Source organism: [Anoxybacillus] calidus, assembly GCF_013760845.1.
Taxonomy (GTDB): domain Bacteria; phylum Bacillota; class Bacilli; order Bacillales; family Anoxybacillaceae; genus Paranoxybacillus; species Paranoxybacillus calidus.
This window is the reverse complement of record NZ_JACDUU010000006.1, coordinates 1-115,343: the sequence shown is the minus strand read 5'-3', so window position 1 is coordinate 115,343 and position 115,343 is coordinate 1. Positions and strand designations below refer to the sequence as shown.

The following is a 115,343-nucleotide window of genomic DNA, read 5'->3' as shown; positions in this document are numbered from 1 at the left end:
ATGATATTATTTTGGTATGACGGAAAAGCGAAAGGAGCGGAAACAGTAATCGAGGCATTTTCTATGGCAGATGCGACATTTGTTATGTTACTTTCTCTTTTCTTTACGTTAATAATAACCATCCTTTTTTATTTATTTCGTCACCAATCGCTAAATGAATTGATTTATCATTTTTTTGATGGCGGGAATCAGCTAATGATTCCAATTGGTATGCTTATTTTAGTGTGGGCGGTTTCACTAACAGCGGAAGACTTAGGCTTTTCCGAATACGTATCATCTACATTTGGAACATTTCTTCCCAAACCTATTGTCCCTGCCGTCATTTTTCTTGTTGGTTCATTTATTTCTTATTTTATAGGAACCTCTTGGGGGACATGGGGATTATTTATGCCGTTAGGGGTAACGTTAGCTGTGGCGACTGATGCCTCATTACCAATGACAATAGGCGCTGTTTTTGCAAGTGGCACATTTGGAGCATTTGCCTCTCCATTGGGGGATACAACGATAACGAGCGCTTCGATCATGGACTTAGATGTCATGGAATACGCGAAGTATAAATTAAAAATTTCCTTACTTTGCGGTGGATTGTCTTTTATTGGTTATTTAATAGCACCGATCGTTTTTTAACTATAATGAAAGAAAATTTGAAATGAACAAACAGTTTTTTGTTTTGTTAAATAAAGAGAGAAGAGGCAGGAGGAGAACAGATGAGTACTACTATTAAAGTGATTGTGTTTGATTTAGACGGTACATTGTATGAAGACACACACCATTTTGCTTACTATGCCAAACGAATTGAAGAAAAGTTAAGCGAGGACAAAAGAGAGAAATTTCGAAGTGACTATGAAGCCGTTCTTTCTGGACATCACCCGTTAAAAATCGGAAGTGTATATGACGTTCAAAGGGATTTAATCCTCTTGGTACGTGATGGCGTGGTAAAAGAAGCATACCATTGGGATGGAACAAAATTAACCGCTAACGAGATACAAACGATATATCCTAACAAAATTACTGTTAACCTAGACAATATGTTCAGTATCGGTGATCTATGGTGGGTTCCAAGCTCGATTGGACGTCATTATGGCTTAAACAATGAAGATACTTATCAGGCATTTCTCGAAACGAGGAAGTATATGATGAGTCCGCAGTTTCAGATGAAGCCAATTAACGGATTATTAGAAACATTAACAGAAATTCGAGACGATATCAAATTAGTGCTAATGACGAACAGTCCGAAGCCGGATAGCGAAGTGATACTCGAAAAATTAGGTTTATCCATGTGTTTTCATAAAAAAATATTTGAAGCAGGGAAACCGGTAAAAACAGCCGAGAGATTTGAATGGATTGCTAGAATATATGCTGTTCGCTTTGACGAAATCATGAGTGTAGGGGATAACTTGTTGAATGACATTATCCCGGCACGCAACCTTGGGTGTAAAACAATCTATATCGACTCCCATAAAATCGGAAATGAAGAAAGTGCCGATATCGTTGTTGACAAACTGAAAGACAGCTTAGAAGTTTTACGAAAATTAGCCAATCCATTACATTAAAGCGAAAAAATCTAAAGGTTCTAATGGTGCTTATTGAGACAGCATATTAAGTTCAAAACAAACTATGTTCTAAATGAACAAAATAAAAATATAAAAAGTAATTAAAGATATTATTAATACAATGTTCATAAAATTGTTGAAATAGAAGTAAAATTAAGTTATGATTGTTAAAAAAGTTACATACTAACCGGTTAGTACAATTATTTTGGGTATCGTTATAATAGGATAATAGGGGGAAGGATATGACCCATATTACTTATGTGACAGTGCGGTTTTGTGAGACAGATGCGCTTGGGCATGTGAATAATACAAGTTATTTTGTATACTTAGAGGATGCACGCATACAGTTTTTTAAAGAATTAAGGGCTGAAACAAATATTGCAAAATGGTGTTTTATCGTCGCTTCTACGAAGTGTGATTTTCTAAATCAAGCCTATTTCGATCAATGTATTAAAATTGAAACAAACATCTCAAAGATTGGAAACAAGAGTTTTCAAATGGTCCATCGCATGAGTGATGCGAAAACAGGTACACTTATCGCTCTTGGAGAAGCAACGATTGTTTATTTTAATTTTCAACTACAAAAGAGCGAACCAATACCGAAACATTTGCGTGAGAAATTACTCTACTATGTTTCTCATCATTCAGAACAAATGAAATAGAACTATTATTAACAAAGAAAAGGACAATACCATAGAACTTCTACGAGTGAAAGCAGAAAAAATATAATGTACTTTCAGCTTAATGCTTTGCTTCATTCATCATGTTATACTCCATTAAAACCGTAATCTTCTATAGGGATTGCGGTTTTTTTATTTAACATTTTGGGGAAAATCACATACTTTATGGATAGAAGACTAGATGAAAGGGCCGTTCATATGGACATCAAGGTACGCATTGGTCAAGCCGCTTTTACATTTCGGGGAGCATTAGAATCCCATTTTCAACGATTCCGAGAACAAACGATCGGGATTCATCATCATTTTGATTCACCATTTGGCAAACAGCGAATGATCTACGCTGATTGGACAGCGAGTGGGCGTCTATACGCACCGATTGAGAAAAAATTAAGCGAGGAAATCGGGCCATTTGTAGCGAATACACATACAGAGTCGAATATAACAGGAACAAAGATGACATTGGCTTACAAGAAAGCAAAGGAAATGATTAAACATCATGTAAATGCCAATACCGATGACGTTATTATTATGACCGATTCAGGGACAACGGGAGCCATCAATAAGCTTCAGCGCATTTTAGGAATACGAATCGCTGAACAGCTAAAGAATAGGCTATCCTTTTCTCATGAAGAGCGTCCGATTATCTTTGTTACTCATATGGAGCATCACTCGAACATTCTTTCTTGGATGGAAACGATTGGTGATGTCGTAACGATTCGACCAACGAACAACGGAGATGTAGATATGGGACATTTAAAACAGCTATTAAATCAATATCGTCACCGAAAAGTGAAAATCGGTGCATTTACTGCATGTTCTAATGTAACAGGAATTCAAACGCCGTATCATCAGTTGGCGAAAATTATGCATGAGCACGGTGGAGTTTGTTTTGTTGATTTTGCCGCGTCAGCTCCATACACAGCCATTAATATGCACCCGGATGACCCTCTTGAAAAATTAGACGGAATCTTCTTTTCACCGCATAAATTTTTAGGCGGACCAGGAAGTGCCGGTGTTTTAATATTTGATTCACGATTATATCAAAACAACGTCCCGGATCATCCAGGAGGCGGAACCGTTCTTTGGACCAATCCTTGGGGAGAGTATCAGTATATTTCGGATATTGAATCCCGTGAGGACGGGGGGACACCACCGTTTTTACAAACGATCAAAGCAGCACTAGCGATTAAGTTAAAAGAACAAATGGGTGTGGAAAACATAATAGAGCGGGAAAAAGAGATGGTTTCGATTTTATTGTCAAACTTAAAAACGATTCCTCATGTACACATTTTAGAGGGGCATCGTGAAGATCGGCTTGGGATTGTTTCTTTCACTATCGAAGGGATTCATTATAATTTAGCGGTTAAATTGCTAAACGACCGATTTGGTATTCAAGTACGGGGAGGGTGCTCTTGTGCTGGGCCGTATGGTCATTACTTATTGAAAATTGACAAGCAGAAGTCAAAACAAATAACGCAACAAATTCAACAAGGCAATTTTCTCCATAAACCGGGATGGATCCGCGTGTCACTTCATCCAATTATGACAAATGAAGAGATATATGAAATTGTCCGTGCAATCCGTTATATTACGCTATACAAAGATGAATGGAAAAAAGATTATATATATAGTAAAGAGAAAAACGAGTTTTACCATCTGAAAGATAATAAAGACATTCGTCAATTATTTGAGATTTAACAATTTCATTTTGTTTCCATTTATGAAAAACAGCAGGTAAAATAAGTAGCAAATCAATAAAAAAAGGAAAGATGAAGAATATGAATGATATATATGAGTTATTTATTCGTACAGAACGAGAACAGGAATTATACGAAAAAGCAAAACAACTAGCAGACCGTTTTCGAAAGCGGGCTCATCTATATGACGAGAAAGCTGCTTTTCCGTTTGAAAATTTCGAAGAACTAAAGAAGGCGAAGTTTCTTTCGCTGACCATTCCTAAAAAATACGGCGGACAGGAAATTTCTCTCTATGAATTTCTGTTAGTGCAAGAAACCATTGCTCAAGGAGACGCAGCAACTGCTTTATCGCTCGGCTGGCATTTAGGAATTATTATGAATATCGCCCAAGAAAGAAAATGGAAAGAATCTGTTTTTTCACAGGTATGTAAAGAAATTATTCAATACCAATATGTAATAAATAGCGCTCAATCAGAAAAAGCAACAGGAAGTCCCGCACGTGGAGGAAAACCGGAAACGACAGCGAAAAAGCGTAATGGCAATTGGATGATTAATGGACGAAAAACGTATACATCGATGGCTCCGGCACTTGATTATTTTATCGTTTCCGCAACGATAATGGAAACGGGAGAGGTAGCCGATTTTCTTATTCCGAGGTTAACGAAAGGAATTAAAATAGAAGAAACGTGGGACACACTCGGAATGAGAGGAACAAGAAGTGATGATTTAATACTCGAAGATGTCGAAGTGCCGGAAGAAGCGCTCGTAGAAATGAAATCACAAAAGAAAAAAGGGAACCCTCAAGGATGGTTACTGCATATTCCCGCTTGCTATATCGGCATTGCCATTGCTGCGCGAAATGAAGCGATTCATTTTGCACAAACGTATCAGCCAAACAGTTTATCCCATCCGATTAAAGAGTTGCCAGAGGTGCGAAGAAAGATAGCGGAAATTGACATCGAACTCATGACAGCCCGGCATTTTATGTATTCGGTCGCCGAAAAATGGGATCAGTATCCAGATAAACATCTACATATGGGGCCGGAACTTGCTGCTGTCAAATATGTAGCAACGAATACGGCTGTTAAAATTGTGGACCAAGCGATGCGCATTGTCGGAGGACAAAGTTTATTTACCTCTAGTCCACTGCAAAGATTTTATCGTGATGTAAGAGCAGGGCTTCATAATCCACCCGCTGATGATATCACTCTATCTCTGCTCGCTCAGCGGGCATTTTCTCGTGAGTAAATTTACTAAATAAGTAGATTTGAAAACATCATGTGATTAGCGTTAATGATATTAAACCGTTTAGACCAACTCTCGTCTCATATACGCTCGTAATGGACAGATTAAGAGAGAAGAAGAGGTATTATTTATGATTTTGTCTAATGCATGAGATATTGCTGGTGCTAAGAAACTTTGGGTTCTGTAAAGTGTGGATGAATCGAACGGGAGAAATAATGGATGAGTTAGGGATTCTTGAATATATGGTGGGCGCGCCTTTTTTTCATTTTGCGGCAAGCCCACCAATCTGTTTTACAATATTACAATCGCTGTTGCTTCATAAACTGTGGAAGCTGAAAGCATTGCTTTAATACATCAGCATTTACGTACTTTGTATCATTTGGTATTGACTTGCTTTCTGAAAGAGAAAGCGGGATTTTTGAGCCGATTGTAAAACTCCATAGTCCACCAGGGTAAGTAGGTACCGTTGCAGTATAAACAGTAGAATATGGGAACAATTTATTAATGTTCGCACGAGTTTGTTTTAGCACGTCCATATGGAAAATCGGAGATTGGCTTTGACAAACCATCAAACCATCATCTTTTAGCGCGCGATAAACGTTGCTATAAAATTCATATGAAAACAGTTCTTTCGCTGGACCAACAGGATCGGAAGAGTCGATAATAATCACATCGTATGTGTTCGCATGTTCTTTAATAAACGCTACGCCGTCTGTGTATATAAATTTCACACGAGGATCGGAAAGATTTCCGGATACATCTGTGAGATGTTCTTTACATACCTTTACAACCATCTCGTCAATTTCAACCATATGAATTTCTTCAATCTCTTTATATTTCGCAACCTCACGAGCTGCTCCACAGTCACCACCGCCGATAATTAGTACCTTTTTTGGTGATGGATGAAATTGAAGCGGAACGTGTGAAATCATTTCATTATAAATGTGACCGTCAATAGAAGTCGTTTGAACAACTCCATCAAGAACGAGCATTCTGCCGAAATCATAAGAATCAAGAATCATTACATGTTGAAACGGTGATTGGTCCGAGAAAATGACGTCTTTGATGCGATAGCTAATCTTTAGATTTTCACGCTCGTCCTCTGTTAACCAAAGTTCACCATTTTCGTTTTTAATATAAGGTGGTAATTGCTTTGGTACGTTATTCATTTTTGCCTCCTTTGAAAGTCATATTTTTGTAACACCTTTCTAATATTAATATATTTTGTCGAATGTGACAAACTAAGTATTACATTTTTGACGAAATTTGTCGTGTGTTTTAATGATTAGGTAACGAAAAACGTTTTTGTTCTAGTATGTCAAAAAGATTCAAAAATATAAAAAGCATCTAACTTAAACATAGTTAGATGCTTTTGTTCATATCTAAAGCCGTAGTGAATAATTTTTTCAGATCATCTTTATTCTGAAGTAAATCCGCTAACGTATAGGAATCAAGCACTTTTAAAAATGCTTGCAGCGCCTCGTGAAAAATGTGTTTTAGATGACAAACGGGAGTCACGATACAATTGTTTCCACGCCCCCCAAAGCATTCAACGAGCGATAAATTATCCTCTGTTTGGCGAACAACCCATCCGATATTAATCTCGCTAGGCGACTTTGCTAAACGGATGCCACCATTTCGTCCACGAATTGTTTCGATCAAACCGATCTTTCCTAACTCGTACACAATCTTGCTTAAATGGTTTTCGGAAATCAAAAACGTTTGTGAAATTTCTTTGATACTTGTTTTTTCACCCTCCTCAAGCGCGCCTAAATAAAGGAGCACTCGCAATGAGAAGTCTGTATATGTTGTTAAGTGCATCACTTTCACACCTTTATCATAGTTTCTTCACTTATTCTAACATGAATTAGAAAAATCATAAAAACATAGAATTGTGAACAATTTTTTAAAGATGTATTTTATATATTGCTTTTATAAAAAAATCATGATTGAATAAAGATGTAAATGAAATACATCTTTTAAAAAAGAGGGGATATAGACGATGAGTGTTACGAAACCATTATTAAGTGAAAAAACGATTGAAATTATTAAGTCAACAGTTCCGGTGTTAGAGCAATACGGAGAACAAATAACAAAACATTTCTATAAAACGATGCTTTCGAATCATCCAGAATTGTTAAACATTTTTAATCACACGAATCAAAAACAAGGTCGACAACAAAAAGCGCTAGCTGCTGGGGTTTATGCCGCTGCGAAGCACATTGATCAACTTGAGGTGATTCTGCCAGTCGTCACACAAATAGCCCATAAACACCGTAGCATAGGTATCAAACCTGAACATTATCCGATTGTCGGAAAATATTTATTAATGGCGATTAAAGATGTACTAGGTGATGCGGCGACCGATGAAATCATCGAAGCTTGGAAAGAAGCGTATGGAGTTCTTGCTGACGTCTTTATTCAAGTGGAAGCTCAATTGTATAAAGAAGCAGAAGAAGCAGAAGGAGGCTGGAAAGATTTCCGCAAGTTCGTTGTCAAGAAAAAGGTGAAAGAAAGCGACGTCATTACTTCGTTTTACTTAGTACCGGAAGACGGGAATGCTATTGCGGAGTTTAGTCCGGGACAATATGTAAGTATCAAAGTGAAGATTCCAGGAGAGCCATATACGCATATTCGTCAATATAGTATGTCAGATGCACCGGGTAAAGAATATTATCGCATTAGTGTAAAACGAGAAGCAGCAACCGAACAAAAGCCGGCAGGAATCGTGTCGAACTACTTACATGATCATATACAAGAAGGAGATATTCTTGAGTTAAGTGTTCCAGCGGGTGACTTTACGTTAACGATGACAGATGATATCCCAGTCGTTCTTATTAGCGGTGGAGTTGGCATTACGCCAATGTTAAGCATGTTAAATACACTTGCTGAACGTCAACCAAAACGAAAAGTGACGTTCATCCATGCCGCGATTAACGGTAACGTCCATGCGTTCCATAAGCATGTAAGCCAATTAGCTAAAGAAAATGAAAATATTTCGTATTATGTGTGCTATCAATCTCCTTCTGAAGAAGACCGTCAAAAACAGCACTTTGTGAAGGAAGGATTCATTGATTTAGAATGGATTCAATCAGTTGTCCAAGACAAAAACGCTCAATTTTATTTCTGTGGCCCTATTCCGTTTATGAAGACAGTTTATCATGCTTTAAAAGAATGGGGTGTGCCAGAAGAGAGAATTCATTATGAATTTTTTGGACCAGCTGGTGATTTAACAAAATAATATAACGGAAAAGGCTGACCGGATAAGTGTCTGACCTCACGCGCAATCCACAATATGATAGTATGTACTATATATTATGGTTGTGGGGTCTGATACTTTACTTTTTGGTCAGCCGCTTTTTTATTGCTCGATTTGCTCGAGTTCTTTTTTAATTTGTTCTTTGTTGAGAGCGTCACCGATAATGACTAAATTCGTCGGTACATTCATGATTTCTTTCATATAAATCGGCATACCGTAAGAATATTGAAATGAGTACAATCCGTCTAAGTGATTGAACCGCACATATCCTTTCATACGGTAAATGGTGTCTGGAAGGTTTCGCAGCCATTCTTCAAACTTCTCCATATCCACAGGACGTGTAAAAGTATGAACATATGTTTGAATACGTAACTGTTGCTGAAGCTGTGCTTGTTTATGTGGCTCTTTCGTTACAAGTTTCAACTTTTGAATGTCTTCCAAATTCACTTGCGCATAGGTCGTTAAAATAGTGAGTGCCTGCGGATTAAGTGACTGAATCTCAAAAGAAACAGAGGCTTGATCCCGTTCGCTTAAATCATCTATTTTATTGATAAGAATGACATCAGCATGGCGAATTTGCTCTTTTAAAAGGACTTGCAGCTGTGGGCTTAATTGTTGACGATCTTTCCATCGTTTTGCATCTACTAAACTAATAATGCCGCGAACATCCACTTTATCTGCAAACAATGGTGATAAGCATGCATCGAGCACTTCAACTGGATGAGCGACACCTGTTGTTTCAATATAGATGGCATCAAGTGCATATTCTTGTAAGAGAGAATGAAGTTGTACTTCAAACTGATCTTGAATGGTACAGCAAACACATCCATTTAACAACTCTTTGAGGGGTATATCGTCTGAAACAGTATCTGAATCAATAGATACGCTGCCCACTTCATTCATCACTACGGCCATTTTTCGGTTTTTCTCTTGTTCTTGCTTCAGAATATTGCGTAATAGCGTTGTTTTCCCGCTTCCGAGAAAGCCTGATAATATGTAGACTTCGACGTTGGACATACTTTTCTCCTTTCTACTCTATATTCATTACGCTTAATAATAGAACGAAACACTTTAAAAGAGCAAGATTTACATACCTTATTTTCATTTCCCGACTAAAGAGTTGTTTTTTTGCCTCCATCTAAGATTTGCGTTATGATGGAAGAAAAGAGGTCAGTGAGGTGAAATGGATGGAACATACAGATAAACAGTACGAGTTAGCAACATTTGCCGGCGGTTGTTTTTGGTGCATGGTTTCGCCATTCGAAGAACAGCCAGGGATTATTAAAGTTGTATCCGGATATACAGGTGGTCATAAAGAAAACCCAACATATGAGGAAGTATGCTCACACACTACTGGACACTATGAGGCTGTACAAATCACCTTTGATCCGAATGTATTCCCTTATAAAAAACTTTTAGATATTTATTGGCGGCAAATCGACCCAACGGATGAGGGCGGGCAATTTCACGATCGCGGTGAATCGTATCGAACGGCCATTTTTTATCATAATGAGGAACAACGCCGCTTAGCGGAACAATCTAAGCGTGAATTAGAAGAAAGCGGGCGCTTTTCTAAACCGATTGTTACACAAATTTTACCAGCTTCAACATTTTATCCAGCCGAAGAATATCATCAAAATTATCATAAAAAAAATCCGCTTCGCTATAAGCTGTATCGAATCGGTTCAGGACGCGATGCATTTCTTAAAAAACATTGGTTTGACAAAGAACGTGATGAAGAACTCCGCAAAAAACTAACACCTCTTCAGTATGAGGTTACACAACGAAATGGTACTGAGCCGCCATTTAACAATTTGTATTGGAATAATAAGCGAGAAGGAATTTATGTGGATATTGTCTCTGGTGAACCATTATTTAGTTCATTAGATCAATTCGATTCTGGCTGCGGTTGGCCAAGTTTTACAAAACCGCTCCATCCAGAAAATATTAAAACGGAATTAGACTTAAGCCATGGAATGATTCGCACTGAAGTTCGTAGCCGCGAAGCCGATTCTCATTTGGGACATGTATTTAACGATGGACCGGATCCAACAGGGTTAAGATATTGTATTAATTCTGCGGCGTTACGATTTATTCCAAAGGAAGAACTGGAAAAGGAAGGATACGGACAATATTTATCTTTATTCGAAAAAGACAAATAAAAGAGGTTGTCTCAAAAGCAAAAGGGCAGACCCCCGCAACCACAATCGTAGTGTATTACACTTACATGATTGATGCGTGAGGTCTGACCCTTATGAGACGACCTCTTTTTATTGCATCGGTCATTGATTATGGTATTATAGATGATAAATTATTAGAAATTTCTATTTATGGAGGGATATGGGGAATGAGTCATTTCCGAGAACATCGTCTGCGAACATTTTTAGAGAAATATAAAGACCGAGCCCGTTTATTAATATCGTGTCCTGATAAACCTGGCATCGTCGCCGCTGTAACAACATTTTTATATAATCAAGGAGCAAATATCGTTGAATCGAGTCAATATTCAACAGATCCAGAAGGCGGTACATTTTTCTTGCGGATTGAATTTGATTGTCCTGAGATGATATCGAGAAAAGGCGAGATGGAAAAAGCTTTTGAATCCATCGCTAAGCAGTTTCATATGAACTGGCGTTTTAGTTTACATAGTGAATTAAAAAAGATTGCTATTTTTGTTTCTAAGGAAGAGCATTGTTTATTAGAATTACTTTGGGAATGGCAGGCAGGTGAATTGCTTGCTGATTTAGCGTTAGTCATTAGCAATCATGAACATACACGAGACAGTGTGGAAGCGCTTGGTATCCCATACTACTATATTCCTGTCACAAAGGAAAATAAAATAGAAGCGGAACAAAAGCAAATATCTTTATTGAAAGAGTATGAAGTTGACACCATTGTGCTTGCTCGCTATATGCAAATATTATCATCAGATTTCGTAGCGGAATTTCCTTCGCAGATTATTAATATTCACCATTCGTTTCTTCCGGCGTTTGTCGGTGCAAAACCGTATGAACGCGCGTATGAGCGTGGCGTCAAATTGATTGGAGCAACATCGCATTATGTAACAGACGAGCTAGACGAAGGCCCCATTATTGAACAAGATGTAGCAAGGGTTGATCATAAGCATCACCCAGAAGATTTAAAGCGAATCGGTCGCATTATCGAGAAAACGGTACTTTCTCGAGCCTTGAAATGGCATCTTGAAGATCGGGTTCTCATTCACCAAAATAAAACCATCGTCTTCCGATAAAGTTGTTTCTTTTCTACGGTAATTTTGTGAAGCAACAAAAGACCTTGACGGAGTGAAGCGAATCTCTACTCAGAGATTAGGAATAACAGAAAAGGAATTTGATATAAAAGATATATTGTACTGGAGATAACCTATGAAAATCTTCCTTCCACAAAGGAGGATCTTTTAATAGGAGTTGAGGAAATAATAAAAGGGGAACTAAGATTTATAATAAGATTTGTGAGGATTAAATGAAAAAGAAAATCATACTGTTATTATTGCTTACTTTGTCTATTTTATCGTTATCAGCGTGTAATAATGATAAAAATGAAATTAATAATAGTCCATTATATGACGGGAAGAAATTAACTATCGGTGTTGTTGGTAAGGCTCCAAAAGTTCGAGAGCAAAATATTGTTTTTAAAGGTATGGAATTAAAAGATTTAACTCAAGATAATCTATCTTCAAAATATAATGCGGTCTTTATTATGAAAGAACATTTATCTGAAGCTGCTAAAGCACCTTATGCTAAAATCTACAAAAATTCTGGTATTCCATTTTTCTTTATTGAGTCAAAAAAATCTTATGTACCTTTCGTCGATGAGGAAACGGATTATGAAGATTTTCCTGATACAAAATCAGGAGATTATGCCGCTGGATATTACCAATCTGGCGAGAATGGAACAATATTGGGGATATGGCCTTTATAACAATACAGTCAACGAAGTAAACATTTTGGATGTTTTCTCAAGAATTTTTAAGACCATTGAAACCATTGATAATCAAAAGTAAATCTAAAAGGAAAACGCTTGGGTGGCCAAGCGTTTTTTTGTGCTAATTTTAGTGTTATTTTGAGTGAGATTTAATAGACAAATAAGTATGCGTTTTATCGTTTTCCCTCCCAAAACAGAACCCGTTAGCGCGATACGGGTGTTTTCTTCTTTTATATATGCGTTTGTCATATGTTTACTAAACGAAAAAATTCAGTTGTTCCTGAACATTATTATTTGTCCAGAGTTGTTGAGAAAGATCAACAAAATTTGTGACATCACCTGATATTTTTCTATAATAATATTGTTAGTTTATAGTAAGAGAGGAATGTATATGCAGGAGCAGTTCGTTGAGTTTTTGCAGCAATATCGAGCATTTGCTTTTTGGATTAGTGTGGCTGCTAATATCCTCATTAGCATTTTTGGTGTCATCCCAAGCGTTTTCCTTACAGCTGCTAACTTAATCGTATTTGGATTTTGGGAAGGTACCTTCATCTCTTTTATCGGTGAAGCAGTCGGTGCCGCTATTGCTTTTTTAGTGTATCGCAAAGGGTTTCAACGCGTTTTCGAAAATAAACTATCCGATTATCCAAGTAAAACCGCTTTTAGATACCAAAGGAAAAAAAGCATTTTTACTCATTCTCTTGTTAAGGATCATGCCGTTGATTCCGTCTGGCATCGTAACGTTTGCAGCTGCGATTAGTCAAGTCTCGCTTGCTTTGTTTGTTACAGCGAGTACAATTGGCAAAGCTCCTGCACTATTATTAGAAGTCTATTCCGTGAACGAAATGACGCAATGGACAACGAATGGTAAAGTCATTTTAGGTTTATGTTCTGTTTTCTTACTTGTAATAAGTCTAAAAAATGGAAATAATTATATTTAAACTTTATTAATAACACTATGTTCTAAATTAAAAATGAATAGAATGAAACAATATATCTATAAGTAAAGAAGGATTTTAACTATTTCCCTTGAATGATTACAATATAATAATTTGCAGCTTTACATGAAAGGGAGGGTTTCTATTTCCATGGGAGATAAACGAACTCCAAGCGGCTTTCTTTTAAAACAACGCGCTTTTTTGAAGTTGTATTTAATAACGCTAACTGAACAAGAGCGTTTATATGGACTAAAAATATTAGACGTGCTTCGCCAAGAATTTAAACCGTTTGGTTACAGGCCCAATCATTCAGAAGTATATAAGGCCCTTCATGATTTAATTGAAGATGGTATTTTAAAACAAGTGAAAATGAAAAAAGAAGGAATGAAATATCAGGAAGTCGTATATTATCGTTTTACGGAAGATGGATATAAAAAAGCACAATTGTATAAAAAACAATTAAAGGCGGAGTTAGACCGCTGCGATGCGTTAATTCGGAAAGCGATAAAAGACAACTTTGGATAATTTCTTCATTTTCGGTATCATCGATAAGTGATTATGGTATTCGTTTACTTACCGTTAAGGGTATGTATTTTATCGTGAGTTTGAAGAAAAAGAGTACACCGACGTGATATATGATCATCAAATTAAAAATCAGCTAAAACGCATTGAAGGCCAAATGCGTGGTGTGTTAAACAAGTGTAAAGATGTAGTAACCTAATTATCTACTCATGATTGCTGTGATGGTTAAACTTAGAACATTGTGTTTGTCAAGAAATAGAAAAAGGAGATCATGAAAGCGAAAAGTTAATTGAAGAAGCGGTGAATTGATTAGTAAAAAATCGACAATAGATGCGAAATCATTTCGCATCTATTATATATAAATTTACATAATATTTTTATGGTTTCCTTATTGATTGTTTACTTTTGCACAAACTTTCTCATTTTAGTAGAATACTGATGTATGATTGATGATGAAGAAGAAATAGAAAGGATTAGCGATATGTCAACAGAAATGATTCATTTACATCTTCCAGAGGAGATCAAACATACATTAGAAGCTCGAAAACAACAATTTTCCAATGACGAAGATTCTAGGCTCATTGGTAAAGGTGGCTATACGCCATCTGACGATTCAGTATTATTTGACGCAATTGTCGCGCTTTCTTTAGGGAAAAATGTCTTATTAAAAGGTCCGACAGGTTCAGGAAAAACAAAATTAGCCGAAACATTGTCAGCTATTTTTGGGCAACCAATGCATAGTATCAACTGTTCGGTTGACTTGGATGCGGAAGCTTTACTTGGCTTTAAAACTATTCAAGAGCGTGCAGGGAAAACAACGATTGAGTTTATTCCAGGTCCCGTGATTCAAGCAATGACAAAAGGGCACTTATTATATATTGACGAAATTAACATGGCAAAACCTGAGACATTACCAATCTTGAACGGTGTACTTGACTATCGAAAAATGATTACAAATCCATTTACAGGTGAAGTCGTCAAGGCAAAAGGGACATTTGGAGTGATTGCCGCTATTAATGAAGGATATGTTGGAACAGTGCCGTTGAACGAAGCGTTGAAAAATCGTTTTATTGTTATTGAAGTACCATATATTCAAGGTGAAACATTAAAAACCGTATTACAAACACAAAGTAAATTAAAAGACACTGTACTTATTGATAAATTTGTAACGTTATCAGCTGATTTGATCACTCAGGTGAAAAATGGGCAAATTTCCGAAGAAGCTGCTTCGATTCGCGCCCTTATTGATACGTGCGATTTAGCGGTTTATTTACCTCCGCTCCGTGCGATTCAACGAGGAATTATTGAAAAGCTGGAAGACGAGCGAGAAAAGGCAGCGATTCAAAACATTGCCGAAACGCTCTTTGAGTGAGGGTTCATAAGATGCATCGATTTATTCAATTTAATGATAAAAAAATTGATTCGTTCCTTTTTATGCAGCTTTCTGATTTGGCGAAAACGTTGGCGAAAAACGAAGAATGGGAAGTTGAATTCGGCTATCAATCTTATGTCGACATCGTTCATCGCAAATTATTCGTCAGCCATTTTTGGGACAATCGTCCACTCGAGGATAAAGTAAACGGAATGAAAAGCGATGTGTTTCTTCGCTCAATCGGCAGTTTGTATCACACTGATTTCAAAGAAGTTGTTCGGTTCATTGAACGAATTAAAACAACATCTGTCCCTAGCTTTTCTAAACAACTATTTATGCTGGCGGAAGATGTCCGGCTTGAAGAAATTTGTAAAAAAGAGCGGCCAGGAACGAAGAAAGCATTTTCCATTCGCCGGAAAGTCTACCGTCGTTACTTTAAAAGTCAATTAAACTTCAATCTTGTCAAAGCCGTCCATACTGACGCATTGTTTAATACGATTTATCTTTTGTTAACCGCTGATTCACCGCTGGAAGATGTATTGCCTATCAGCGAAAAGATTGACTTAGCAATGCCGTTTATACGCAACATGCTTACAAGATTTTTTGAAACAAAATCAACAAAAGATGTTGCGGAAATCGTTCTTGAAATGATAGAAGTGTTAGATGAAATATTAGAAAACGATATGCTTAACACCTATTTCCACCTTCCGGAAAACGTTTATGAACAAGAAGAACGTGGTCTTACAATTGATGATTTAAAACGAAAAGATCCGCTAAAAAATTGTGATGTATTAGATAAGAAGAAAGATGGCGACGAAGACATTCATGATGATGTATTACCGACGTGGAATCGTGAAACGAGCGACATGACAAAAAGTTTTCTGCAGTTTGACTTAGAACAAGGCTCGCAAACAGATTTGCTGGGGGAAGGAGTACGCGAAGGGGAAGCAGGAGATCAGGCGCTAGCGCTTGTCCAAGGCTCAGCGCAAAAAAGTTCACGCAAAGACTATTCAAAACTAGAAGCGTTGGAACAAAAGCGGGATATTCGTGAAGGACATCTCTCTCATGATTATGGAAAAGAAAATAAATATGCTTTTCCAATATTTATTTCCCCAACTTTCCCTTCCAGTGCAGACGTGGTGCAATACGAACAAAACAAAACAATAGTAGCACCATATCAAAAGAAATTAAAACAAATGATTGAAAAAACGTTGGAACATAAGAAAACGCTGCCTCGGAGCGATTTACATTTTGGACGTTTGAACAAAAAATTGCTCCGTTTATTGACTGACGAGAACCCAAGGCTATTTTATAAGAAGCATCAACCGTCAACACAAATTGATGCTGTCTTTTCTCTTTTAGTCGACTGTTCTGCTTCGATGTATGATAAAATGGAGCAAACGAAATTAGGAATTACTTTATTTCATGAAGCGTTAAAATCTGTTTCCGTACCGCATCAAATTGTCGGGTTTTGGGAAGACACCAACGAGGCGACAGAAACAAAACAACCGAACTATTTTCAAACCGTCATTTCTTTTGACCGCTCGCTGAAAAAAACAAGCGGACCGGAAATTATGCAGTTGGAGCCTGAAGAAGATAATCGTGATGGGTTTGCTATCCGTGTGTTGACAGAACAAATGCTCAAGCGAACAGAAAAACAAAAGTTTTTGCTCATCTTTTCTGATGGAGAGCCAGCGGCATTCGGCTATGAACAAAATGGGATTGTTGACACGCACGAAGCGGTGATTGAGGCAAGAAAACTGGGAATCGAAGTGATCAATGTCTTTTTAGCCAATGGTGAAATTGATGAAGGTCAAAAGAAAACGATTCAAAATATTTATGGCAAATACAGTATTCTCGTTCCTGATATTGCAGAACTCCCCGACGTTCTATTCCCGCTTTTAAAGAAGCTCCTCTATAAAAGTTTATAACAACTAATATATATGAAAGCGGCTTTCAACAGCCGCTTTTTAATCCTTTATAAAAAGTTAACATAATTGTAACAGTTTCTATAAAATATTGATACAGTTATATGATATAATGATTTTGTCTTAAAAAATAAAGATTTTAAAAGGAGGGAATGTATGAAACAATATTTATTTTCTTTTAAAACAGATTATCCAAAACATCTAGCATGGAAGGAGACTATTCTTGCTAGAGGCATGATGGAAGCATTTTTAAAAGCGAAACAACTTGTTAAACAATACGCAAAAGAAAAAGGCGGCCTCATTCGTGTTGAGTATATTGGTGTGCGCTATAAATAATTAGTGGAAGGATGATACAGTGCTTTTTCTGCTACTGAAACAGTTACAATAAATGTGCAGCAATTCACCCATGAACACACCCTTGGGAATTGCTGCACATTTTTTTGCGCACGTTTTCCTCCGTTTTGAATAGTCTGATGTGAACTTCTAGTAAAGGAGCGGGAATATGATAGAATTACCGGTTAAGATTCGTGCGGAACATGTAAAAACAAATCGTTTAGAGCTTTATTATCCCGTTATTTATGGGCTGAAAAATTCAGAAGTACAAAGAAAAATCAATTATGACATTTTAACAACGGTACAGCAATTAATAATCAATCAAGGTTTTTATGAAAATCCAATGACAACGATGACAGGGACATTTGAACTGAAATCAAATGAGAAAGGAGTATTAAGTGTAACAATTGAAAATTACGCTTATTCAGGCGGGGCACATGGTTTAACAATTTTAAAAGGATTGACATTTGATATAAAAACCGGAAAAAAGTATTCGCTTCACGAACTGTTCAAACCGAACAGCAATTACACATCCATACTATCCGAGGAGGTAAAACAACAAATTAAAGAGCGGGATATGTTGCTGCTTAGTGAATTTAAGGGAGTCTCACCACAGCAAGATTACTATATAGCTGATAAAGCGCTTGTGCTGTTTTTTCAGTTGTATGACTTAACTGCCTACGTATTCGGATTTCCTTATTTTCCGATTTCGGTCTATAATATACAAAATATTGTGGATGAAGAATCACCGTTAGGCAAAATGCTCTCATAAAGATTATTCAATTTTAACGTGAACTTTTTGTACAGCATTGTAACCATATCCTTTCCGATTCCACATGGCAGCAAATGGCTGAGTTCGGCCGCTTGAATCGGTTGCTTTAGCCAAAATGATATATTCGCCTTTTTCATAGGCTTCCCATACAAACGACCATTGAGTCCAGGCGTAAGGTTCATCATGTTGAGAGGCTAATGTTGCTTCTTTCCATGTTTCACCGTTGTCAACGCTAATTTCTACTTGCGTAATAACTCCATTTCCTGTCCAAGCAATTCCTTCAATGACAATCGTTCCTGTATCATGTATAGAAAAATCAAGCGGAAATTGAATGAGAGAATTTACATTGATCGTTGTTACGGGTTTTTTATTAGCATCGCTGTTTTTATGTGGATAGTATATATAATCAACTGCTTGAAATGGGCCGGTAAATGGTTGGTCAATCACGATAATTTGTTGCAGCCATTTGACCGAAGCCATTGCATACCACCCAGGAACGATTAATCGCAGCGGATAGCCGTGTTTAAACGGAATTGGCTGACCATTGCATTCATAAGCAATCATCGTATCGGGATGCAGCGCTTTTGCAATAGGCAAACTTCTTGCGTAATAGAAAACACCAACCGTATCTGTACGTCTACCACAATCAGCACCAATAAATACAACTTCTTTAGCATCTTTTTGTAGACAGGCTTTTGACAAAATATCCTTTAGCGGAACACCTTTCCATTCAGCCTGGCTCATTGCACCACCTTTCCATTGCTCACCAAACACTTTCGGTATAAATTTATCCCGCTGATTACCCGCGCATTCTAGTGGAATAACGAAAGATTTGGACGGCATCAATTTTAATTGTTCAAGGTGAAAATAAGAAGGGTGATGAACCAATCCGTAGATCGTTAAATAATACAGATTCGGAAGAAGGAAAGGGTAAGAGAAATGATTACGGCGATAAAAATACGGAAGAGGAAAAATTTTCTGACTACGTAAAAAATGAATAGGAGATTCCTGATTTTCTGGAACAAGCGTCTTTGTCGTTAAATACGGATGTATTTCCAAAGAATTTCACTCCTTAAAAAGATGAATTTAGTAGAATATATGAGTTCAAAAAAAGTTGTTATTACATTTGAATCATTTGGATCCGATTAAAAATCCCGCACTAAGCTTGTCCAGTATAAATATAGAAATAAATTTATGTATCAGAGCGACTTTAAGATTGACTTTGTTTCAAATTCTTTTTTGTCTCACTATTTGAAGTTTACTTTTTTAATGAGACAATTTACATTTCCTTATTTATAACTTCCTATAATTTATATTATGTAAACTAAAATCCAGAAAATATAAAAGTAGTTATTCGCTACTTAACTTCCCTTTCTTTAATTTTTTAAAATTCTTCACTGAGAATGATTTGTCACGTTTTATCCATGTATAATACGTTCCTAATGTAATTCCAGCAGTTTCACATGCTTGATGAATGCAATAATTTTATTAATCGATAAAAGCTTTTTCTTTCGGCAACAGCATGTTTTGTCTTTAATTTCGCGTTTTGCAATGTTTCTGTATCCAAAAATTTTGATCCAGGAACGCTTCAAATTTGCGTCTCAAGTATAACCCTTTATCATGATAAATCCAGTTGTAAAATTCTTTAATTGTTTTTCCGCCTTTAATTGTTTTTCCGCCTTTAATTGTTTTTCTGCCGCTGATATATAAACGAATATGTTTTTTTAAATAAACTTCATATCCTCGTTTTTTTAGATTAATGAAATGAATGGAAATAAATCGCAAAAATAGAGACAGTAAAGTGTAAGTACTGTCTCATCACTCCGCTCTATCCTTTAGATTTCTTGACCTATATTACTTGTATCAACAAATTATGAAATTGTTTGCTAATGTAAAATGCCGAAAGTTGGTTATCATGACAACAAATCGATTAAAAAATCGAACTGTACACACATTTGGTGAAGGGAAAAAGAGCGGCTTCTCCCTCCTCACCCTATGGTTGTCTAGAGCATCAATTGCATCCGCGAGAGCCAGTTTTTTAATAAAAGCGGCAATAAACTAGATCCACGGGATTTACATAAAATTTTTAAAGAAACACTAGCAAAAGCTGGATACCGTCAAAGCGATTTTCATTGCCTCATCTAATAAGACACATACGTTTGCAACGTTACTCTTACAAGAGAACAAAGAAATTGTTGACATTTGTAAGATACAAGAATTAATTTGATTATCTGGTTAAGAAAGTGAACATCGTTTAAAAAGCAATAATTTTGCAAGCCACTCGACTTGATTTTCTTAGATTTCATGCATTAATATTCAATTTACGAATTATAACACCGGGTTCTTCTGTAATAAAATCCAATAAAGTGAATTATTATTCTAAACCATCATAATAGGATAAGGAGTACATGCCGTTAATTTATAACGATAATCTAAATTTCTTGGTTCTTTTTGTCTAATTAAACACAACGCTTCTGCGTACTTTTTCATGACTGAGAATTTACTATCACTTAATAACTATATTCCCAACATATTGAGCACTTCCGCTATCGGTACGAAGGTCTACCTCCAATAGATACTCTCCTTTTTCTTTAGGGAAATAAAAATAACGGTTTTTACCAAGTTTCAATTCAATCTTTTTATCCTTCAGCCATAGCCAAACCCTTAAGTCTAAGACCTTAAAATCTTCACTGTCAAAAAGTATTTGAACTTCTTGACCTGACTTCACGATCACTTGTTTTTGTTTTCTAGCCAAGGATAGAATATCTTTCGTTTCTTTATTGTAATGTTTATCGGAATACCAATTTATATTCGCTTCTTTTAATTGAATTAATTGAATACCATTGTCGATGTCGAGTGAAACGCTAGGAGGTGTAAAATCCATAGTGCTCTCCAATACATCCTGTTAAAGAAAAGGCGAAAAACAATCCAATCAATAACTTCAAAAACCCTTTCAAATCTGTTCCTCCTTATATATTCTCTAATAATCAGTACTTGTTATCGGGTAAACTCCGTAAAAATATATTCAATAGACGTTCATGAAATCTCTTCTATATAACTATCCATGAAACTTTCTATTTTACCAGATGGAAATATGAATTTTAACATAGAAATTGGTAAGTGTTTTAACATGTGAATTTGCCAAGGTGACAGTTCAGTTTGTGATTTCCATGAGTTTTCTTATGGCTGATAGTTAATTCCTATACCAAACCAAATCATTCCCATACAAGAAACGATTAGGATGAAGTGAAGGATGCCGCCTAAATATGAGTAGAATCGATCTTCTTTTATGAGGCCAAGCAAACATATGAGCATTCCGAACAATGAAATCCAAATGTAACTAATATCAAAAACAGGGATCTCCGCTATAATTTGTACATTTAACAAAATAAGCAAAAATATAGCCACCAATGTATTTAGGATATTGATTCTTACCATTCTCATTTTCGACTATTCCTCCTTTACTATGGCAAATGGATCTGACCTAATCGAATCACGTTGATTTCCTTCATCTTTTCTAAAGACAAAACATCTTTGGCGGTTCCTGTCATAGCGATTCCATAAATCTTCAATTCTTTATGTTTTTTTATCCATTTTAGTCGCTCGGCCATCTTTAAGTCTTTGTATTCCGTTAGTTGTGTTGCCCATTTTTCGTTTTTTCTCAATAGATCGAGCCCTTTAACTACTTCTTCGTAATCAGTAAACGAGCGATTGAATACAGAATCTACATGTACTTTTTTGTATGGAAAGCCAATTGCTGGTGTTTGGATGAAATCTAAATCATTCCTCATCTGTTCCTCTACACCAGTGTCCAACGCAAGCCATGTCATATTATATCCTTTGAATTTTTCATTTATTTCTTTTAAGGAATAGGATCGATTCAGGGAAATATAGATTTCAACCGGCCAATCGCTCGGGAGAGATTCAATTTTTCTTCGTTCGTCAGGTAAAAAGTATTTGGCTTTCGGATGAATAAAGTTGATTCCAATGTGATGAATCGAATACCCCATCGCTCGATAATTCGATTCTTTAGCAAACACATCATTGAAAAATAGTTTGTAAGTATCCTTGCCTAGATAAATTTTTTTATCATCCATCAATTTATATTTGTCGGTCATGACAGTCATGGTAAAGGGCTTGATCTCATCATCCACCGTATCGTAATCTACATACACATTTGGCGCTGTCATTTCACTCACCGTTCGAATGGTTTCAATAAATTCGTTCCCTCTGTTATGCTCTCGCCCCCAGCCGTAATAAACAAAAGTAAACATAGTCAATAAGGGAACAATCGTGAGTATAAACGATACAACAAGCAGCGTATTTCTAAAAAAGAATTTTTGTTGGGCCTTTTTCATCATTTTTGCAAGATCTGCTTCCTTTATACCTTCATCATGAAGGGTTTCATTGAGAAATTCATTGTATACGTCAAAACTTTCTAGAAGCTCCTCTATTTTCTGTTCTTCCTCTTTGCTTAGTGTGCCATTTTGATATTTCTTCAATAATTGTTTTAACTCGTCTTTTCTCATCCCTTCACCTCATTGCGTAATCGTTTTTCTAATTCCCGCCTGCCCCGAAACACAAGGCTTTTTAAATAAGGGAGCTTTACGTTTAACAGCTCCGCCGCTTCTTTGTAGCTAAATCCTTTTAAATCGACGAGCATAATGGCTTTTTGTTGCAGTTCTTTCATGTTGGACAAATGTGTATAAATCAACTCCAGCTCATATTTTTGCAAAAACGCGTTTTCCGTTTCTAATAATGGATCTAGCTTTAACGACGCAAAGAAATCATCGACTTGTACAAGCTGCATCTTTTTTGCTTTTCTGCAGTGGTCGATGAAGGTGTTATAAGCGATCCGGTAAAGCCATGACTTTATTTGTGCTACCTCGTTTATGCTGCTTACATGTAAATAAACCTTATAAAATGTTTCCTGCAGGAGATCCTCTGCCAAATGATAATCATTGGTTAATCTGTACAGATAGCGAAAAAGGGATTTTGAATAAAAGTGCATAAGTATATCAAATTCAAATTTATTGGCAATGGTTTCCACTCTCCTTCCGCTATAAAAGACGCATAAAAAACAAAAATGTTTCTGTTTTTCAAAAATTTTTTAAAAAAATTACATCGAAAAAACAAATCTTGGCTGTTTTCGTATAGATTGTTACTCTACATGTATATTTACAACTGTTGAAACAATAAAAAGGAGTGCATAACACTCCTTTTAAAAACAAGCAATTAAGAATATCAGCAAAACCAATGCATCTAAAATTGATACAAAAACCGTTGTTATTAGCAAAATATATCTAAACGGCGATTTAATCTTAAAGGATTGATAACAAAAGAGTACTCCTAAAACTAATGTAATCAGAGAACCTATTTGCCCAAACCTTGTATCTAATTTGTCTGTCATAAAAACGAACGAATAGAGAATAAGCAAGTGGATCGACACAAGGAAAAGACTAAAAGCATTGATTGTTTTTGTATTTTTGACAATCCCCATAGTTAAACTCCTAACCTATTGAAACTTATATTATTTAAGGAGAGACCTCAATTTAGATGTCGCCCTCTTTGTAAAAATTAACCACTAAATACATTCGAATGTATATTTAATAAGTTACATCGAGGTAATTCCTAATGCCAATAACCACAAACCTATTAAACTAATGCCAAAAAACATAACCATAAAGGATATCATCTTACCAAATAGCCCTATTTTCACTTTGAGAATGACATATGCACCTAAAATTATTCCTAAAAGTCCTGATGATACCCAATACACTCTTGCTAATGTTAAGTTCATATCAACTAATTGCTCACTTAAATAGCAGTTTAAAAAACTAACTTGATAGGCAAATGTTAAAAATATTAACACATACCAGACTTTATTCATTGATAATCATCCAAATCGACACAATTATGTTATTTATTTCAATTATATATTATTAAGCCTTATAACAACAATCTTTTAGAAAATAGCCATTTTCTTTAAATTACTTTGTGCAAATTTGCTTATATAACTCTTTTCTCCATAAATTTTGCACATTTATTTTTTATGATGATGTTAGTATGATTTACATCACAAGTTTATGGAGGGAAATACATGAAGAAATTATTGTTTGGAACCATTTTAGCTGGAGTCGTTGCGATTGGTACAGCCTGCTCAAATAATGCTTCGCACAGTTCCATGCAAGGGCACGATATGTCAAACATGAATACAAAGGAGGAAAAAACATCCAAAACCTCTGAAGTCAGTGAGCAACTGCCTTTGGCAACAAATACAGAAGTTTTATCCGGTAAAGAGATTAATCTTACTGCTAAGGAAGCGTTATTACAAATCAATGATCAAGTTAAACTTCCGGTCTACACGTACAATGGATCAGTTCCCGGAGCACAAATTCATGTAAAACAAGGAGACACGGTGAAAATCGTTTTCAAAAATGAACTACCGGAGCCAACCACGATTCATTGGCATGGCTACCCTGTTCCAAATAGTCAGGATGGAATTCCGGGTGTCACGATGAACGCAATTAAACCGGGTGAAACCTTTACGTATGAATTTACAGCTACTGTACCGGGAACATATTGGTATCATTCCCATCAAGAAAGTGCGAAACAAGTGGACAAGGGATTATACGGTACATTAATCGTAGAACCTAAGAATGAGGAAAAAGTAGATCGAGATTATACACTTGTGTTAGATGAGTGGATGAGCAATCCGGATGAAGGAAATATGCATATGAGTGGGATGGATCATAGTAATATGGGGCATGGAAATAGCTCGGATAACCAACATATGGATATGAGCAGCATGGGCCATGATATGAGCATGTATGATATTTTCACGATTAACGGGAAAAGTGGTTCCGCTGTAGAACCTTTAAAAGTGAAGAAAGGCGAAAAAGTACGACTTCGCCTTGTAAACGCAGGATACATGTCCCACAAACTCCACCTGCATGGTCATGATTTTAAAATTGTCGCAACAGACGGGCAACCGTTAAAAGATCCGCAACCAATCAAAGATGAACTTTTAAATATTGCTCCGGGTGAACGTTACGATATTGAATTTACAGCGGATAATCCGGGAGAATGGTTATTAGAATGTCACGGTGATATGAAAGGTACCGATGACATGAAAGTGAAAATTCAATACGAAGGTGCAACAAGCAATACTGACAAAGCAAATGCAAAAGAGAACCTCCCTACCGTTGATATGACAAAATACGGAAAACATGAATTAGGTCAATTTACGTTAGACCAAAAATATGATGTAGAGTACACAATGGATTTAGGAACAGCGATGGGCAAAGATGGCATGGTCTATACTATTAATGGTAAAACGTATCCTGAAACAGCACCTGTCAATGTGAAGACAGGAGATCTAGTAAAAGTAAAATTAGTGAACAATTCACCTACAGATTTACATCCTATGCATTTACACGGACACTTCTTCCAAGTATTAAGTAAAAACGGTAAGCCAATTACAGGCTCTCCATTGATTAAGGATACCTTGAATTTAAAACCGGGTGAAGAATATGTAGTCGCATTTAAAGCTGATAATCCGGGAAATTGGATGTTCCATTGCCATGACTTGCACCACGCTTCAGCCGGAATGGTCACAGAATTGAAATATAAAAATTACAAATCTGACTATACACCAAACCCTAATGATACAACAAATAAACCCGAATAACGATGATAAATCCCCTCCAAATAAAACTTGGAGGGGATTTTTTACTGTTACTTTACATCGTAACCTTGCTCTTCAATCGCTTCTTTGAGTTTTTCTACACTTACCTTTGTTTCATCATAATCGACATCCACAGTACCTTCTTGTAGATGTACTTCTACATGTTTTACCCCATCTAGCTCTTGAAGAGCGTTTGTTACTGCTGCTTTGCAGTGTCCGCAAGTCATTCCTTGTACATGTAATGTAATAGTCATCATTGATTCCTCCTTACTTGTCTTTTATATTTTCACGCGTTTCAAACGAAGCGCGTTTGTCACAACAGATACGGAACTGAATGCCATGGCAGCTCCGGCAACCCAAGGCTCCAATAATCCAGCGGCGGCTACAGGAATGCCAATGGTATTATAGAACAAAGCCCAGAACAGATTTTGCCGAATGTTTTTCATTGTTTTGCGGCTTAACTCAATCGCTTTCGGGATATGAGCTAAATCTCCGCCGACTAACGTAACATCGGCCGTTTCGATGGCGACATCCGCTCCTGTGCCGATGGCCATACCAATATCCGCTTTCGCAAGAGCTGGAGCGTCATTAATTCCATCACCGACCATCGCCACTCGTTTCCCTTGTTTTTGCAGCTCCTCGACGATATTCGCTTTGTCTTCAGGAAGTACCTCTGCATATACACGATCCACATTCACTTGCTTAGCAATGGCTTCCGCTGTGCGTTTATTGTCTCCCGTTACCATGTACACTTCTATACCCATTTGTTTTAATGTTTGAATGGCTTCTTTTGAGCTTTCTTTTACAGTATCTGCGACAGCAATGATGCCAGCAAGCTGCCCATCGATTGCAACGAGCATGGCAGTTTTCCCTTGTTTTTCAAGCTCTACCATTTTATCTTCATGCATGGAAATCTCTACAGAGCGTTCCTTCATTAGTTTTCGCGTTCCAACAAGAACGTTTTTGCCATCAATGGTCGCTTCAATTCCGTGACCAGTAATGGCAGAGAAATGCTCCAGCGGCTTAACAGAAATCGCTCGTTTCTTCCCATATTCCACAATCGCATGAGCCAACGGATGTTCAGAAGCACTTTCAGCTGAAACAGCGTGGTCAAGCATACCTTCTTGGAATTCTAGTACATCAGTAACTTCTGGTTTTCCTTTTGTCACTGTTCCTGTTTTATCGAGTAACACAGCATTGACTTTATGCGTTCCCTCTAGGTACTCACCTCCTTTAAAGAGGATCCCCTTTTCTGCACCTTTACCTGTACCGACCATAATGGAGTTTGTTTCTTTGGATATGATATTTGTTGCTCTTCATAAATCCCTTTCAATTTTATTGGTTTAAGCCTTTTTTCGATTGATTTTCTTCCAAATAAATATGAATAAAAAAATAGATAGAAATGCTGATATCACTTTCCCTTGCCATGTCCAATTCATCAATTGATAAACCGAATAGGCTTCTAAAAGTAATGCAGGTATTTTCCCTATTGAGCTAGCAATAATAAAGATAAATAAGGAGGTTTTGCCTATCGCTGCAACAAAGGTAACTACTCCTGATGGAACAAAAGGAAGAAGCCGCAAAGACAGAACAAGAAAAAAGGCTTCTAAGCCTTTTGCTTCAAGCAAACGTCTGACTTTCGGGTGAGAAAATAACTTGGATTCAGAAAGCTTCTTGAATCCTTTACGATATAAAATAAAGGAGATAATTGCTCCGATTGCTTCCCCTGCAAAAGATAAAAAGGTGCCTTTCCAAAACCCGAACACCGCCAAATTGGCAGTCGTTAGAAAAACGCTTGGTACAAGTCCTAAAATACTGATCATAATATTTATAACGATACTAATGAGATAAGCAACATTTTCATATGTGCTAAGTAGTGTAATGATTTGCTCTTTCATCCTCTTCTTACCTTATGCCTCCCATTTATACCCCACCCCCCAAACGGTTTGGAGAAATTGATCTATCGGAAAACCAACTTGTCTAAGCTTTTCTCTAATATTTTTCACATGAGAGTCTATTGTACGCTCTTCTGTATTTGCATTATAGCCCCATAATGACACGATGATTTGTTCTCTGCTAAACACTCTGCTTGGATTTTTCAGAAAAAGCCCTAATACAGCAAACTCTTTAGGTGTTAGACAAATAGGATGGTTTTTATATTGAACTTTATGCTGGTCTTCATCCCACACTAATCCTTGAAATTCTATTTTCGAACGCTTTCCCACAGAGCGGCGCAGCACCGCCTCTATGCGGGCAAGGAGCTCGGCTTCGTCAAACGGTTTTGTGATATAATCATCTGCTCCAATATTGAGCCCTTTGACTATATCTAACGTTTGATCTCTTGCGGTCACCATGATAATAGGGACATTGGAAAAATCTCTAATTCGTTTACAAGTTTCCCAACCATCCAGTTCCGGCATCATAATATCCAGCAAAACTAAATCCACTTTGTTATTTTCTAAGTACTGTATCGCTGATAAACCGGACTCACACTTTACACAATGATATCCTTTCGGGGAGAGATAAAGATCAAGTAAATCTAACATTCGTTTTTCATCGTCAACAAGTAAAATCGTGTACATGCTCATCCCTCCGGTAATGTAATAATCATTTTAGTTCCTTTTCTGTAGATACTATCCGCATAAATAGAACCTCCGTGCGCTTCAATAATTTCTTTTACTATCGCTAAGCCTAATCCCGTGCCACCGCTGGCTCTTGATCTTGATTTATCTACTCGGTATAACCGTTCAAAAATATGCGGCAAATCCTCTTCAGGGATTCCTGTTCCCTCATCTGAAACAATAATCACTATGTTCTTTTTCTCCGCCCTTACATCAATAGAAACGGTAGAACCTTGATCAGAATATTTTAAAGCATTGTCTAACAGATTCATCATCACTTGCTCAAACCGTTTTTGGTCTATACGGACAGTAATGTTTCCATCACAGTGATATACAAGAGACATGTTTTTCGCCTGAAAAGCAGGATACATTTTGTTATGCAATTTTTTTAAGAAAGAACATAAGTTTGTAGGTTCCTTATGAATCTGAAATGAATGTTGATCCATCTGTGCTAACTCAAAGAGATCCTTCACTAATTTTTGCATATGCTCTGCTTCTTCATAGATAATTGACAAATATCGATTTCTCTCTTCTTCCTCAATGTTTGGTCTCCGAGCTATATCAGCATATCCTTTTATATAAGTTAGAGGAGTACGAAGCTCATGAGAAATACTGGCGAGAAATTCTTTTCTTTCTTTTTTTAAGTATTCTAAATCCCTTGCCAATGTTTGAATTGCTTTCCCTAATTCCGCCAATTCGTCCCCCCCTTTTACATGCAAACGAACAGAAAAATCACCTTTACTCAATTTTTCGGTCGCCTGTTTCATACGAATGAGAGGGATTGTAATAACTCTTGATAAGAAAGCAATCGTAATTATGGTTAAAAATACAGAAAGAATTCCAACCATAATGAAATGATGTTTTAACTTATAAATCATGTTTTGAATAGAATCCGTATTTTGGAACATATAGACATACCCTTTTATCTTTCCGTCAACCCGAATCGGACTTACTGTTGAAATATGTGACTCTTTTTGCCAATTTTTTTGTACAATCATACCATCATGGGGAATGTTTTTAGCTTTGTTTTTTATAATTCTTTTGGCAAATGGTAAAATATGATCTGAAAAATATAATACATTCCCCTTGTCATTTGTAATAACGACGTCCGTCTCCGCTTCAGACTCCATCATTGTGACATGTTCTAACGTAGAAGGGTCATAATTTTTTTCCAACACATCGCGATGATTATTCCCTCTTGCTAACAGTTGCTCAAATTCCTCATTAATTCTAGAATTAACCAGAGTAACATATAGTGACGTAAATAAAACCGTTTCTACTCCTAATACAAATACAAAAAATAAAAGTCCTAATTTAAACGAAATTTTTCTCACTTTTGTCCTTCCTTTCAGTCCATTCACTTTTATATATTTTCGAAAAGTTTTTGTTGGATTTTTACATATTTGGAGTGATTAAATCAACCTTTTCCAAATAACAGAATGGTATATAGAACTAAACCGTTGAGACTTAAAACTTTTGAATAAAAATCTGTATGTTCTCCTTGTTTCTGTCCTTTGGGCGATTTATATAAGAGAAGTAATTTTTATTTTATAAACTAAATTTGCAGAATTTATGGATTTCAATAAATTGTAACTGTTGAGGACGATTTCACTTTTATTGTGAAATTTATCACAACGAATCCGTATTCTTACTGCTATCATAGCCATAGATTCAATAGAAAGGAAAATATTTTATGCGTAAAGCAATGATTGCCATGTTCACCTTATTGACTCGCTTTAGCCGGTTGAAAGGTTACTTCTCAAAAAATTGTGCTACTTTAGCGAAGAATGAACAAATTTACATATACAGTATGCAACAGCTACAAAAAACAAAGTAAAGGATAGGAAACGAAAAACTATTATAATTGTGTTTTGTTGCAGGTTACGATACTTTTTACTGAAGGAGAAACTGGAGCAATGTTTTCAAATGACATCATCGCTTCTTTTAATGAATTAGAAACTTCTTTATACAATTATATTTGTCAAAACAGTGATAAAGTGGTTTATATGCGAATTCGTGAACTAGCGGCTGAAACCCATGTATCAACAGCGACAATTTTACGTTTTTGCAGGAAACTGAATTGTGAGGGCTTTTCCGAATTTAAAGTAAAGCTTAAAATGCATTTAAAAGAGAATAAAAAGACGATGATAAAAAGTTCCCAACAATCAATAGTAGAATTTTTTGAGCGAACGTTAAAAGGTGATTTAGAAGAAAAAATTAGGGAGGCTGCAAGGCTCGTTACCGAAGCAGATAACGTGATTTTTATTGGGATTGGAAGCTCTGGTATTCTTGCTGAATATGGTGCAAGATATTTCTCAAGCTTAGGTAAATTTTCGTTGTATATTAAAGATCCTCACTTTCCGATTCATTCCAAACTCCGTAATAATAGCGTAACAATCGCTTTATCTGTCTCAGGAGAAAATCATTTTACCGTCACTCATCTTAACCAACTTAAACAAAAAGGAAGTAAAATCGTTAGTATTACAAACAATAAACTCTCAACCGTTGCAAAAATCTCTGATATAAATATTTCCTATTATGTAACAGAGGAATTTTTTGAAGGATCTAATATTACTACGCAAGTACCTGTTGTTTATATTTTAGAATCTATGGCTCGGGAAATACATAAACTTAATCAATAGGCTGAAGTTCCTAAATGAAATAAAAGTTTATTATAAAAAGGTATAAGGTTCAGAATTCCCGATTTTGAACCACTGTTCTCTCCTAGTTTTTAGATTCATTTTATAAATACGATAATATAAAGAAATAGTTATTATATCAAATGTGGCTCTAAACAATGCCATGTATCGCGGATGTTAAGGCCTTGACATCTCGATCTCGAATATTCGCCCCATAAGATAAAAAGCAAAGACAGCTTTAATGAGCCTCAACGACATCTGTTTCTGAACTGGAAACAAAGACATTTCATATTCATCGATAAAAGCTTTTTTCTTTCTGCAACAGCATGTTTTATCTTTAATTTCGCATTTTGCAATGTTTCTGTATCCTGTATCCAAATTTTGATCCAGGAACGCTTCGAATTTTCGTTTGAAGTACAATCCTTTATCATGATAAATCCAGTCGTAAAATTCCTTAATGGTTTTTCGACCGCTCATATATAAACGAATAGGTTTTTCTTTTTTAGTTAAGTTAACTTCAAATGATTTTCTTAGATTTTATGCATTAATATTCAATTATCGGACTATAACACCGGATTTTTTTGTAAGAAAATTTATTGTTGTGAATTGATATTCAAATTCACTTTTTTCTGCTGCAGCAATCGCCGAATCTATCTCTTCTTCATCTGCAAAGGCAGTTTCTGCAATCTATTCTCTACTATACGGACTATACAAGGGGCGAAAATGTTTAGTTTTTAACCTCAACAATCACTTCATCAAAAAAATCATTGTCAATAAACACTTTAATTTTCCATAATCCTGGCGATGGAAAAGATACTTATGAACGAGCATGTCCTTGAATTTCTTTATCTTTCGGTGTTAACTTTTCATCTTTAAACAGGATTGGATTGATTTCTTTATTGGTAGTTTGGTGAACAGCCTTTACTTCCCACTCTTTATAAGAAATATCCTCCGAACCCCAAAAATGCCACATCCACTTTTGTTCTTTTCCTGCTTTTACTTCCCCACCAATAATGCCTATTTTTCCTTCCTTACCAAACATTGCACCATAGTCCGTAGAGAATGTTGGACTAACTTTCCATTGTTCTTCTTTAGCTTTCTCTACACTATTCGAACAACCAACCAAAACAAGCAAAAATAAAAGAATACTACTTTTGCTTCAATGGATTCTTCTTTAGTAACAAATAGTTCAACATCTGTAACTAAATAATCATAATATGCACTATTCCGCTAACGGGTGCTTAGTTTATAAAAGAAGGAGAGTACATTTTATTCAATAACTAATTGTACTCTCCTTTATTTTTAGGGATTTGGATTAGGTCTTGAAAACACATTCCAAAACGAGTTTAAGAATGTGTAGAAAGTATCAAAGCTGTATATCAGTCATCGTTGTTCCACCAGCATCTACTTTTATGTGATGCAACTTCTAGTGTAAAAGATCGACTTTCTTCTCCCTTTTAACAGACCAGAAATATAGGAAACTGCCAATTAGGATTAACAAAACATATGCAGATGGCAAGAAGTATATTGGCAATCTGATGTTTGTGATACGTACTACCAAATAATCGATAACAACTACAAATAACAAAATGGCGAGCGGCACTTGAAGTCCAACCACTGATATATAATTAGGAGCCCGGTTGGATAGAACTGCAACAATAATGGTTAACGTGAACACAAGTATATAAATTGAAACGATGGTCAAAAGGATATATTGTAGAAATGTTAGCTCAAACCAAAATACTTCATGAGTAAAGACCGAGTTAATGTTAGCATTCAAAAACATCCCCACTTTATTGCCTCTATAAAGTATAAAAAACAGACCAAGTTGCACCGTTGTAATAAAGCCTGCCGCAATTAAAGCTGTCTGAAGTTTCAGGTTAAAAATTTTACGGCCTGTTTTGTTTGAGTATTGCAGAAATACGACATGATTCCAGCGATCCTGCAGGAAAATCGGCGAAATCATAAACATGATACTTATTACGATGAGAATGGCAACATGACGGATAAGGGAATTGTAATTTTCGAATACCTCGGCTGACATAATGTTGCCGGATGCAATGGTATCCTTTATCCTTTCTTTCTGCTCTGCAGTCAATGGGAGGTCTCCAAATTTCATATTAGAATACAGGAAATTTCTGTATTCGTAATACTCAATCAAATGTTCCCGTGCTTGTAGTTCCCAAAATAAATCAACTTCATCTACAAACATAATCTGATTCGTCAGTTTCCTAATTTCCTGTTTTTTTTCTATATCCGCTGTACGAAACTTCTCGTAGGTGTCTAGTCCTGCGTCTACGTACTCCTGTCGTGCTTGCAAATACGCATCGGCTGCAGCCCTCTCTTTTTCATAGACTTTTTTAAAGTGTTCAAATTCTTCCTGATTCATCTGATATCCGTACTGTTCAATCATTTCCATACTTATATGGTAAGAATCGAGAGCCGGTCTCCCGTTTGGAAAGTGTTCTAAGTCAAAATGAATGAAATGCCGATAGAAGATGAAGCTAATGATAAAAAGTAAACACACCATCTTTAATTGAAAAAGTTTCTTTAATTCATATAATATAATTCTCACAAAAATCCCCCTAGTCGATTTGCTCTTTATTAAATTTTAAGAAGGTGACCACGGTTGCAATGGCTAGCAGACATGTCCATATGACAGTCGTCGTCCATTCATATTTTTTTGGAGTGAATACATTCCAGCCAATGAACCAAAGATGTGGATTTAAAATAAGTGAAAAAGGTGTATATCTTGTCCAAAATATCGCAGTCAAGTTCTTGGGAATGATTCCCGGTATTAAGACACAAAAACCAAATAAGATGGCAAATACTGCATAGACCAGATAGTTGTTTTTGATCCATACGGCGATGGAATAAGTAATGACAGTGAAAAAAAGCTGACAAATGATGAAAACAACCAACACACAGCTTAGATATATTCCAAATGGAAGTTTCCACCATGAAATATACGGAAAGGAAAATTCACTATTAAAGAAGCTGCTAATCGGTATCCCCCAGAGGCCGCTGTAATCGAAGACAAGGAAATAGACTAACAGCGTGGCTCCGAGAATGACGGCGCAAATACACAAACTGGCGAACAAATTAGCGACAAGCTTATCCAGCATGAGCTTTCTGCCTCTTTTTGAAGCATAAACCGTTAAACATGTTTGGTTTTGAAATTCATAGGTCGTGACATGTCCCGTAATGAGTACGACGAGTATCATTACTTCAAAGATCATCTGCCGCATTAAATCTTTGAAGAGGAATGAATGCATATGATACACATATCCAATGAAAAATAAGTTCTTATGTTCCCCTGCCTCGATTAATTCGTCTAGACGGTTCTTCAATTTTATATAGTACTCTCGCGTCACTTCAGCTGTTTTTCCGCTCAGGCCATACCCTTTAATGTCCATCTTAGCATTTTGAGATAAATCTAAATGGCGATACGTTTGGTCTATTTTTTGTATTAGTTCATAATAGCTTTCGACAATGGCCGTCTCAGTAATAACATGAAGTTCTTCTTCACTCAGTTCCTTGTTTCTATGCTCATATTCCGCGAAAAAATCTCCTGCACGTTCGTATGTTTTCCCGAATTTTTCGTTTGTAAGTTTGTTCATTTTCTGCAGCTTTGACTGATAATAGTCTTGTAACTTCGCAGACATCTCGCTATCAATCTTGTAGCCAAACCTCTCCACTAACTGGTTGGTCACCTTCAGCTCTTCACGAATTCCAGCATGTTTATATATCAACCAAAAGTTAAAAAATAAAAATAACATAATCAATATACTTACAACTGGTGACTGAAACGCTTTTTTCAGTTCAAACCTCAAAACATTCATGATGCACCCGACTCCTGTATGTCATCACGGTATACGTACAGAAATACATCTTCAAGATTTGGTTTCACAGCCGTCCAGGTTGGTTCAGGAGTCTTCTTTGAAATAAACCTTATTTTCAACAAACCATCCTCTTGTTTTTCAGATAATGAAAAGACTTCCTTCTTAAACATGTTCGCCTGTTCATATGGAATGCTTGTCTCATACACCATTCCCGCAATTTTTTTACAAATCTCGTCTATACTGCCTTTATATAATACCTGCTTGTCTTTAATCATAATGATTTCATTCGCAATGGATTCTACGTCTGAAACAATATGAGTGGACAGGATGACGATGCGATCTCTTGCAAGCTCCGACAACAAATTCCGAAACCGCACACGTTCTTTCGGATCCAGTCCTGCTGTTGGTTCGTCTAGGATAAGTATCTTCGGATCATTCAGCATCGCTTGTGCAATCCCGACCCGTTGAATCATTCCCCCGGAAAATTTTTTCATCTTTTTTGTAGCGACATCTTCAAGTGCAACGAGTTTTAACAGCTCATCCATTCTCTTATTGACCACTTTTTTGTCCATGCCCTTCAATGCACCTAAATACGAAAGAAATTGCCTCGGGCTATAGTTTTTGTAGTATCCAAAATCTTGCGGTAAGTACCCTAATAACTCCCGATACTTCTCACCCAATCTCGCAATATTGGTTCCGTTGTACAAAATTTCTCCTGAGCTTGGAAAAATGAGTGTCGTTAACATCTTAATGAGCGTCGTTTTTCCTGCTCCATTCGGTGCAAGGAGTCCGTATACCCCGTTCGAAAACTCTAAATTAATATCCTTGAGTGCCTCGAATTTGCCATAGCTTTTACTCACATGATTGACGACTAACAAGTTAAGCCACCCCTTCTGTTTTTCTAAACTGCATCATTTTTTGTAAATGTTTGATATAGAGAACTACTAGACTCACGTTAATTACAGCGTATACAGAGATAGAAATGTTGTTGAGAACTAGCAGGTAAAAGTTCTTGCTCCAAATAAATGCGAATAAATTTACTGCTATCCATCCTACCAACAACGATATCTTGATAATCTTCGATTTATTGTTCATTAACACAAGCAGTGTCAATGTAGAGAATAGAAACAATCCTGTCGTTGAGATGAGGAACGCCTTAACAAATGAAATATGATGATAGGAATTGACCATCGCTATAATAAACACGGTATTGAGCGCGAAACAAAAAATGCTGAAGGCAAGCATCCTAACAGCTGTCAGCTGAAAGAGGTCATACTTGCAGGTCATCTCCAGCTCATATGTCCTGTTGTCCCACATGTGATACCATGAAAACGAGCAAATAACTAAATATACTACCGGCGAGGTTACAAAGATAAAGGTGTATACACTTCCTGACTCCGCCTCAAAATACTCCCGCGCTTGCAGTCCTGTAGTGAAAAGGAATATTGCGATTAATATAGAGATAAAGGTAAGCTCTGTAATGTTTGGGAATAAAAATCGGAAACCCAATTGTTGATAAATGGTATACACTTGTTTGATGAAAGTCTCTTTCTTTGGCAATCCCTCCTTTACAATAAAACTGATTTGTCTAGCAATTTCTTCATCACTTGGAAAGTCAATTTTGAACTTTTCTTTTTTCATGAGCATCACCTACCAATTCTTTTTTCACTTTTTTTAATGTACTGTAAAACTTTGTTTTCACGGTCGACTCGGCTAACCCGATTACGGCCGCAATCTCAGCAAAAGTATATTCGCCAAACAGCTTTAGACGAAAAATCTGCTGAGCTGACGTCTCAAATGTATTTAGAAGTGTCAAAACTCTTTCGATGTCCTCCTTGTACTCTAATTTCATCGTAAAATCTTGTTCTTGTTCTAACTCGTCATCCATCTCAGTAACTATTTGACTATACTTGTAATACTTTGAACGATAATAATCTACAAGTTGGTTAGTGGCGATTCTATATAACCATGTTCGAAATGAAGCCTTGCGCTCATCATACGAATGAATGGACTGTAGCATACTGATAAATGCTTCCTGTGTTAAGTCCATCGCCAGCTCCTTGTTTAGCGTTTGCCTGTAGATATATGCATACAAGTCTTTGTAGTAGAAGCTTACAAGTTGATTTGCAGCATCATGATCCGACTTTTTCACTTTTGTTATCCATTTCATTACTTGGTCCATCGTTTCTACTCTCACTTCTTTCCTGTACTAACCCTTCACCTATATATTCGTAGTTTATTAGAAAATAGTTTTAGATTTTATAAAAAATGTACCGACCTCCTAGGCACTAATTATTGGTTCATTACATAGAGACTTCCCATGCTTCAGCTAAAGGGGAGAGAATAAGCCATTTGCGAGGCCCCCTTAATTTTGATACACCCTAACTTATTGTTAGGTTATTATTAAAATTTTTGTTTTTTCTTAGTAAGAAAGATCAAATATCCCTTGCCTTATACGGGAATTTCTTTAATCACCAATTTATCTCTTGCTTTTCGATTTGTTCAATCTCGTTAAGGGTCACCTCTTCCGAAACCTAATACACAATTGTAAAATTCTAGAATTTATCCCTTCTTAAAATAAATTTCACGAATTTTATTCCATTATTTTCATGATACAATTCCAATAAAGAGTATTCATTAAGTGGGAGACAGGAATTGTCAAAACTTATGGATGGAGCAGATTTCTTCAAAAAATTTTTGGAGGATATTGCGGGGACAGAAAGGTCCGTTACGATTATCTCTCCATATATTTCGAAAAAGGTAGTGTTAGAAATAATTAATAGTTTGGAGGGAATTTTGTGAATCAAACGTTTGACAAACAACCTGTTGCGTTTGTTACAGGAGCTTCAAGCGGCTTTGGTTTGCTGACAAGTGTGGCACTTGCCGGCGAAGGATACCGCGTGCTGGCTTCAATGAGAGACTTGGATAACAAAGGACGGCTGGAAGCGGTGGCTAAAGAAGCGGGTGTAACGGATCGGATTGAGATTGTCCAATTAGATGTGACGGATTTTTCCACCGTGGAAACTGTGATTCAAGATGTGATTCACCGTTACGGACGAATTGATCTGTTGGTGAACAATGCGGGTTATGCAGCGGGCGGCTTCACGGAGGAACTTACTGTTGAAGAATGGCGGCAGCAATTTGAAACTAATTTTTTCGGTTTGGTGGCAGTGACAAAAGCTGTTTTGCCGTCGATGAGGGAACGCAGAAGCGGCAAGATTGTGAATATAAGCAGTATCAGCGGACGAATCGGATTCCCTTCTATGGGACCTTATGTGGCATCTAAGTTTGCGGTGGAAGGATTCAGCGAGTCTTTACGTTTGGAGATGCTACCGTACGGCGTTCATGTAGTTTTGATTGAACCGGGATCCTATAAAACAGATATCTGGTCAAAAGGGTTGGGAGCGGTAACGATCAATCCGAATTCTCCTTATGTTAAAGAGATGAAGACAATTTTGAAATATGTCAACCAAGTTGCCGACACGGCCCCTGCTCCGGACGAGGTGATCCAACAGATTGTGCAAGTGGCAAAGTCTCCCTCTCCGAAACTGCGGTATCCGGTTGGCAAAGGCGTGAAATTAGGAATTGTCTTGAAAAATGTACTGCCGTGGAAGTGGTGGGAGCGGATGATGATAAAACGGTTATGGAAGAGATCGTGATGATGGGACTTTAGTTCAAAAATATGGAGGTGAAGAGTCAGAGTTTACGGTTGAGAAAAATACAGTTCGACAATATTTTTTGTTACTTCACTAATGGGCTTCGATAGTTTAATTAACCGCTCTTATTATAGGCGGTTTTTCTTTTGGTCAAACATCAACAACAAACGATAACAGGCAACCATGCCAATAATAATTAGCACATCGATGAATGATTAAATAAGAACAATGAAATTCACACAATAAAACACTAAAAAGTCACAAAGAAAAACGAGCTTGAGATTTCAAGCTCGTTGTTATATTTTGTTCTTGAACTAATGCACCTATTATTAGTTGAATACTAAAATAAATATTTAAAACTAAAACCTATAAAAAAACAATAGATATATAAACCCAACTACAAGACCTAATCCTAATAAGAATAGGAATATCCTTCTTAAAATAGGTGGGAAAAGTTTATAAATAATCATTAAGAAAAAGTCAAAAAAATTTGCTGGTATTCCAGAACCAAACTCTTTAACTTCTTTCTGATTACCAAAAATAGCTATCCACATCACAAACAGACCCACTAAAATAAAAAAAATTGAAAATAAAACTAAACTCATCTTTCCACCATCATTCCTACCATTGTGTATTACATTGTAAGTCAAATTATAATTTCATTAGTAATTTACTCCCTTGTTAAACTATCCTGCACCGTTACTTGAATAAGAAAAAGGCTATCTCAACAGCCTTACTTTCTTAAAATCAAGCATCCGTTAACGAAATCATAGTCTTCGAAGCAAGTCTAATCAACATCAAATTGATGATTTTGTATAATTGAATGTAAAGCATGTAAAGCATCTACAACATGATTAACCCAATGAGTATAAAAATGAAAATGCCAATGCCATATCGCTTCACCTTTTTCATTACCTTCGTACTGTAATAGCCCTTTCTTTATGTCTTGGTAAATATCCAAAATATCATCAGAAAGGCTACTGCATGTAGCTTCTTCAAGCTTATATGGTTCAAAAATTTCCCAATAGCACTCATATTTATCAAAACTTAATTTTGGTCTGCTTACTGTTACTTCTGGTATGTCGGTACTATCTGATTCAACCTGTGGAAGTTTAAGCACCTTTGAGTAAAGTTCAGAAAGAGAACTTGCGATATTCGTTAATTCATCCAAAACATTCGAAGATGCTAAAGATTCAACCAAATTGCAGTATTTCTTCGCTAATTCAGCAAGCTCCATTACCTCTCCGCTTTCCATCTAATCACCTTCAATAAAATTGTTTCTGGGTTAAAGTATATCAAAGTGCGATTTATTTCGGTGTCTTTTTTGTATGTCTTGTTCAACTGTCGCATTCGTTTGTTTAACAAGGTAAATAGTTAGGATTATTATGTCTTTTGCATCCAAATAAATAACATCTTGTCTCAACAATGGGTTCATATTCCAAGGTAGGCTGTTTTCCTTCCATTATTTGCTTCGCCGAATTTCTCAAAAATTTTATTTCCGTTTGCAATTCATTAATGTATTCTTCTTTTCTTCCAGGCTCCCACTCTTCTTCGTCATCTACAAGAGTTTCCTGGATTTCTTTTGATTTATGCTTGATGATGGATTCAACAATATCTTCCATTTTATCTAATCGACCGAGTTCCTTAAGTGCAAACAGATAAGGCGGTATCCCATCTACTTCGTAAAAAAGTAAATCTAATTTGGAGTATATATTAACAAATTCAGAATAATCTCCTGTAATGTAATAGATGTGAGCGATTTGGTCCTCAAAATTATCTTCTAACTCCTGATTAAGAATAAGTAATTTGTTTGCGGTCTTTAAAGCTTCCTCCCTTTCCCCTAGTTTCGCCAAACAGATGCCATAACTAAGTAATGGATACAAGCTAAAGTTATTCTCTTTCCTTTCCAAGTTCGCCTTATAAAAATACTCGGCTGCTTTTTCAAGAAATGATGTTTTATAATAGCAAACACCTAAATTATTTAAGTTTTCTAAAGTAGGTTGAATACAGATAGCCTTTAATAATACCTCTTTGGCTTGATTATAATGATGGCTGGCTGTATAGATTTCACCCAATAAATTATACGGAAAATATGATGATGGATTATGTTGTATGACCTTTTTTAAAAGCTCAATGGCTTCTTTTTCTTTAATTCTCCACACACCTTCCTCTAATGGTTCTCCTTCATGATAGTAGAAATATGCCAAATTATTTAGCGACTGTACATTTGGATGAATATCAGCCGCCTTTTTAAATTGGAAAAATGCCTCTTCATAATCGTTGATTTCCATTAATGCGATAGCTAAATCGTTTATTAAACAAGCATTATTAGGTTCTTGCCTAACTCGTTCCTGTAATTGCTTCGCTAATTGATTAAAATGATTCATAAAATTTTTCTCCTGATAAGATTTTCTCACTTGATTTTTTAGATTTGATGCATTAATATTCAATTCTTGAATTGATTCGCTGCAATTTAATTTTAGTATTTATTTAAATTGATCGAAACAAATGAACGACTTTGTTAAGGATGATTGTCCTTCTGTTTGATCTTGTTCCTTTATTTCTTGAAATATATTATTTAAGCTGTCATCATTAAGTAAAAATCCCTACCATCTCGCGTAATATCCGCTGATGCCAAAAATTCGCGTAGCCTTCGTTTCGCAAAGGAGCTTACACATGTAAATGAAAAATCACTTGTATACGAAAGTGATTTTTTTTATTTGTTTGATGTTGAAATTTTTAATTATTGCTCATTTGATTGGCTCTGTTATTGTTTGTTGTTGATTTTCAAACCAAATGAATAGCTACCATATCACAGGTGGCTATTTTTGCACCTATTCCACTAACGCCCCCTGTTAGTCGAAAAAGCCTGAGCATGTGACAAAAAAGAATCTCAGGTATTTGCTTTAAGAAATTAATTTTCCCACTCCATTCATGATTATAGGTATCGTCTTTGAAATAAGTTCTTCTGCTGAAATTTTCCGTCCATCATTATTCCAAGTGTACGCAGCTCCATATATACTCCAACTCAGCAATGTTGATATTGTTTTTAATAATTCCCTATCATCATCTAAAAAAGATGTATTTTTATTTCCTTTAAGTAAAAGATGAAATATCACGTTCTGTAACTCCTCTATAATTTTACTTTCGATGATAGGTCTTAAAGATTGATAACTTCTCTGGCACCGACTACTTAAATCTTTGTGATAATCACACATGATTAGAAGGATATTTGTAATGGATTCCTGATTGAATACATCATGACAATTTAGTCTTTGTCTCAGGTAGTCCCTAAAAGTATTGGTTATTGTAAAATCCAGTAGTTCGTATTTATCTGCAAAATGTGCATAAAATGTTGCTCGGTTAACTGTTGCCTTCTCTGTGATATCTCGTACTGTTATATCTTTGAAGTCTTTTTCACGAATTAACGAAGTGAAAGAGTCCTGAAGAAGTTGTCTTGTACGCATCACTCGTGGGTCATTTTTTTTTGTGGTCATATATCTCACCTCATTGTTTATAGTTAATCATTGTGTTAAAACGACGATATTCGACAATATTTTAGAAATGTTGTTTAAACAACATTTCAGCAATTTTGATGATTGCTCGTATTTTTCCTTTACTTTATCATTAATTATACAACACGTGTTGTTTAAGCGACATATGTTTCTGGTGTAAAATATGTTTAACCAGGAGGTTAAATATGAAAACAATAGCCATTATTGGAGCAGGTCCAGGACTCGGATTTTCTATTGCAAAAAAATTCGGTGAGAATGGATTTAGAGTAGCATTAGTTTCTCGTAATCAAGAAAAATTAAATCAACTTGCAGCACAGTTGAAGGATTTAGGAATTGAAGCATCTGGATTTGCTGCTGATTTATATGATAAGAATCAAATAGTTAAAGCATTTTCAGCTATTAAAGAAAAGTACGGATTCATTGATGTTTTGGAATTCAGCCCTACAGCAGGTAATTTTCCGCCAACGCCTGCATCTCAAGTAACAGAAGATAACGCAATGGACCTATTTCAAGGATTAGTTATTGGAGCTATAAGGTGTGTACAACAAGTTTTACCTGATATGTTGGAGAAAGGTACAGGGGCAATTTTATTTACAACAGGTCTATCAGCTATGTATCCGATTCCTATGATGGGTAATGTAGGTATTGCATTAGCTGGTTTGAGAAATTACGCCTTAAACTTGCATTCAGATTTAAAACCTAAAGGAATTTATGTAGGGCATCTTTCATTAGGTGTATTTATTAAACCAGGTACAGAGACAGACCCTAAATACATTGCAGATGCTTGGTATGAAATGTATAACAAAAAAGAAAAAGCAGAAGATACGTTTCCAGTTGGTGTTACACCAGAGACAATAATTTATTAATTAAGAAAAATATATCTTATTTTATTCAAATAAAGGAGTGGAGTTAGAATGGCAAAAGTTTTATTCATCAAGGCAAATCCTCGTCCAATTGAACAAGCTGTTAGCGTACAGCTTTATCATGCTTTTCTTGATAGCTATAAAGAGTCGCATCCAGAGGATGATATTATCGAACTTGATTTATTCAAAGAAAATTTACCTTATTACGATACGGATAAAATTAACGGAATGTTTAAATTAGCGAAAGGCATAGAACTGACTCCGGCTGAAAAAGAAGCAACTGATTTGGTTAATAAATACTTAAATCAATTTCTTTCTGCTGATAAAGTCGTATTTGCTTTTCCACTTTGGAATCTCACGATTCCTGCTGTGTTGCATACATACTTGGATTATTTATGCCAATCAGGAAAAACATTCCGTTATACACCAGAAGGTCCGGTAGGTTTGCTTACTGAGAAAAAAGTTGCTCTTTTAAATGCAAGAGGCGGAATCTATTCTGAAGGACCTACACAATCGAACGAGATGGCTGTTAACTACGTAAAAACACTCTTAAACTTCTGGGGTGTAAAAGATATCACAACAGTAATTGTAGAGGGACATCATCAATTCCCTGACAAAGCAAAAGAAATTATTGCAGAAGGAATTAAAAAAGCAGCTACAGTTGCGACCACGTTCTAATTTTCATTTCTTCCCTTTTTAAGTAATCTTCTTGTAAATAAATAGTATTAAATAATCTTTATTGTCTCTAGAGAGCTACAAGTTTTAGCACTTTGTTTGCTATATGTAGCTCTCTTTTTCATACATAGCTATTAAGCTATACTACCCTGTTTAATAAAAAATAAAGAAAATCAACATTCACGTTTACCAGAGCCAAAACCTAAAATCGCACACTAAATCTATGAGTGACAACAGCGATTGTCAATATGCGAGATAGGGTACTAATTCTTATGTTAAAACGTGAGAAACTTTGCTTAAACAATAAAAAATCGAGTGTAAAATCTATGCGATTTTACACTCGATTGCCTATGTTAGAGGAACTTGCTGTTGAAGAATGGCGGCGGCAATTTGAAACTAATTTTTTCGGTTTAGTGGCAGTAACAAAAGCGGTTTTGCCGGCGATGAGGGAACGCAGAAACGGCAAGATTGTGAATATAAGCAGTATCAGCGGACGAATCGGCTTCCCTTCTATGGGACCTTATGTGGCATCTAAGTTTGCGGTGGAAGGATTCAGCGAGTCTTTGCGTTTGGAGATGCTACCCGACACGGCCCCCGCTCCGGATGAAGTGATCCAACAGATTGTGCAAGTGGCAAAGTCTCCCTCTCCGAAATTGCGGTATCCGGTTGGCAAAGGCGTGAAATTAGGAATTGTTATCAGCAATAAAAACACTCCTTAAGGAGTGTTTTTATTGTCAAAAAGGTAATTGTTGTTGACTACTCGCTTCTGGTGGTTTTTCTAGCCATCCATTTTTAATCATAATGTTTCCCCAAATAGCACTTATTTTCAAATCTCTCAAAATGGCTGCCTCACAATGACCGATTAAATCTACCCTCATACTGGTAGATAATGCGGTACCATAATAGGACATTGCCGCATTGAATAAAAACCCGCTATGTGCCATCATAAATTTATCTGAAAAAGGTGCAATTAAAGAATTTGTAACTTGATTATCTAATAAAGGAGGAGAATGCAGATTTTCTTCATGCAAGATTGAAGAAAAGATTCGAATGTGCTTGTTTGTCAATTTTACACCTTTTTCCATAAAATCACGCACTTCTTTATTCTTTGTTACTTGCATAAAGCCGAGTAAGATAGCTTTTGCTAAAATACTTTTCTTTAAATTAAAATAAATATTTCCGCATTCAATGGAATTTAATTTTCTTCGTTTTCCGATTACATCAACTGCATAACTTAAATCTGTAATGAATTCAATTGTATTTGGATTAGAAAAACCAGGGGGTTTATCATAAAGTCCTTTAGATAAAAGAACCTCAATTGATTGATTATAAACATCCATTGCATCAAGATTGCATTGATAAAGAAAATCTCGAATATCTTTCCGAATGGAAACGCTAAACGACAAATTATGTCCAAATAATCCATGAACCGTCATATTGTAAATGTATTCTAACCAAAAATTATCTGTGAACAATGGAGGAGCATTTAGATTTACATCTTCGTCTGTAAACCCAATGGGTATAGGAAAATCTTCTTGTTGAAAAATAGCCTTGAGTTCATTCACATGTTTTTCTGACAAATCAAGCGATAATTGATAAACTGAACGAATTTCAGGGTCTTTAATCGTTGCTAATACATATTTACAACCACAAACCGCTGAAGTTTCCTGTAAATATTGCGTCCATAAACTTGCAATTTCAGAAGAAGTTAATCGAGAAGTGTTTCCATTCAATATTGTTACCTCCAATGATTAAATCCTTGTAATACCTGTAAGAATAGTTTAGGGTATTACGATAATTTTATACCCGAAAAGAAGAAAATTATGGAATATTAAAAAGGAAAGAGATGCCAACTATCCTGCCCGGTTACTTGAATAAGAAAAAGGCTGTCACAACAGCCTTACTTTCTTAAACTCAAGCACCCGTTAGTGAAACAAGGAATATTGTTTCTTTTACCATTCTCTCCATTCTTCAGTTATGTCTTCTTCGGATTTTAAGCCAACTATACGTGCAGCTTCAGTAATAAACTCACATAGTTCTTCTCTCTCCATTGTTTCAATAAAATGGTGTGCCTTTTCCCTATATATAATAGCATGGTAGTTTGTTTGTTGTAGGAATAAGGACGGCCTTTCAGTGGTGGGACATACCACTCGCTCAGGAACAAGAATATAGGTGGGTAAACTAGTTGCAGTTATTAAAAAATATAAAGGAATGAAAAAACAGCTGTTCTTTACGATAATGGGTTCCGTAATGAGGTGCAAAACAGAAAAACGCACGTTAAATAACAGGCTAAAACACACAATAATCATCTCAGAATTCACATTACAATTAACATAAAAAAATGGCTTGGAGAATGTTCCAAGCTCTTTAACATTTATTATTTTTACAACAACCGTAAAAATTATCTTTGCGATCAGCTGTTTTTTTCATAAATCTACGTTACCAAAAGTCGTATGTTTATTTACAGTATTTTATGTTATTCGTTAAGATTGGCGGTCCTAATTTCTTCGTTTTTGAGTTGGAAGGACGTACTTGTATTTGAACCTCTTTCATTTCTGCGGTAATATTGTCGATTCTCCCTGCCCATGTGGGGTCGTACTTTTCTGCAGAAGGATACAGTTTGAAACGCCAACTGATTTCATCTGGAATAAAAGCAAACCCTTCATACATGTCGTAATTCCCCAAAGTGCTGAGGTCAGGTAAGTGGAGAGCATGAATACTTATACTTGTTCGCGGGAAGCTCGGTGTCAGCTTCACCTTGTACACTAGTGCTACCCCTTTTGTATTCTTGTTCTGCTTATTAAGAGGTTCTAATATCACGCTACATGGTAAAGATGGTGATGAATCTGCTCGAATTTGATTTGGACTCACCATAATTGTAGTAACTAATACTAACACCAAAATAAACTGTTGCATGGTTTCCTCCAAGATGTTTATTTGGGTTAGTTTTTGTCTGGTTCTATGTTGTTATACAATAAAGAAAGTGGCACCCTCTAAACCGTTCTGAAAGAATGGGTTATCCTTTGCTTTGTTTCTCCAACAGTTCAATGATTCTATCCAGCTTCTTTTCAATTTGTGCTGCACTACTCTCTGAACTTCTTCTCATGACTAATGATTTGACTGCGAAAAACACCGCACTTGCAAGAGCAATAAGAAAAGCGAACATGAGCAATTGAAAAATGATTGATCCCCAATCCATCTTATCACACCCTCCTTTTCCTAATTGTACCATAAAGAAAGGAGCAATGATTGAAACCTTTGGTTATATGCCCTATTCATGATAAGTTAACATAACATTGTATTTATTAAAAACAATGTTATTCCGTGTTTTCTCTCCCGCAAGTGAACCTGTTAATTTTTTATCCCGCTATTTCTTGAATAGTTGAAGTGGTATATCCCCACTTCTTTTTAAGATACACGGTTGGTTTCATCATAATAATTTACACGACAAAATTCTTCCTCCCATTACATTTAGTGAGGAAGAGGCTGTCTCTATATTCTTTGCGATTCATGCATTAAGACACTATATTTCTCTCCCATTCGATATTGAGTATGAATCAATAAAAAGGAAATTTTATTTAAATCTTTCCGGAGATATTAGAGATACGATTGACAAAATGAAAGATCGAGTTGATTTTTTTCGATACACCAACAAGAAGAAATTCCATTTTTAAGACAACTGTTAGATGCAGCAATTCGACAAGACGTTATTATAATTAGTTATGAAACAAATGGAAAAACCAGCAATAGGAGTATTCAACCGATTGGTATTTATGCAAATGAAGGAAAGTGGTATTGTCCATCTTATTGTTTTTTAAGAAAAGATTATCGGGTCTTTAGATGCGACCGTATAAAATCTGTAGAACGTGATAAAAATACTGACCCTATTAACTTATCTAATATTAATTTAAAGAACCGTTTTTCGATCCTTAATGATAATCAAGAAACATTCGAATTATATGTGGAATTAACTAATAAAGGTGTAGAAAAATATCAATCTGTAAATTTCCCAAATATTGTGTTGAATAAAAGAGAAAATGGTTCGGGGTTTTTGGAAGGTAAAATCTCAAAACATGATATTAACTTTTTTTCTGATTACTTTATCACATATGGTAAAGATGCAATTATCAAAAAACCCTTTGAATTAATTAAATGTATGAAAGAAAAATTAAATAAAATTTTAAACCAGTATAACTAATTCAAAGGTCAATAAAAAAGCATGGCTTGACAAAAGTTAAAGAAACATAGAAGGTAAGCACATATTAGTTATGTTTTAATATGGTTGTTTACCTTGTTTTTTTATTCCATTAATGCACCTTGGATCGCTGCATAACTTATGAGTTGTTTAACCCATCTTCTTGTTATTCAACTATCGCGCCCAATTGTTAAAGATATGAATCGTTTTTCCTTATGAAAGAAAAGCTCTCATCCAATAGAGATTCCTATAAAAAGAAGCAGAGATCCCTTCTCTGCTTCTTTTTATGATTAGCTTTTTAACTTTAATTGTTGGTTTTCAATGACATATATATGATCTGCTACACGATCAATAAACATGCGATCATGTGATACGAGAAGGACGGTGCCTTCATACCCTTTTAAAAAGCGTTCTAACGCTTCAATACAAAAAACATCCAAAAAATTGGTCGGCTCATCTAAAATCAGTATATTGTATCTTCCTAAAAACAGTTGACACAATACTATACGGATTGCTTCTCCACCACTTAAATCGCGGACATTCTTTCTTAAATCATTTCCTGTAAAATTCATTGCGTGTAGGACTGCACGGATCTTGCTTTCATCGTAGTCGCTTCTCTCCTTCATATATGCCATTACGGTTTCATCTTTTTCAAAATAATAGTCCATTTGTTCATATGACCCGATGACAGCTTTTGGAGATATGGTAATCCCTTCTCCTTGTTGTATGATATGACGAAGGAGTGTTGTTTTCCCTGAACCATTTTTTCCCGTAATCGCGATAGCGCTCCCTAATGGGAATTGGAAACTAGCTTCTTTGAGTAGAGTTTTATTCCCTGCCTTTAACGTTAATCGATCCGCCATAATCGGAAACTTATTGTGTAGCTTGAGAGCTACTGGTTGAGGAAAATAAAGTGTTTGTTCCTTTTTTGGTGCCTCCACTGCTTCGAGTTGTTCCGCTCGCTGCTCAATCGCTTTTGCTGCACGTTGAATCGCCTTTTGGCTTGTATCTTTTGATTTCGTCATAAACATTTTATTTGCCTTTGCTTTCGTTTCCTTTTTTGACATACGTTTATTTGGCTGAGTAATTTTTTCCGCCTTTTTCATCTTCTCCTCTGCCGCTTTTAAAAGACGTGTTTTTTCTTTCACGTATTTTTCGTAATCCTTAAGCTGTCTATTACGAGCGAGTTCTTTTTGTGCTACGTAGTCTGAATAATTTCCCGTATATTCCGTTACACGCCCGTCTTCTACTTCCCAAATTTTCGTAACAAGTTCATCCAACACATGACGATCATGGCTTACAAGAACAAGCGCGCCGTAGTAATAACGTAGCTCATCGATGAAAAACTGTACACCATCCTCATCTAAGTGTGTTGTCGGCTCGTCAATCAATAAACCTTCATGATAGGTGGAGAAAATTTCTGCTAACTTCAAACGCGTTTGTTCACCACCACTTAAATTTTTAACTTCTGTTTGAGGTATAGATAGCTTTCCTAACAGCTCATAATCTATTTCTCTTTCAACTGGTCTTGACAGTTGATCGAAATAAGCAAAATCTGCAAAGCGATGTACTTGACCTTTATCTGGCGTAATTTGACCGGCCAAAAGTTTCAATAACGTACTCTTTCCAGCCCCATTTTTTCCGACAATCCCGATACGATCAAACTGGTGTACTGCTAGTCGAGGGATATCTAATACTAATTGATCTAAAAATGAGACTTCAATATTTTTTAATTCAATATATACTTTTTCCATTATTCACTACCCCCAATTCATTTGTGCAGTTAGCACTTTCTTTCTCATTCCTTGTTTACTCCAACTAAAATATCTAAATCCACTGTGATCTCAGCGGAATCCCGATTAATAAACGCATCAATGCGTGCTTTATCCGCAGACCAAGCAAGCGGTGTCATCTGAACCAAATTTGTAAGCTCCGCTTTATTAAGGTTCTTTGTATAACATAAATGGAAAACATCCAGTAGATGGAGATGTTTTTTAAAAAGCGACACGATTTGATCATTTTTATAGACCTTTTTTTCATCGTTATCAAAGAGCACTTCTCGTAGCTCCTTTAGATAATTAGGACGAGGAACAACTTTAATGACCAGCCCATCTTCAACTAAAATCCTCTTGAATTCCTTGTAATTGGAAGGAGATAAGATATTAAGAACCACATGAAACGATTGATCCGCCAGTGGTGATTTGGCCAAGTCACCTACTAGCCAAATTTGGTTATCGTATCTCTTCGCAGCCATGGCAATGCCTTCCTTTGAAATATCGAGACCAACCACAGTCATTGCCGGAATCATACATTCGTCCAAAATCCTTTGTAAGTGAGAACCTTCTCCGCACCCTAAATCTACAACCATAAAAGGTTTAAGAGAAACATCCATATACTCCTTTATCACCTTCGTAATCGTCTCATGCATAGAAGTGTATAAGTTGCTTTCCATAATGATTTTGTGTCTTGCTTCAAACAATTCCTTCTTGTAATGACTATTAGAGGGATGAGTCATCAAGTTTACATATCCCTGTTTTGAGAAATCAAAAGTATGGTTTTTAGAGCATATTAGGCTTTTAAAATCAACAACCCTCATCGAACTTTTACAGATTGGACATCTGAATGCCGCTACAAATTCACTAACAAGTTCTGCACTTTTTACTTTTTTGGTCATGTTATCTCTCCCTTTCGAAATAAAAAAAAATCACAGGCGATCTGCCTGTGATTCAGAGTAAAGGGAAGAAGACCCATCCTTATTAGATTAGGGGCTATTAGAAGCCGTCACCAAATAAAGTGAAACTTCCATCAGTGGGGGGCGACGCACAGGATGTGCTAGTGCCGATGAAGACATGAGGACACGCGTTTTTAATCGTCCTTCATCCGCCACTGATGGTTAGTTGAACCAATCGGGCTTTTACGGGCAGTTATTCTCCACTTAGACTTCATTGTTTCCACTTAAGTCTTGAAGTGAGGACTTACTGCCCGTTAAAGCGGGATAAACCTTCCTTTTGCTAAACAAAAGAAGGCGATTTATACATAAATAAAAAAGACAGAACGGATCCGCCTGTCTTCACATTACATATTTTCTATACGAAATGAAGATTATTAAAAAAGGACAGACTGCTCCCATTACTCTGCATACACAAGCAGAGCCTTTGAACGTATTTAATTACTGGTTCAAAGTTGGGAAACGCAATCTGATAAAATACATTTTTTTAATAATCCTCCTTAAAATCTAAAAGTACAGTGATTATTATAGAGATCCTTTTAGAAAAAGTCAAAGAAAACTTAACACTTATTCCACTATTATATACAACGTTACTTGAAGAAAGTGTTCCTCAGTCTAACCTCGATTCCCTCAAAACCAAAATGTTAATTTTTTTAAATTTTAAATGTAAATCATCATCAATTGGTTCTTCAATATTATTCAGTGCGACTATTGGTATCATTTACTCTACCGATAGTATTGTGTACTTAGGGAGTTTCTTTGAAAAAGCCTCTACTGAACTACATTCTTCTAAGTTTGAAAACAAATAAAAACCGTATGCATCATGAGTAAGAACAATGGTAGTAGTGTCTTTGCTCATATCGATTAGAAGTATAGAGTATTCCATTTCTTTATTACGCCAGTCCTTGCCAATTTCATTCTTGAAACTTACATTATCTGAGAAAGAAATAACATAAGCACAATTTGTTTCAGCCAGCCAGAAAGAATTGCTTATTATTTTTTTCAATGCATTAGGTGTAGTTAACTTTACTTTAATAATAGGGACGTTATATTCAAGTATTCCACCATCTTCTGTTGAAGCAAGAACCTTATCAGCTAATATTTTCACTTGATACTCTTGTCCCAATTTATTTAGCAAATTCTCTAGCTCTTGATAATCATCATATGTTGTAACTGTCAAGTAAATCGGAAACCTATTCAGTCCACATAAATAATCAGTTAAAACCTTTTCAATTTCTTTTGCTTCAACATAATACTTATATTTCGGTTCACCTATTATTTCAAATGAGTCATCATACTCACTATAGATATCGGGATGAATACGAACGTTAACCACCTTGATTCCCCTTCTTTAAATGCTGATTTGAATGATTCTGGACAAAATTTTAAAAATTCCTTAATGAATGTCATCTACATACATTTCCTAAATGTTACTTCACTTTCTACAATATCATCATTTACAATCAATTTATGTATATCTTACGACTCAAAGACTTTACAATACATGAAAGCAGTATGTCGATATTGAATTATCTCACCGTATCGGTTACTTTTAATTCTTCTTACACAAAGTAGTTTAGTATCCCTCATTCCTTAAGTGTTTCTTTAACCTCTTTTGAAGTTTAGAAGGTGTCTCTCCTAATTCAATATACGAAGTTTCTATAATATCTAATAGTGCCCCTTTAACTCTTGTTAGTCGGATTAATCCTATTTATTTGAAGATTGTTGTAACCTCAACATCATTCCATTAGATACTTTCCATTAATAGTCCCATTCTCAAGTAGTTCCTTATATGTTCGAAACGTTTGACAACCCTTATAAAACTCTGATAAATGACATCCATCATGGCTATAACTTATATAATATTCTTTTCTTTTTATATACAAAATTCTTCCTAAACTGCCCTGTTGGTGCAATAAGGAAAAATCGACACCCTTATTGAAGTATTACTATTCGTTAGTCGCAAAAGATTTTACGAAGCATATTGTCCAATTTTCGTTATTAGAACAACAATCAAAGAAAAAATTACGGCTATTATTGCATCGTGGTTTATGGTTGTTTTTTCTATAGGCATCCATTTAATCCTACCGAATAAGCTAATTAACCTTGCGACTACAAAAAAGACAATAAAATAACTAAAAAATTGACCGATCAAAGAAAATGTTGATTGACAACAAAGTCGTTTAAATACAAATAAAGTTGTTACATTTACAATAAAGTTATTTAAAAACGTCCATTAGGTTGTTCAACTAAAGGGCCATTTTCTGGAATAAGTAAGAGAATTATTTTCTTAGCTTCTGTAATAATTTACACTTATTAAAAAAGGGCGCACCCCAAACTTTGACATTCGCCATGTCAGGGCGTCCCCAACAAGAGTGTTGGGGCATGTAAAAGCGTGGGGCATAGTTTTGCATAGCTATCAACTCCTTAAAGCCTCTCAGAAGCCCTAAGAAGCCCTCACAGGCTTTCTAAGGGCTATCCTATTTTTTCTATTTCCGCCAAAAAGTTGAACAGTCTGCCTTATCCTTGATATTAAATTCAATTATCTTCTCTAGCAATTCGTAATTTACCGGCTCATTCCACGGAATTCGAAACAAGCCTTTGGTAGCGCTGTAGCCAGCTTGGGCGATTTCATCGGCAAAATGCACCATTGTCTTTTCTTCGGGTGAAACGCTCAAATGATTCTTTGCTGTGGAAAAGCCGATGATAAATGTGCCGTGATCGGAAAACATTGGCGTATTCCACTTGATTTGCGGTTCCAAATTTGGGAATTTATTAGCAACCCACGCCAAAATTTCCTCTGTTCGGTCGCGGTGGTCGGGGTTATCGATACCTGCTAAATATTTTGCAAAAACTTCCATGTCTTCCTCCTTCGATAATTATGCTATTGCCGCCAAAAATTCGAATTCTCAGCCTTATCCTTGATATTAAATTCAATTATCTTCTCTAGCAATTCGTAATTAACTGGTTCAGTCCATTGAATTCGGAACAAGCGTGAAGAAGCGCTGTAGCCAGCTTGGGCGATTTCATCGGCAAAATGCACCATTGTCTCTTCTTCGGGTAAAATGCTCAAATGATTCTTTGCTGTGGCAAACATAATGATGTATGTGCCGTGATCGGTAAACGTGGGTTTGTTCCACTTGATTTGCGGCTCCAGGTTTGGAAATTTCTTAGTTACCCAAGTCAAAACTTCTTCCGTTCTGGCCCGATGTTGCGGGTTATCAATATGCGCTAAATATTCTGCAAAAACTTCCATGTTGTTCCCTCCTAAAATAAAAATTATGTCGTTCAGAGAAGTTCCTCAAACCCATTCGTCGTTAAAACTCCTCACAGAACCGCTCAGATACGTTCTTAAACAACACCTATTTCCAACTATATATTTTACAAGGATAGTCAAAATGGCTTAAAACGCAAATTAGAGGCTTTAAAAAGTATCTGACTTGTATCGCCAGCGATAGCTGGTCTGTCTAAAAGTATATAACTACATGTCATCTATAGCTACATAGCATAAATCCTATTTTTAATTTTCAACTTTGCAACAGAATCCACTAATATTTATAAAGCATTAGAAACAACAGATAAAAAACAACAAAAAAACAAAACAATTAACCTCATCGGAGATGGTCTTGCATTGGCCCGAAAAAAATATTAAGGTGCGAAATTGTGAACGATGCTTCTTATAAATACGAATGCAGCAATAATAAAAACGACTAAAATAATCGTTAATGTTATTGCTATCCTCTTATTGTTTCTGTTGATGATGGCGAGAACAGCTAAAATTATGACACAACACACAAATAATAATGAATACATCACACGCATCCTTTCGTTTAAAAAAATGAAAGCAAGATCTAAGAACAGGTCTTTAAAGTTGGAAAACACATTTGATGTCAGCAAATCCTCCATCCCTTCATATCTGGAAGCTTTCCGTGAATCTCAGAGCATTACCACCTTATATACATTTGGTTTTTAGGGTTGTTGATGCCAACTATAAAAAATGAATGAGTACCAGCATATTAGAAAGGTGAGCCATATCGCGTTCCCCCAAATACCAATTTTTAAAACCTTATCTTTTGAGTGTTCTTTAGAAAATTTTCCCCAAATGAATCCAATTGCAGCGGTTGAAATGTCAACAAAAAAACCAATTCCTTCAAAATCAAGGAATAAAAGGACGGAGCTTACTAATAGCAATATTGGTACTATATTCAAAAAAATGCCTCTCCTTTTTTAATCAATTGATTTTATTTCCTTTACAGTCTCTGCATACTCTTACACGCATAAAAATTTTGGAACAGAATGTTACGTATATTAAATATCTACATATAGAGACTTAACGACATTTGATAGATGCTTACCACTGTTCGTTTCTTAAGCTGGCCATCATTTGATTCCATTCAAGCCTTCCTCTTCATCAATTTGTTCGAGATTGTTACCTGAATGATTATCCCAAATGCTCTTGGGTCTATGAATCATACAAAAACTTCTTTATTTAACCGTTAAGTAACTTACACTATGTGATACATAAAGCAACATCTTACAAATAAATTCCATTTCTATATCTATACAATAATCTATATGTTCTGGTAAAATATATCAAGAAAAAATTGGAATAATTGGTTGCTGAAAAATAATCCAATGGTGTTAAACAAACGGATGCGATGCTTAAATAAGGTATCGCTTCTTTTATTCAACTTCATGGAAGAACGAATGAACTTCCATCATCCGTGGCGAAGCTCGCTTCATGGTTGGCTAACGGAAGCGATAGTTGAATAAGAAAACATGAGTAAATGATGTTAGTCTAAAAATTGGACACGAAGAACAGAGAGATGATAATAAACTTAATTACAATAGGTTCGAGGTGTCCAATCATGAAAAAGAGAACATTTGATAAAGAATACAAGATTCAAGCGGTTGAGTTATGCTTGAAGGGGGACAAGTCCATCGCCCAAGTGGCAAAAGAACTAGGTTTAGCTTACAATACTCTTCACCGTTGGGTTAAAGAATATAAAGAAAGCAACGGAAAGAGTTTTGTGGGTTCAGGCCATATCAAGCCACAAAATCAAGAAATCATCGAATTACGCCGTCGCAATCAAGAGTTAGAGGAGGAGTTAGCCATCCTAAAAAAGGTGTTAGGCATCTTCACCAGAAACCAGAAGTGATTTACGCATTCATTTTTCAACACCGAAATGAATTTCGTGTGGTGAAGATGTGTCAAGTGCTCGGTGTTTCCAAAAGCGGGTATTACGACTGGCTCAAGCGTCCGAAAAGCAAGCAGAAAGAACGAAAAGAACAATGGACTCAACAGATTCGAAATGAGTATCTAAAGTCCCGTAAGATTTACGGAAGTCCAAAAATTACGCAAGAACTACGCAAACAAGGGATTCATGTGTCTCAAAAGACGGTGGCTCGCATCATGAGCGAAGAAGGCTTGAGACCCATTACCGTCCGTAAATTCAAAGCCACTACGAACAGTAACCATCCTTACAACGTATATGACAATCTATTGAAACAAAACTTCCAAGCAACGGCTCCGAATGAAGTATGGATGGCGGATATTACGTACATTCCTACCATGAAGGCTGGTTGTATTTAGCGAGTATCATGGATTTATATACTCGTAAGATTGTAGGATGGTATATCGATACACGAATGACGAAAGAGTTAGTCATCAAAGCGTTACAACGGGCTTTAAACAGCGAAAAACCAACGGAACGAGTGATTCATCATTCGGATCGTGGGAGTCAATATGCTTCGAATGATTATCAGCAACTTTTACAGGAACATCATTTTCAAGTGAGTATGTCGAGATGTGGAAACTGTTACGACAACGCTTGTATGGAGTCGTTTCATAGCTTAATCAAGAAAGAATGCATCTATCCAAATCGATTCCGTACGCGAAAAGAAGCGAAACAAACCATTTTTGAGTACATCGAATGCTTCTACAATCGCAAAAGAAGTCATTCAGCTCTTGGCTATGTATCGCCATGTGAATTTGAGGCTGCTTACTACGCTAACCAGAGAAAAGTAGCTGCTTAAGTTCAGCTATTTCTCTCTGTTTAACGTGTCCGTTTTCTTGACATAACACCAATCAATAAGTATTCTTAATGAATTTTCTTCAGGTTCGGTTAATTCCTTAAGATAAATATAACCCTTCCATTTCATTAAGTCTCTGTAGTTCACTGGTTATCACTCTTTTCCTGTATCGTTTGTTGTTGACTTTCAAACTAAACGAAATTCAACTTAGCACAAATAATTTTTATTGTCCCCACTCTATAGTATATATTCTGTATTATAAGAGAATTCTCAGGAACAGCGGAATTGTTTAATGACACTTTTTCTCCTTCCCAATGAGATGAAGTTTGTGAAAATACAATCTCTCCATTTTCAGAGATGATAAGCAGCATTTCCATATCAGTGATAGAAATTAGTCTTGATGCTAAAACACTCTTAAGAGAGTTTTCAATAATCGCTGGCACAGCCAATGAGAGGAAAACCCAAACATAAGCTCTATCTTCCCCCTGACAATAGAATGCCAATCCAAGCAAAACCAACGCTTATGAGAACTGACGATAATACATACAATATGGCTGTACCGAAATCCTTCTTTTCAATTAAATGAACCGTTTCATATCCAAATGTCGAAAACGTAGTGTAAGCCCCCAGAAAACCAACCCCAAAAAACAACCATAACCAAGCAGAAATATCTCCATTTGAATGTAATACAAATAAACACCCCAATATAAAGGAGCCTGTAATATTTATAATCCACGTTCCTATTGGAAAAGTTGTTGTCACTTTTGAAGATATCCATTTGCTTAATAAGAAACGAGTAATGGCACCTAATATTCCACCAATACCAACAACAAAAATCATTTTGCGATCTTCCCCTTTACTTTATCTGATCTGTTTATACGAGCTAGTCCAATTCCGCTGAAAGCTAATGCAATACCTCCAACAACACTAAGCAGAACATACAGTATTGCCATTTCGACTTGGTTATTTTTGATTAAAGTAACTGTCTCGACTGAAAAAGTTGAAAATGTAGTAAATGCGCCTGTAAAACCAGTTCCTATACATAGATGCAACGTAGGGCTAATTTTTATTTTTTGCAACGTTATGGTGAAAAACCAACCAAGAAATAAGCACCCAAGTAAATTAATGATCAATGTTGGCAATGGAAATCCATGATGTACCGGTATCCATTGTCCCATACAGTATCGAAGTACGGATCCAAAGAAGCCGCCAATACCAACAGCAATAACATTCATTTTTATCACAATCCTTTCAATAGATGGTCAAAAATAAACAGACTCCTGCCAGAGAAATCTCTAGCAGGAGTCATTGGTCATAAAGACGGTTATGGCGAACTCCACCGCCTATTTAGCTGGTCTTGATGATCATATTTTATAATGAGGAATTTAAAAAAGCAATTCATTCACCGAAGAAAGTCTGAAACAATAAATATGTGTTTAAGCTGATAATAACAATATTTTCGTTAGACTTTCATTTCTCCGTGATGGATTTTAGAGGTTTCTATTTGAATGGTTGTATGCAGAATCTTAAATTTTTCTTCAATCATGTGAATGGCATCTTGTAAAACCTTTTGGCTGTCTTGGTGATCTTCAATCAAAATATGGCAACTTAATGAGTCCAAACCTGATGTAATCGTCCAAATATGGAGGTCGTGAACGTCAATCACTCCTTCAATACTTTCTAAGGCTTTTTTCACTTCATTTTGGTCAATGGTAATTGGCGTTCCTTCCATCAAAATGTGAACCGTATGTTTAATCACTCCCCAAGCGCCTTTCAAGATTAATAAGGCAACCAAAACGGAAATAATGGGGTCTGCGACATACCAACCAAAGAGCCACATGACAAGCCCAGCGATGATAGCGCCTAAGGAACCCAAAGCGTCACCGATCACATGAAGATAGGCACTACGAAGATTGACATTATTTTTCACATCCCCTTTTCTCATTAACGCCCAGGCACTTAAAAGATTGGCAAAGAGTCCAATTGAAGCAATCAGCATCATAGAGACGCTAGCTACGGTTGGTGGGTTGTAAAAACGCTGAATAGCTTCCCATACGATAAATCCAGCGATAACAAACAAGGTAACTCCATTAAATAAAGCCGCTAAGATTTCAAAACGATAAAAGCCATATGTTTTATTCGGTGAAGCTGGTTTGGTGGCAAACCAAATGGCAACTAGACTAAGAACAAGTGAACTGGAATCACTAAGCATATGACCGGAGTCAGAAAGAAGTGCTAGGCTGTTTGTGATTAAACCTCCAAAAAACTCTAACAACATAATTCCAGCAGTAATGAGAAGTGCAATCGTAAGCCCTTTTTTATTACCTTCTCTGCTGTGATCATGATGGTGCCCGTGGTGATGGTGATGACCATGGTGGTCGTGAGAATGATGGCGGTGATGACTATGCATTGTCAAACGCCTCCTTAATGATGCTCAGAATGGTCAATGGCTTGTTTTAATAATGAAATAACGTGTTCGTCATCGCAAGAGTAAAACAATGTTTTTCCTTCACGGCGATACTTAACTAGTCTCAGATTTCGTAACATACTAAGTTGATGGGAAACAGCTGATTGAGACATTTCCAACACTTCTGCAATGTGATTGACATTGCACTCTTCTTGCGATAACAAGTAAAGAATTTTGATTCTGGTTGGATCGGCTAAAGCTTTAAAAATGAGTGATACATTTTCAACAATTTCCGATGATAAAAAGGAGTGGTCGTTTTTATTCATCATTGGATACCTCTTTCATTTATATTTCTTCATATGAGCATATATTCATATGTAATGATTACATAAAAATTAATTTTTTGCAAATTTAAGGAAAACATCCCCTAAAACAAAAAAACCCCTTTTCGAGGAGTTGTATTAGGAGTTTATAAAAAGTACAAATACAAGGTAATGAATACAAACCCAACTGTTGCAAGAGTTGAACAATACATGGTTGTTGCTGATTTAAGAGCTATACCAAACATTTCTTTTACCGCTACGGAAAGTATAATACCCATAGCGAAACTAATTATTAAAGCTAAAAGCCAAGGAATTCCCATTCCAAATTTGTATCCAATCAAAGCCCCGACTCCAATCGGCAAAGAAGCGATTAATGCACCAATTAATAAGGTCATAATACCAAATCCAGCCATAAAAAGTGGAGTGAATACTGCGATCCCTTCAGGTATGTTGTGGAACATTATAGCTGTCATCATTGAATTTGTCACAGAAGCATCAGAATTGGCTCCTAGAGCAATTCCAATTGGAAAATTATGAATGGAGATGCTAATGATTAAAAGAGCTCCTGAGTGTATTAGAACGTCTTTTTTAGGATCATTTGTGATAATCGTGATCGAATGTGCCCCCTTTTCTAAATATGAGAAAATTAAATAGCCAATGATTAAACCAAAAACAACTGTCATCCAACCTCCAATTTCAATGCCTTCAGGTAAAATTTCAAGTATTACAAGTCCAAAAATCAGACCAGTACATATCGAGAATATAGTTGAAATTCCTTTATCCCTAAAAAACCAAGCAATAGATCCTCCAAACATCATTCCAATTACGGAAGCCAAAAATCCCGCCACATACGGTAAATTCAATCTTTATCCCTCCCCCTTGTCAGAGTTGTCTTTTATTTTATATCTGTGAAGTCATAGAAATATGCATAAAAAAATCCTCCGCTAATGGAGAGGACTTTGGCTAGCACACGTTCGTTCTTCCATGGGGGGTGAAGTTCAGCAACTAACTACAAACCATCCGGTTTCTTTAGGAAAATCTTCACGAGTAAGGTTTTTACCAGAAATGATTTGGCGATAGGAGGTAATCGTTCCATCATGAGATACTATATAAACCCTTTCTCTTTGTAGTTTTTTACACCAAATAATGAACTTTTCAGCTAATTTGATAAATTCATTTTCTGGCAACACATTGATCCCTTCAGACCATAACTCAACAGGTAAGTCCCTTTCAATTTCAAAGGTTGGAAATTCGATTTGAATTTTTTTGAAATAGTTTAAATGAAATGTTTTACAAATTATCTGGTATAGTGAAAAATAGTAAAAGGCTGTCTAGTATTTTCGACAGCCACAATGCAATATTCAATCAAATTACTTTTTCTCGAAACGCAAATGAACAAACTTCATCATCTTTAATAAATCTACAACCCTTACCATTACACGAGTGCTGCTTTCCCATTTCTTGCTTACGGGTATACCTTTGAAGTACGATTCGCAGGATAATACCTTGATTTTTGACGACCAGCTTTCAAGCACTTTTGGATTGTTGACATAGAAATACATTTTCGCGCCCTTGTTCCCTGTTTTTTCTACTGTGCGATTAGAAATCTTTAACGCAAATTTTGATTCCGCATCAAAGTACAACTCGCCGCCTGGAAAGCGAAGTGCCATTTCTTGAAATATTCCTTTTAGTTGACTTTCCTGAAAATAGTAGAAAACTCCGGCAGATACAAAAAGTATACCGTCTTCCTCATTAAATATCACATCATCAAACCACGAAACATCAAAAAATGATTTGGCAATGCTGATGTTCCTAGGAGAGTCAGGGATAAGAGTTTTACGGAAAGCTATCGCATCTGGTAAATCAAGGTTGTACCAGTTAATGGTGCCATTATCAACTCTTGAAAATGTAGTATCAAGCCCCGCACCAATGTTTACAATAGTGGCCCGAGGATGTTTTTCTATAAAAGCTCGGATGGTATCTTCAACTTTTCGTGCTCGTACTAAATAGACGATGCTTCCGTATTCTCCCAAGGTCTTGGCTATGTCGGTGAAATTAAAATCACAATCTGCCATGATCTCTATCGCTTCCTTGTCATACAAAATTTCTGGATTCTTCTCACTGGCAGTGGCACGTCCCCAAAGAGGTATTAGCATTGTGCCTTGAACGGATTGTAAATTTAATGACATATTATCTTTCCTCCTTAAATTTAAGCAATCAAATCTGATTTACTTTCTAGAGAGTGTCGAACATTTCATACAGAAGCGATTTATTAGGAATGATTAGGGTTAGAACACTTCTATTTTCTTTTTACTATTTGTAACGATTTTTACTTCGATAAGATAAATACACCGTAATGATTGAGCCAATAATAGCCCCAGCAATTAATCCTGATCTTATATTGCTGAAAATTATTCCAAGTATTAATCCGATAATTACCCCTAGACTTATGATGGAAGCACGTTCACGTTGAGTCATATATATCAATCCTCCATTTTTTTTAGCAGGTAATTCACTTTGTGCATAGCGTATTGAAGATCCAGTTGCTCTTCACGATCTAACTTGGATAGGTCATTGACAAAGTTCTGATAAATTTTCGCCCATTTTTCTTGTTGTGAAGTTTTTCCTTTCTCTGTTAACTCAATTACAAACGACCTCTTATCATGCTTATTTTGACTTTTAGTAATGTAACCCTGATCAAATAAGCGTTTAAGCAAGACTGTCATTTGCTGTTTGGGTACATTTAGGCCTTCACTTATTTGTTTGATCGTCAGGGTATTATGATTCATAAATAAAAATTCTAAGATTTGGTTCTGTAAATGCGTTAAGTTACTAGATTTTTGATTCAATCGCTGAAAACTCTTAAACAAATTAGAGATTAACTCGATATATTCTTTACTAATTTGAAGCATAGTCATGCCCTCCCTAATATAGTAATTTATCATATACTAAATTAGTGAAAAAATAAACTTATTTTTTATATTTAGTAAACGATAATTTACTAAATATAATTCCGTTGATTTTTTTATAAAAAACTTCTGAAAGATACAACTGCACTTTTAGTCCAACAAAAAAGAACTGACTAATATCAGTTCCGTTCACGAGTTCTTGCACACGGTAGCTCGAAAGGAAAGTCAAATTCATTAACAAGCGTTGTTTAGTATTATACTTCCTCAAAACAATATTATTTATTGAATTTTAATTGTTCTCTTATAAACTAACCAGCCCCTTTTCACAAACCCATACCGTTTTTACATAAACACCTAATTTTGTTAGATATTTTTATTCAATTAAATGACCTCTTATATGAAACAATATAGCTGAAGTTTTTAAACAACATTTTTGTTGAGGGAACATCTTTTTTGTCACTTAACAACAGAGAGGAAATAATGTTTACCTTCCCCTCTCAATAATCTTTACTCCATCATGGGTTTTCAGATTTTTGTTCTCATTCATAATTTAATCCTATATCACCGTCTATAGAAATTGTTTGAGTCCTCGTTGCTTCTCTTGTAACACCTTTTTTCATCAATAATTCCTTGCGTTTGATAAGAAATTGAGTTGACTATTCCTAATACGAATCCATCATTATATATGGATCAACTGTTGGATCATCAGTAAAAGTAGATTTTAAGATAAAAATTGGATCTGGGGGTAAAATGGTTCATTTAACTATTTTTAGTATAAATTCTAGAAAATAAAAATAAAAAAATATGTCGAAAAAAGTAGAAACATGATATAATACCAAATTGTCTGGCATTTTGGACTAATTATATAAGAGAGAGGAGACGTCATGAATTTACTTCAAAAAAAGTCAATTACTCACTTGTTAACTCAAAAGAAAACATTGCAAAAAACACTAGGTGCCTATGATTTAATACTACTCGGTATCGGCGCGATTGTTGGGATCGGCATTCTTGTGTTGACAGGTGTCGCAGCAGCAAATGATGCAGGTCCTTCAATTATCTTTTCGTTCATGCTGGCAGCATTGGTATGTGGATTTGTAGCGTTTTGTTATGCGGAAATAGCATCGACTCTTCCTGTTTCCGGAGGTGTCTATACATACGCGTATGTGACAATTGGGGAAGTAGTCGCGTACTTAATGGGATGGACGCAACTTCTAATTTATGTTTTATCCGTTGCTGCAGTGGCAAATGGATGGTCTGCATATTTTCGCTCATTGTTAGAAGGATTTCATGTGCATATCCCGAAAATGCTAAGTGCAGTACCTCAGCAAGGCGGAATGGTGAATTTGCCGGCTGTCTGCATCATTTTACTTATGACTTGGGTACTGTCAAAAGGTGTGCAAGAAAGTAAGAAAGTGAATAATACGATGGTAGCCATCAAATTATCCATCATTTTATTATTTATAATTATCGGAATATTCTATGTTCAACCGGAAAATTGGGATCCATTCATGCCGTTTGGTTGGAAAGGAGTTCTAGCAGGAACTGCTACTGTATTCTTTGCATTTTTAGGGTTTGATGCGGTTGCAACTGCGGCAGAAGAAGTGAAAAAACCGCAGCGTGATTTACCAATTGGCATTATTGTTTCTTTAGGTGTGTGCACCCTTTTATACGTTATTGTTTGCTTAGTTTTAACAGGAATGGTTCCATATCATTTATTAAATGTTTCCGATGCGATGGCATTTGCGCTTCATGCAGTCGGACAAAATTTTGCTGCAGGAGTTATATCAGTTGGAGCACTTGCCGGCATTACAACAGTTATATTTGTTTATCTTTACGCAACCGTACGGGTTCTGTTCTCTATGAGTCGCGATCGTTTACTGCCAAAACCGTTCTCAGTAGTTCATTCACAATCTCAGGCACCTGTTTTTTCGACATGGATCGCAGGACTTACAGGAGCAGCCATTGCTGGGTTTATTGATTTGAGAGCATTGTCCAACTTAGTCAATATTGGTGCTTTGTTAACATTTGTGATGGTTGCCTTATCCGTTATTGTACTGCGCAAAACACATCCAAATCTGCAACGAGGATTTAAGGCACCGCTAGTTCCGTATCTTCCAATTTTGACGATTGCGTGTTGTGTCTTCTTAATGACTCGCCTTGCGCTTGAAGCGTGGTTGTATTTCTGCATTTGGATGATGATAGGTTTAAGTATTTATTTTATCTATAGAACGAAGCGCCAAAAAGATTCATCCCAAGAGCAAGCGGATATGATGAAAAAAGCAAACTAGAAAAGCAGGATCATGAGTTATAAATAGGATTCTAGTACAAAATATCTCTGAAGCTTGGACATACTGATACTATCTATCAATTTTGAAAAAGGATGATGTTCAGTGTGGAGAAGCAAAATTTATTCAATAGAAGCGTTAACAGCCTAATTTTATTTGGTTAACGGTGAGAGGGTGTACTTACGGTACAATCTTAGTTTTGTGAAATGAAAAAGATATTTGTTGCGGGGGCTGAGAAGATACAGATTCACCAAACCATTATCATCGGTTTGAATCCGAGTGTCACCTTTATAACTTAACAAAAAAGAGCATGGAAGAATTCTTCCATGCTCTTTTATATAATGTTTACTCCATTATTCTCTTTAGAACTTAAAAGGTTTTGCGCCATTCTTTTTTATCTAATGGTACCCCCTTTTTAACATAATTCATGGAAACCGTTCCATGCTTTAATCCAGCATCCTTTTGAATAAATAATACGATCTCGTTAAAAATTTCTTCGTCCTTTTTATCGGGCTCTCTAGGTATAGATATATGAATAAAAGGTGCCGCATCGTATTCTTTATAACTACCTGACTTATTTGGATTCACGTGATATGTTATTCCGGTTCTTTCATCATATTCTCCCCAAAATTCATCCAACACTCCGAGCTTTTGCTCAATATCAGGACGTATATGGTTTTCTAATTCCTTATCGTTTGAGTAAGCGGGAACCACACGAGAAGAGCACTAAAACTTACCATGATATAGATCGTTATTTTTCGTGGACCTGTTCGATTGATCAAAGCCCCGATAAAAGGCCCTAAAAAAATACTGGGCAGCCACTGCATGCCGATAATGAAGGCCAGTTCGGCCCCGATCCCGTATTTCTCTGCTACGAGGAGCGGAACCGCAACAGGCAAGGCCCATGAGGCGAGTTCCCAAATGATGAAGGCTAAAAATAGCGGGTAAAAGCCAATTCTTTTGAGAAAAGGGAAGAAAAGTTCATCGTTTCACCCCAATTTTGCTGTTGAGATAAGCTTCGAGTTCGTCCGATAAATCGAGATTCTTTCCAGGTAAGCTCTTCGACCAAATCAGCCACCGTGTATTTGGCGGACATCGATTTGGCTTCGGCCAAAAGTAGAAGGAAAGCTTTCTTGCTCCTTCCGACACGGTTTACCCGTTTGCCTGCTCAACCGCTCCAGGATGTTGTCTAGATAGTTAGAATCAAAATCTTCGGGTAATAAATGAAACCTTTCAAATTTTTCATAATAATCCTTCTAAGGAGAAGACATTATTTCTCTCAAAATCACTAATAATTTCTCGAGTCAATAGGAATCTCAATTGCTCTTTAGTTGACCATCGGTAATCCATGTGTTCCTTTGAGAGAACGACCTCTCTATTATTACTCCTACATAAGTAGGTAAGAATAACTACCTGTCTTGTTGGGTCAGTTTTGAATGTGGTTGCATATAAAATCTTTTCAACTGTAACATCTAACCCAACTTCTTCCTTAATTTCTCGTAAAAGTGCAGTTTCCAAATCTTCTCCAAATTCTATTTTCCCCCCAACTAATTCCCACGTTCCGCCGCCAATTTCATCATCCTTTGCACGTTGTACAATTAATACCTTGCCTTCATGTAAAATAAGACCTTTTACAACTACAACCATTTTATTTGCGTATGTCATTTGAAGCACCTTTCCCTATCTATAAATCTATAAAAAATATATAGAAGCAAAAATAAATACTGATTAACTCTACTTTCACAATTAGTTATAACCCTAGTGAGTAAATCCTCCATCCCTTCATTGTTAGAAGCTTCCCGTGAATCCCAGCGATTGTCATGCATCATCACCATCTTATAAAGTTTTATTTAACAGTTAAGTAACTTGTACTATGTGATACATAAAGCAATATGTTACAAATAAATTCCATTTCTATATCTACACAATAATCTATCTGTTCTGATAAAATATATCAAGAAAAAATTGGAACATTTGATATTTACTTTAATATGAGATATTAAATTGTAGTCATGTTTAACTATGTAACTCTTTACTTTATTGGAATGGTCAACCTTATTACTCAAAGAAAGGAAAAGAAAAGTGATTTCGCAAGCACTGATCATAAAGACGGTTATGTGTAATCGTTCAAAGAGGTGACATCGTCTGGAACTTCCCATGCGGAGGAGTAAAGCCGGATGAAACACTGGAAGAAGCTTGTGTAAGAGAAGTATTTGAAGGAAGTTACGTTATGGAGATTGTAAAATGAATCGACCGAAGAGACGATAAATATACATATATGGCTGAGATTTTAGGTGTAGAATTACGTGTGGACAGGGACAACATTTCAAATACAGATATTTATAGAAGCAGCATGCACTATTTTATTGCTTTCCAACAATTCAAAGTTATATTTTTTTGCTTTGCTCAGCTTTAATACTCCATTTACAAATGGTGTCTCAGGAATATAGATAGCTGTAAACAACTTTACATTAGAAATTTTATAATCCTTCCTAAAAGCATTTTGTTCCCTTTATCTCTAACTATCCTTCCCCTTTACTTCAATAGAACAACAAAAAGGAGCGACGACAACTCCCCAACAACCGATACTCGTTAGCCCACCATGCATAAAGGATGAAAATATTCATTTTCAATATAGCTTAATAAGCCGAAGTACATAACTTGTATCTTATTTTCCTCAAAAGAAACTGTTTTTCAGGTTCCGGTATGCCTTCAACCAGTCTTGCAGCCATCACAGGCAATAACCACTTATCTATGCTTTCTGCAGAAGTGTTGGTTAACTTCATGTAAGAGTTCAAATAAAATCTCGCAAACAGTTTTCTTACGGTCCGAATGAATAATTTTGTTGCTTTTGGCACGTCCGATGGAAGATAAGAATACCGTATCATAATTAGAGTTCTTGCGACATCACCGCATGGATTCCCCGAAGTGGCGGTCATCCAATCAAGTACTTTCGCTTCACCATTCGTCATAATAATATTGTCGCTATGATAATCACCATGGCAAACTTTGTTACCGTCTGGTAACTGCATTAAATAATTTAAAATCAGTTCTTTTTCTTCCTTGTTTAACAGGTCCGTTCCGGAGATGTCCCGAGAAAGGTATTCTTTTTGAGAAGGCGGTTTATCCGTTCTCTTTTCGTGAAATGAAGCTTGTAAATCCGCAAAAAAGTGAGCATTTTTTTAGTAATAACGGTTGGGATGATAAGACTTGTGTAAAGCTTCTACCGATTATTTTTTCATAAATGATGCCCCATTTATTATCTAGTTCCGTAAGTTCTCCTACATTAGGAGATCGGATGCCTAGTTGATTTATCACTCTACTTGTTTCGTATTCTTTTTCAATATGTTCAAGAGGTACCCTTTCATAAAACAGCTTTAATACTTCTTTATCACTTAATTCAAATACTTCAGCTGTATTACCTCTCCCAATCAGTTTACCTATTGACATTCAATCACCGCACCCTCTTTTTTATGTAACAATAGCTGAATCTACGCAGCTACTTCTCTCTAGTTAGCGTAATAAGCAGCTTCAAATTCACATGGTGATACATAACCAAGAACTGAATGACTTTTTTCGGTTGTATAAACATTCAATGTACTCGAAAATCGTTTGTTTTGCTTCTTTCCGCGTACGGCGTTCATTGGACACCTCGAACCTATTGTAAAATTTGAACAAAAAAATTAATTCCTTATTTAGCCATCGTCCCCCGTAATTCAACAACCATAATGGAGATTGTATATTATTATTGTATCTCTACCACAAATGTATATGATGCATCTCCATTTGACCATCGAGCAAAAATTTCAATAACATATCTTCCGACTTGTGATGGTAATGTTAGTTGATTTTGTTTTAAAGGTAGTTCTTTTGTACGTTCCTCACCTTTCCACGAATAAACATTTAATTCTGGTTCAGAATTATCGCTAAACTCGATATTTGCTGTGGAACCTTGTGGAACAATTTTTACTTTCATTTTTTTAGCTATTTCAGACGGTGCAGCAGCATCCGCGTTCCTCACCTTTTTAGATAAAAGCCTCTGTGTTTCCCATTGATAAGTACCTTTTGATGTTTCTATGGTGTCATCATTGATTTTCACAATTGCTTCTGGTGGTTCTGTTCCACTTGAGCAACCAGCTACTATTAATAACATCACTGTTGTTAAAGCAAATAAAAACTTTTTAATCCTCCTATTTATCACCTCCTTATCTTATAAGACGCCCCTTATTCAACTAAACTTCCCCTTAGCTTAATAAGAAAAAGGAGCTGCGGCAAACAACTCCCTTATTTCACTCTTGCACTTGTTCGTTCAAAAATAAACCTGAATAAATGAACGACTCATTACGGCCTAAAATGCTGTACAATAACTCCTTTACCATCTTCAACTTCAACTTCTGCCAACGCTCCATTTATAAATGTGATTTGCGGAGGTACATGACCACAGTCTATATCATAAATAATTGGAATTTGAAGTTCATCAGCGAGTCCTTTATATACATCTTCAACAGTATAGTCATCGACTGGATGGTTGGCAGCACTGCGTCCAAATAGTATACCTGAACAATGATCAAACCAACCTGCTAGTTTCATTTGAACTAGTGAACGTCGTAAATCGGTTGTAGTTAGCTCGCAGTTTTCCAAGTACCAAATTAAAGGCTCGCTATCAAAATGTTTCTTCCTAAAATCTTGTACTCTACCATATGGAGTACCAATAAGATGCCTGATGACATCAATACAACCACCAAGCAATCGACCTTTGATCTTTACATTGCCAATTGAAATGGTTTTCCAATACGTATCTTCTGTTAAATGAAAAACACATGGAGATGGGTTATCATGTTGCCATTTCTTTTGATATTTACTCGAAGAATATTGGGTAACTGAAGCCCCTGTTTCCGTTGATAAAACCGTTTCCCACATGGCTGTTGTATCATCGGAGTATTCACCTCTTAAATCTACTAGGTTTGTTCCATGAGCAGTGGCTATTCCTGTGTTTAAAGTAATTGCCAATAATAGAACACTTGTATCCGAGTAACCTAATACCCATTTTTTATTTATCTTTTCAAAATCAATTTCTTCTAGTATTTCAATTAGTAGTTCACCACCCCAAGGAGGAATGATGATATCAATGTTTTCGTTTTGCATCATTCCAATAAATTCATTTGCTCTCCTTTTGGCACTCGCAGACTTCGCTTTCTCTTGTGTCCAAACCGTTTCTCCGCAAACAACTGTATACCCTTTTCTTTCCATGCTTTCACATGCTTGTTTAAACATATGATGTAATTCTGCCTTTACACCAGAGGAAGGTGCTGTTACACCAATCGTTGCCCCTTTTTCTAAAAACGGATATTGGATCATATGCATTTCTCCCGTTCTTTCCTATTGCCAAGAGTAATTTCATATAGTTAATTTTGTTTACCTGTCCCGTTAGCCAACCATGAATCATGATTCACCACAGATGAGGGAAGTTAATTCGTTCTTCCATGGGAGTTGAACAAGAAAATTAACATCATTCTTTAAGAGAGCCTAAAGATAAAAAATGATGTGCCAAAACTGACATCAGTTAGCATATCTTACAACCGAAAACAGAACCTGTTACCATTTTGCGACCCTCTTATACCTTTAAGACCATTCTTACTGTTTTTAGGATATGTCCATCAAAATCGTCATCGAATTCTGAGACCACTTCAAATCCTTTAGCTTTGTAGAAGTTTGTTCCAATTTGATTGTCTTTTTCGACGTTAACAAAAACTTCTTTTACCCCTTCTAAATTTTTTATTCCCTCCTTTAGCAAAGCAGTTCCTATTCCTTTCCCTTGATATTCTGGAAATAAATAAATCGCCAACAGTTCAGTCATTCCATCTTCTTTTACTGGGGAAAAGTTAGCGAACCCCACAACTTTACCATTCACTTCTGAAACGAATATAAAAGAACGTTCTAAACGTCTCTGCATCATATCGTCATTATAAGCAGCCTTTAAGAAACTCTCCTGAATTTCAAGAGGAATAATGCCTTCATAGGTGGAATTCCAGCTTGTTTTTGCAACTTGTTGGACTTGTTGTATGTCTTCCTTTTGCATTTTCCGAATGATCAATTCCATTTACATCCCCCTTTTTGATTGATTTTTTTCTGATAATTTTCAATATTATAACATCAAATTAGCTATTTTTAGACACTTTCTTTATAAAAACTGCAAAAGAACATGGTTTTAAAACCATGCACGTTCAACTATTATTTGTAATGCGAACTAATCGCTCCCCGTGAGTCACACATGCCGCATTCTCAACATCACAAATTATGCAAGAAATTCTGTTCTTCCATAGGAGACAACCATATCTCATCTATACAGCACCATCATAAGAATGAAAATATTCATTTTCAGGATCGTTGAACAAGCAACTATTCTATTGCATATAATCTTCGGACTATGTAACAATTAATTTGATAATCATTTTTAATTTAAGGAGTGCGTATAAAATTGGATGATAAAAAGCAACAGATACAAAAAAAGGTACAAAAAAAATATAGAGAGATAAAACAACAAAGAAAAGAAGATGAAAAAAACAGTAAAGAAGAAGTGTTTATTGTTGTTGCTATCGTTGTTTTATTTATTCTGATGAATGCTTTTTTCAAAGCCTTTTAACGTAAATCATCTTCATGGTAACATACACTTATCCACTCTTACATTACTGACCGTTAGTGAATAAAGGGGTAGCTCAAGCGTTTTTTAACTCAAATCTTCGTTAGTTCAGTATTCAGGCTTTTCTTTCATAAACATGAAAATAGTACACATAAGGATTTTTGTCGTCAGTTATCCCTTTCTCAACAGATCCTTCTTTCCATTCATCGAAATGAACTTCTAGAAAAAAGGTATCTCCTTCGAATTCGTGATGAATTCTTGTAATATACATCTTGTTAACGTAAGGCAGGAACATTTTATATATTTGTTCTCCTCCAAAAATGAAAATCTCTTCTTCATTTTTACATAACTGAAAAACATCTTCGATTGAATGAGCAATTTCACAACCTTCAAAGGTAAAACCCGTATCTCTTGTTAAAACAATATTTCTTCGCCTAGGTAACCCCCTTCCAATGGATTCAAAGTTCTTTCTACCTAATATGATTGGATGTCCCATTGTAGTTTTCTTAACATACTGCCAATCTTTTGGTAATCGCCACGGAATGTCATTATCCTTGTCAATTACTCTATTTTTGTCCATCGCAACAATGAAAGAGATATTCATATATAACACAATCCTTGACTTTCTTATTCCTATGCTTCCTTGGCTGACTTAGAAAAAGGTATCTCTCGCCTTTCGGAAGTGATTCGGCAGCTAATCCCATAACCCTTTACATGTATTTTCTTCAACTAAACTACCCCATTCGTATCACATAAACGACTGGCTCTGTTATTATTTGTTGCTAAATTTCAAACTAAACGAATAGCCACCATATCATAGGTGGCTATTTTTGAATTAATTATTGAACCCGTTAACCAACTATGAAGTTTGATTAAGCTCATTTGCCATCTTCTTTAACTATGCCGCATAAAGCTTTTTATTTTCCTTTACTAACCAAAAACAGTTACGTTTATCCGATAAAAATTATTTTATCTCTGTTGAAGGATGTAATGTATCTTTATACAGATCTACATACAATTGTCCGTTTGTCCCGATAACAGCATATTGGATTTCATTCATGTTTAAGTTTCGTTTTTTAAATTCTTGCTTAATCCAATTCATACTATATTTTTGCGTTAAATTTTTTTCGATTACTTTGCCATCCATGACTATTTCAATCGGTAAACTTAACGCACCGTTATGTTTTAAAGATAAATCACTCTTTGTTACATTTTGGTATTTCTCTTTTTTTAAAACGGATAAATTACCGCTAACTTCTAATAAGGCGTATTCCACTTCTTCGATATCAAATATTCCTAATTCTCTAAGCTGTCGATTCAAATCATCTAAGGAATATTTTATTTTTCGCATATTGGATTCCAATATCTTTCCTTTTTCGATCATCACGATAGGTTCCCCAGATATCCATTTTCGGAGTAACCTGCTTTTAAATGATGTAATGGTTAATAAATAGTAGATTACAACAAGTGTAAAAAAAGAAAACAACATAGGAAGAAATTTTATGTTTATGTCAAACGCCATATTTGCTACGAATGAGCCCACAGTAATAGACAGCGCGAAATTAAAATAATTTTTATGGGAATTGATTTGTTTTCCAACAAAGAACGTTAGAAACATGAACAAAATAAATGATATAGCTGTCCTAACTATCGTATGTATAATATCCTCCATTTTACAAACACCCTAATGCGTTTTATTGTGTGTAATCCATTTTTATTATTACAAATTGTATCCTCCATTATCCGTGTATATAAAAATTAAGGATGAAGCATGCAAAACGCTAAGGGATTCGTTCCATGATCAACGTATATGAATCCAAAAAAATAGTCGAACAACAAGCCTTCTTAACAGAAATTTTTCTACCAAAACTATTAAACGAAAAATGAGGAACGGATGTCACTGATATTCCTACTCTGGATGATGGTTAGTGTTACTTAGCATCCGTCATAGATTTACATTCGAAGAACACGTAAATTTCTTGATTTTGTGGCTTGATGTTGCCTGGACCCAGAAAACTCTTTCCATTACTTTCTTTATATTGTAAGCCCAGCTTAACTCTTTTGCGATTTGGACGATGGACTTGCCTCCCTCCAAGCATCATTCAACCGCTTGAATCTTGTATTCTTGATCAATTGTTCTCTTTTTCATGATTGGACACCTCGAACCTATTGTAATTATGTTTATTATCATCTCTCTGATCTTCGTGTCCAATCATGTCTCCAGACTAAATTAGTTCATGATACGAATGCCACCAACTAGCCTAAGAAGAAAAGAGTTGCCGCAGCAATCCCAATCAAATCATTTATTCATAAAAAAGTTGATCATTTACTGGCTTGTCAATTCTTACTTTTGTTCTCGTTATGCCTTTTGCAATAGATTCAACAATTCTTGTTCTGAAACGGGATGATAAAGGGCTTTATCCGTGTTTGTCATTACAGCCCAGTATCTGTCACCGTATGACCAGTGCCACCATTCGGTAAAGTAGTTCACAAAACCAACAGACTGAAGAGCATGTGCGAGGATCTGGCGATTTTGCATGGCTTGGACGCTGATGTTTGTTGCATCAAAAAAAGTTGCGTTGTCCGTTTCTTGTGGTATGGCATCAAATGGTATGCCAAGATCCAATTCCATACCATTTGAGTCAATGAGGGTTAAGTCTACTGCACCACCTGTTGGATGAGGTGCTACATCAGGAGGTGCTACGTATTTGGATGCCTCAGCCATTAAATGATCTAAATTTTGATTTGAAGAATTTTCCTTTATCCGTTGTAATGCCCGCTCAAAGGCTCGCTGTTGAATATGTAAAGGCCTGTATCCTTCCTTAATGAAAAAACGGATACCTTTTGGAAGAAATTTTTTAGCTAAGGAAAGTTTATTAGCTACTGAAAGGCGGACAAAAGAAAAGTAACGACTCCTGTTAGAAAGAGATGGATCCACAACGATATCTGGATCAAAGTGAACAAGGTCAACAAATGGTTCTTGAGAAGGATGTACGTTAATTGCGGAAACTAATGGATCACTCATTAAGATTTTTCTTAATTCTTTCATAAAATATCCCCTTCTTGTAATGGTTTAGCTATCTACAAAAAACTCCAGATTCTTCTGTTCCATCTCTCAGAAAACAACTCTAAGTCTTTCATACGACCAACAACATTTTTTGTTTATATAAATGTCTAGAAAATTATACCATCTTATACCGCCCTGTAAAAAGGCTTTACTCCTTGAAGTAAAGAGCCTGTTCACAATACTTTCTCCATATCCAGCATCGGGGAAAACCCAATACTTTCATAGATTCTCCTGCCCTGTGAACTTGCCCATAGTCGAGCCCTTTTTGCTCCTCGCTCTTTTAGCCAAGTACAGACTTCTTCCACCAATTGAGAAGCCAAGCCTTTTCTTCGGTGATTGTTAATCGTATAAACACAAATCACCCAACCAAAAGGAGTTTGCTCTTCACTTAGAGGAGTGGCATACTCCATTCTAATAAGTCCTCCTGCACATGCCACAATATTTCCATTCTTATCAACCGCAACTCTGAAACTTAGATTATTCTCTTCACTTTCCTTGAGAAATAAGTTTTTAATTTCGTTAATACGTTCCACGTTTGGTATAGGTATACCATCCTTTTCCCCCATCTCACATGCCATTTTAAACCAATATTCTGCAAGCAATGGAATCTCGTTTTTTGTTGCCCATCTTGTTATATACATCACATATTCCACCTGCACATTCTTATTTTACTTAGATATTCAATATTCTTTCTTTTAATCCTCCTTCTTCAACCAGATTGCTTGTTCAATGTCGTGTAGTCTATTAGAATTTTTACAATGATCCATAAGCATAAAAAATCCCTGAATTTTTATATTAAAAAACAGGGATTTTTGTTTTATTTAGGCACTTAAGGATTTAAGCAAAATATGAATTCAACGATCGCTATCCGTCGTGAAAGAAATAAATACTTATATTTGTGTTATTGTTTGAGCGTATATCCCACAGTTCACCATTAAATTATTCCCGTAGGGTTAATGATTCCTTTTGTTTTATAGAATACACCACAAAAAGAAATAGTCCAGTTAATACAAACCCCATTCCTCCGAAAAAACCAAGTATTCTATTATTTACCACTTCCAAAATAATACCAGCTACGAACATGGATATTCCAATTAATGTATTTGAAATGGTAGTGAGTAACCCAAATACTAAGCCTTGATTGTCACTAGGTGTTTCCTTCATAACAATTGAATCGAAGCACGTATTGCAAATACCTGATACAAAAGAAATTGAAATATATATAATAAAAGCAATAGATGCTAAGTGAACTTGACTTAGTATAATGAGAAATATGCCTTCTAATATTAGAGTTGTCAAACCAATTAATAAAAGATGTTGGTGTATACGCTGAGCTATTATAAAACTTAGCATTAAACCAATCCCGAGGGCCCCATAAAAAAGACCGACTCCTATATCACCAAGATGAAATTCTTGAACGGCGTAGATGCTAATGAGTACATTATCAATTCCATTAAAAAAAGGAACTATTAACTCAAATAAAAATACAATATAAAGCGTACTAGATGTCATTATTAATTTTTTAACGGTTGTTATAGAATGGAGAATGCTAGATTCACCATTTTTCTTATCACTTTTCTGTATATTGCAATTTTCATCTATTAATGGGAGAGGAAAGATAATCATAGCAGCTAATAAAAATGAAAGGCCATTTAACCAAAATGTCATATCTGGTCCAAAGAAAAACGTAACAATACCTCCAGAAAAGGAACCTCCTATTAAAACCACTCCAAGCATTACCTGTTCTAAGCTATTAATCTTTATGATGTTTTCTTTCTTAACAAGTAAAGGAATAAGTGACTTTCGTGCAGGAGCATAGATAGCTTCCCCTGCAGCTAAAATAAATGTGCTTAGATAAATGATCCAAATATTCGATTCGTCATTTACAAATACAAACGAGATAGCAAAAATAATTCTTGATAAGTCCGTTAATATGAGTATTTTTTTCCTTGAAAAGCGGTCAGCTAAAAATCCACCAAAGGGACCGAATAATAAAAAAGGAACAACTCGAATTGCTAAAGCGATGCCAACAGCCAATCCTGAACCTGTTAACTCTAGCAGTATAGCCAAAAGAGCAACTTGACTAAAACGGTCCCCAATACCATTAACGATTCCTGCCCAAAATAACCTTAAGTAATTTTTTTCTTGTTGGAGGATATCTATGGCACTAATCACAAAATCACCTCTTTTACTTATTTCAGCAATACCTAATTAGATATATATCTAATTAGATTCACAAAAAAATATCTGACCATTTCTTTAGTAGTTGTGGAGGATTCACTACATTTTTCTGATGTTCAGAAACAATAACTAGATTCAAGCCTTTTGATAATTAATGTATTCTTTCCGCGTCTTTCATTGATGAATCCGATATCACGAAGCTTAACGATTGATGGTTTTAAACCAAGCTTCCCCGCTATCGTCTAGTTCACGCAAAGGACCGCGCCACAATAATACAAGAATACGAATTCTTATAGTGGGATCACCTAAGTTTTTTATGGAAACTAACTAGCTCGCTTAACTTCCATATAATCCCTAAAAATACAACTTGTACATAATTTGATGATAATCTAATTTGATAATAATCTAATCATCTTATCAACACAACCTTTTTGATAAAAAATATATTTCTTACTCCATTTTTTTGCATCGTTAGTAACATAATGATTTTTGAATAAACTACATACTTACGCGTAAGTTGGTTTCTATTAAACAAAAAAAGGAAACACATATTAGTCATGTATAATATGTGTTCCCCTTTATTCTTTAGGACTTTTTATTACAAATAGGTCTTGGATAGACATTGTTTTTCAGAAGCAGAGATTTTATACAGAAAATGAAGTACCTCCTTTATACTGAAAAAACACTTGTTGACGTTAAGGATTTTATGACAATAAGAATAGCCTTCCCCTTTACAGCTGACTTGAAAGAAAAAGGAATGATTGAAATGAAACGATGTTATGTATGAAACAACTTATTGACAATTTACAACAATTCTTAATTCATGTATTCGTTATAGTTATGTGGGTATAATTTGGTCATTAAATTTGACAAAATTATATCCACTTCTTACGCGGTTAACATGTCCTTCCTTTTGAAGTAATCTTCCGTTTGTTCAATTTGAAGCTCTTGCTACTGGCCTTTATTTTCTCTATTAAGCAGAATAAGTTTTTTATCTTTTGTAAACATTCTTTGTATGGAGTAAATGAAAACAATACTTGAAATAAAGATGATATACGTATAAACATTAACGTAAAAAGTATTTGTATATTGATTTATCCAGCTAAAACGGTAGATTCTAGAATTTACGTTAGATGGAGGTCCTCCGAGTTGTTTAATTAAGTCTAAAACATATGTAATTTCTAAAAAAGCGGACATGCTTAAAATACAAAATGAACCAATACTCATAAACAACAAACCTCTCTTTGAAACACTCATGTTAGTGAGGACTTTCCATAACCCCCTCCCAAAGAACAAAAATGAAAATGTAGCTAACATCATAATAAGAAGCCCTGGATTTCCGTTCCCTGAAGTGACGTGAGGCTCTATCGTAAAAAGTTCCGTTAGATGTAACATCAATAAACAAACTAAAAATGATATAATAAGTTGTTTAGAGAATAACTTCAATATAATTCCTCCTTATCCATTTTTACGAATTTATATAAATTATAAAACAGCCCTAATACAACGGTCGCATTATATTTAGGATATCCATGCTACTTTATATCGTTTTTGGCGGCGATTGTCTTCTTCTGTCAAGAAGCGTATGAAATAAAAAACCACACCACTAATGCCTACCTTAGTGGTGTGGTGCAGAAACGTTAATCCTTATTTTCTTATAAATTGTTGTGTCCAGATGTACCCGTTTTCTTCAAAACCTACTCCGATATGAGTGTAATTTTTGTTCAAAATATTTGCTCGATGGCCTGCGCTATTCATCCAAGCTGTCACTACTTCTTGCGGAGTTCGTTGGCCTTTCGCAATATTTTCTCCAGCAGCTGTATAAGAAATACCAAACTTTCTCATCATTTCAAATGGAGAACCATATGTCGGGCTGTTATGGGAGAAATAATGGTTTACTGCCATATCTCTTGACTTTTCACGCGCCACTTTGCTCAACGCTAAATCGACCTTTAAAGGCGGCAAACCATATTTCGCCCTTTCTTTGTTCGTTAAATCTACTACTTGTTGTTCATAAGCCTTTAATCCTGCTTCATTTTCATTCACTTTTTCGTTTTGACTTGGTGCAGGCGCCTGCGTTACTGGATTACTTACAGGCGCCTGTACATTCGCTGACGGTTTTTGGACAGTTGTTGTGGCTGGTTTTTGCTGTAACGGTTTTGTCACTTCTGTATTCCCTGTTTTATCTAAAATATATGGAAAATGTAACTGAAACCAATTTTCGATATCTTGAATACTAGATGGATAGACATTATATTTAACTTCATAGCTTTTTATAGCTGGACATGGAGCAGGCCCAGCCGCTTCCGTTTTCGCTGTAAAAGATGCTCCTACAATCGCTAGAGATGCAACAAGTGAAAATACGACTTTTTTATTCATTGTTTCTCCTCCTCCAATCTCATCCCTTGCTTGCACATACATCATAACACGGATTTTTTGTAATATTTTTGGATAAATATGGAGATTGGATGGATTTAACAGTGTTTTCTGTAAGAAAAGATTTTTTCATGAAAAAATCCAGCTCTATCCCCGAGAAAAGCTAGGATTGTAAAAAAACATCTTTCACGGGTATTGAATCCTATTTTGGAATTTCTAGTAACCATTCCCATCTATTACTTACAAAATAAAGATTGACAAAGTTTAAGAAAAGGATAGAAATTAACATTTTTTACGATCATGTTACAATGCAGCATTTTGTTTATAAGTTTTGGTAAGAAATTTTTGTCGTATCTCGTCCAATCTTCATGATTTCACAACAATTTTTCAAACATTAGCTTAAACCCATTATATTTGTTTCGGTTTTGTAGTATAGTACGATTAGGAAATAGTTCATATTCTAAGGAGCGTGTAACGATGATTGTTCATGAGTTAGTTAGTACAGAAAATTTGTTTGCCAAAGAGTTAAAGGAAGGGTATTACGTCATTCGTAGAAAATATAACATACTAGATATCCATCTATGTAGCACGGATATGATTCAACAATTTGACTGTGGAACGGAAGAAGTTGTTACTGTTGTCTTCGATCCTGGCCATGAATATTCCCTCATCTGTCTTGGTGTATATACATTTGAAAACAAATCGCCTTCCCTCGCTAAATTGAAGGAGATACTTCAAACGAAGCATCAAGATCTTTTCCAAACAGAAGCGGTCTCAGCGTGAGACTGCTTCTGTTTGTCGACAAGCTAAGTGCAGAGAAAGTCTCTGTACTTTTAGCTTTTATTTTTGTAAATGACACAACTTTTTATGACTCAATATCAAGAGTATCATTTTGCTCCAAAACGAACTCAAGATCACAAGAGAACCTTCGAGAACAGTAAGGGTAATTAAAAGTGTATTCCATAGTGATGAGAACGACCTGAAGTCCATTGATGAATTGTTTCTGAAGGGACTTTAGACCTCAAGAGATACAATTTTCCCTTCTTCGTTTTTATGCCCGTATATTTCCACGATTTCATTTTCATGTTCATCCTAATTATTCCATCCCACTGATGCCGATAGCGATATCAATTTTGGAATCTCCTCATAACTAAATGTGAATAAGTTCACACACGTTCCTTTCACACAAATTATCCCTTTGAAAACTTTTATGAAAAAGACTTTTCTATCTCTTCAACAATTGATTCTCCTTCACTATGGTCAGTGTCTAACCATTGCCATTTCTCGTATAACCTAATTCTACCATCAGGCAAAAGCTTAGGAATGGATTTACATTTTCCACCCCTAATCTCATTTTTGATATTAACGTGATTATATCGAAATTCTAGACTGCCATCATTATTAACGATTCCTATAAGCATTCCGCTTACTATCTCACCACCCGAATATGTAGCAGTAATTATATTTCCCTCTTGTTTGTAATGAAAATAAGTTTTTGAAGAAACTTCACCATTACTGGTATTTTCAACAGAGACAAAGGTCCGATTATTGTAATTGATCAATTAAATCTCCCCCGATAAAGTTTTTGATCATTATAACAACTTAAAAGGTTTGGTGTGAATATTTTTTACATAATTTACCGACGTTTTTCAACTGGTTTAGTTCAATAAGAAAAGCTGCCTTTATGGCAGCTTGATCTTCCACTTAAGCACACGTTTGTTGAAGAAGAAAAGGAGCATTCCTTGTTAAATCTTAATACCAAGACCCAACTTTTTAATGTGATTTTAATTTGATTTCTTACATAAATATTAATTGATGTACTAATTTGGTATAGGAGACTGATCGTTGATGGACGTTTATGATGGATTTTCACAAAACCTACAGTCCTATTCGAAACCTTGTCCGAATCCTTATTGCTACAATTCAAATTGTAAGTGCGGGTCCAAATGTAAATGTACACCTAAAAACCAATGTGGCAGTAAGGAAGCAAATCCCCCAAAAATGATTCTCTCTAAATTTGTAGACGAACTTCCCATCCTACCTGTTTTAAAACCTCGATGGAAAGATCAGTTTCATACTTATTATGAAGTGAATATGACGGAATTTAGGCAATCACTCCATAGTGAGTTAAATGATACAACTGTATGGGGCTATGAAGGCAGCTATCCAGGACCTACAATTGAAGTAGAGAGCGGAGAAAAAGTGTTTATTAAATGGATCAACAATCTTCCAGATAAGCATCTTTTGCCGGTAGACTATACGGTGCATGGTGCCCATGTGGATGTACCGGAAGTACGAACGGTGGTACACGTACATGGCGCTAGTGTTGAATGGGAAAGCGATGGCTACCCGGAGGCTTGGTTTACAAAGGGATTCAAACAAGTCGGTCCATATTTTAGAAAGCAAATATATCGATATGATAATGACAATCGAGCTTGCACCCTCTGGTATCATGACCATGCGCTTGGTATCACGAGGCTCAATGTGTATGCTGGATTGGCAGGATTCTATCTTATCAGAGATCACCGGGAACGTTTATTGAATTTACCAAGTGGGAAATATGAGGTCCCTCTTATGATACAAGACAAGACTTTTAATAAAGATGGTTCTCTTTATTACCCGAAGCAACCAGAAAAACCAGTCCCGGAATTAGAAACGTCGATAGTTCCTGAATTTATTGGGGATACCATCTTGGTGAACGGAAAAGTATGGCCGTATCTAAAAGTGGAACCCCGTAAATATCGATTCAGGCTGTTAAATGCATCTAACACTCGTTTCTATAGGCTAAAGCTTGATTCGGGACAACTTTTTTATCAAATCGGGACGGATGGAGGATTCATGCAACACCCGATAGGAGTCAAAGAAATCACGTTGGCACCAGCAGAACGAGCAGATGTGATCATTGATTTTACCAATCTTGAGGGCAAGAACATTATCATGACAAATGATGCCCCCGCTCCTTTTCCAACCGGAGATCCGCCAGATGAAAATACAGGTACTGTGATGCAGTTTAGAGTGATTCTTCCACTGTCAAGTGTTGATACGAGTGTTATTCCGGCTTATTTGATGCCTCTTCCAAAAATAAAAGAACAGTCAGCTTCAAAGATGCGATACCTAACATTAAATGATAATATGGATAAGTACGGTCGTGAATTCATGCTATTGGATAATAAACAGTGGGATGCCCCCATAACAGAAAATCCAAAATTGGGTTCAACCGAAATATGGTATCTAATTAACTTAACTACGGATACACACCCTATTCATCTTCACTTAATTGATTTTCAAATATTAGACCGGAGAGATTTCGATGTAGAAAAGTATAAAAAGGAGAAAATGATCCATTATACGGGTCCGGCGATGCCTCCCGAACCACAAGAACGAGGATGGAAGGATACAGTGAGAGCTAATCCTAACCAGGTAACTCGAATTATCATGAAGTTTGGTCCTTATACAGGGTTGTATGTATGGCACTGTCATATCTTGGAGCACGAGGATTATGAGATGATGAGACCGTATATTGTTATTCGATAATAGACTCTGCTCTGTCAAAAACAAGATGGAGGCCTTTTTCTTCTAAATGTATTAAGATTTCTATTACCTTATTAGTTTTATAGAGTCATCTTAACTTTAATAGGAATCAGCTTATTATTTGGAGATTTTATACTTATTATGAAGCGGAACAGTTAGATCCGTTTTATATAGTTGAATAAAGAGATAGTGGGATCTTTATTCGTCTGCAAGTACGGTGAGCAGGTGTTTTTGTTTCCCTCGACACAAACAAAAAGAGTCGATTATTTTATTAGTCGGCTTCTGTTAATCGAGTTACGCTTTGAATATGGTGATTTTCTATGTATTAGTACGCGAACTCCATTTCTTCAAGAATAATCCTATTCCATTCTATATCTAGATAAAGATAAAAACAAGGCTTTTACTTTGTTAATATATATAGCCTTTATTGTTTTGGCTCCCCTGCAAACAAACGATAACGATATACGAAGTATGAACCAGTATGAACCAAATAGTATGGGCAATAACAGCTTATTTTAATGCATCGTGGTGCCAAAGTTATTGGCTCATTGACTTTCACAAAAAAAGGTTGTTTTCGTATCAATTGAACCTTATAAGTGAAGTCCTTGTAACGTTCATGAAATAAGATGAACTATAAATCGTACAACTGCCAATGTTAAAAGTAAATATATGAGCCAATCCAATACGTTTCCATTTGTATTTTTTGCTGTTTTACTTTTTCTCATTTACCCCCCTCTTTTACAAAAAAAGTAAATCACAAAATCATTATAACCTAATTTTTTACTGTTGAAATGTATTTTTTTATCTATTTGATTTTAGTTTTTTAATATAAAATGTTGACAAACTATTAACCGGTTTAACTCAACAAGAAAACGGAGTTGTCGTGAACAACTCCCCTATTTCACTGTTGCTCCCCGTTAGCCAACCATGAATCAGGATTAACCCACAGATGATGGAAGTTAATTCGTTCTTCCATGGGAGTTTAAGAAATTTGCATATTGTTTTTTTATTATTGTGCATAAGAAGAAATAAGATTTTTTACCCATCGTTCAAATGCTTTGTCCGTGTCTTCTTCCTTCTTTGTCATAAGCCAACGCTTTTCTTCGGGTGTTCTCTGATACCACGCAAGTGTATGAATGCTATCTTCATAACCTTCTTCGTTGCAATAAGTTTCCAAAAAGAATAATTACTTTCCATCGGAACAAATATAACAATAGCCTTCATATGTTATTCCTGAAATTTCTGTAGTAGGATGAGAGTGATGAATTTCACATAAGCATACATATCCCTTTAAGGCTTCAAAAATAGAAAGAAATTTAGGTAATAATTCTTTTTTAATCGGAACAGATAATGTTGTATACGTCCCCTCTTTGGGAACAGCATCTGTAAATTGAAAAGACACCCATACATCATAGTATTGGTCTTCTTCATAATTCCCTTTATTCCTATCTCTTTCATAGTATCTCCAATATTTCCCTACAATCTTTTCAATATGTTTATAAGGAGGTAATTCATTCCCATATAACAAAATCAATTTCTTTTCCATCCATTTATCACAACCTTGTCAAAGTCTAAATTTCTTGAAATGACTACTCTTTTTATGGTTATTTTATCATTTCTTCTTCAACTATCCTGCCCCGGTTATGCCTTATTCAAGCATCGCTACCATTAGTCGAAAATTAACTAACCTCTTTTTAGTAAGTACTGGTGTATTCGATGGCCTTCCGGGACTGGAGGAGGCCTTTAAACACTGCACCTCTATTTTTAAGAATATTAATTATAACAAACCAATTAGTATTATCAAAAATTAATATAAGAAAAATATTGATTCCCCTTGTTCTGCTGTTTGACGAACCTTTTCACTGTCATACGCGGTATCATCCCGTACAAATTCGATATCCTCTGCTGCAAAGAAGCAAGCAGTTCTAGTGCCACTGCCGCATCATCTTATGAAGGCTCCCAGTGTCCAAAAAATCACTTCTCATTATTGTAAATTCTCCGCCTTTTCATCGAAGTTACGAACTTCAGGAATTTCCACATCTGTTTACATTTTTACGGACTAGTAAGTAGTTCCAAACTTATGTGAATATTTTTACTTAAAAAGAACAATTGACAATCTGTGTCCGCTCATAGATAATACGTATAGGAATAGGAGCGTACATTTGTTCGTTTGTTGAGACTAGAATTTATGTCGTTCTTACATGTTAATAAAAGGAGGTGATTTTAGATGGAAAATGCCATTCAAAAAATTACTACGTGTTTCATGTTCAATGGCAAGGCTGAAGAAGCAATGAATTTTTACACCTCTGTATTTGACCAATCGGAAATCAATAGTGTTTTTCACTATGAAGATGGAACAGTATCATATGCTACATTCACATTAAAAGGACAGACGTTTATGGCTATGGATAATAGCAACAAACAAGAATTCCCTTTTACTCCTGCAATGTCACTGTTTGTAACATGTGATACCGAAGAAGAAATAACCAGAGTTTTTGAGCAGTTATCGCAAGATGGCATAGTTCTAATGCCATTAGCCGCTTATCCATTTAGCGAAAAGTTTGGTTGGGTGGAAGATAAATATGGTGTTTCATGGCAATTAAACCTTGCAAAAAGCTAACGGTTCGTTGACGACCAAATTTTAAACGAATACAAGATAGAAAGAGGTCATTCTTATGTCATCAACAAACTCAAGTCCATCCATGGCTTCACTATTACGTAATCGTTTCGTCCAAACGATTATGACGGCTGGCTTGTTTATTCAGGTCGGCATTTGGATACGTAACTTTGCTATTCTATTGTTTGTCACGGAGAAGACAGATGGGGATGCGCTTGCCGTCTCACTCATATCCGTGGCCGAATTTGCACCGATTTTTATCTTCTCCTTTATTGGCGGTACGTTCGCAGACCGTTGGCGACCAAAACGAACGATGATCTGGTGCGACTTTTTAAGCGCTATATCGATATTTATCATATTAATGGCGCTCTTGTTCAGCACATGGAAGGTGGTTTTCCTCGCAACATTCGTCTCCGCGATCCTATCACAGTTCTCTCAGCCTTCGGGGATGAAGCTGTTCAAAGTGCACGTTCCGGGAGAACAGATGCAGGCGGGTATGTCATTATTCCAGACGATGATGGCTATTTTCATGATCATCGGTCCGATATTAGGCACCTTCGTCTTTCAACAATTCGGTATCTACATCTCTATGGCGGTAGTAGGTATAGCTTTTCTATTATCTGCTCTCGTACTGACCTTATTGCCTCCCGACCGAATTGAGAAGAAGGACGAAAGTGAGACATCGCTCTGGGATGAAATGAAACTCGGCTTTCAATATGTGTGGTCACGCAAGATTCTTGTGACTTTGGGAGGCGTCTTCATGGCTGCTGGGTTAGGGATTGGATTAATCCATCCGTTGGCCATCTTTCTAGTAACAGAGCGCCTTGGTCTAGAAGAGGATTACTTGCAATGGCTGTTGGCAGCCCACGGAGCAGCAATGATCATCGGTGGCGCTGTGGCAATGGTATTCTCCAATCGGATTGCACCGCACATCCTGTTGATGCTGGGGATGGGAAGCATGGCTGCAGGAATTTTTGTGATGGGTTGGTCCACTATGTTCTGGCTTACCATGCTGGCTGAGTTTATCATCGGTCTATTCATGCCCGCTCTCCATATCGGCATTAACACGATTATACTGAACAATACCGATGAAACGTTCGTAGGACGTGTTAACGGAATATTGACCCCTCTGTTCATGGGTTCAATGGTAATAACGATGAGCTTGGCTGGTCTGTTGAAAGAACAATTCTCTCTGTTCACGATCTATCAGGCCTCTGCAGCTCTCTTCATCATTGGCATTCTGGTCATGCTTCCGATGTTCCGAATGCTTAAAACAGCTGAAGTCGAATAGATAACAACACTTATTTCTTCATTCAACGAACAAATCCCATTAGCCAGCCATACCACGGTATAGCAGCACAGATGATGAAAATATTGTGTTCGTGTCTATATATAAAATAAGCTGTTTGACATATTATAACTAATATGTTCAAACAGCTTATTTTTATTGACAATTTTGTCTTCATATAAGCGTGGCCTATCGATTAAAAGAATCTCTTTTTCCAAAATATGATTGCTGTCGTTGTTGACAAAATTGTCGCAAATGTAAGCGGGATAAAAAAAGCATGTGGATGATGTTGAAATGGTAAATCTACATTCATTCCGTAAAAACTTGCTACCATTGTTGGAAATGACAGTACAATGGTGATAGATGTTAGGAATTTCATTACAATATTTAGGTTATTGGAAATAATTGATGCAAAGGCATCCATCATGTTACTTAAAATCGTGCTGTATGTATCTGCCATCTCAATAGCCTGTGTGTATTCAATCAGTACATCTTCTAAAAGATCTTTATCCTCTTCATACATTTTTAAGTAGTTTTGACGAAGCATTTTTTCCATTACAATTTTGTTTGAGCGAAGGGATGTTGTAAAATAGACTAAACTTTTTCCTAAAGCAAGCAGTCCATATAGTTCCTTGTTTTTCAGGGATTGATGCAACTCACGTTCAATTTCATCTGCTTTTTTATCTATTTGTTTTAGATATCTTAAATAGTAAGTTGAAATGACATAAAGAAGTTGAAATGCAAAACGCGTTTTCTTATATGTATAAAATCCTTTTACTTTTTTATCAATAAAATCATGTAAAATCGGAGCATCATATAAAGATACTGTTACAAAATTATCCTTAGTTATGATCAGCCCGATTGGAATCGTTTCATATATTTCATCGTCCACTGTGACATACGGATAATCGACAATAATTAGTACCGCATCTTCTTCTTTTTCGATACGGGAACGTTCTTCTGTATCTAGTGCATCTTTTATAAAGTGATCAGGAATGTTAAGTGCGTTTGTTATATATTCAATTTCTTCAGGTGTTGGATTAATCATTTGAATCCAACTTCCTTTTGTTATTTCGCTTTGTTTCTTTAATAATCCTGTCTCATCAGATAAGTAGTAGTGGATCATTTTCACTTTCCTCCTTTAACTTAGAAGGAAGATAAAATGGAGTTGGCAGAAGTATTGATTGCTATATCCCTGCCCTTATTTTTCATTCTAGCCTCCTTTTTATGATGTAACGATTCTAGGTCAAGCAAACTATAGCTACTCAACACAATCAACCCCTTTCTTTATAAATCACTCCACTTCTCATAATAAAAACGATATCTCTTCATTGTAGAGTTAAGTTTAATCACAAAAAGCTTTCACAGAAATTCCATTTAGTGCATCTTCAATCTGTTTGATTAAATATTGAATACTATCTTGCTGCACATCCATTTGTTGTAGCTGTTCTTTGTAAATATACATAAGAGGTTCTTGTTTACCGACACGCGATTGATGATGAGCAGATCCAACAATTGACCAGTCACCGTCTTTCCATATAACAATGGTCTCAAATATTCCCTCTGACACCACTTCACCAAACGCTTCTTTTTCCATTAATTCAATTTCAATCTCCATATTATTCTCATTATCCTCCTATAAAAGGTTATATGACGACCGTTTATACATGTATCCTATTTCAATACCATTTTGTCCTATAACTATATAATTTCATCTTAATGATTAGATTTGAATGCCCTTTCCTTCAACCAACCTTTTCGTTTAGATCACCCATACATTCCTACTTCTACCAAAACCCTTACACTAAGAACTAAGAAGGATCCGAATTTCCATTTCTGACTCCGACATATATCAAAGCAATAAACGTTAAAAGTTAAAAATGGCTAAGAACTTACATAATACTATTCGTTCAGTGTATGCTACCAGACAGATAATTATCCCCAATATTTGAAGTCACTTCTCGGTCTGATTCTATCATAATTCAACACTAATTTTATATCCAAAATCCTTTTGACTCTGATTCTTTAATCATTGCTTGTAGAAGTTGTTTTCCAATTCCTTTTCTTGACTTACCTATTCGCTTTCATCTCTTCGTTTTTATTAACACTGTACGTGATCATAATGTTGTCATTGCTTTCATCTTACGAAGATGTTAGATGTTGCTACGGAAGAAAGCTCCGGAATCTACAAGAAGCCAATGGCCTTACTCAAAATCGCTATACAATTTAACTATACTATTCCGTTTGGGACGAAATACTTTCCAATAATTATGTCCGAATTTTTTTATTAAATCTCATGTCAAAAAGCAGGAAATTTTATTTCATATTTTATTAGCTGAGCAGCTTTATTATCGTTCAACGTAAACTAAATTGCTCCATCATTATAATGGAGTCATATAAAAAACCCCTCTAGTTTCTTTTCTAGAGGAGTTAGTTGGCATTAGAGGTTTTAAAGGAATTACACATACGAATCTATTTTATGGCTCAAGGGAGTTTAGTTTGATAGTAAGAGTTTACTTTTCCGAATGGATCATTTTTTATCTTATCTTAAATAGTGCTTTGAGCTGCTACTTTATGAAGAGCGTTAGTGACTATTCCATATTCGCTTGCATGCGGGCGGTCATCTCCGTCTTCATAACCGTAATCAAACATGCGATTTCGATTGAGCGCAAGCTTTGTGAATGTCGGACGTAATAAATCAAATAGCTTGAATCGATCTTGTAAATGAGAAAATCTTCGTTGATAAGAAAGGATTTCCTCATGAATAATGCTCCAGAAATGAAGTTCAGAGAATTGTTCGTTTTCCTGTAGAATATTGCTTAAATAACGGAAGTGGCAAATGAATAATCCGGTTAAAATAAATTGTGTTAATCCTTCAGGCGGCTCACTACGTAAAACTTTTTTCAACTCAGGAGTTAACACTGACAGTTCTAGAAGCGGCTGATCACTAATATTCACATCATCTACAAAATCTTTCATAATGATACGTTCTGGTTTGTAGTCTTTCAGCACAAGCACTGTATTTTGGCCATGCGGTGAAAATACAGTACCGTACTGATATAAGTAATGAAGAAGTGGTGGTAAAATCGCTTTTGCGAGTTTATTGACCCACTGTTCGACTGTGAGACCTGATTTATGAATTAATTTTGACACAAACGGCGTTCCTTCATGATCAACATGTAACAATGCTGCAAGTGTTATCGCATGTTCATCTTCTTGTAGTTCATTATAAACGCTCTCCCTCCAAACGACACCTAACATTTCAAGATATTGGTAAGGAGCGCCCTTTAGTTTCGTGAAAGTACGATGGTTGACATTGATGGTTGCCACTTCTCCTAATAGTCCAAGACGGCACTCTTCTCTTAAAAACGAATCGTTTTCCAATATGTTTTTTATAAATGTTGTTACTTTAGGAGCAATCACCGTTCTCTCACTTGGTAATCCACGGTATACGAGCGTATTTAAAATGCTCATTGGCAACTTAACATGGTATTTCCTCTTATTTGTTACATTTACGAACGTTCGAATAGACTGTTGAGGAAGATACTCATCTTCTCCTTCTCCTAGAGGAATAATCTCTTTTTTAGCAATTTCCGGTGCGAACATTGAGACAATGATATTGTTCCATTGCCAAGCATGAATCGGCATAAAATAATAATCCTTTTCTTGTACTCCACTTGCCTCCAATTTTTTTGTAAAGATCTGACGTGTCTCTTCATCAAGCTCTTGTTCCATTACATAGTTATAAGACAATCCTTCTACTGAATGGAACGTCGCGATGTTTTTATGGACGGCAATCCATGAAAGCTGCACCTTTCTCTTTTGTTCAGGCGCATACAATACATAATCATCATATCCAAAACCGATGCGGCCTTTATTATAGGTAATCCACGGATGTCCAGTCATTTCCCCTTCCAGTTCTGCATAATCTAATTCAATCAGCTCGTCCATCGATTTTGATTTTTCTTTTAAGTGAGTGTCCGCTACTAATGTATGTAAATATTCTTTTATTAAATGTCCTGCTGTAGAGCTTGTCATGTTTCCTTCTTCCTGAATGCTAAGTAAAAGAGAAAGAGATAACGGTATATCTTTTGCTTCAGTTGTGATTATTTCAATGCTCTCAGGTAAAACATAGAAGCTATCAAACATTCGGGGTTTTGCTTGAAAACGATACACAGTTCCCTTTTTATCTACCCACTCGTAAGATTGAATGTCTCCTGTTTCACTAAGCAACTTTGGAGTGATAATTTCTTCATACATGAATTCTTGAATCATTTTCGCTAACAGCTTTTGATCCACATCGTTCCAAGCTTTCTCTGTTAACATGTGTAGAGGTGTTTCACAAATTCCCATAATATTCAACTCCCTTTTTTATTTTTGATATGAAAATAATTGGAAAACGTTTATTGAAAGCAATCGTATGAATGCTGCCTCCCAATGAAATAACGATGTGATCTTCGTTTTACTTTTTCTCTTTAAAGAGAGAAAACTGTATTGTGAAATACAATATCAATTTTTTCTCCCTACATTCCAAACTGTTGAAATACATTAGTTTCATATGTTGGATATATTTTTTTTCCTACTAATTGATTGATAATGGTCGCATTTCGAAACGCTCCTAATCCCAAATCAGGGGCACCAACACCATGCGTATGAAGCTCGCCGTTTTGAATAAATAAGTGGTTTTGATTTTCATTTTTTAACTTCACTCTATAATCTTCTTGAATGACAAGCTGGCCAGATTCATCCCACTCAATCATATTCATCATTCCATTTAAACAATCCGGGATATAAGGATGATAACCTGTTGCTAGAATGACTACATCACTTTCTATTTGCATACCTTTTTCCTGTTCGTGCTGATACAGAGATAAACAGTAATGGTTATTCCATTCTTCTATGGACACTAGTTCAGTCAACGCCTGCAGATGAACGCTCGGCGTTTTGTTTCCAACTGTTCGCTCATACAATAAATCATAAATATTAGCAATCGTGGTAAAGCTGATCCCTTTGTACAGTAAAGACTGATTGCTTAAGACGGCTTTTTTCTTTTGTTTCGGCAATTGATAAAAGTATCGTGTATAATCAGGCGAGAAATGTTCCAACCCAAGCTTTGAGTATTCCATTGGATAAAACCCTTTGGACCTTGTGTACCATGACAATTGATAATCATAGTCCGGTTGTTTTAAGAATAGGTCATGAAAAATTTCAGCTGAACTCTGCCCGGAGCCGATGACCGTAATCGATCTCGCTTTTAGGACGGTTTCCCGCTTGTGCAAATACTGTGAAGAATGAAATACTCGGTCACCGAGAAACGGTTGAAACTTTTCTGGAACATACGGTCTCGTTCCTACTCCTAATACGACATGTTTGGCGTGATAAATGTTTTGTTTCTTTTCGTTATAGGAGTAAACGGTAACACGAAAATATCCTTCCTCTGTCTGCTCAATATTCTGCACTTCGAACCCGAACTGAAGCTGTGGGAGCTGCTTGGCTACCCATTGGCAGTAATGATTGTATTCGGTTCGTGGAATATGAAATTTTTCAAAAAAGTAAAAACGGTATAATCTTTTGTGTTCATGTAAGTAATTTAAAAAACTATAAGGACTTGTCGGATCTACCATGGTTACAACATCAGCCAAAAACGGTACTTGCAAGGTGGTTCCTTCCAAAAGCATCCCTGGATGCCACTCAAAGCATGGTTTTTTATCAAAAAATAATGACCGGCATTTCGTCTTTTCCAGTAATGCTGCTAATCCAAGATTAAAAGGACCGATTCCCACACCAATAACGTCTAAAATCTGTTCATTTGCCAATCTGTCCACCTTCTTTCAAACACCTTCCGCTCGCATACCATCAATAACCCTGTTTTGTCAGGCAATTGGACCTCCTTTACAGGTTGAAAACCGCATTTTTTGAATACATGAATCATTTTTTCGTTTCGAATATCAGGTTCTGCAATGATTTTTTTTGTTTCTGGTATTTGTAGTTTTTTGTATAAAATTGTCATCAATAATGGATATATGAAACCTTTTCCTAGAAACTTTCTCGGTCCGATCAGTAAATGAATGCCTTGATCATATTCATCAAACTCATAATAGTTACCGATCATATCGCCCTTAACCCAGTAGGACTCCCAATAACTCATCGGTACACCATCCAGTTCACCAATCAAGAGAGTTTGATGGGCATCCTGTAAAAACTTTTGTAAATGATCTGCATAATCTTTAAGTGAAATGTTTAACTTCCAAAAAGGGATGACATGTTGTTCGTGCATCCATGAATGAAGCCGTCTTAGATCCTCTTTCATGCTCACTTGACGAAATGTAATCGTCTTTTTGATAATAGAATCGTATCGCTCAAAAGGATAATCCGGTTTAATGAAAACTTTAGACTTCATACAACTCACCTACAGTCACTGCCAAAGGGTTGGTCACAGAAACGTAAACAGATTGAGTCTCAAGAGGTCCGACAAGCTCATCCATATCGTGCACTCTTGTCAGCAAGTTGGCCTTGCATGGCAGCTTCTTTTCGTATAATAAAGAATCCAACAAGTTCGTATGATCACCTAAATTCTTTTTCAAGTCTTTCAACTCTTCTTTCAGCAATAATAATAATCGCTGTTCATCGATCAGTTGGTTGACTCCAAATGCATTGATCAAACCGAACAAGTGATTGAAAAAGACATAATAACGGAATCGTTCCTCTGCAATAGAGTCGGAACATATCGTATCGCTTTTTTCATTTAATGTCGGAACAAGCTGTTTTAATTTTTGAGCCTTTGATTCCATAAAATAGTAGCCTTGGTTATCACGATAATAAAAGGTTGATGGATAGCCTTGTTCATCGAGTTTTATTACAGAATTTTGCTGATGTGCTTCCAGAGCGATCCCGTAAACGGCATATAGCCAATAAAGTGGACGTAAGCTCACTTGCAGATAGCGAGCAAACCACTGTTCACTTGCCTGGCTGGTTGAAATGCCTTCCCGGTTCGCTATATCATAAATGATGTTCGATAAATGGGAGGCGCCCCCTGTTATATGATCTTGGCAAAGCGCCGCAAGCAATGTCGTCCGTGAATCCTCGCCCTTTTGAAACGGATTTTCACGGATAACCACTTCAAACCCTGTTTCTTCTGTTTCAAGCTTTAAATTTATAAAAGCAGGGTCTTGAATGATATGAAAATCCGGATGATGTGCTGCCAGTTGTTCACGAAGCTCACTATGTAGCAGACGGCTCACTTCTACACCGCGAGCCAGCTCTTTTCGCTTATTCACTCGCAATGAATTGGTGATTTTCACTGGGATTGAAAACTTGTACATAAATCTTGCCTCCGGATGATACACCGTCCGAACAGAAGATGTCGGATAAAATTTTCGGCCTTGCGGTCCGAGATAGGCAAGTTTTCCTTTTTGAATCTGATGGCAGATGTCTTCTCTTCCCAACAGCTTTCTCGCTTGCAGCGGATGAACAGGTATCAAAGAAAAGTCATCATCCTGGCAATATTTCTCTTTAAATGATGGAGAAATGAAAGGGTCATTCTTTAACTCTTCTTTTATAAGTTTGGAAGCCTTTTGGGGCAAAATAGAGTCTTCCTCTACAATGTCATTTGCTGCACGGAAATAATGAAGTTGAAAAGACCCTTTTCGCTCTGGAGCAAAAATATGTTCTTCATCTTCATCAATTCCTTGACGACTTTTCGGAGTCGGATGCACTTGATGTCCAATCAACAAGGATTGCTCTGATTGAAGAAACGTTTTTTCTGTTTGATAGCATTCTTCTAAGCTATCGATTCGATCTGAAATAATTCTTTTCATATTTTGATAGCTTAAAATGGTACGAATCATAAGCTCCTCCGTTTGAATAGGCTTATTGGATATGAGAGAGAATTCTTTTTGCATGAATGCAATTAATGTTATGTAATCAAGTTGTTTCACTTGATCGTTCTTCATTTGATAATACATAACAGGTGAAAACAGATGACGTTCTGTTACAGATTTATATTGAACGGGAATGTATAATGTCACAGACAGTTGGTTAAACGGAATGACTAATACATACTTGATCTCTTTATCTTCTATTTGAATAGGAACCTCATTAGGAAGCTTCCATTCCCCTTCTCCTGTTTCTTTCACATAACAATTGATCAAATTTTGTATTGTAAGATGATTAGTAATGAACGGAATATTCATACCTCTTCTCTCCTCGCTCTTTCTCTATTTTTTCTCCAACTTGTTTCATTCGTTCTATGTGAGTCTTCATCTTGCTGATCGTATTGAGAGGATTGAGCATTGTAAATTTTAAGTACACTTTTCCGCCTTGCCTTGTTTTTGCCATGATTAGTTCACCGCTTTGATAGAAAGCACGTTGAAGCTCAAGATTGATTTCGTCAACATACGATGGGTCTTCCCAACGTTGTGATGGGATGTAACGGAATAATAGAGCATTGATTTCTGGTTCATTTAGCACCTCGAAACGAGGATCGTTCTTTAGCAAATTGGCCGTTTCTTTAGCAAGATTAATAGTGTAATCGACCATTTCTCCAAACAAATGAGTCCCCATCAACTTGAAAGTGAACAACAGTTTTAAGGCATCGAACCGTTTTGTTGTTTGAACACTTTTTTCCACAAGGTTGATGATGCCATCCTCCTGATCTTCTTTAGGATTCAAGTAATCTGCATAATAAGCAATTTGCTTAAAGTCCTGTTTATGTTTCACAAAAAATGCACCGCAGCTAATGGATTGATAGTAAAGTTTATGAAAATCGATCGTTATCGAATCGGCCAAGCATAAATCGCTGACCAAGTGCCGATATTGATGAGAAAATAACAGGGCTCCTCCGTAGGCGGCATCGACGTGTAGCCATAGATGTTCTTCGTTTGCTAGCTTGGCTATATCTTTTAAACAATCGATACTTCCAAAATCTGTTGTTCCTGCCGTCGCCACAATCATAAATGGAAGAAGTCCTTGTCGTCGAAGCTGTACGATCTTTTTCTTTGCATCGTCTATACACAGTTGATGCTGGTCATTTGCCGCAACTTTTACCACCGCATTCATTCCCAACCCAAGCTGAGCCGCCGATTGTTGGACCGTAAAATGAGCATGTTCTGAGCAAAGAATTCGCAATCTTCTCGCCTCAAATGGAAGACCTTCCTCATGGACATTAACCGAAAAGTTTGTTTGGCAAGCTTTATTTCTAGCGAGCAGCAATCCCATATAATTGGATTGAGTTCCTCCGCTTGTAAAGATCCCATCTGAATCATGGGAATAACCAATCTGCTTTGTGAAGAAGTTGATTAGTTCTGTTTCAACATAAGTAGCAGCAGGGCTTTGATCCCATGAATCCATTGATTGATTAAGCGCATTGATCATCACTTCCGCAGCAATCGACGGAAGTAAAGGTGGGCAATGAAGGTGGGCCATAGAAGATGGGTGAGAAATCCATAAAGAATTTCTCACGATGACGTTTTGAATCTCTTCCATCACATCATCCATCTTCTGAGCTACAGTTGATAGATTGAACATCTCTTTCACTCTTGACTCAATCTCTTGACGGGAAGCCCCCGAAAAAGGTTTGTTGATCCTCATTGTTTCATTCGTAATTAACTTAACCACCGTATCCATAAGTGCTCGGTATGTTTTTACACTTTCATCACTCGGATGAAGAAACCAATGAACAAAGTTTGTTTTCATGATCATCACCTTCTAACGCAATCCAAATTGGGATTCAGCGCTTGCAATCGCTTCATAGAAACGATCCAACACTTCATCGATTTGCTCTTTTGAAATGATTAATGGTGGCAGTAGACGAATGACGCTGCTAAAACGTCCTCCGACTTCTAAAATAATCCCTCGTTTAAAGCATTCTTGTTGAATTTTTTTGGCAAGCTCGGGATAAGCCGGGTAACTACCAATTTGGTTTGGCTGCTTCATTGGATTGATGATTTCTACACCAATCATAAGTCCTCTCCCTCTTACATCACCAATTGAACTTACTTGCTTTTGAATGGATGTTAACTGCTTGATTATGTAAGATCCCATTTTATGTGCGTACTCCGGCAGCTGATTTTCCTTTACAAACCGTATTGTGGCTCGACCGGTAGCCATCGCCATTTGATTACCTCTGAATGTTCCGATATGAGCACCTGGTTCCCATTTATCAAGACGGCGGTCATATAAGACAACTGAAAGTGGAAGACTTCCCCCTACCGCTTTTGATAGCACAAGGACATCAGGCTCGATTCCAGCATGCTCGAATGCAAACATTTTTCCTGTTCGGCCGATGCCAGTTTGCACTTCATCAATAATAAGTGGAATGTTTCGCTCTTTTGTGATGCGTCGAAGCTCTTTTAACCATTCTATTGGCGCAGGTATTGAACCACCCTCACCTTGTACCACCTCTACGATGACACCAGCAGGAGTAACAATTCCGCTTTCTGGGTCATCCAGTAAATTCTCAATGTACGTACTGCTAATACGGTGTCCATCTTTTCCAATCCCGAACGGGCAACGGTATTCATATGGATATGGAAGAAAATGCGTATCTGGTACAAGTGCATGAATTTTCTTTTTCGGATCAGTTGTCCCGCTTACACTCAATGTGCCATGTGTGGAACCATGATATCCGCCATGAAATGATAGAATGGCTCTGTTGCCGGTTGCTGTTTTTACTAGCTTTAAGGCTGCTTCGATTGCGTCACCACCAGTCGGACCGCAAAATTGGATTTTTGCTTTTTCCGCAAATGAGCGTGGTAAAGAAGCAAACAGCTCATCAATAAAGGCTTCTTTAACCGGTGTTGTCAAATCAAGTGTATGCAATGGCAAATAGGATTTCATCACTTCTTCGATCGCTTCACGGACAACAGCGTGATTATGACCTAACGCTAGTGTGCCAGCTCCTGCTAAACAATCTATATATTGCTTCCCATCCATATCTGTAACATAAACACCTTCTGCTCTTTTAATGGCAAGCGGCAATCTTCTTGGATATGATCGTGCATTTGATTCCCTTTGAGCTTGCATTGTTAATAATGCTTCATTACTTGAATGAGTATGAATGGTTGTTTCCATCAATAAACACTCCTTTTTATTGAAAATCATAATCATTTCATTTTGGTTTTTATTGATAATGATTTTCATTTTCGTTTTATATTCATAGATTAATTGATAATGATTATCAAAGTCAATAACAAAAGTAAAAATAAGAAAAATTACCTAAATTAGGATGGTAAATAAAATCTAGACATATTCTATCGGTGAGCTAAATAAGAAAAGCGATACTAGTTTTGAAGTATCGCTGCCTTTAGCTCAAAAGAAATTGATTTAATCATTCAATAAAAAAATCATGAGGGAGTTCTCCCTCATGATTCCAATAATAATTGCTCTGGATCTTCGAGAAGTTCTTTTACTTTCACTAAAAAGCCGACCGCTTCTTTCCCGTCAATAATACGGTGGTCATAGGATAACGCTACATACATCATTGGGCGGTTTTCCATGCGCACTTCATCGATGGCGACAGGACGAAGTTGAATTTTGTGCATTCCTAAGATACCGACTTGCGGTCCGTTTAAAATTGGTGTGGACATTAACGAGCCAAACACTCCGCCATTGGTAATGGTAAATGTTCCACCTTGCAAGTCTTTTAAGCTTAATTTGTTTTCGCGCGCTTTTGTCGCTAAGTGTAAAATCTCTCGTTCAATTTCGGCGAAATTTTTCTTGTCCGCGTCGCGCACAACAGGAACCACTAGACCTTCGTCTGTCGACACGGCCACCCCGATATCATAGTATTTCTTCACGATGATTTCGTCACCTTGAATTTCTGCATTCAACAGCGGATATTTTTTCAATGCCGCTACGACTGCTTTCGTGAAGAAAGACATAAAGCCAAGTCGTACATCATGTTCTTGATAAAACGCATCTTTTCGACGTTTGCGTAAGTCCATAATCGCTGTCATATCAATTTCGTTAAACGTTGTAAGCATCGCCGCTGTGTGTTGAACTTCCACGAGCCGTTTCGCGATCGTTTGGCGGCGTCGAGACATTTTCATTCGTTCCACTGGTTTTTCCGGTTCAAACAGATTAGTCGGCTTGTCTGTTTCCACAGTTGGTGCCGATTGAGCCGGTTGATTCGAATACGCTTCTACATCTTGTTTACGTATACGGCCAAGCGGATCAAATGGCTTCACTTGGGATAAGTCAATTCCTTTTTCACGGGCTAGTTTTCTCGCCGCTGGTGAAGCAACTGGTCGTTGAGTTGGTCTTGTGACTGGTTCTTCCTTAACAATCGGCTCCTCTTTTCCAGCTGCCGGTTGACTTGGTTCTTCCTTTTCTTGTTTTTGTGGTGTTTCCTCCACTTGTGGAATGTTTGCTTCTGCTTCTGCTTCTTCTGACACAATCGCGATTGTATCCCCTACTTTGACTGTATCCCCTTCATTAAATAGGAATTTAGTGATGACCCCTGATTCTTCAGACATTAATTCTACATTAACTTTATCGGTTTCTAACTCCGCAATCGGCTCTCCTTTATGAATAAAATCTCCCGGTTGTTTAAGCCATTGAAAAATGGTCCCTTCCGTTATCGATTCTGCTAATTCTGGTACTTTGATTTCTGCCACGGTTATATCTCCTTTCGCCATTTTCGTTTGTATTTTTATCATTCAAGAGTTACGAACGTGTGAATGCTTGGTTTATAATTCGTGCTTGTTCTTTTTTATGAACAATTGGATCGCCTTCCGCCGTACTAGAGCGTCTTCTGCGACCGATATAAGAGACTTGAACTCCTGCTGGCGCCAATGTAAGCAGTCGAGGTTCTACAAAGTTCCAAGCTCCCATATTTTTCGGCTCTTCTTGTACCCATACGATTTCTTTTACATTCGGGAACTGTTTGACGTAACGAGAAATTTCCTCCATTGGGAATGGATATAACTCTTCTACCCGCAAAATATGGAACCAGTCCTTGTCTTTTACTTCTTCTAATTTTTCCGCTAAATCAATCGCGATCTTACCCGAACATAGGATTAAGCGTTCGACTTTCTCCGCGTCATGTCCTAATCCTGGTTGTGGCAACACCGGTTGGAAACTTCCTTCACTCAAATCCGATGCTCCTGATACGACCAATGGATGACGCAATAAACTTTTTGGCGACATAATCACAAGCGGCCGCACTTCTTCTTTTTGTAAAATCAACGCTTGACGACGTAAAATATGAAAATATTGCGACGATTTCGTCATGTTGGCGACCGTCCAGTTATTTTCAGCGGCTAATGAAAGAAATCGTTCCAAACGGGCGCTTGAATGCTCAGGTCCTTGTCCTTCATATCCATGCGGAAGCAGCATAACGAGACCGGATTTTTGTCCCCATTTCGCTCTTCCTGATGAGATAAACTGATCAATGATGACTTGGGCGGAGTTCGCGAAATCACCGAATTGCGCTTCCCACAGCACTAACGTTTCGGGAGCAAATACGTTATAACCGTATTCAAAGCCAAGCACACTCGCCTCGGACAATGGGCTATTATGAATCGCAAAAGACGCCTTGCTACCCGATAGTTGATGCAGCGGTGAAAATATTTTTCCTGTTTTGTCATCATGTAAAATCAGATGACGTTGGGCGAACGTTCCTCTTTCTGAATCTTGCCCTGTCAATCGAATTGGAATGCCATCTTGAAGAATGGTGGCAAATGCTAACGCTTCGGCATGGGCCCAATCGATTTTGTTCTCTTGAAAAGCGGTAATGCGTCGTTTCAATATTCGCTCCAACTTATTAAATACGTGAAAGCCGTCTGGCCATTGTACAAGTTCGTGATTTACTTGTTCGAGCACGTTAATAGGTACGCTTGTATCGATTTTCGGAATGCCTTTTTCCGCTACTTCTGGTGGATTCATTTCATAATCGAGTTCTTCTGTTACTTCAGATACTCTCCTATAAGCGGCTTGCAGCTTCTTCTCCACTTCTTCGGCAAAGCGATCAACTTCCTCCGCTGACCGTATGATCCCTTGCTGTTCCAGACGAGTAGCGTAGAGCTTGCGAACAGTCGGATGTTTACGAATGATTTGATACATTAATGGATTGGTCGCGGCTGGTTCATCCATTTCATTATGACCGTGACGACGATATCCAATTAAATCAATTAAAAAATCTTTCTTAAATGTTTGTCGGTAAATAACAGCTAAATGAGCGGCTGCGAGCACAGCTTCTGGGTCGTCTGCATTGACATGAACAATTGGAATTTCAAACCCTTTTGCTAAATCGCTCGCATATTTCGTAGAACGAGAGTCTTCGCTTTCCGTCGTAAATCCAATCATATTGTTCGCAATGATATGAATCGTGCCGCCTGTTTGATAGCCTCTTAACCGGCTTAAATTTAACGTTTCCGCCACTACCCCTTGTCCTGGAAACGCCGCATCACCATGGATTAAAATGGCAAACGACTTACTCTCATCTTGTTCAGGAAAACCAGGCTTATGGCGAGTTTCTTGAGCTGCCCGCGTATAGCCGACAACAACAGGGTTGACATATTCCAAATGGCTTGGATTATTAGCTAACGTAATAATCGCTCGAACAGTGTTCTCATTCTTGATTTTTCGATCTAATCCTAAATGGTATTTGACGTCCCCCGTCCATCCATATGTAATCCCAATTGAACCTTCGGATGGAATTAAATCTTTATTCGGTGCGTGTTGAAATTCCGCAAAAATCATTTCGTAAGGCTTTCCTAATACGTGCGCCAGTACATTTAACCGGCCTCGATGAGCCATGCCAATATTAATCAGTTTTGTTCCTTTTTGTACAGATTCTAAAATCATTTCATCGAGTAATGGAACTAACATATCAATACCTTCAATGGAAAAACGTTTTTGACCAACGAATGTACGATGTAAAAATTGTTCAAATACCTCTACTTCGGTCAACCGTTTTAGTAGTTCCATTTTCTTTTCATTAGAGATAGAAGGTTGATAGATGCCTGACTCAACCATTTGTAATAGCCAGTTTTTTTCTTCTACATCTTGGACATGACCAAATTCAAACGCTAGTTTCGATGTATAGACCTCTTTTAAATATTGAATCGCCTCAAACGCATTTTTAATATGGTTAGGCAAATGCGCACCTATAATGGAAGAAGGAATGGATTTTAAATCATCTTCTGTTAATCCAAACTTTTGAATATCAATATGACACGAATCTTTTTCAGACGTTTCTAACGGATTGATTTTGGCATCTAAATGCCCGAAAGTACGAATATAGTCGGCCAATTTGACTGCCTGAACATATTTTTCTAACAAGTTTGCCGGTACATTTGTGTGATGTACAACATCTTTCAGATCATCATTATTAGTGTCCTGAAACTTAGGAGGCCCCCACCGGTCAAACCACTCTTTCAATTCTGGATCAACTAGACTTGGATCTTGTAAATACCGTTCGTACATTTCCATGACATATCCAAGATTTGGACCGTGAAACTTTTCCCATGGATTTCTGAAGCTGTCACTAACCGTGTTCATTTTTGAATACCCTCCAAAGCTAATTAAATACGCCTTACATAATGATTCATCCCCGTTTTTTCCACACAAGTTCTCGTATGAAAGAGAGTGTTGCAAAACTAGAGTAAAATCCTCAAAATGGTGCAAAAGAATGCATAATAGCGATGATGCCCACATCAACGTGGTTGTTCTCAAAGTCACTATAATGATTTCAAAAGATTTCAAAAACGGCAGATTTTTTACGTACTATGTATGTATAGATATGCGTTTTGCAACACGTTCATGGAAGATAAAACGATTACATTTCCATTTTACTATGATTTGGATGAAAAGACAAAATAATATTACTTTTATTATTTTTCCTATTTCTATTATTTTTCCCACTTCTTTATCCGTGTAATTGTGTAAATAAAGAAAAAAGAGCCATTGTTGCTCACCCTTTGATAAAATCACAGTCCACTAAAATAAGAGAGAAAGCAACAATGACTCTATGTTCTGGTAAGCTATATATATGTAAATGGTAACTTCGATATGAGCCGATCTATAAAAATAACTTTCACCATATGTTTGAAGCAACGATTCCTAACAAAATTCCGATCATTGCACTTGATAGTGTACCAATCAGATAATACTCCGCGAATTGTTTATGTTCAAATTGCTTAAATCGAGTTAATGTTTTTAAGGCTGCTAAAAAGGCAAGTCCCTGTGGTAAATCGATCATCATCAGAATCACGATAAGAGTCCTCTCTAACATGCCGATGATTTGACCAATTTTTGCTGGTGAATCATGAAAATACTGTTCTGTTTTGATAGTGATAATTTCTGTTTCTTTTTTTCCGTCACTTTCATATTTCGTTTTTACTTCTGTCTTTTCATCTGATAAGCGGTATATTCCTTCTTGTAATTCGTTGTTTGGAGCCATATTTTGCAAAAGAATTCCAAGGAAATAACCAGCTCCATAGGTGGCTAAAATAAAAACGCAAATGGTAGCGGCGATCTTTTCATAAATACCAAAATCACCATAAAACACTTGGATATTATCCATAAATGACCATTCTGACGTAGTGAAATAATGAAGTACAAAAATAATAGACAAAAAGTGAAGAATTTGATCAATAAGAAACAACAGTGCTTGACTACTTACTCTATTCATTTTTTTGCTTAATTTCATTTTTCCATAATCAATCACATAATGGGAAATAGAGATCAAAAAAATGGCTTGTCCCAATGAGCGAAGGGTCGCGCTCGTAACGGATGGATTCGCGAAAGCAATCACGAGACTAGCCATTCCCATTAAAAGAGCATGAATGGCAACATGCTTGATGAGTGTCGCTATGGGTTTATTCTTTCTCTGCTCGATGAATTGATCCGATTGAAAAATAAACTCCCCTAGCAAATGAGCAGCGTAAAAATAAATCCACAAATTTATCGCTCCCTACGATTCAAAAGATTTTCATACAACAATAACAATTGAGTAAAGCTGTCTTCCACTGCTTTTATTTTTTGGTAATCCGCACGTTTCAGTAAGTAGCTGACAGTGGAAATGGGTGATTTGTATCCTAAATATTTTCCAATTTTTTCATACGTCCATTCAGGAAATTGTTCCATCAATTCGATGACTTGTTTTTGCTTATCCGTCCATTTTCGTTTGGTTGTGACGATAACATTTAATAATGCGTTAAGTGGTTCGTGTGGAACAAGTTCGGATGAAAAATAAAAGCTTGTCTCGTTTTCAATATCATTCCAAATTTTTGCTTTCTCGCTTTTTTCCTTTAGATGTTTGTCCCTTGCGGCAAATGCATGTAACACCGCACTTCCATTCATCGTATGAACGTTTATTTCATCCGTTTCCAGTTCGCCTATCCCAATGCCTAAATAAAAGGGACAACGACGGAGCTGTGACTGTTGGAAAATATGACTGATCAGCGAATAGGCATTGGAAAAGTTTTTCATGACGCCAATGAGTTCATCGCCATTCCGAATGGCAAACGGAACGAGCAAGTCATGCTCAAATTGTTTGTTGATGGTCTGTTGGCATTCTTCCAGTACGTCAATTAAATGATCTTTCTTCATCCGTTTAGATTGTTTAACATCTGCTGCGAAACAGATTGCTGGCGTTGGTTTCATAATATCCCTCTTTTTGTTGATGTATATATATCAATGTTATGGATGTTGTTGAAAAAACATCAATATATTATGTACTGATACAAGGATAGTAAAAATTCGCTACATTTTCAACAACCAATTTATTGTGAACAGTGATGGTTTTACATCACACAAGCTTTCAAAAATCTCTCTTGATATAAATTCTAAAAAATCAGGAAATGTTTAACTTGTTGAAAAATCAACTTGGACTTATATAGTAATTGTTTTATTTCAAGATTGGTTATAAAACGGACAATATATTTCGCTTTGCTTACACATCGATGGATTGACAATATTAAATGTGATTGCCATTAAAGAAACAGAACCCACTACGCCTTTTAACAATGCGTACCAAGGTGGATCTTTTTTATTTATATGTGGGATGTTTTATAGGATTAGAAGAAATACAAAATGTTACCCCCCAACTACATTCGATGAGCAACTAGAAATTTTACGACAACATCGATTGAAGATTGAAAATATGGATGTATCAAGGGCGATCTTAACAAGATTAAATTCCTAAAAAGAGAATGATTTATTTAAGGAAAATGTAACTTTTAAACATATATATAGGTTGTATGAATTTGATAAAAAGCTAAGACAATTATTGATTGGTGTACTTGAAAGTATGGAAATAGCCTTTCGAACTCACATTGCTTATGATCTTGCACATATTGGTTCACTAGGTTATGAAAAGAGTGAAAATTTATCTAATACCCTTAATTAGTTTACATAATTTAATTATAGTTAATTGTTGTGGCGGCAAATACCTGTTAGATTGTCTGTCATACTGCTGGAATCATCAAAATCAATAATAATTAGCTGAATCCCAAAAACCGCACCAATCGGTCTATTCACATTCGTGTTAATTATTTCAATACCAACAAGTATATCTAAGTAATGATGTTAGCATCGCGAATTTATATCATATTGATAAACTCAAATAATATTGATTATAGATTCGCCTTTCGAAGCAGTTTCCGAACGATATAAAGCATAGACTTCCGGAATCTTTTGATCGATAGAATAAGTAGTTAGCAAGGATTTAACACCTGCACAGCGATTAGGGATTACTGACAAAAAATTTGATCGGAATGACATCATTGATCTTAAATAGTTCGTCTATTAATTAGACGAACTGTTTTTATATCAAAATAATGTGTTAATAAACCGAAATGATTTAGACATCAGAAGTTTAAAACACATTACAGCTTAAGGGAAATGGTTTTAAGAAAATATATAAAAAATAGAAAATAGTGGAATTAAATATATGTTATTTTATATAATCAATATAATAAAATAGGATTGGTAAAAATTTGGAGCCAACAAATAATGGAACCGAAATTAACTTTAGAAAATCAAGCAAAAACAAGCGATGTAAAAGCAATTTTATTATATCTATTCTTATTTTACTTTGCTTGGTCATTAAAAGAATTATGGTTAGTAGAGTATATTCATTTATTTAATGAAACTATCGCAGCTTTTTTAACTGCGTTGGTTAAAATTTCTGTATGGATCCTTCCAGCTTGGTTATACATAAAATATTATCTAAACATATCCCCTGCTAATTACTTAAAAATAAATGTCAATGTAAAAAAAGGAGTATTTTGGGGAGGACTTCTTTCTTTACTGCTTGGTTTACGTTTTGTTTTTGAAGTTTATGTTCTTCATAAGCAAACATTTCATTTTGCGTTACCTTTAGATAGCTATCTCAATGTCTTTCTCTTGGCTGGAATTACGGAAGAAATCGTTTTTAGAGGATTTATTCTACAGGAAATCAATAAAAGAATGAGTTTTTGGAAAGCCAATGTTATTACAGCTCTATTGTTTTTAGTCATACATTATGCTGTTTGGATTTACAACGGTGAATTTTTTGATTTATGGGGACATATGTATGTTTTTATTCTAGGTTTAATTTTTGGATATGTTTACCGAAAGACAACTTCACTATGGTCAGTTGTTATTCTACATTCATTTCATAATCTCTTTGTTATTATAAGTTAAATTACTTTTTCATTGAGCTAGAACCTGCACATTTAGAACTTGAAGCCTTCTCGTCTAATAAAATCTCGTTAATATAAAACTAAAAAGAGGCGTATTATTTATAATATAATACGGCCTCTTTTGCCTTGATTATTTAAACTTTTGCATAAAACATTGTTTCAAGTTCTGCTCCTTCTCATTAGTGCAAATGTAAATTCCCTCTTTACAGCCACATAGAGATTGCTGATAACGGTCTCAATTTGTGTATCGGTTACACCTCATTGAACGGCGATATCCTTTAGTTTTATTCCTTCAGCGCTTTCTCACTTCAAGAAACCATTCATGTAGCTTTAAACTACCTGCAGAGCTTGCCACACATCCGCTTTCAGGTCATCGATGTGCTCGATGCCGACCGAGAATCTCACGAAATTGGATGGAATCCCCGCTGTCCGCATCTGCTCCTCGGTCATCACTCCTTCCCACATCGCTGCTGTATGTACCACAAGGGAATCGATTCCTCCCAGACTTACCGCATTAGGAGGCAGTTTCAATGCCGAAACGAACCGCTGAGTTTCTTCATAACCACCTTTAATGGCAAAGGCAATCACTGCTCCGAAACCTCGCATCTGACGTTTGGCCAACTCGTGCTGCGGATGGCTAGGAAGCCCCGGATAATACACACGCTCTACCTGTGGCTGTTTCTCCAAAAACTCAGCCAAGGATAAGGCGTTGGCATTAATGCGTTCCATTCGTATCGGAAGCGTACGCAGACCACGCAATAATAGCCATGCATCCATTGGCGAAAGGACCGAACCAATAGAAATATGCGTATGCCAAATACGCTCGGCTAACTCCTCGCTAGTGCAGATGACACCAGCTGTCAAATCATGGTGTCCGCCCAAATATTTTGTTGCACTATGAATAACGATATCAACCCCCAGATCGTGAGGACGTTGATTGATCGGTGACGCGAACGTGTTATCGGCCACGACAATGATGCCATTCGGACGGGCCAATTCCACCACGGCAGCCAAATCCGTCAACACCAAAGTCGGATTAGCTGGCGTCTCCACCATAATAAGCTTTGTGTTAGGCCGTATAGCTTCGGCAAAGGCTGTGATATCGGCTTGCTCTACCAGTGTTACTTCCACACCAAATCGCGGCAACATCTCATCCATGATCTTGGCGGTGCTCATATAATGCCGCGTCTGTGCAATCACATGATCTCCTGCGCCGACTAGAGCTAGAATGGTCGTAGCAATGGCCCCCATCCCGGAGCCAGTTACCAGTGCGGTTTCTGTTCCTTCAAGCTCAGCCATAATCTTCGTTACACGCTCATGCACTGGATTACCATAACGAGTGTAATACCGAGGATGGCGAGGTGTTCCCGCCATTTCCGCAAATTCACTCGAATTATGCGCACGAAACGTAGCTGTGTAATAAATTGCTGGTGCTACCGTCCTATCATCGGTTATCCAATCATCGCCGTGTACAACCAAGGTTTCAGTTCGGAGTCCTTCAAGATTCAATTCCTCATGATTATAACGTTTGTTCATCTACTTTCTCTCCTTTACTTTTCTAGATACTCGACTAGATACCTGATAAAAACAGTTGTTTTCGCTCTTCACAAATCCATCTTCGTGACAAAGGATTTATCCTTAACTCTTAACTGGAATGTTCCACTTTCCAAAAAATTCTTACACTTTATCTCAGACTACGTAAAGAATGATCGTTGAAAAAGATATAAAAAAATTTATCTTTCAATTTAAATAATGATAAAACCCCTTTTTATCCAGTAACCTTATGGTAGCCATTTTTACCGGTCTGAAAGCTTCAATCATTTGATTGATGGACTTTTCATTCTTTCATCACCCCGATTTACATTAATTCCCCCTCACAAATTACCCCTCATCCCTAAAACTCTCTCGATTTAACATATGGATGTGTGCTAGCTTATTTACGGACATCTTTTTCTTTATATTTTAGTTATTTGGTTCATAGATTTATTCTTTAATTTACAGAATTTTCTTTTTATATTTTAATAGATATTATATAATTTTTTTAAAAAAAGTAAACCCATGGTTCTAGATGATAAAGTTACTGACTATCAAAATAGCCCTTGCATGGAAATCCTTTTAAAATGAAAATAAAATCCTGCACTTGAAAGGAGAAGTTCCGTGCAGGAAGGCTTTTTATTTTCATTAACTTTTCATAAATCAAATTTCAATTATTAAGTAGGTAACCAAAAAAGATGGAGTTAAGATTTTGGGAAGAGACTTTTTCTTCTAAATGATATGTCCAACTGAACACAGAGTTTTTCGAAGAACATCAAAGAGACGGTTAATTTGCTTAAAGAATTAGAGTAGAGGAAAAGAACACAATAATTAGTTCCTAAAATTAAAGATTTCTCACACTGGCATAAACTTAAAAACCTTTGCCTTCTTCAACTATCCTGCTTCGTTACTTGAATAAGAAAAAGGTTCTCCCCCTTATTGAAGTAAAGCACCGGTTAATAAAAAAGGTTATTATTTTACTTTTATCGGAAATGCATAAATCGCATCTCCCTCTTCCCAACTAGTATGAATAACGTAAATAAAAGATCCTGCTTCTTTCGGAAGGATTATTGTGTTATTAGTTTTACCCTTTCAAAGTTTACACCATCATTTTTCCATATTCCTGCTTCTATGCCTGACGGCTGGTATCCAAAATTAATCAGCATCTTTGATTCAGACGGAACTACATTAAAATCCATTTCTTCTACAAGATCAGATGAGGCAATAGCATCTGCATCAACTGCCCGACCATTCTCCCACCAAGAATATGTTCCAATTTTATAATCAATCTCTTTACCATCTACGGTTAAAGTTGGTTTTGGTGGCTCCAATTCACCTAACTGACACCCTGTCATAAAAATCATCATAATGAATAATGACAATATCCTTCTCACCCATAATCCCTCCTTAGTAAATAAAACGATTATTGAAGGGATTTGTTTTAAAATAGCAAAAAATCAATTTCCTTCCTTCTTCAAAAAAACTGCCCCGTTAACACAATAAGAAATTTAAACGACTTTATGATTTTTGATTCATCACCATATTTTGTGATAAAGGTATAGAAAAATGAAAACACTTACGAAGTCCTGGCAATAATGTTAGCTACCACAACAAACATTACAGGAGGTTTCGTAAGTGCTTTCCATATCACTAGAATTTCGAGTTGTTAAACAAGAAATCCATTTTTGTCATCATTATCAACGCAATGTATCCGACCATCATATAGAAGGTACCATACGCAAAATTAGGAATATGCAAAATTCCGTATACGAGTGTTAATCATAGTACCACCAATGCGTAAACGCTTCCAAAAGTTAATCTGTTAAATAACTGCTGCACGAAAATCTCCATCCGTTCTCCTCCTTTTATGTAGATTTAGAGGAATCAGCCGTTCGATTCGTTTTTACTTTCTCCCATTCTTCTTCCTGGAGTTTCCTCCATAGTATTTTGCCGCTGCTTGTCATCGGAAATTCCTTTCTGAATTCCACATAACGCGGATATTTATAAGCAGCCATCTGCTTTTTCGACCATTCGATAATGTCTTCTTCACTCACTTTTCCTTCATAGCCTTCATTTAAGATGACAAATGCTTTTACGGTTTCACCTCTTTTTGGATCTGGAATGCCAACAACACATGCCTGTTGGACAGCCGGATGTTTGTAAAGATAGGACTCCACTTCAGTTGGCCAAACTTTGAAACCGGAAGCATTAATCATTCGTTTTACTCGGTCCACAATGAAGAAATAGCCTTCTTCATCGTAACGGCCCATATCTCCTGTCCGGAAAAACGATTTGCCATCGAGTTCAATAAAGGCGTTCCGGTTTTCTTGATCCCGGTTATAATAGCCGACCATCACCTGTGGACCATTGACGACAATTTCTCCGACCTCGCCAACTCCAAGCTCCTGATGTGTTACAGGATCAATGATACGGGCGTCTACATCAAATGTTGGAATACCTAGACATTGCATTTTAGGCCGATCTGGCGGATTGGTGTGGGTTTGGGCGATCGTTTCAGAAAGTCCATATCCTTCCACAAAATGTATCCCCGTCAATTTATAAAGCTTTTCACTCAATGCCTCAGGAAATGCAGCTCCTCCCCCTGAAATAGATGTTAGAGAAATGAGATCTTCCGCTTTTAATTTTGGATTTGATAAGAAATCGACCAGCATCGTACTGATTGTGACCCAATGAGTGCATTTTTGAGTCTTAATTAGCTCAATGGCCGTATCACGATTCCATCTGGTCATGATGACCATCCGGCTTCCGCTGTAGATTGGCATGTGCATGCTGTGGACCATACCAGTAACGTGAAAAAGCGGCAAGGTCATCAAGTGAACCGTATTGGTTGTAGCTCCTGACCAATGGTAAGCCCCGACAGTGTTTGCCTGAACGGTCCTGTTCGTATGCATACATCCTTTTGGCAGCCCGGTAGTGCCAGAAGTATATGGAAGAACGACAAGGTCATCGGCATTTGACAAATGTTCTCCAGGTGAAAAATTGGCGTTTATCGCATCCATCCATAGAAAATGATTAGGTTTGTCAAAAATGATTCTCGGAGCTTCTACTTCTTTTGGTAAACTTCCTTGAAAATCGTTACCGATATAATCTGAGTAAGCAGCTATAAGAAGATGATCGAGAGAGGTTGTGTTGAGTAGCGGAACCACTTTTTCATGCAATTCCTGTCCTATAATCGCATTCCTTATTTCACAATCTTTGATACAAAACTCTAATTCATTGGTTGTCAGCATGGGGTTGAGTGGAACAACAACGGCATTGGCTCTTAAAATCGCGTAGTAAGCAATAATAAATTGAGGAGAATTCTGCATAAATAATAAAACTCTATCACCTTTTGACACATCTAATGTTTGCTGTAAATATCCTGCCAGTGCATTCACCTCATCATCCAGTTGACGGTAACTGATTGTTTGTCCATAATAATAGATTGCATCATGTTCAGGATAACGTCTGGCAGTCACTTTGAGGTTATCGTACAGCGAGGTTTGTGGGACTGTTAAAGACTTTGTCATTTTTTTCGGCCAGAATTCATGGTGGAGGGTAAGCATACTGATCACTCCTTCACTTTAACTTTTGTTCGTATTCTGCCACCCGATTACCGGCAAAACATGCTTTAAACTCGCAGGTGGCTTCTTTCATGTTTTTTGTCATCGATAAATTTCGTCTTTTTTGAAAGAAGGCGAAGGCTATGGAAAGAGCGTATACAATCGGTTCTATATACTTTTTCCATGACAAAAAGTAATGGCGGCTCGTTTTACCGCTGATACTAACTAGTTAGTATGATTGATATGAAACGAATACTCTTATGACTTAAATAAAGTGAAACTTCATCCCTTACTGAGGTTACTTATCGCACTTCTAGCATCCGTTATCTCCGACCTGTAGAGGTAGGAGATAACAGGCGATTATAACGGGATCAAATTTTGCTAGATCCTCACTCAAAAAGAATCAATCTGATTTTTTAATTCCATTTAAAATCAAATCCATATATATTTCAGTAAGCTTTTCTTCCGATACTTCCCCCTCAGGATTAAACCAGTAATAACTCCAGTTTGTTATCCCTAAAATTCCAAATGTCAGCATATCCGGGTTAAGATGATTCTTAAATTCTCGTTTTCCTATTCCTTCTTCAATTAACTTTTGGTAATTTTCACGAAATACTTTTCGTTTCGCTTTAATTTCCTCCAAGTGCAGCTCATTTAAATGTCTCATTTCACGGAAGAAAATTCTCGCACTTCTCCGTTGGGTTTTGATGTTATGGATCAACATATAAACAATATCATATAGCTTTGCTGTACAATCCTGATTGGGATCTTCTAAAATTTCTTCCTGCTGTCTGATGAGATCCTCAATATAGGTCAAACAAATATCTTTTAACAATTCCTCTTTACTTTTGAAATAATAGTAAAATGTTCCTTTTGTCACTCCGATCGCTTCGACAATATCTTGTACGGATGTTTCTTTAAAACCCTTCTGATCAAATAGTTCAATGCTTGTTTCGATAATTTTTTCTTTCATGTTTTCTGTCCCTCTCACAAGAAGTTTTTCATTATTATAGCATAATAGTGATTTTTTTGAACCTTCACTTAATTTGATGGCTGTTCATACAATCCCAACCAATTGAAAGGTATGATTGTTAGTCCATTTATTCACGTTCGATAATGGTAGAAATCCCCTGGCCTCCTCCGATACACGCCGTAATAAGAGCATATCTTCCGCCGGAACGTTTTAATTCGTAGACCGCCTTTGTGATAAGGATGGCACCAGTTGCACCGAGCGGGTGTCCATGGGCTATCGCACCGCCATTAACATTTACTTTTTCCGAGTCCATGTTCAATTCTCTGTCACATGCAATCACTTGCGCAGCGAATGCCTCATTGATCTCAATGATATCGATATCTTCCAGAGAAAGCCCCGATTTTTCCAGCACTTTTCTTGTCGCTGGAACAGGTCCGATCCCCATAATATTAGGGTCTACACCTGCTACGGCATATTCTCTGACAACAGCTAACGGGGTTAAGCCCAACTCTTCTGCCTTTTCTCTCGACATGATTACTAATGCCGATGCTGCATCATTTAAACCGGAGCTATTCCCTGCTGTAACAGTGCCTCCTTCTAGAAAAGCAGGCGGGAGCTTTGATAACGCTTCCATCGTAGTTTGAGGGCGCGGGTGTTCATCGGTTTTGAATACGATCGGCTCTCCTTTTCTGACTGGAATGGTAATAGGAACAATTTGCTCATTAAACCGGCCTTCCTTCATTGCTATAGCCATTCTTTGCTGGCTTCTAAGCGCAAATTCGTCCTGTTCTTCTCTGCTAATCTTATATTTTTTTACGAGATTTTCTGCCGTAATTCCCATTGGAGGATCGCCAATTTCTTTCGGTGACAGCTGTGATTTCCGGAAATTCGGAGGGGTAGAACTGTACGGTTTTTCCGGACGGTCCATTAAATATGGCGCCCGGCTCATGCTTTCGATACCGCCGGCTATATAAATATCTCCGTCTCCAGCGCGAATCGCCTGTGTCGCCAGGATTACTGCATTGATTCCTGACCCGCACTGTCGGTCAACGGTTAACCCTGGAATTTCAATGGATAAACCAGTTTGTAACGCTGTTAATCTAGCAATATTTCCGCCGCCGCTCAAAACATTTCCCAAAATCACATCATCTATCATTTCAGGACTGATGTTTGCCCGTCTAATTGCTTCTTTTATCACTTCTGCTCCAAATATATGTGCCGGTACAGACGCAAGCGCACCTCCGTGTCTGCCTATGGCTGTGCGAACAGCTGAAACAATGACAGCATCTCTTTTCACTGTTTTCTTCACTCCCTATTAAAATTTATACAGAAAATTTGATGAAAGAATTGACATATTGCCTCCGGAATTTCTTCTAAACGTGTTAAAGAAGTATAGCCACTACCTTTCCGATCCATTAAGCAATCACAGTTTTTCTATTCACCGGGAAACTGCCGCCCTTTCCTACATATATCTATTTATCAACAACAAAATAGTATGGAAACCCAGTAACAAAGGAGATCCTTTTGCCACTGGGTTTTCTTTCATTTTCATGCTAAAAAATATGAGTGATGTCCGTCCCAGTGAAAGTTTTAAACAATACCTCTCCCTTTAAAACTTCATTTCCCTTTTGATTCACCGCCAGCACGTTAAAACGTAGTTGATTCCCCATTTTTTCTTCCAAAGTCGCTTTCAGTGTAATGACGTCGTTAAGGAAGACCATTCCTTTGAATCTGATCGAATAATCCTGTATAAACCCTTCTTCATAATAGGAGGTGAATAGCTTTGAGAGATTTCCCATTGTCCACATTCCGTGTGCAATAATACCCGGTAAACCGGCTTTTTTTGCTTCTTCATCGATTGTATGAATAGGATTGTAATCTCCGGAAGCCCCTGCATATTTAATTAAGTCCAGCCTCGAAACAGGGTTGAGCTGTACGTCCTCTAATGCCTCTCCAATTTTTAATTCTGCGATCTTTTTCAAACGATCATCTCCTTTCTTACCGCTTCTGTTATGATTACGGTCTGTTTGGAAGTGAAGATGATTTGACCTGATGGATCTTCTCCAAAGCTTTTAACCACTAGGAATCCCAGCTCACCGTGTTTTCCTTTTTTCTCATAGTAATTTTCCACTTTCGAGTAACATAGAATTTCTTCTCCAACTAGGAGCGGTCTCTCATAATGAAAGGTTTGCTCACCGTGAATAAGGCCCTTACTTGGAAGTTTCAATCCCTCAATCACCCCATAATCAAAGACTCTTGGGAATGTCGGGGGAGCGATATTGTTTTTATATCTTGATTTTTTTCCCGTTTCCTCATCCAAATAGATGGGGTGTGGGTCACCAATCGCTTCTGCAAACTTCTTAACAGCGCCTCTTTCGACAGTATTCTTGACCTTATTAGAGTATTTTCCAATGTGTTCCTCTAACATTTGATGATCACCTCGTTTCGTTTAATTTTTTGGTCCGCCAGCCACATATAATACTTGACCGTTAACAAAGGATGATTTCTCATCTGCAAAGAAGGCGACCGCATGGGCAATGTCGGACGGCTTTCCGCTTCTTCCAACAGGGATTTTTGAAACGGCTGCGTTAATAAGATCCTCAAATGAAATACCGAGTCTTCTTGCTGTTTCTTTCGTCATATCGGTTTCGATAAACCCAGGAGCTACCGCATTTGCAGTAATGCCATATTTTCCAAGTTCGATGGCAAGTGTTTTTGTAAACCCCTGCAATCCCGCTTTTGCTGTAGAATAATTGGCCTGACCGCGGTTTCCGAGAGCCGAAGTAGACGAAATATTAATGATCCGGCCATATTTTTTCTCTACCATATATTTTTGGGCGGCACGCGCGCAATAAAAGGCTCCCTTTAAATGGACATCCATTACTGTTTCCCAATCCGAGTCTGTCATTTTAAACAGCAGATTATCACGAATCACTCCTGCATTGTTCACAAGAATATCAATCGAACCAAACGTATCGACAACTTCTTTAACGGCACTTTCCACCTGGGCAGAATCTGTGACGTCTGCCACCCTAGAATAAACCTCATATCCTTTTTCTTTGAATTCACTGGTCGTTTCACTTAAGGCTTCTTCATTTAGATCAATAATCGCAACCTTTGCTCCTTCCTCCGCAAAGAGCTGAACGATGGCTTTTCCAATTCCGCGGCTTCCGCCTGTTACGAATGCCACTCTTCCTTCAAATCTTCCTGCCATTTTTCATTCCTCCCGAAATATATAAATTCAGTTTGAAATTCCGACATGTTTAATCCCCATCCACCTTTGTCTATACTGCTCCTAAACGGATCAATCAAAGGAGCGGATGAATG

General features: G+C 36.5%; 106 protein-coding genes, 7 pseudogenes and 1 riboswitch (1 of these 114 running past the window's edge). Of the genes and pseudogenes, 34 read left to right on the top strand and 79 right to left on the bottom strand.

The window, feature by feature from the left end; all coding sequences use genetic code 11:
* The 5 genes from HNQ85_RS12560 to HNQ85_RS12540 form a co-directional block, all read left to right on the top strand.
* Positions 1–627, top strand: the end of a protein-coding gene (locus tag HNQ85_RS12560) for a Na+/H+ antiporter NhaC family protein (protein WP_181538066.1). 789 nt of this gene lie to the left of the window's left edge; only the last 627 of its 1,416 coding nucleotides appear in the window; the start codon falls outside the window, past its left edge; the stop codon is at positions 625–627.
* 80 nt (positions 628–707) lie between these two features.
* Positions 708–1,553 (top strand): HAD family hydrolase, encoded by an 846-nt coding sequence (locus tag HNQ85_RS12555; RefSeq protein WP_181538065.1) that lies wholly within the window; start codon positions 708–710, stop codon positions 1,551–1,553.
* A 242-nt stretch (positions 1,554–1,795) separates the two neighbouring features.
* Positions 1,796–2,215, top strand: a complete 420-nt coding sequence (locus tag HNQ85_RS12550; RefSeq protein WP_181538064.1) for an acyl-CoA thioesterase — start codon at positions 1,796–1,798, stop codon at positions 2,213–2,215.
* Positions 2,216–2,431: 216 nt separating this feature from the next.
* Positions 2,432–3,931 carry an aminotransferase class V-fold PLP-dependent enzyme gene (locus HNQ85_RS12545; RefSeq protein ID WP_181538208.1) on the top strand — a complete coding sequence of 500 codons (1,500 nt, stop codon included), beginning with the start codon at positions 2,432–2,434 and terminating at the stop codon, positions 3,929–3,931.
* 80 nt (positions 3,932–4,011) lie between these two features.
* The gene (locus HNQ85_RS12540) at positions 4,012–5,178 is read left to right on the top strand and encodes an acyl-CoA dehydrogenase family protein (RefSeq protein ID WP_181538063.1); all 1,167 of its coding nucleotides are present in this window, start codon (positions 4,012–4,014) and stop codon (positions 5,176–5,178) included.
* Between the two features lie 296 nt (positions 5,179–5,474).
* On the opposite strand, the gene speE is transcribed toward HNQ85_RS12540, so the two are convergent.
* Together speE and HNQ85_RS12530 are read right to left on the bottom strand one after the other, a co-directional pair.
* Positions 5,475–6,344, bottom strand: a complete 870-nt coding sequence (speE, locus tag HNQ85_RS12535) for a polyamine aminopropyltransferase (RefSeq protein ID WP_181538062.1) — start codon at positions 6,342–6,344, stop codon at positions 5,475–5,477.
* Positions 6,345–6,537: 193 nt separating this feature from the next.
* Positions 6,538–6,996: an Rrf2 family transcriptional regulator gene (locus HNQ85_RS12530; RefSeq protein ID WP_181538061.1), complete on the bottom strand. Its 459-nt coding sequence runs from the start codon at positions 6,994–6,996 to the stop codon at positions 6,538–6,540.
* A 181-nt stretch (positions 6,997–7,177) separates the two neighbouring features.
* On the opposite strand from HNQ85_RS12530, the gene hmpA reads away from it, so the two are divergent.
* On the top strand, positions 7,178–8,416 hold the full coding sequence (hmpA, locus tag HNQ85_RS12525) for an NO-inducible flavohemoprotein (protein WP_181538060.1): 1,239 nt from the start codon (positions 7,178–7,180) through the stop codon (positions 8,414–8,416).
* A 120-nt stretch (positions 8,417–8,536) separates the two neighbouring features.
* On the opposite strand, the gene HNQ85_RS12520 is transcribed toward hmpA, so the two are convergent.
* Positions 8,537–9,451, bottom strand: a complete 915-nt coding sequence (locus tag HNQ85_RS12520) for a CobW family GTP-binding protein (protein WP_181538059.1) — start codon at positions 9,449–9,451, stop codon at positions 8,537–8,539.
* 170 nt (positions 9,452–9,621) lie between these two features.
* On the opposite strand from HNQ85_RS12520, the gene msrA reads away from it, so the two are divergent.
* From msrA to HNQ85_RS12475, 11 genes and pseudogenes are all read left to right on the top strand, one after another.
* Positions 9,622–10,596 carry a peptide-methionine (S)-S-oxide reductase MsrA gene (gene msrA, locus HNQ85_RS12515; RefSeq protein WP_181538207.1) on the top strand — a complete coding sequence of 325 codons (975 nt, stop codon included), beginning with the start codon at positions 9,622–9,624 and terminating at the stop codon, positions 10,594–10,596.
* A 185-nt stretch (positions 10,597–10,781) separates the two neighbouring features.
* Entirely contained in the window at positions 10,782–11,684 is a 903-nt protein-coding gene (purU, locus tag HNQ85_RS12510) for a formyltetrahydrofolate deformylase (protein WP_181538206.1), read from the top strand.
* 230 nt (positions 11,685–11,914) lie between these two features.
* Positions 11,915–12,373, top strand: a complete 459-nt coding sequence (locus HNQ85_RS12505) for a hypothetical protein (RefSeq protein ID WP_181538058.1) — start codon at positions 11,915–11,917, stop codon at positions 12,371–12,373.
* A gap of 394 nt (positions 12,374–12,767) precedes the next feature.
* On the top strand, positions 12,768–13,136 hold the full coding sequence (locus HNQ85_RS12500) for a TVP38/TMEM64 family protein (protein WP_343046510.1): 369 nt from the start codon (positions 12,768–12,770) through the stop codon (positions 13,134–13,136).
* Positions 13,090–13,317 (top strand): TVP38/TMEM64 family protein, encoded by a 228-nt coding sequence (locus HNQ85_RS17960; RefSeq protein ID WP_343046509.1) that lies wholly within the window; start codon positions 13,090–13,092, stop codon positions 13,315–13,317. Before HNQ85_RS12500 ends, HNQ85_RS17960 begins: the two co-directional genes overlap by 47 nt.
* Positions 13,318–13,464: 147 nt before the next feature.
* A complete protein-coding gene (locus HNQ85_RS12495) occupies positions 13,465–13,839 on the top strand; it encodes a helix-turn-helix transcriptional regulator (protein WP_181538057.1) in 375 nt (124 codons plus the stop codon).
* Positions 13,840–13,942: 103 nt separating this feature from the next.
* Positions 13,943–14,032, top strand: a pseudogene (locus HNQ85_RS18080) (metal-sensitive transcriptional regulator); the annotation flags it as partial.
* A gap of 285 nt (positions 14,033–14,317) precedes the next feature.
* A complete protein-coding gene (locus HNQ85_RS12490) occupies positions 14,318–15,208 on the top strand; it encodes an ATP-binding protein (RefSeq protein WP_181538205.1) in 891 nt (296 codons plus the stop codon).
* An 11-nt stretch (positions 15,209–15,219) separates the two neighbouring features.
* On the top strand, positions 15,220–17,139 hold the full coding sequence (locus HNQ85_RS12485; protein ID WP_181538056.1) for a vWA domain-containing protein: 1,920 nt from the start codon (positions 15,220–15,222) through the stop codon (positions 17,137–17,139).
* Between the two features lie 153 nt (positions 17,140–17,292).
* A complete protein-coding gene (locus HNQ85_RS12480) occupies positions 17,293–17,472 on the top strand; it encodes a hypothetical protein (protein ID WP_181538055.1) in 180 nt (59 codons plus the stop codon).
* Positions 17,473–17,638: 166 nt separating this feature from the next.
* Positions 17,639–18,241, top strand: coding sequence for a DUF3298 and DUF4163 domain-containing protein (locus tag HNQ85_RS12475; RefSeq protein WP_181538054.1), 603 nt, complete (start codon positions 17,639–17,641; stop codon positions 18,239–18,241).
* A gap of 3 nt (positions 18,242–18,244) precedes the next feature.
* Here the strand turns inward: HNQ85_RS12475 and HNQ85_RS12470 are convergent, their stop codons facing one another.
* The 6 genes from HNQ85_RS12470 to HNQ85_RS12445 form a co-directional block, all read right to left on the bottom strand.
* A complete protein-coding gene (locus tag HNQ85_RS12470; RefSeq protein ID WP_181538053.1) occupies positions 18,245–19,300 on the bottom strand; it encodes a sulfite oxidase in 1,056 nt (351 codons plus the stop codon).
* 1,447 nt (positions 19,301–20,747) lie between these two features.
* Positions 20,748–21,125 (bottom strand): hypothetical protein, encoded by a 378-nt coding sequence (locus HNQ85_RS12465; RefSeq protein WP_246326862.1) that lies wholly within the window; start codon positions 21,123–21,125, stop codon positions 20,748–20,750.
* Positions 21,126–21,421: 296 nt separating this feature from the next.
* Positions 21,422–21,685, bottom strand: coding sequence for a hypothetical protein (locus tag HNQ85_RS12460; RefSeq protein ID WP_181538052.1), 264 nt, complete (start codon positions 21,683–21,685; stop codon positions 21,422–21,424).
* 20 nt (positions 21,686–21,705) lie between these two features.
* Positions 21,706–22,770: an anti-sigma factor gene (locus tag HNQ85_RS12455; protein ID WP_181538051.1), complete on the bottom strand. Its 1,065-nt coding sequence runs from the start codon at positions 22,768–22,770 to the stop codon at positions 21,706–21,708.
* Positions 22,767–23,252: a sigma-70 family RNA polymerase sigma factor gene (locus HNQ85_RS12450; RefSeq protein ID WP_181538204.1), complete on the bottom strand. Its 486-nt coding sequence runs from the start codon at positions 23,250–23,252 to the stop codon at positions 22,767–22,769. The genes HNQ85_RS12455 and HNQ85_RS12450 overlap by 4 nt, the downstream gene beginning before the upstream one ends.
* A 603-nt stretch (positions 23,253–23,855) precedes the next feature.
* Entirely contained in the window at positions 23,856–24,131 is a 276-nt protein-coding gene (locus tag HNQ85_RS12445) for a hypothetical protein (RefSeq protein WP_181538050.1), read from the bottom strand.
* 210 nt (positions 24,132–24,341) lie between these two features.
* Here HNQ85_RS12445 and HNQ85_RS12440 point away from each other — a divergent pair, with 210 nt between their 5' ends.
* Entirely contained in the window at positions 24,342–25,931 is a 1,590-nt protein-coding gene (locus HNQ85_RS12440) for a multicopper oxidase family protein (RefSeq protein WP_181538049.1), read from the top strand.
* A gap of 47 nt (positions 25,932–25,978) precedes the next feature.
* Here HNQ85_RS12440 and copZ read toward each other — a convergent pair whose 3' ends face one another.
* The 5 genes and pseudogenes from copZ to HNQ85_RS12415 all read right to left on the bottom strand — a co-directional run bounded on the left by copZ (position 25,979) and on the right by HNQ85_RS12415 (position 29,883).
* Positions 25,979–26,182, bottom strand: coding sequence for a copper chaperone CopZ (gene copZ, locus HNQ85_RS12435; protein ID WP_181538048.1), 204 nt, complete (start codon positions 26,180–26,182; stop codon positions 25,979–25,981).
* A 24-nt stretch (positions 26,183–26,206) separates the two neighbouring features.
* Positions 26,207–27,211 (bottom strand): annotated as a pseudogene (locus tag HNQ85_RS12430) (heavy metal translocating P-type ATPase); the annotation flags it as partial.
* Between the two features lie 60 nt (positions 27,212–27,271).
* The gene (locus HNQ85_RS12425; RefSeq protein ID WP_181538047.1) at positions 27,272–27,826 is read right to left on the bottom strand and encodes a TVP38/TMEM64 family protein; all 555 of its coding nucleotides are present in this window, start codon (positions 27,824–27,826) and stop codon (positions 27,272–27,274) included.
* A 12-nt stretch (positions 27,827–27,838) separates the two neighbouring features.
* Positions 27,839–28,510 (bottom strand): response regulator transcription factor, encoded by a 672-nt coding sequence (locus HNQ85_RS12420; protein WP_181538046.1) that lies wholly within the window; start codon positions 28,508–28,510, stop codon positions 27,839–27,841.
* A gap of 2 nt (positions 28,511–28,512) precedes the next feature.
* Positions 28,513–29,883: an ATP-binding protein gene (locus HNQ85_RS12415; protein ID WP_181538045.1), complete on the bottom strand. Its 1,371-nt coding sequence runs from the start codon at positions 29,881–29,883 to the stop codon at positions 28,513–28,515.
* 582 nt (positions 29,884–30,465) lie between these two features.
* Here HNQ85_RS12415 and HNQ85_RS12410 point away from each other — a divergent pair.
* Positions 30,466–31,191 (top strand): MurR/RpiR family transcriptional regulator, encoded by a 726-nt coding sequence (locus HNQ85_RS12410; RefSeq protein ID WP_181538044.1) that lies wholly within the window; start codon positions 30,466–30,468, stop codon positions 31,189–31,191.
* A gap of 814 nt (positions 31,192–32,005) precedes the next feature.
* Here the strand turns inward: HNQ85_RS12410 and HNQ85_RS12405 are convergent.
* The 6 genes from HNQ85_RS12405 to HNQ85_RS12380 all read right to left on the bottom strand — a co-directional run bounded on the left by HNQ85_RS12405 (position 32,006) and on the right by HNQ85_RS12380 (position 37,212).
* Positions 32,006–32,323 carry a DUF4871 domain-containing protein gene (locus HNQ85_RS12405; RefSeq protein WP_181538043.1) on the bottom strand — a complete coding sequence of 106 codons (318 nt, stop codon included), beginning with the start codon at positions 32,321–32,323 and terminating at the stop codon, positions 32,006–32,008.
* Positions 32,324–32,614: 291 nt separating this feature from the next.
* Positions 32,615–33,763: a hypothetical protein gene (locus tag HNQ85_RS12400; RefSeq protein WP_181538042.1), complete on the bottom strand. Its 1,149-nt coding sequence runs from the start codon at positions 33,761–33,763 to the stop codon at positions 32,615–32,617.
* 10 nt (positions 33,764–33,773) lie between these two features.
* Positions 33,774–35,030, bottom strand: a complete 1,257-nt coding sequence (locus tag HNQ85_RS12395) for an ABC transporter permease subunit (RefSeq protein ID WP_181538041.1) — start codon at positions 35,028–35,030, stop codon at positions 33,774–33,776.
* Positions 35,027–35,908 (bottom strand): ABC transporter ATP-binding protein, encoded by an 882-nt coding sequence (locus tag HNQ85_RS12390; protein ID WP_181538040.1) that lies wholly within the window; start codon positions 35,906–35,908, stop codon positions 35,027–35,029. The genes HNQ85_RS12395 and HNQ85_RS12390 overlap by 4 nt, the downstream gene beginning before the upstream one ends.
* Position 35,909: 1 nt before the next feature.
* Positions 35,910–36,671, bottom strand: coding sequence for a hypothetical protein (locus tag HNQ85_RS12385; RefSeq protein ID WP_181538039.1), 762 nt, complete (start codon positions 36,669–36,671; stop codon positions 35,910–35,912).
* Positions 36,646–37,212, bottom strand: a complete 567-nt coding sequence (locus HNQ85_RS12380; RefSeq protein ID WP_181538038.1) for an RNA polymerase sigma factor — start codon at positions 37,210–37,212, stop codon at positions 36,646–36,648. Before HNQ85_RS12380 ends, HNQ85_RS12385 begins: the two co-directional genes overlap by 26 nt.
* A gap of 616 nt (positions 37,213–37,828) precedes the next feature.
* Here HNQ85_RS12380 and HNQ85_RS12375 point away from each other — a divergent pair.
* Positions 37,829–38,689, top strand: coding sequence for an SDR family oxidoreductase (locus HNQ85_RS12375; protein ID WP_181538037.1), 861 nt, complete (start codon positions 37,829–37,831; stop codon positions 38,687–38,689).
* A 356-nt stretch (positions 38,690–39,045) separates the two neighbouring features.
* Here HNQ85_RS12375 and HNQ85_RS12370 read toward each other — a convergent pair whose 3' ends face one another.
* The 4 genes from HNQ85_RS12370 to HNQ85_RS12355 form a co-directional block, all read right to left on the bottom strand.
* Positions 39,046–39,291 carry a hypothetical protein gene (locus tag HNQ85_RS12370; protein WP_181538036.1) on the bottom strand — a complete coding sequence of 82 codons (246 nt, stop codon included), beginning with the start codon at positions 39,289–39,291 and terminating at the stop codon, positions 39,046–39,048.
* 182 nt (positions 39,292–39,473) lie between these two features.
* Positions 39,474–39,941, bottom strand: coding sequence for a DUF5063 domain-containing protein (locus tag HNQ85_RS12365; protein WP_181538035.1), 468 nt, complete (start codon positions 39,939–39,941; stop codon positions 39,474–39,476).
* Positions 39,942–40,044: 103 nt separating this feature from the next.
* Positions 40,045–41,073 (bottom strand): tetratricopeptide repeat protein, encoded by a 1,029-nt coding sequence (locus HNQ85_RS12360; protein ID WP_181538034.1) that lies wholly within the window; start codon positions 41,071–41,073, stop codon positions 40,045–40,047.
* 519 nt (positions 41,074–41,592) lie between these two features.
* Positions 41,593–42,183 carry a TetR/AcrR family transcriptional regulator gene (locus HNQ85_RS12355; protein WP_181538033.1) on the bottom strand — a complete coding sequence of 197 codons (591 nt, stop codon included), beginning with the start codon at positions 42,181–42,183 and terminating at the stop codon, positions 41,593–41,595.
* Between the two features lie 203 nt (positions 42,184–42,386).
* Here HNQ85_RS12355 and HNQ85_RS12350 point away from each other — a divergent pair, with 203 nt between their 5' ends.
* The 3 genes and pseudogenes from HNQ85_RS12350 to HNQ85_RS12340 all read left to right on the top strand — a co-directional run.
* Positions 42,387–43,067, top strand: a complete 681-nt coding sequence (locus HNQ85_RS12350; protein ID WP_181538032.1) for an SDR family NAD(P)-dependent oxidoreductase — start codon at positions 42,387–42,389, stop codon at positions 43,065–43,067.
* A 48-nt stretch (positions 43,068–43,115) separates the two neighbouring features.
* Positions 43,116–43,742: an FMN-dependent NADH-azoreductase gene (locus HNQ85_RS12345; RefSeq protein WP_181538031.1), complete on the top strand. Its 627-nt coding sequence runs from the start codon at positions 43,116–43,118 to the stop codon at positions 43,740–43,742.
* Between the two features lie 353 nt (positions 43,743–44,095).
* Positions 44,096–44,458 (top strand): annotated as a pseudogene (locus HNQ85_RS12340) (SDR family NAD(P)-dependent oxidoreductase); the annotation flags it as partial.
* Positions 44,459–44,473: 15 nt separating this feature from the next.
* On the opposite strand, the gene HNQ85_RS12335 reads toward HNQ85_RS12340, so the two are convergent.
* The 3 genes from HNQ85_RS12335 to HNQ85_RS12325 form a co-directional block, all read right to left on the bottom strand.
* A complete protein-coding gene (locus HNQ85_RS12335; protein ID WP_181538030.1) occupies positions 44,474–45,472 on the bottom strand; it encodes a DUF3231 family protein in 999 nt (332 codons plus the stop codon).
* A gap of 724 nt (positions 45,473–46,196) precedes the next feature.
* Positions 46,197–46,655: a hypothetical protein gene (locus HNQ85_RS12330; protein WP_181538029.1), complete on the bottom strand. Its 459-nt coding sequence runs from the start codon at positions 46,653–46,655 to the stop codon at positions 46,197–46,199.
* A 100-nt stretch (positions 46,656–46,755) separates the two neighbouring features.
* Positions 46,756–46,938, bottom strand: coding sequence for a DUF4083 family protein (locus HNQ85_RS12325; RefSeq protein WP_181538028.1), 183 nt, complete (start codon positions 46,936–46,938; stop codon positions 46,756–46,758).
* A gap of 444 nt (positions 46,939–47,382) precedes the next feature.
* Here HNQ85_RS12325 and HNQ85_RS12320 point away from each other — a divergent pair, with 444 nt between their 5' ends.
* Positions 47,383–47,937 (top strand): WYL domain-containing protein, encoded by a 555-nt coding sequence (locus HNQ85_RS12320; protein ID WP_343046513.1) that lies wholly within the window; start codon positions 47,383–47,385, stop codon positions 47,935–47,937.
* A gap of 287 nt (positions 47,938–48,224) precedes the next feature.
* Here HNQ85_RS12320 and HNQ85_RS12315 read toward each other — a convergent pair whose 3' ends face one another.
* The 5 genes from HNQ85_RS12315 to HNQ85_RS12295 all read right to left on the bottom strand — a co-directional run bounded on the left by HNQ85_RS12315 (position 48,225) and on the right by HNQ85_RS12295 (position 53,918).
* Positions 48,225–49,688: an Msr family ABC-F type ribosomal protection protein gene (locus HNQ85_RS12315; RefSeq protein WP_181538027.1), complete on the bottom strand. Its 1,464-nt coding sequence runs from the start codon at positions 49,686–49,688 to the stop codon at positions 48,225–48,227.
* Positions 49,689–49,732: 44 nt separating this feature from the next.
* On the bottom strand, positions 49,733–50,608 hold the full coding sequence (locus HNQ85_RS12310) for a putative RNA methyltransferase (protein ID WP_181538026.1): 876 nt from the start codon (positions 50,606–50,608) through the stop codon (positions 49,733–49,735).
* Positions 50,609–51,383: 775 nt separating this feature from the next.
* Complete coding sequence (locus HNQ85_RS12305; RefSeq protein ID WP_181538025.1) at positions 51,384–51,998, bottom strand: hypothetical protein; 615 nt, start codon at positions 51,996–51,998, stop codon at positions 51,384–51,386.
* Between the two features lie 1,153 nt (positions 51,999–53,151).
* Positions 53,152–53,523, bottom strand: coding sequence for an iron chaperone (locus HNQ85_RS12300; protein WP_181538024.1), 372 nt, complete (start codon positions 53,521–53,523; stop codon positions 53,152–53,154).
* Between the two features lie 23 nt (positions 53,524–53,546).
* The gene (locus HNQ85_RS12295; protein WP_181538023.1) at positions 53,547–53,918 is read right to left on the bottom strand and encodes an iron chaperone; all 372 of its coding nucleotides are present in this window, start codon (positions 53,916–53,918) and stop codon (positions 53,547–53,549) included.
* Between the two features lie 1,612 nt (positions 53,919–55,530).
* Here HNQ85_RS12295 and HNQ85_RS12290 point away from each other — a divergent pair.
* Positions 55,531–56,698 (top strand): annotated as a pseudogene (locus HNQ85_RS12290) (IS3 family transposase).
* Positions 56,699–56,886: 188 nt separating this feature from the next.
* On the opposite strand, the gene HNQ85_RS12285 reads toward HNQ85_RS12290, so the two are convergent.
* The 10 genes from HNQ85_RS12285 to HNQ85_RS12245 all read right to left on the bottom strand — a co-directional run bounded on the left by HNQ85_RS12285 (position 56,887) and on the right by HNQ85_RS12245 (position 62,337).
* On the bottom strand, positions 56,887–57,144 hold the full coding sequence (locus HNQ85_RS12285) for a hypothetical protein (protein ID WP_181538219.1): 258 nt from the start codon (positions 57,142–57,144) through the stop codon (positions 56,887–56,889).
* A gap of 25 nt (positions 57,145–57,169) precedes the next feature.
* The gene (crcB, locus tag HNQ85_RS12280) at positions 57,170–57,535 is read right to left on the bottom strand and encodes a fluoride efflux transporter CrcB (RefSeq protein ID WP_181538022.1); all 366 of its coding nucleotides are present in this window, start codon (positions 57,533–57,535) and stop codon (positions 57,170–57,172) included.
* A complete protein-coding gene (gene crcB / locus HNQ85_RS12275; protein ID WP_181538021.1) occupies positions 57,532–57,930 on the bottom strand; it encodes a fluoride efflux transporter CrcB in 399 nt (132 codons plus the stop codon). The genes crcB (HNQ85_RS12280) and crcB (HNQ85_RS12275) overlap by 4 nt, the downstream gene beginning before the upstream one ends.
* Before the next feature lie 57 nt (positions 57,931–57,987).
* Positions 57,988–58,048: riboswitch (Fluoride riboswitch) on the bottom strand.
* Between the two features lie 109 nt (positions 58,049–58,157).
* Positions 58,158–59,105: a cation diffusion facilitator family transporter gene (locus HNQ85_RS12270; RefSeq protein WP_181538020.1), complete on the bottom strand. Its 948-nt coding sequence runs from the start codon at positions 59,103–59,105 to the stop codon at positions 58,158–58,160.
* Positions 59,106–59,119: 14 nt separating this feature from the next.
* The gene (locus tag HNQ85_RS12265) at positions 59,120–59,428 is read right to left on the bottom strand and encodes an ArsR/SmtB family transcription factor (RefSeq protein WP_181538203.1); all 309 of its coding nucleotides are present in this window, start codon (positions 59,426–59,428) and stop codon (positions 59,120–59,122) included.
* A gap of 143 nt (positions 59,429–59,571) precedes the next feature.
* Positions 59,572–60,288: a ZIP family metal transporter gene (locus HNQ85_RS12260; RefSeq protein ID WP_181538019.1), complete on the bottom strand. Its 717-nt coding sequence runs from the start codon at positions 60,286–60,288 to the stop codon at positions 59,572–59,574.
* Positions 60,289–60,423: 135 nt separating this feature from the next.
* Entirely contained in the window at positions 60,424–60,612 is a 189-nt protein-coding gene (locus tag HNQ85_RS12255) for a hypothetical protein (RefSeq protein ID WP_220129217.1), read from the bottom strand.
* 183 nt (positions 60,613–60,795) lie between these two features.
* The gene (locus HNQ85_RS12250; RefSeq protein WP_181538018.1) at positions 60,796–61,614 is read right to left on the bottom strand and encodes a class I SAM-dependent methyltransferase; all 819 of its coding nucleotides are present in this window, start codon (positions 61,612–61,614) and stop codon (positions 60,796–60,798) included.
* Positions 61,615–61,738: 124 nt separating this feature from the next.
* Positions 61,739–61,903, bottom strand: coding sequence for a hypothetical protein (locus tag HNQ85_RS17445; protein ID WP_220129216.1), 165 nt, complete (start codon positions 61,901–61,903; stop codon positions 61,739–61,741).
* A 5-nt stretch (positions 61,904–61,908) separates the two neighbouring features.
* Positions 61,909–62,337 (bottom strand): MarR family winged helix-turn-helix transcriptional regulator, encoded by a 429-nt coding sequence (locus HNQ85_RS12245; RefSeq protein WP_181538017.1) that lies wholly within the window; start codon positions 62,335–62,337, stop codon positions 61,909–61,911.
* A gap of 881 nt (positions 62,338–63,218) precedes the next feature.
* Here HNQ85_RS12245 and HNQ85_RS12240 point away from each other — a divergent pair.
* Complete coding sequence (locus tag HNQ85_RS12240) at positions 63,219–64,622, top strand: APC family permease (RefSeq protein ID WP_181538016.1); 1,404 nt, start codon at positions 63,219–63,221, stop codon at positions 64,620–64,622.
* A 366-nt stretch (positions 64,623–64,988) separates the two neighbouring features.
* Here the strand turns inward: HNQ85_RS12240 and HNQ85_RS12235 are convergent, their stop codons facing one another.
* Both HNQ85_RS12235 and HNQ85_RS12230 read right to left on the bottom strand, forming a co-directional pair.
* Positions 64,989–65,258 carry a hypothetical protein gene (locus tag HNQ85_RS12235; protein ID WP_246326861.1) on the bottom strand — a complete coding sequence of 90 codons (270 nt, stop codon included), beginning with the start codon at positions 65,256–65,258 and terminating at the stop codon, positions 64,989–64,991.
* Positions 65,259–65,861: 603 nt separating this feature from the next.
* Positions 65,862–66,284, bottom strand: a complete 423-nt coding sequence (locus HNQ85_RS12230) for an NUDIX hydrolase (protein ID WP_181538015.1) — start codon at positions 66,282–66,284, stop codon at positions 65,862–65,864.
* Positions 66,285–66,741: 457 nt separating this feature from the next.
* On the opposite strand from HNQ85_RS12230, the gene HNQ85_RS18075 reads away from it, so the two are divergent.
* Positions 66,742–66,867: an NUDIX hydrolase gene (locus HNQ85_RS18075; protein WP_181538201.1), complete on the top strand. Its 126-nt coding sequence runs from the start codon at positions 66,742–66,744 to the stop codon at positions 66,865–66,867.
* 391 nt (positions 66,868–67,258) lie between these two features.
* Here the strand turns inward: HNQ85_RS18075 and HNQ85_RS18070 are convergent, their stop codons facing one another.
* The 5 genes from HNQ85_RS18070 to HNQ85_RS12200 all read right to left on the bottom strand — a co-directional run bounded on the left by HNQ85_RS18070 (position 67,259) and on the right by HNQ85_RS12200 (position 70,719).
* On the bottom strand, positions 67,259–67,651 hold the full coding sequence (locus HNQ85_RS18070; RefSeq protein ID WP_181538014.1) for a phosphotransferase family protein: 393 nt from the start codon (positions 67,649–67,651) through the stop codon (positions 67,259–67,261).
* 91 nt (positions 67,652–67,742) lie between these two features.
* Positions 67,743–68,069 carry a hypothetical protein gene (locus tag HNQ85_RS12215; protein ID WP_181538013.1) on the bottom strand — a complete coding sequence of 109 codons (327 nt, stop codon included), beginning with the start codon at positions 68,067–68,069 and terminating at the stop codon, positions 67,743–67,745.
* A gap of 295 nt (positions 68,070–68,364) precedes the next feature.
* Entirely contained in the window at positions 68,365–68,820 is a 456-nt protein-coding gene (locus tag HNQ85_RS12210; RefSeq protein ID WP_181538012.1) for a hypothetical protein, read from the bottom strand.
* 140 nt (positions 68,821–68,960) lie between these two features.
* Positions 68,961–69,977, bottom strand: coding sequence for a S66 family peptidase (locus tag HNQ85_RS12205; RefSeq protein WP_181538011.1), 1,017 nt, complete (start codon positions 69,975–69,977; stop codon positions 68,961–68,963).
* 256 nt (positions 69,978–70,233) lie between these two features.
* Positions 70,234–70,719: a GNAT family N-acetyltransferase gene (locus HNQ85_RS12200; RefSeq protein WP_181538010.1), complete on the bottom strand. Its 486-nt coding sequence runs from the start codon at positions 70,717–70,719 to the stop codon at positions 70,234–70,236.
* Positions 70,720–71,097: 378 nt separating this feature from the next.
* Here HNQ85_RS12200 and HNQ85_RS12195 point away from each other — a divergent pair, with 378 nt between their 5' ends.
* A complete protein-coding gene (locus HNQ85_RS12195; RefSeq protein ID WP_181538009.1) occupies positions 71,098–71,262 on the top strand; it encodes a hypothetical protein in 165 nt (54 codons plus the stop codon).
* 112 nt (positions 71,263–71,374) lie between these two features.
* Here HNQ85_RS12195 and dfr read toward each other — a convergent pair whose 3' ends face one another.
* The 6 genes from dfr to HNQ85_RS12165 all read right to left on the bottom strand — a co-directional run bounded on the left by dfr (position 71,375) and on the right by HNQ85_RS12165 (position 78,886).
* Positions 71,375–71,863, bottom strand: a complete 489-nt coding sequence (dfr, locus tag HNQ85_RS12190) for a DfrD/DfrG/DfrK family trimethoprim-resistant dihydrofolate reductase (protein WP_181538008.1) — start codon at positions 71,861–71,863, stop codon at positions 71,375–71,377.
* Between the two features lie 360 nt (positions 71,864–72,223).
* Entirely contained in the window at positions 72,224–72,748 is a 525-nt protein-coding gene (locus HNQ85_RS17640; RefSeq protein ID WP_281363469.1) for a DUF421 domain-containing protein, read from the bottom strand.
* An 870-nt stretch (positions 72,749–73,618) separates the two neighbouring features.
* Entirely contained in the window at positions 73,619–74,308 is a 690-nt protein-coding gene (locus tag HNQ85_RS12180; RefSeq protein ID WP_181538006.1) for a M15 family metallopeptidase, read from the bottom strand.
* A 191-nt stretch (positions 74,309–74,499) separates the two neighbouring features.
* Positions 74,500–74,967 (bottom strand): GNAT family N-acetyltransferase, encoded by a 468-nt coding sequence (locus HNQ85_RS12175; RefSeq protein WP_246326860.1) that lies wholly within the window; start codon positions 74,965–74,967, stop codon positions 74,500–74,502.
* Positions 74,968–75,265: 298 nt separating this feature from the next.
* Positions 75,266–76,501, bottom strand: a complete 1,236-nt coding sequence (locus HNQ85_RS12170) for an MFS transporter (protein ID WP_181538005.1) — start codon at positions 76,499–76,501, stop codon at positions 75,266–75,268.
* A gap of 1,653 nt (positions 76,502–78,154) precedes the next feature.
* Positions 78,155–78,886 (bottom strand): CAP domain-containing protein, encoded by a 732-nt coding sequence (locus tag HNQ85_RS12165; RefSeq protein ID WP_181538004.1) that lies wholly within the window; start codon positions 78,884–78,886, stop codon positions 78,155–78,157.
* A 474-nt stretch (positions 78,887–79,360) separates the two neighbouring features.
* Here HNQ85_RS12165 and HNQ85_RS12160 point away from each other — a divergent pair, with 474 nt between their 5' ends.
* Positions 79,361–79,666, top strand: coding sequence for a hypothetical protein (locus HNQ85_RS12160; protein ID WP_181538003.1), 306 nt, complete (start codon positions 79,361–79,363; stop codon positions 79,664–79,666).
* Between the two features lie 425 nt (positions 79,667–80,091).
* Here the strand turns inward: HNQ85_RS12160 and HNQ85_RS12155 are convergent, their stop codons facing one another.
* Positions 80,092–80,445, bottom strand: a complete 354-nt coding sequence (locus HNQ85_RS12155; RefSeq protein WP_181538002.1) for a n-acetylglutamate synthase — start codon at positions 80,443–80,445, stop codon at positions 80,092–80,094.
* Positions 80,446–80,884: 439 nt separating this feature from the next.
* On the opposite strand from HNQ85_RS12155, the gene HNQ85_RS12150 reads away from it, so the two are divergent.
* Complete coding sequence (locus HNQ85_RS12150) at positions 80,885–82,417, top strand: multicopper oxidase family protein (protein WP_181538199.1); 1,533 nt, start codon at positions 80,885–80,887, stop codon at positions 82,415–82,417.
* Positions 82,418–83,600: 1,183 nt separating this feature from the next.
* Here HNQ85_RS12150 and HNQ85_RS12145 read toward each other — a convergent pair.
* Together HNQ85_RS12145 and HNQ85_RS18150 are read right to left on the bottom strand one after the other, a co-directional pair.
* Complete coding sequence (locus tag HNQ85_RS12145; protein WP_181538001.1) at positions 83,601–83,960, bottom strand: hypothetical protein; 360 nt, start codon at positions 83,958–83,960, stop codon at positions 83,601–83,603.
* Positions 83,961–84,233: 273 nt separating this feature from the next.
* Positions 84,234–84,361 (bottom strand): annotated as a pseudogene (locus tag HNQ85_RS18150) (ISNCY family transposase); the annotation flags it as partial.
* Positions 84,362–84,641: 280 nt separating this feature from the next.
* Between HNQ85_RS18150 and HNQ85_RS12140 the strand changes: the two are divergent.
* Together HNQ85_RS12140 and HNQ85_RS12135 are read left to right on the top strand one after the other, a co-directional pair.
* Positions 84,642–85,034, top strand: a complete 393-nt coding sequence (locus HNQ85_RS12140) for a VOC family protein (protein ID WP_181538000.1) — start codon at positions 84,642–84,644, stop codon at positions 85,032–85,034.
* 55 nt (positions 85,035–85,089) lie between these two features.
* The gene (locus HNQ85_RS12135; RefSeq protein WP_181537999.1) at positions 85,090–86,322 is read left to right on the top strand and encodes an MFS transporter; all 1,233 of its coding nucleotides are present in this window, start codon (positions 85,090–85,092) and stop codon (positions 86,320–86,322) included.
* A 193-nt stretch (positions 86,323–86,515) separates the two neighbouring features.
* Here the strand turns inward: HNQ85_RS12135 and HNQ85_RS12130 are convergent, their stop codons facing one another.
* From HNQ85_RS12130 to HNQ85_RS12075, 12 genes are all read right to left on the bottom strand, one after another.
* On the bottom strand, positions 86,516–87,445 hold the full coding sequence (locus tag HNQ85_RS12130) for a magnesium transporter CorA family protein (RefSeq protein ID WP_181537998.1): 930 nt from the start codon (positions 87,443–87,445) through the stop codon (positions 86,516–86,518).
* 219 nt (positions 87,446–87,664) lie between these two features.
* The gene (locus tag HNQ85_RS12125) at positions 87,665–87,937 is read right to left on the bottom strand and encodes a hypothetical protein (protein WP_181537997.1); all 273 of its coding nucleotides are present in this window, start codon (positions 87,935–87,937) and stop codon (positions 87,665–87,667) included.
* A 929-nt stretch (positions 87,938–88,866) separates the two neighbouring features.
* The gene (locus HNQ85_RS12120; protein WP_181537996.1) at positions 88,867–90,672 is read right to left on the bottom strand and encodes an IucA/IucC family protein; all 1,806 of its coding nucleotides are present in this window, start codon (positions 90,670–90,672) and stop codon (positions 88,867–88,869) included.
* 170 nt (positions 90,673–90,842) lie between these two features.
* A complete protein-coding gene (locus HNQ85_RS12115) occupies positions 90,843–92,135 on the bottom strand; it encodes a lysine N(6)-hydroxylase/L-ornithine N(5)-oxygenase family protein (protein WP_220129215.1) in 1,293 nt (430 codons plus the stop codon).
* Complete coding sequence (locus tag HNQ85_RS12110; protein ID WP_181537994.1) at positions 92,114–92,719, bottom strand: GNAT family N-acetyltransferase; 606 nt, start codon at positions 92,717–92,719, stop codon at positions 92,114–92,116. Before HNQ85_RS12110 ends, HNQ85_RS12115 begins: the two co-directional genes overlap by 22 nt.
* Entirely contained in the window at positions 92,709–94,511 is a 1,803-nt protein-coding gene (locus tag HNQ85_RS12105; protein WP_181537993.1) for an IucA/IucC family protein, read from the bottom strand. The genes HNQ85_RS12110 and HNQ85_RS12105 overlap by 11 nt, the downstream gene beginning before the upstream one ends.
* Positions 94,489–96,012, bottom strand: coding sequence for a pyridoxal phosphate-dependent decarboxylase family protein (locus tag HNQ85_RS12100; RefSeq protein WP_181537992.1), 1,524 nt, complete (start codon positions 96,010–96,012; stop codon positions 94,489–94,491). The genes HNQ85_RS12105 and HNQ85_RS12100 overlap by 23 nt, the downstream gene beginning before the upstream one ends.
* A gap of 12 nt (positions 96,013–96,024) precedes the next feature.
* Complete coding sequence (locus tag HNQ85_RS12095; protein ID WP_409994133.1) at positions 96,025–97,425, bottom strand: aspartate aminotransferase family protein; 1,401 nt, start codon at positions 97,423–97,425, stop codon at positions 96,025–96,027.
* Positions 97,426–97,679: 254 nt separating this feature from the next.
* On the bottom strand, positions 97,680–98,933 hold the full coding sequence (odhB, locus tag HNQ85_RS12090; protein ID WP_181537990.1) for a 2-oxoglutarate dehydrogenase complex dihydrolipoyllysine-residue succinyltransferase: 1,254 nt from the start codon (positions 98,931–98,933) through the stop codon (positions 97,680–97,682).
* 49 nt (positions 98,934–98,982) lie between these two features.
* Positions 98,983–101,820, bottom strand: a complete 2,838-nt coding sequence (sucA, locus tag HNQ85_RS12085) for a 2-oxoglutarate dehydrogenase E1 component (RefSeq protein WP_181537989.1) — start codon at positions 101,818–101,820, stop codon at positions 98,983–98,985.
* Between the two features lie 535 nt (positions 101,821–102,355).
* Entirely contained in the window at positions 102,356–103,222 is an 867-nt protein-coding gene (locus HNQ85_RS12080) for a DUF3307 domain-containing protein (RefSeq protein ID WP_181537988.1), read from the bottom strand.
* A 2-nt stretch (positions 103,223–103,224) separates the two neighbouring features.
* Positions 103,225–103,926 carry a SatD family protein gene (locus HNQ85_RS12075; RefSeq protein WP_181537987.1) on the bottom strand — a complete coding sequence of 234 codons (702 nt, stop codon included), beginning with the start codon at positions 103,924–103,926 and terminating at the stop codon, positions 103,225–103,227.
* A 556-nt stretch (positions 103,927–104,482) separates the two neighbouring features.
* Between HNQ85_RS12075 and HNQ85_RS18065 the strand changes: the two are divergent.
* Positions 104,483–104,671: pseudogene (locus HNQ85_RS18065) on the top strand (Abi family protein); the annotation flags it as partial.
* Positions 104,672–105,276: 605 nt separating this feature from the next.
* Positions 105,277–105,948, top strand: coding sequence for a CPBP family intramembrane glutamic endopeptidase (locus HNQ85_RS12065; RefSeq protein ID WP_181537986.1), 672 nt, complete (start codon positions 105,277–105,279; stop codon positions 105,946–105,948).
* A 329-nt stretch (positions 105,949–106,277) separates the two neighbouring features.
* Here the strand turns inward: HNQ85_RS12065 and HNQ85_RS12060 are convergent, their stop codons facing one another.
* The 9 genes and pseudogenes from HNQ85_RS12060 to HNQ85_RS12025 form a co-directional block, all read right to left on the bottom strand.
* A complete protein-coding gene (locus HNQ85_RS12060; protein WP_181537985.1) occupies positions 106,278–107,483 on the bottom strand; it encodes a trans-sulfuration enzyme family protein in 1,206 nt (401 codons plus the stop codon).
* Positions 107,484–108,547: 1,064 nt separating this feature from the next.
* The gene (locus HNQ85_RS12055; protein ID WP_181537984.1) at positions 108,548–108,874 is read right to left on the bottom strand and encodes a hypothetical protein; all 327 of its coding nucleotides are present in this window, start codon (positions 108,872–108,874) and stop codon (positions 108,548–108,550) included.
* Positions 108,875–109,163: 289 nt separating this feature from the next.
* Positions 109,164–109,331: pseudogene (locus tag HNQ85_RS17635) on the bottom strand (ABC transporter permease subunit); the annotation flags it as partial.
* 14 nt (positions 109,332–109,345) lie between these two features.
* Entirely contained in the window at positions 109,346–111,046 is a 1,701-nt protein-coding gene (locus HNQ85_RS12050; protein ID WP_181537983.1) for a long-chain fatty acid--CoA ligase, read from the bottom strand.
* A 400-nt stretch (positions 111,047–111,446) separates the two neighbouring features.
* Positions 111,447–112,016, bottom strand: coding sequence for a TetR/AcrR family transcriptional regulator (locus HNQ85_RS12045; RefSeq protein WP_181537982.1), 570 nt, complete (start codon positions 112,014–112,016; stop codon positions 111,447–111,449).
* A gap of 127 nt (positions 112,017–112,143) precedes the next feature.
* Complete coding sequence (locus HNQ85_RS12040) at positions 112,144–113,313, bottom strand: acetyl-CoA C-acyltransferase (protein ID WP_181537981.1); 1,170 nt, start codon at positions 113,311–113,313, stop codon at positions 112,144–112,146.
* A 256-nt stretch (positions 113,314–113,569) separates the two neighbouring features.
* Positions 113,570–113,998: a MaoC/PaaZ C-terminal domain-containing protein gene (locus HNQ85_RS12035; protein WP_181537980.1), complete on the bottom strand. Its 429-nt coding sequence runs from the start codon at positions 113,996–113,998 to the stop codon at positions 113,570–113,572.
* Positions 113,995–114,444 (bottom strand): MaoC family dehydratase N-terminal domain-containing protein, encoded by a 450-nt coding sequence (locus tag HNQ85_RS12030; RefSeq protein ID WP_181537979.1) that lies wholly within the window; start codon positions 114,442–114,444, stop codon positions 113,995–113,997. Before HNQ85_RS12030 ends, HNQ85_RS12035 begins: the two co-directional genes overlap by 4 nt.
* Before the next feature lie 21 nt (positions 114,445–114,465).
* Positions 114,466–115,230, bottom strand: coding sequence for a beta-ketoacyl-ACP reductase (locus HNQ85_RS12025; protein ID WP_181537978.1), 765 nt, complete (start codon positions 115,228–115,230; stop codon positions 114,466–114,468).
* Between the last annotated feature and the right edge of the window lie 113 nt (positions 115,231–115,343).

Excerpts from the sequence above, each read along its gene's own strand:
- HNQ85_RS12555 (WP_181538065.1), top strand. The coding sequence starts at position 708 with ATGAGTACTACTATTAAAGTGATTGTGTTTGATTTAGACGGTACATTG.
- HNQ85_RS12550 (WP_181538064.1), top strand. The coding sequence starts at position 1,796 with ATGACCCATATTACTTATGTGACAGTGCGGTTTTGTGAGACAGATGCG.
- HNQ85_RS12545 (WP_181538208.1), top strand. The coding sequence starts at position 2,432 with ATGGACATCAAGGTACGCATTGGTCAAGCCGCTTTTACATTTCGGGGA.
- HNQ85_RS12540 (WP_181538063.1), top strand. The coding sequence starts at position 4,012 with ATGAATGATATATATGAGTTATTTATTCGTACAGAACGAGAACAGGAA.
- speE (WP_181538062.1), bottom strand. The coding sequence starts at position 6,344 with ATGAATAACGTACCAAAGCAATTACCACCTTATATTAAAAACGAAAAT.
- HNQ85_RS12530 (WP_181538061.1), bottom strand. The coding sequence starts at position 6,996 with ATGCACTTAACAACATATACAGACTTCTCATTGCGAGTGCTCCTTTAT.
- hmpA (WP_181538060.1), top strand. The coding sequence starts at position 7,178 with ATGAGTGTTACGAAACCATTATTAAGTGAAAAAACGATTGAAATTATT.
- HNQ85_RS12520 (WP_181538059.1), bottom strand. The coding sequence starts at position 9,451 with ATGTCCAACGTCGAAGTCTACATATTATCAGGCTTTCTCGGAAGCGGG.
- msrA (WP_181538207.1), top strand. The coding sequence starts at position 9,622 with ATGGAACATACAGATAAACAGTACGAGTTAGCAACATTTGCCGGCGGT.
- purU (WP_181538206.1), top strand. The coding sequence starts at position 10,782 with ATGAGTCATTTCCGAGAACATCGTCTGCGAACATTTTTAGAGAAATAT.
- HNQ85_RS12505 (WP_181538058.1), top strand. The coding sequence starts at position 11,915 with ATGAAAAAGAAAATCATACTGTTATTATTGCTTACTTTGTCTATTTTA.
- HNQ85_RS12500 (WP_343046510.1), top strand. The coding sequence starts at position 12,768 with ATGCAGGAGCAGTTCGTTGAGTTTTTGCAGCAATATCGAGCATTTGCT.
- HNQ85_RS17960 (WP_343046509.1), top strand. The coding sequence starts at position 13,090 with ATGCCGTTGATTCCGTCTGGCATCGTAACGTTTGCAGCTGCGATTAGT.
- HNQ85_RS12495 (WP_181538057.1), top strand. The coding sequence starts at position 13,465 with ATGGGAGATAAACGAACTCCAAGCGGCTTTCTTTTAAAACAACGCGCT.
- HNQ85_RS12490 (WP_181538205.1), top strand. The coding sequence starts at position 14,318 with ATGTCAACAGAAATGATTCATTTACATCTTCCAGAGGAGATCAAACAT.
- HNQ85_RS12485 (WP_181538056.1), top strand. The coding sequence starts at position 15,220 with ATGCATCGATTTATTCAATTTAATGATAAAAAAATTGATTCGTTCCTT.
- HNQ85_RS12480 (WP_181538055.1), top strand. The coding sequence starts at position 17,293 with ATGAAACAATATTTATTTTCTTTTAAAACAGATTATCCAAAACATCTA.
- HNQ85_RS12475 (WP_181538054.1), top strand. The coding sequence starts at position 17,639 with ATGATAGAATTACCGGTTAAGATTCGTGCGGAACATGTAAAAACAAAT.
- HNQ85_RS12465 (WP_246326862.1), bottom strand. The coding sequence starts at position 21,125 with ATGGATTTTACACCTCCTAGCGTTTCACTCGACATCGACAATGGTATT.
- HNQ85_RS12460 (WP_181538052.1), bottom strand. The coding sequence starts at position 21,685 with ATGAGAATGGTAAGAATCAATATCCTAAATACATTGGTGGCTATATTT.
- HNQ85_RS12455 (WP_181538051.1), bottom strand. The coding sequence starts at position 22,770 with ATGAGAAAAGACGAGTTAAAACAATTATTGAAGAAATATCAAAATGGC.
- HNQ85_RS12450 (WP_181538204.1), bottom strand. The coding sequence starts at position 23,252 with ATGCACTTTTATTCAAAATCCCTTTTTCGCTATCTGTACAGATTAACC.
- HNQ85_RS12445 (WP_181538050.1), bottom strand. The coding sequence starts at position 24,131 with ATGAATAAAGTCTGGTATGTGTTAATATTTTTAACATTTGCCTATCAA.
- HNQ85_RS12440 (WP_181538049.1), top strand. The coding sequence starts at position 24,342 with ATGAAGAAATTATTGTTTGGAACCATTTTAGCTGGAGTCGTTGCGATT.
- copZ (WP_181538048.1), bottom strand. The coding sequence starts at position 26,182 with ATGACTATTACATTACATGTACAAGGAATGACTTGCGGACACTGCAAA.
- HNQ85_RS12425 (WP_181538047.1), bottom strand. The coding sequence starts at position 27,826 with ATGAAAGAGCAAATCATTACACTACTTAGCACATATGAAAATGTTGCT.
- HNQ85_RS12420 (WP_181538046.1), bottom strand. The coding sequence starts at position 28,510 with ATGTACACGATTTTACTTGTTGACGATGAAAAACGAATGTTAGATTTA.
- HNQ85_RS12410 (WP_181538044.1), top strand. The coding sequence starts at position 30,466 with ATGTTTTCAAATGACATCATCGCTTCTTTTAATGAATTAGAAACTTCT.
- HNQ85_RS12395 (WP_181538041.1), bottom strand. The coding sequence starts at position 35,030 with ATGAATGTTTTGAGGTTTGAACTGAAAAAAGCGTTTCAGTCACCAGTT.
- HNQ85_RS12385 (WP_181538039.1), bottom strand. The coding sequence starts at position 36,671 with ATGAAAAAAGAAAAGTTCAAAATTGACTTTCCAAGTGATGAAGAAATT.
- HNQ85_RS12380 (WP_181538038.1), bottom strand. The coding sequence starts at position 37,212 with ATGGACCAAGTAATGAAATGGATAACAAAAGTGAAAAAGTCGGATCAT.
- HNQ85_RS12370 (WP_181538036.1), bottom strand. The coding sequence starts at position 39,291 with ATGAGTTTAGTTTTATTTTCAATTTTTTTTATTTTAGTGGGTCTGTTT.
- HNQ85_RS12365 (WP_181538035.1), bottom strand. The coding sequence starts at position 39,941 with ATGGAAAGCGGAGAGGTAATGGAGCTTGCTGAATTAGCGAAGAAATAC.
- HNQ85_RS12360 (WP_181538034.1), bottom strand. The coding sequence starts at position 41,073 with ATGAATCATTTTAATCAATTAGCGAAGCAATTACAGGAACGAGTTAGG.
- HNQ85_RS12355 (WP_181538033.1), bottom strand. The coding sequence starts at position 42,183 with ATGACCACAAAAAAAAATGACCCACGAGTGATGCGTACAAGACAACTT.
- HNQ85_RS12350 (WP_181538032.1), top strand. The coding sequence starts at position 42,387 with ATGAAAACAATAGCCATTATTGGAGCAGGTCCAGGACTCGGATTTTCT.
- HNQ85_RS12345 (WP_181538031.1), top strand. The coding sequence starts at position 43,116 with ATGGCAAAAGTTTTATTCATCAAGGCAAATCCTCGTCCAATTGAACAA.
- HNQ85_RS12330 (WP_181538029.1), bottom strand. The coding sequence starts at position 46,655 with ATGCAACAGTTTATTTTGGTGTTAGTATTAGTTACTACAATTATGGTG.
- HNQ85_RS12325 (WP_181538028.1), bottom strand. The coding sequence starts at position 46,938 with ATGGATTGGGGATCAATCATTTTTCAATTGCTCATGTTCGCTTTTCTT.
- HNQ85_RS12315 (WP_181538027.1), bottom strand. The coding sequence starts at position 49,688 with ATGGAAAAAGTATATATTGAATTAAAAAATATTGAAGTCTCATTTTTA.
- HNQ85_RS12310 (WP_181538026.1), bottom strand. The coding sequence starts at position 50,608 with ATGACCAAAAAAGTAAAAAGTGCAGAACTTGTTAGTGAATTTGTAGCG.
- HNQ85_RS12300 (WP_181538024.1), bottom strand. The coding sequence starts at position 53,523 with ATGGAAGTTTTTGCAAAATATTTAGCAGGTATCGATAACCCCGACCAC.
- HNQ85_RS12295 (WP_181538023.1), bottom strand. The coding sequence starts at position 53,918 with ATGGAAGTTTTTGCAGAATATTTAGCGCATATTGATAACCCGCAACAT.
- crcB (WP_181538022.1), bottom strand. The coding sequence starts at position 57,535 with ATGATTTTTGTTGTTGGTATTGGTGGAATATTAGGTGCCATTACTCGT.
- crcB (WP_181538021.1), bottom strand. The coding sequence starts at position 57,930 with ATGAATGTTATTGCTGTTGGTATTGGCGGCTTCTTTGGATCCGTACTT.
- HNQ85_RS12270 (WP_181538020.1), bottom strand. The coding sequence starts at position 59,105 with ATGCATAGTCATCACCGCCATCATTCTCACGACCACCATGGTCATCAC.
- HNQ85_RS12265 (WP_181538203.1), bottom strand. The coding sequence starts at position 59,428 with ATGAATAAAAACGACCACTCCTTTTTATCATCGGAAATTGTTGAAAAT.
- HNQ85_RS12250 (WP_181538018.1), bottom strand. The coding sequence starts at position 61,614 with ATGTCATTAAATTTACAATCCGTTCAAGGCACAATGCTAATACCTCTT.
- HNQ85_RS17445 (WP_220129216.1), bottom strand. The coding sequence starts at position 61,903 with ATGACTCAACGTGAACGTGCTTCCATCATAAGTCTAGGGGTAATTATC.
- HNQ85_RS12245 (WP_181538017.1), bottom strand. The coding sequence starts at position 62,337 with ATGCTTCAAATTAGTAAAGAATATATCGAGTTAATCTCTAATTTGTTT.
- HNQ85_RS12240 (WP_181538016.1), top strand. The coding sequence starts at position 63,219 with ATGAATTTACTTCAAAAAAAGTCAATTACTCACTTGTTAACTCAAAAG.
- HNQ85_RS12230 (WP_181538015.1), bottom strand. The coding sequence starts at position 66,284 with ATGACATACGCAAATAAAATGGTTGTAGTTGTAAAAGGTCTTATTTTA.
- HNQ85_RS18070 (WP_181538014.1), bottom strand. The coding sequence starts at position 67,651 with ATGCAGTTACCAGACGGTAACAAAGTTTGCCATGGTGATTATCATAGC.
- HNQ85_RS12215 (WP_181538013.1), bottom strand. The coding sequence starts at position 68,069 with ATGTCAATAGGTAAACTGATTGGGAGAGGTAATACAGCTGAAGTATTT.
- HNQ85_RS12205 (WP_181538011.1), bottom strand. The coding sequence starts at position 69,977 with ATGATCCAATATCCGTTTTTAGAAAAAGGGGCAACGATTGGTGTAACA.
- HNQ85_RS12200 (WP_181538010.1), bottom strand. The coding sequence starts at position 70,719 with ATGGAATTGATCATTCGGAAAATGCAAAAGGAAGACATACAACAAGTC.
- dfr (WP_181538008.1), bottom strand. The coding sequence starts at position 71,863 with ATGAATATCTCTTTCATTGTTGCGATGGACAAAAATAGAGTAATTGAC.
- HNQ85_RS17640 (WP_281363469.1), bottom strand. The coding sequence starts at position 72,748 with ATGTTGTTTTCTTTTTTTACACTTGTTGTAATCTACTATTTATTAACC.
- HNQ85_RS12180 (WP_181538006.1), bottom strand. The coding sequence starts at position 74,308 with ATGAAAGAATTAAGAAAAATCTTAATGAGTGATCCATTAGTTTCCGCA.
- HNQ85_RS12175 (WP_246326860.1), bottom strand. The coding sequence starts at position 74,967 with ATGTATATAACAAGATGGGCAACAAAAAACGAGATTCCATTGCTTGCA.
- HNQ85_RS12165 (WP_181538004.1), bottom strand. The coding sequence starts at position 78,886 with ATGAATAAAAAAGTCGTATTTTCACTTGTTGCATCTCTAGCGATTGTA.
- HNQ85_RS12160 (WP_181538003.1), top strand. The coding sequence starts at position 79,361 with ATGATTGTTCATGAGTTAGTTAGTACAGAAAATTTGTTTGCCAAAGAG.
- HNQ85_RS12150 (WP_181538199.1), top strand. The coding sequence starts at position 80,885 with ATGATTCTCTCTAAATTTGTAGACGAACTTCCCATCCTACCTGTTTTA.
- HNQ85_RS12145 (WP_181538001.1), bottom strand. The coding sequence starts at position 83,960 with ATGGAAAAGAAATTGATTTTGTTATATGGGAATGAATTACCTCCTTAT.
- HNQ85_RS12140 (WP_181538000.1), top strand. The coding sequence starts at position 84,642 with ATGGAAAATGCCATTCAAAAAATTACTACGTGTTTCATGTTCAATGGC.
- HNQ85_RS12135 (WP_181537999.1), top strand. The coding sequence starts at position 85,090 with ATGTCATCAACAAACTCAAGTCCATCCATGGCTTCACTATTACGTAAT.
- HNQ85_RS12130 (WP_181537998.1), bottom strand. The coding sequence starts at position 87,445 with ATGATCCACTACTACTTATCTGATGAGACAGGATTATTAAAGAAACAA.
- HNQ85_RS12125 (WP_181537997.1), bottom strand. The coding sequence starts at position 87,937 with ATGGAGATTGAAATTGAATTAATGGAAAAAGAAGCGTTTGGTGAAGTG.
- HNQ85_RS12120 (WP_181537996.1), bottom strand. The coding sequence starts at position 90,672 with ATGGGAATTTGTGAAACACCTCTACACATGTTAACAGAGAAAGCTTGG.
- HNQ85_RS12110 (WP_181537994.1), bottom strand. The coding sequence starts at position 92,719 with ATGAAGTCTAAAGTTTTCATTAAACCGGATTATCCTTTTGAGCGATAC.
- HNQ85_RS12105 (WP_181537993.1), bottom strand. The coding sequence starts at position 94,511 with ATGAATATTCCGTTCATTACTAATCATCTTACAATACAAAATTTGATC.
- HNQ85_RS12100 (WP_181537992.1), bottom strand. The coding sequence starts at position 96,012 with ATGAAAACAAACTTTGTTCATTGGTTTCTTCATCCGAGTGATGAAAGT.
- HNQ85_RS12095 (WP_409994133.1), bottom strand. The coding sequence starts at position 97,425 with ATGATTATGATTTTCAATAAAAAGGAGTGTTTATTGATGGAAACAACC.
- sucA (WP_181537989.1), bottom strand. The coding sequence starts at position 101,820 with ATGAACACGGTTAGTGACAGCTTCAGAAATCCATGGGAAAAGTTTCAC.
- HNQ85_RS12075 (WP_181537987.1), bottom strand. The coding sequence starts at position 103,926 with ATGAAACCAACGCCAGCAATCTGTTTCGCAGCAGATGTTAAACAATCT.
- HNQ85_RS12065 (WP_181537986.1), top strand. The coding sequence starts at position 105,277 with ATGGAACCGAAATTAACTTTAGAAAATCAAGCAAAAACAAGCGATGTA.
- HNQ85_RS12060 (WP_181537985.1), bottom strand. The coding sequence starts at position 107,483 with ATGAACAAACGTTATAATCATGAGGAATTGAATCTTGAAGGACTCCGA.
- HNQ85_RS12050 (WP_181537983.1), bottom strand. The coding sequence starts at position 111,046 with ATGCTTACCCTCCACCATGAATTCTGGCCGAAAAAAATGACAAAGTCT.
- HNQ85_RS12045 (WP_181537982.1), bottom strand. The coding sequence starts at position 112,016 with ATGAAAGAAAAAATTATCGAAACAAGCATTGAACTATTTGATCAGAAG.
- HNQ85_RS12030 (WP_181537979.1), bottom strand. The coding sequence starts at position 114,444 with ATGTTAGAGGAACACATTGGAAAATACTCTAATAAGGTCAAGAATACT.
- HNQ85_RS12025 (WP_181537978.1), bottom strand. The coding sequence starts at position 115,230 with ATGGCAGGAAGATTTGAAGGAAGAGTGGCATTCGTAACAGGCGGAAGC.